Raw genomic sequence first — 112766 nt, forward strand, 5'->3', positions numbered from 1 at the left:
GTTCTCCTCCTGGAGCTCGGTGAGCAGTTTGTCGCGCAGGACGTCCTGGGGGGCGCGCTTGGCGGCCCGCGGGGTGCCGGCGGACGTGCTGGTGTCCGCGGCGGTGAGCACCGGGTCGGAGGTGCTCCCCGACCAGTTGACTCGGGTGACCGCGAGGGTCCCGGAGAGCACCAGGACGACGGGCAGGACGAAAGCGAGGGAGCGGCCGATCCGGCGGGCGGGGCCCCGGCCGCGTCGCGTCTGTTGGTTAGTGGAGTGCTTCACGCGTGTGAGGGTAGCGCGGGGTAATGGTTTGTAGACATTTAGTCACCGGTTCGGGGGATGAGAGAGTGCCCTTTTTTGGGTAAGGCGTTGACGCACACCGCTCGAAACGTCCGGTCTGCCGGGGTATTTGTCGACAACGAGAAGGGCCCCGCAGCAGGCTGCGGGGCCCTCTTCGTCAACTTGGGTGATTCACCCGGGGTTGTGCGTTTGCCGACGGGTCAGTCGGACAGGCGCTCGCCCGTGGAGGTCGAGAACACGTGGGTCTCGCCGGAGCGCGGGACGATGTGCAGCGTGCTGCCCTTCTCCGGGACGTCACGGCCGCTGACGCGGACGACGAGGTCCTTGGAGTCGTCGCCGACCTTCGCGGTGCCGTAGACGTAGGCGTCGGCGCCGAGCTCCTCGACGACGTTGACGGTGACCGCGAGGCCCAGCTCGGCGTCCGGGCCGGCCACGTCGAAGTGCTCGGGGCGGACACCGACGGTGACGGTCTTGTCGGTGGTGGCGGCGAGCGCGTCGCGCTGCACCGGCACGACCGACTTGCCGAACTTCACGCCGCCGTCGGTCACCGGGACCTCGACGAGGTTCATCGCCGGGGAGCCGATGAAGCCGGCCACGAAGAGGTTGGCGGGCTTGTCGTACATGTTGCGCGGGGTGTCGATCTGCTGGAGCAGACCGTCCTTGAGGACCGCCACGCGGTCGCCCATCGTCATGGCCTCGACCTGGTCGTGGGTGACGTAGACGGTGGTGATGCCCAGACGGCGCTGGAGCGAGGCGATCTGCGTACGCGTGGACACACGGAGCTTGGCGTCCAGGTTGGACAGCGGCTCGTCCATGAGGAACACCTGCGGCTCACGCACGATGGCGCGGCCCATGGCGACACGCTGGCGCTGACCACCGGAGAGCGCCTTCGGCTTGCGGTCCAGGTACTCGGTGAGGTCGAGGATCTTCGCGGCCTCCTCGACCTTCTGCCGGATCTCCGCCTTGTTGACGCCGGCGATCTTGAGCGCGAAGCCCATGTTGTCGGCGACGGTCATGTGCGGGTAGAGCGCGTAGTTCTGGAACACCATGGCGATGTCCCGGTCCTTCGGCGGCAGGTGGGTGACGTCGCGGTCGCCGATGCGGATCGCGCCGGCGTTGACGTCCTCGAGCCCCGCGAGCATGCGGAGCGAGGTGGACTTGCCGCAGCCGGACGGGCCGACGAGGACGAGGAACTCGCCGTCCTCGATGTCGATGTCGAGCGCGTCAACAGCGGGCTTGGTGGAACCCGGGTAGATCCGGGTCGCCTTGTCGAACGAGACAGTGGCCATGATGAGTGAACCCCTTCTACCGGCAGGAACGTGCCGGACGATCCGAGTAGGAAGGTGGTGCCACGACGGTGTTCCGTTGTGGTGTAGTCCACGCGTGTGAACTGGCTCAGGACGGTACCTGGCGTTCACGTGGTCTGTCAGTACCTCCGGGCCTGTGAACTTCGTGGAAATTTTCGAAGCCGCCGCACGGCTGCCGGTACCGGTCCGCCAGCGCCGCCACCGCCCGGGCCACGGCCTGCCGCAGCTCGGGCGGCCCGAGGACCTCCGCGTCCGGACCCAGCCGGAGCAGGTCCCCGACCGCCACGGCCTCCGTCTCCACGGGCAGCTCCACCGCCACCCAGCCGTCCGCGTCCGGCGCACCCGTGCTCTGAAGGGCCCGTGCACCCGCCGCCCCGAACTGCATCGGCAGCAGCCGCTGCCCCCGCGGTGAGAGACGCAGCCGGGCGACACCCTGGTGCAGGGCGGCCTCCAGCTGCCGGGACGACTCCTCCCAGTAGGCGGCCAGGTCGAAGCCGGCCGGACGGTCGAAGAGCTCCCCGGTCTCCTCAACGGTCAGCAGGCGGGACACCCGGTACGTCCGCACGGTCTCCTCCGCCAGGGCGACCAGGTACCAGATGCCGCCCTTCAGGACGAGCCCCAGCGGCCACACCTCCCGGCGCACCTCACCCCGCCACCGCCGGTAGTGCACCCGCAGCACCCGCCGCTCCCACACGGCCGCCGCGACCGGCTCCAGACACGGCACCGGATCGGCTTCCCGGAACCACGCCGGCGCGTCCAGGTGGAACCGCTCCTGCACCCGCCGCGCCTGCCCGGCCAACTCCGCCGGCAGCGCGGCCTGCACCTTCAGCTGGGCACTGGCCAGCACCGCCCCCAGACCCAGATCCCGCGCCGGACCGGGCATCCCGGCGAGGAACAACGACCCGGCCTCGGCGTCGGTCAGACCGGTCAGCCGGGTCCGGTAGCCGTCCACCAGCCGGTAGCCGCCCTCCGGCCCGCGATCCGCACACACCGGTACACCCGCCGCGCCCAGCGCCTCGACGTCCCGGTAGACCGTGCGCACCGACACCTCCAGCTCGGCGGCGAGCTCGGGCGCGGTCATCCGCCCGCGGTTCTGGAGCAGCAGGAGCAGGGAGAGGAGCCGGTCGGCGCGCATGGGAGCCATTGTCCGGCGTACGCGCCGGTACCTGACAGGAGATGTCAGGTATGGCGAAGAGAGTGGAGGTCGCGGAACGGCCCGCACGGCCATCGCCTGATCTCCGATTCGAGAGGACCACCCATGCCCGGCACCACACGCACCACCACCGGACACTTCACCTTCGCCGACTGGCAGGAACGCGTGATCGGCCCGGGGGAGGACGCGAACCCCCGGCTCGCCCACGCCTCCGTCCGGAACACCTTCAGCGGCGGCATCGAGGCGGCCGGGACGCTCTGCGAGTACTCCATCGTCTACGTCACCGAGAAGACCGGCTCCTACACCGGCATGGAACTGATCACCGGCCGGCTCGACGGGCGGGAGGGGAGCTTCGCCGTGGAGGAGCGGGGGTGGTTCGGCGAGGACGGGACGGTGCACTGCACGTTCGAGGTGGTGCGGGACTCCGGGAGCGGGGAGCTGGCCGGACTGCGGGGGAAGGGCGGGTTCACCGCGCACCACGGGGAGACGACGGTGGCGTACCGCTTCGAGTACGAGCTGGAGTGAGACCGGCCGACGGGGAACTTCGTGGCTCGGGGTAACGGGCTCTGTGTACAGTGGTGCCGCCCTCGCGTACGGCGTTGTAGTACGCGGTGCCTCCTTAGCTCAGATGGCCAGAGCAACGCACTTGTAATGCGTAGGTCGTCGGTTCGAATCCGACAGGGGGCTCCGAGATACCCCAGGTCGGATGTGCTCTGACCAGGGGTTTTGACGTGCGGTTGCTGCGGCGGTTGCGACTGGAGTGGGTGGGTGCCTGCCAGCGGTCTCAGTTCTGGTCTCAGTCACCAGTCCAGATGAGGGCGAAGCCCTTCCAGCCCTTGGGCTGTAGCGGCACGGATTGCTCACCCTGGATCGGCTCGCAACTCGGGTGTGGGCGTCTTGCTGAGCGCCTCCCGCGCCGCGCTCGTGAACTGTTCCCGGCTGAGTTCTCGCGCCTCCCTGTTGCGTGTGAGCACATCTGCCATGGAGAACGCCTCACTCGCAGCCGCGGAGAGACGCTCGAGGTTCGCGCTCAGCGCTTCCCGTGCCTCGCCAGACCTCTGTCGATATTGCTCCATGTTCTCCAATGCTGCTCGCAACAGGGGGTGGCCATCGAGCTCACGCAGGTCGCGCCCCTGGCTTCGATGGTCATTCACAAGCTCCACAATCTGCTGGCTGCGGTGCCGGTACTCGTCGGTTGCCTCGGACACAGCCTCGGTGGGTATCGGGTGCCCGTCGACGGCTGCTATCGCGGTTCGGGTCACCTCGATGAACCGGACGGCGACCTTGACGTCATCCTGCATCGTCTCCGCCAGAGACTCAGCCGCGTGCGTGACTTCTGGCGGGCCCAAGATTGCGATGCGCCGTGCGCGCTCTGCCATACGGTCTGCGGCCAACCGAAGATCCTCCAGGCCCGTTGAGTCCTGGGCTTCATCTGCCGCGGATGCCTGGGTTATGCGGAGACACTCGTCCCAGGCTTCGAGGAAGCTCTCATAGGTGGTGAAGCGCTGCTGTCTGAGCCAGTGACCGTGCTCAATGGCCCCCTGGTCTTGCACTTGTCGGCGGACAGCCTCTGCGCTTTTCTCGGCACCGAACTTGGTTGCTCGTGCTCCAAGAACGGCTCCCAGCCCAGTTGCAGCTAACCCGATCACAGCGATCACGAGAGGAAGTACGAAGTCCTTCACGCTGGCTCATCATGTCGGCCCAGACTGTGCTTGGGAAGCCTGCGTCGTATCGAGGCCCCCAGGCCTGGGCGGCCTCCCGCCTGGGGGCGTGTTGATTAACGGATGCGGCGGCGACGGCGTGAGCGGGCAGTGCGCCTGTCGACCGGATCAGTGGTGATCGCGGCGGGGCTTTCGGGTGCGGGTACGAAGAACTCGCCCATGCGTCGCATGACCGTGCAGAGCCTCGCCGAAGAGATTGGCGTCATCCCGAAGACGGTCGAACGCTGGATCACGCAGGGCAAAGTCCCGTACCGGCGCCACCAGTACGCGACGGCGGCGGCGCTGAACGTCGATGTGACGACGCTGTGGGATGACAGCCGTGCTGTCGAAAGCGCAGCGGATCTGACCGAGGCCGAGATCGTGGCTGTCTACCCCCATCGGCACGTCGTGCCGTCGGCCCTCTGGCGCCAGATGTGCGAGCGCGCCACGGAGCGCATCGACATCCTCGTGTACGCCGGCATCTACCTGGCGGAGGACCCTCTCTTCTTCTCGACGCTGAAGGAGAAGGCCGAGAGCGGTGTTCGCATCCGAGTGCTCATGGGTGATCCAGAGTGTGAAGCCGTCGTCCGACGCGGCATCGACGAAGGTCATCGCATCATGGATGGCAAGATCCGCAATGCGCTGGTCAACTACCGCCCACTGTTCACCAGCCACCCCGAGATCGCCTTCCGCCTGCACGACACGGTGCTCTACAACTCGATCTATCGCGCTGATGACGAGATGTTGGCCAACACGCACGTGTACGGCATTGGCGCCTACATGGCGCCCGTGTTCCACCTGCGGCGGCTCCCGGGAGGTGGTCTGTTCGACACCTTCGCCAATAGCGTTCAGCAGACCTGGGAAGGCGCCAGGCCGATAACCGAACGCGACATCACAGGAGCTTGAGCATGGGACGTATCGACTACTTGCACGACCCGGACGCCCCGTCGGCCAACTCGGTCGTGCCGTCCGTCGTCGCGTTCGTGCAGAACGACGCAGGACAGGTGCTGATGATTCAGCGTTCCGACAACGGGCGCTGGGCACTGCCCGGTGGCGGCCACGACGTGGGGGAGTCGATCAGTGACACCGTCGTCCGCGAAGTCTGGGAAGAGACCGGGATCAAGGCGGAAGTCGTCAACATGTCCGGCATCTACACGGACCCCGGGCATGTGATGCAGTACGACGACGGCGAGGTCCGCCAGCAGTTCAGCATCTGCTTCCGCGCGCGGCCGGTCGGCGGTGAGCTCCGTACGAGCAACGAGACGACTCAGGTCCGCTGGGTCGACCCAGCGGACCTGACGACGTTGGACGTGCACCCCACGATGCGGCTCCGGATCGAGCACGCCATGGACCGGGCGCGCACGACTCCCTACATCGGCTGACGCTTGGCGGCAGCGACCCGTTCGAGCACGCGGGACGTACAGGCCAGGATCTCCGGCTCAGCCCGGCGGATGAACTGCCCGATCAGGCTGTCCGGCCCGTAGCGTCCGGCGATCTCGTTGATCCGGTCGATCGGGTTTGTGGACGTGCCGTCCGGTGTGGTGTTCATGTCGCAGTAGCAGAGCGCGTCGTTCAGGTGCGCGCTCTCGCGGGGGAACTCGCCCTCCAGCACCTCGCGCATGCCGCGCGCTTCCGCTTCCATCCAGGCGCAGGAGTGGTGAGCGACCAGGTTGATGACACGTTTGTCGGCGCCGGCCACGTCCCGGAGGTAACGCGCCCCATCCAGTGGGTGAAAGCCTGTCTTGGCCAGGTCCGGTGCGTAGCCGATGTCGTGCAGGACCGCTGCGGCCTCCAGCAGATCGGCGTCTTGGTCCAGCACGAGCGCGATCGTCCGTGCCCTCTCGGCAACACCGAGGCAGTGACGCCACCGCCGCGGCAGCGGCTCGGCGAGCAAGGACTCAGCCAGGGGATAGGCCCACTCCGTCAACTTCGGCAAGCTACGAACGCTCCTCTCGAATAGGCACGGCGCGGACGGTCCGCACCTTGCCCTGTCCTGCACTCGCCAGAACGCCGGCGGCCTCCAGCTTGTCGAGGGCCTTGGTGACGGTGGGGCGGGAGACTCCAAACCGGTCCGTCAGATCCGATGCGCTTAGAAAGGCTGCACCCACCTCGAACCCCTCGGTGGAGATGATGTCGGCGATGCGCTCGTCCAGCGGTCGTCGGTCGAGGCGCACGCCTTTGCGTACTACACGCCACCGGCCACCGCGCACCGCTTCGGCAATACCTTCTCTCTCAAGCGCTTTGAAGGCACGAAGCACCCCCCCGTGAGACGTCATGATCGCGCATGAGGTCTGCGGCAGTGGGAAGCTGTGTCATCTCCGGGTCCGCCTTGATCTGGGCCTTCACTACTTCTGCGATGCGCAAGAAGGTCCCCCGAGGGCTGGCCTGCTGCGACACGCGCCTCTCTCCTGTCTACTCGCTGTCTGGCTCAAGCTTCGCACGCCTGAGCTCCCTGCGGTGGGTTATTTCAGACGCCTAGCTTGGACTCCAGATACTTCTGAAGTGCGGCAAGGCCGGCGGATTCGACGGTGTCACGCACGCGCAGAAGGAAAGCGCTCAGCTTGGCTTTTGCCCCGAGGCGTTCAGCTTGGCGGGCATCTGGATCCTCAAGTTCATGAACGGCGGTTTCCAAGGCTGCGGTATCGGTGCCACCGTGGGCCGAAATGAGCTTCAGCAGCTCCTTGGCTTCGACGCCAAGATTCACGGTGCCTTGGACGCTTTGAATTACCGTCCCTTGCAGGTTGTTGAAGATTTGTTGATTTACAGTGACCGTTACTCCCGGCGGGATTTGTGTTGTTGGTGACGGCGTGAGCGGAGCGATCGGGCTGAGCATCGAGGCGGTGGGTGTCAGAGAGTCCACCAGGGAACCCAGACCGAGGGAAGAGGTTTCTCCGTCTTCGCCGATATCAAGTAGCTCCGACTCAAGTCGGTGCTTGATAGCTAGCATGCGGGTTTCTCGCTCATGGCGCAGGTCCGTATTGATTCGCCGCACGGACTTCCCATAACGCGTCACGATGTCGCAGGCTGAGATCTTGGCCAGCCCCCTCGTTGAGAGTTCATCTTCAGCCGCATCCGGGTCTGTCGCGCAGAGATCGAGGAATTGTGAAAAGTCGCTGAAGTGCCGCGACATTTCCTGAGGTAGAAGACTCTCGTCACCGAAGAATTCGTAGACACGTCCAGCAGAAGTGGAATAACCGTCTTGCCGTACGGAGTGTCGGCCAACCTGTGTCAACCAGTCATGAAAAAGCGCAAGCAATCTGTCCGCCTCTGCCGCGTAGAGGCGGCCGGTCGGTACGTATATGCGGAAGAGTAGATTGTTCTCATTGTCGTCGATAAAGGAAGCTGCAAGGATCGACATCTCGGCGTTCGTGCTGTACGGAGTAACCGTGACGTTCTTTTCGCTCAGCACTCTGAGTACAGTCTGTCGAACCTCGTCAGTTGGAGGAATTAGGTAGGTCCTCCTGATGTACTCCATATAGTCTTCATGTGCGTACGGATCTTCATCCTCGCCAGGTAGGCCGTGCGAGTCGTTATCCTCACCCTCAAGCACGGATGTGTGAGCCAGGATAATGTGAGGCTTCTTCCCCAATGCCTCAAATAGCCGTGAGGCCACGTCGGAGTAGGTGGAGTGGGCGACCTGCCTGAAAATATCAGCCGTGAGCTTTCCGATCACTGCCTTCAGTGATGGGTCCTCAAGGAGCTGGACTATCGTTTCCCAGTTGGCCGGAAGAGATGAAAGGCTCTTCCTCTTGTAGGGAATCCCCATGACCTTAAGTCTGCTAGCCGAGAACTGTCGGTCGTCTGAGCCAATTAGAAGAAACGACGACATTTGCATTTCATTCATGCAATCCCCCTGAGGTTATGCCGCGACCAGTAGTGATGATTCTACCGGGGAGATGCCTGGCGAAGTGCGTGGAAGCGCCCGTCTGTTCCGGCGGCGCACCACCACTACCAACCGCGCCTTCGCCGACCCTGAGGACCTGATCACCGCCGTCCGGAGGGGCCTACGCCAGCTCCAGTACCGCGCCACGACGTACTCGACGGCTGCCTCACCGGAACTGGGCTTGCGCTCGCCCCACCATGGTCGACATCAAGTTGTGCACGAAGAACCTGATACATGCGAGCACCGCGAAGTGCTCGCGGTCCGGGGCGGCTCGTCTGCTTGGTTGGCTGTGTCGAGCACGACAGCGTGGATCGCTACACACAGCGGGAGGCCGGGTGGGGGCATTGCCCGCGCTCACGACCGGCGACTACTGCGGCGCCATCGACGAGGCACAGGGTAGGGCGGAGGCAGCGCCGCACGCTGGCATGGTTATGCAGCCAGCCGGTATTGGGCCGGCGCGGCCACGGGGCCGCAGGTGCACCGAAGTGCCTTCGACGATCAGCATGGTGTCGCTACGAGCGCATCGCCCACCAAAAATGAACTCCGGGCCCGTGGGCCCCGGCATGGAGATCTCAGCTCCTACAGTCGACGATGGACCATTCAGGTACCCACGTTGGGGTGGATTAAGTTACTCCAACAAGAGGCGGCAGGTTGCGGTAGGTCGAACGGCGGGGAGGATGTGAATGTCTTTGGAACTACGGGAGTTGTTATGGTGCGACCAGTTGATCGGTTTGATCACGCTGCTGTGACGATGCTTGAGGACCTGCCTTTGTGGCGGCTGCGTGCAATCGAGCGAGCCGTCCTTTCTGGAACCTTCTGGTCAGAGCGTGAGCGAGAAATTCATGTTCACCCCATAAAGAGCGTAATGGAGCGCGATACTCCGGAAGCGAAAGAATTCAAGGGTGCCCTCACGAGACTTGGAACGCCAACGGATGGCATCATTGAATTGATCCTCCCAATCACTGAGCTGCCAATCATCCCTATCCTTGACCTGTCCATTACGGTTGCCGAAAAAGAAGTCTATCGCATTTCTAGGGACGAAAGTGCTCGAATTCAAGCGAGCTATGTTCTTAAATTGGCCGAGGATGCTGGACGGCTAGAAAAACCTGAGCCTCGTTACCTTCTTGACTTTCTCACCTTCATGTTCTATTTCCCGTCTCATCCTTACGAGGAGATTTTCACTCAGCTTCCCCTGTCGTCAGGTTCCTGGATCAAGGCCTCTCAACGCGCATATCTCAGATCTGTACGGGGTCTAGTTCCCGGGGTTGACGAGTGCTATTCAGCGTGGAGAGGGATCGCCGATAGAATTGACGATGATATGGTTAAAAGGTACGCGCTAAAGGATCCCGTCAGCGGCCCTCAGTGCCCGTTGATCACAATTCCATATTTCTTCCAGGAAATGAGGGCTCGTGCCGCATGTGATAGCCGTCTTGAGGTACCGGAGGCTGCTGACATTACGAAATTGCTAGACTATGTTACTAGGGTTCTGGTTGCCGCAGACAGTGCTGCACAGCTCGGCGACCATGCCGCCCGTAGATTCGTTTCCACTTATTTCACATACGGCGACCGCTGGATGGTTTTCGCTCGCTGCAAAGTGCCGTACGGAGATTCATTCATCATCAAAGTGAAAGAAAAGCGGGCCATCTACTTCAGCCCTCACCGGCATGGTCGGCACAAGCTGCGGGAAGTTTTGAGGAAAGAAGCCTACCAATTGCTAGCTTTTCATGACGCCGAGACAAATCATATCAACATTCGCGTTTCTGATACAGCGGTGCGGATGAACCACCCAAAGGTGCTTGACGGGCGCGCCAAGAAATTTGACCGTCAGAAATTTAAATTGGATCAGGAGAAGACGACATTTGAGTTTCACATTAGGGAGGATTCACACAGGGAGCGCCCTGACCGAATCTTCATTAAGTGCCCTTTGCGGCTAACGCGCCTGCACTCAAGCATGCTCTGGCTAACGATGGCCATCACAGGATTTGCCATTGCCTTGCTGGTCAACCGCGGAGGCGCCGACCTCTCTGCCCTAATTGACCCAAGCAAGGCATACCCGGCGAGAGGTGAAAACCTTACAGCAAAGGACGCCACGTTGATTCTGGTTCCCGTGGCCTTCGCGGCCTCACTTCTCCTGGCTAGAGACACCTCAACCTTGAGTTCATGGCTGCGACAGATCCGGCAATCAATTCTTACAGTAGCGCTATTTGCTTTGCTTGTGACTGCTTTTGTGTTGATCGCCATTCATCATATCAAGGTGGGTTGATCCCCTGCTTGTGTGCCACGAGCAGAGTTGTAGCGATTGGTGCTGGTTGCCGAGCGGGAATTCGGTAAGCCCTCAAGATGCAAGGTGGCAAGCTGTATCGCGCCATTACCAAACCTGTGGTCGGCGGTGTGTCACACCCGCGTGGGTATGTGGGCCGTACCCCACCAGGGTGTTACTGCTCCTGTAATAGGTCGTTTAGTGCGGCGACCGGTGACAAGGTGCACATGACTGTCAGTAACGGCGGGATTCTCGGGGTGACGGTCTCAGATGTGGTCTCAGATGCCGCCTGTTCCGTTGGTGTCCACCATCGTCTGTCGGAGTCTGCTATCCCACGTGACCAGGTGTGAGGCCTACTTCACGGACGTCTACGGACGTCACCAGACCAAGATCGGACAACTTGTAATGCGTAGGTCGTCGGTTCGAATCCGACAGGGGGCTCCTCTTCTGACCAGCGGTTTCCCTCGGGAAGCCGCTGGTCTGCTTTCGGCCTGGTTGCAGCGCTAACCACTCGGCCCAGCTCGTATGGGCATCTCCAGAAGGGAGACCCGCCCGCTCTCTCGCCACAAGGACGGGGGTGCAGAGGACGGCGGGCATCTGTGGGGCGGCCTCGGCTCGGTGGTCAGCCGGGGTGCGGTCCGCCGGTTGCTGCCGGAACGGCGTGCAGCCGGGTCAGCCGCGCCGTCTCGTTGTCGCGGAAGGTCGCTACTTCGCGGCAGCGCTGGCTCATCACGAATTCGCCGAGCGACAGGCACAGGTCCATGCGCTGAATGCAGACGCCGACCATGAACGGGCCGTCCATGGCGCGGTACAGCCGGACGCCGTAGTACCCCTCCTGGCAGTCGTCCGGGTTGTTGAACCGGCAGTCGGCGCACGTCTCGGGCAGGCGCACGGGCCGGATGCTCTTCGCGTACAGCGTGCGCCCGTCGGGCAGGCGGTACCGCACCCGCTGATCCGATGCCCCGGCCGTGATGATGCGGCGGACCGGCACCGCGCCCAGGCGGTCGACGACGTCCTGCATGGCGGCCAGGGAGGCGCCCCCGTCCTCCAGCGATACGAGCATCCGGACCACGACGGAGCGGCCGTGCCGCTCGATGATGCGGAGCACGCGGTCGACGTGGCTGCGGTCGGGGATCACGATGTTGACGGAGACCTTGATGCCGTGGGCGATCGCGGTCTCGATCGTCGCGTCGAGGGCGGCCAGCTTGCGCTCGGCGACCTTCGGTGAGGCCAGACGCGGTGCTTGTACGGCGGCGAGCTCGCCCGGGGTGGTGCCGAACACGGACAGGTTGATGCGGTCAAGGCCGGCTGCCGCGGCGGCGGGCAGGACAGCGGCGCCGTTCTCGCCGTTCGAGGTGAGCCCGACGGTGAGTCCGAGGCGTCGGGCGATGGCGATCAGCCCGGGCAGGTCGGGGTGCAGCGTCGGCTCACCACCGGTGAAGTGCACCTCGTTCGTCGGGAGGCTGCCGCGCACGGCAGCGAGGGCCATGGCGAAGTCGGCGTCGGCGGCGATCCGGGCGGGCAGGAAGTCGGCGCCGTTGGTGCGGAGGTAGAGGGAGACGCGTCCGGTGCTGCCCGGTGCTGCCCGGTGCGGCGACGGGTGTTCCTTCGTTGTGGCAGAACGAGCAGGCGAGACCGCACGCGTCGATGATTTTCACGCGCAGGGTGTGGTCCGGTTTCACTTCCACCGGCACGTCGCTCAGGTCGTGCATGGTGCCCCCTTCTCCGGTCCGGTCCGGTCGGGGCGCGGTGCCCCGGCCGGTGTCGCAGGCGCCGGCCTACTCGAAACGCAGGTCGGCGATGGAGTCCAGGTCGATGCCGTGGAGGCCGTAGACCTTCGTGGTGTTGATCGATGTGAGCTGGTCGTGGCCGATGCCCAGCGCGGCGGCGGCCGTCCACACCTGCGCTTCGTCGTCGGCCTCGATCTCCAGATACGGCGGGATGCGGGGCCACTCGTCGACCTCCAGGCGGACGGCGCCGAGGGTGTACGAGGTGCGCCGGTTCTCCTGGTAGCTGCGCGGTGTCAGACCGGCGAGCTCAAGCAGCGCGGCGGCCTCCTCGAAGCTGTCGACGGTGACCTCGGTCTCGTGTGTCCCGTCGACGGCGTCCGTCGTGATCTGTTTTACGCAGAGGGTGACGTCGGAGCCCGTGTCGCGTAGCCGCACCCATCGGCCGGGGACGGCCGGGATGGTGTCGTACACGTATCGCCGCATGAGGCGAGTCCCGTTCGTGCGCGTGCCACCGGCCTCGGTGATGAGCCGTGCGATCTTCGCGGGGTCGACGTCGAGGGCTTTCGCTTCGAACTCAATACCTGCCATGCGGTCTCCGATCGCTGGTCGCTGCTGGTGTCCAACGACCGTGCGGCGTACGGGGCCGCAGTCCGACAACGCCCACCGTTGGGGCCCCGGGCTACAGGCGTGTGCCGACGGCGATCGTGTCGTTGCCCGCGAGTCGCAGGATCGCCCGCAGGATGATCGGCAGACGGCGCTCGTCGAGGTCCTCCACGGAGGCCAGGGTGGTGATCCCGATGCCCATCATGGACAAGACCAGGTCGAGGAACACGCGCTGCTGCTCGTCCAGGCCGAGCCCGTACTGGAGCCCCGACAGCCCCTCGAAATCGGCGCGCGCGCCGCAGCTGGTGTCGACGACCAGAGCACGACGAACGGCCGGCATCTCCAGGATCGTCCGCTCCTCGGCGAGTGCCTGGACGGACGCCCGGGCGCGGGACGAATCGGCCGTGCGCAGCAGCTGCTTGCACAGTCTCGGCACCTCGTCGGTGACCTCGGGCGTCTCGGTCTCGGCCTCGGTGACGGTCATGCCGATGCCTCTGCTAGGCGTCGGTACCGGCCAGGGCCAAACGCGGCGGCGAGTACGGCAGGGTCAGTGAGTTCGCCCGAGCCGCCCGGGCGCGTCAGCCAGAACCGGCCGCAGGCAGGCCAGCCCGTCGGCGGGCAGTGCAGAGGCCAGCCGACCGGCTGCACTGTCACGGTCCGCAGGTCGCCCAGTTCGTCGGCGGCGTCGAGCGGCACGAGCCACCAAGCCATGTCGAGCGTCGGGTCGGCGACGACCGGCCCACGGCGCTCGGGACGGATCCGGTTGGGTGCCTGCATGCTCGCGACGAGCGGGGCCTCAGCCGCCAGCCACGCGTTGCCGGACGGGATCGGCGCGAGCGCCTCAAGGTTCCATGCCTCGCGCACGAGGGCGGGGTGCGCGGAGCAGCCAGCGAGCCACGCGTCCCCCGCCTCGTACCGCTCGGCGCACTTCGGTAGGGCCATGACCGGGACGCTACGGAGGGTGATTGCGCCCCCGGGCAGCGATTGCGCGCGATTGCGCACAGGGGCGGGAGGCTTGCGCCAGGTTGCTCAGGTGAGGTCCAGAGACGCCCTCGCGCGGCCGATCAGGCGCCGCGCTGGGGTCCCGTATTCGGCGGACTCGGCGAGCCAGTCCCACGCCCGCTCGTACAGCTGGACGTCGTCGTCACCGGTGAGCCACAGTTCCTCGCTGATGGTCTCAACGATGACGAGTCGCCGGTCGTAGATCCAGAATGCGTGCGGTGCGGTGCGGCGCAACTGGGTGCCGAAGGGCAGGATGCCGAGTTCGATGCGCCGCTGTCCGACGAGGTTGTACAGCCGATCGAGCTGCTCGGCCATCACCTCGACAGGGCACGAGCGGTGGTACAGGGCCGCTTCGCAGACGAGGAACCGGAACGTCTTCTCCGGGTCGTACAGCGCCTCCTGACGGCGCATGCGCGTCTCGACGGCCGCCTCGGTGGTGGGCGGGATCCCGCGGAATTCGGCGTTGCTGTCGAAGATGACCCGCGCGTACTCGGGGGTCTGGAACAGGCCCGGTATGCGGGAGACCTCAAGGCCTCGCAGCAGCGTCGTGTTCTCGGTCTGACGGACGGCGATCTCCTGCCGACCGCGGTGCCCGCCCGCGAGCTGCCGGCGCCAGGAGCGGTGCCGCTGCTTCATGTCCAGGCCGGCGAGGAGTCCGTGCAGTTCCGGCTCGGCGTCCGGGCGGCCGACCGCGTTCGCCCACGCGGTCAGATCGGCGCGGGTCGGGGTCTGCTTGCCGTTCTGCAGGCGGGAGACCTTCGACGTCTGCCAGCCCAGCCTGCTGGCGATGCCCTTGCCTTCCAGACCGGCCTCGGTGCGCAGCTCCCGCAGCCGCGCGCCGAGGGCCTCGCGTGCGGTCTGGAAGTCGGTGGTCACACTGTTGAAGCTACCCGTTTCGCGAACTCGGCTGGAGGCGCTGCGTGATGCCACGCGGCGTCCCGGACCTGGCAGGCGGAGAGCACCTCGGCAGGGTCTTCGGTGACGTACACGCCGAGGGTGGTGTCGTCCCCGTCGAACGCGAACCGGGCCACGATCTTCGAGTCGAACAGCCAGAAGTCGCAGTCGGGCAGACGCAGGGCGCATGCTTCGCTGCGGGGCAGGTACCGGATGTCTTCGCCGGCTGCGATGTTGCTGGGTGCGCGGGCCAGCAGGAACTGCTGCCCCTGGGTGAGGGGCTCATCGGTCAGGCGGACGCGCTCGAAACGCTTGCCCTGCTCGACTTGGGTGCGGACGTTCTGCCGCCACGCGTTGGCCGGCTCGTTGGCGACGTCCTCGCCGGCAAGCCACTTCGGCCAGAGCGGGGACTGGCGGTCGGAGGCGTAGCCGTGACGGGTTTCCAGCCGGAACGCGGTGTGCCGGAACTCTCGGAACAGGTGCGAGATCGAGGCGAACGGCTGGAGCTCGGGCGCAGCGGTGCGGGGCGCGTACCGGGTCAGGAGGCTGCGGGGGACGCGGACGAACGTCTCGGTCGGCTTGACGTCCCGTAGCTGCACGAGGTGCTGGGGGTCGGTCTCTCGGTCTCCCTGCACGAGGATCTCGTCTGTGCCATCGATCTCGTACAGGGTGGGACAGTCACCGTCATCGCTGGTGGTGCCGAGGAACCTGAGCGCCATGTCGCCTCCGAGTCCTGGTGGGTTGGAGATCCAGGATGCGGGGTGGTTGTGCGGTGGCGCTCACGGATTGCGGCAGATTGCTGGTCGAGGGCCTTGGCCTCTGGTTGCGCGCAACCAGAGGCCAAGCGGAGCCCACTTCGGCCGTACTCAGCCCTAAGCCACGGACATATCGGCGCGCCGTCTCCCCGGCCCCGTGGGGCGCGATCGCAAGGCGGGCGACTGCTATGCCGGAGTCGCCGAGGCGCAGCCGAAGCCTCTTCCCGCCCTACGGCATCCACGGAGCTGGTCCGGTGCGGGTCGCCCACGCGGCGAGGGCGCTCTCATCGTAGAGCCGGATGCCGTGGTGCCCTGCGTACTCGGCAGCTGGCCGGGTGAAGACCGAGGTGGTGACGACTGCGGCGATATGGGCGCCGTGGACGCTGAAGCAAGTCCCTCCGAACCGCTGGAGATCGGGCGAGCCGACCTTGGCTGCACACCGAAGCGCGGGTCATCGGAGGCACAACCCGCTGCTTCCGATGGCCCGTTCTGTCGTCATGAGTGACGTCGCATTCCGGCCGGGTCAGATCGTCTCCGGCCCGGGCCCTTTTCTGTTCTGGACGTCGCTCAGGGCGTCGGTGCTGTCCACCCACTGGTCGATCGCGCCGGTGTCGGGCAGGGAGTGGAGGTCGGGGTTCTTGATGCGGGCGCGGAGTGCCGCCGTGAAGCGTTCCGCGTGGAGGACCTGGAACGGGCGGCTGTGGTACGGGCGGGTGGTGGGGTCGACGGGGGTCGTGAGCGCCAGGTCGTTGTGGTGGGCGGCGATGGTCTCGTAGGCGTGCTCGAGGTGGTGCTCTCGGGTGTGCCAGTCGGGGGCCGCCAGCGCCGCGGTCAGGGTGGGGGTGAGCGCCGCGCCCTGGGGGGTCGCGGTGAAGGCGGTGCCGAGCCACTTGCTGTAGGGCGGGTAGCGGCGGTTCATGAGGAGGCTCAGGCGCATCAGGTCGCGGATCAGCCGGGCGGCCACGATCGCGGAGCCGAGTTCGTCGCCCACCTCGCCGCAGCGGCCTACGAAGGCCTCCTCCTGGGAGATGCGTTTCCACTGGCAGGCCAGGACGTACAGCCAGATGTCGTGCGGGTACCAGCGCAGGGCGGTGCGGGCCCGGGCGAGCCGGTCGAGGCCGTCGTGGAAGACGGCGCCCGCGGTGACCTCGGCCAGGCGCTGGGTGGGCGTGGCCAGCCAGTCCGCCGTGGTGACGCCCTGGGCCGGGTCGAAGCCGAGCTGGTCCGTGAACCAGGTGGCGGAGTCCGTGATGTCGACGCGGTGGTGCACCGGGCCGTCGGTGCCGGTCATGACGCGGATGTCGGTGCCCGGGTCGTCGCCGGTGCGGGCGAAGTGGGTGGGGTGGCCGAGGAAGGTCTTCGGGAGGCGGCGGGAGAGGAGGGCGGTGAGGCGGGGGCCGTGGGCCTCGGCGTCTTCCGGGCGCAGGAAGAGCTGGAGGCGCGGGCCCCACTCGTGGTCGGCCGAGCGTGCGGTGTCGTAACCGAGGACCTCGGAGCCGCTGCCGAGGCGGGCGGCGGAGTGGGGGATGCCGGGGAGGGCCTCGTCCAGGAGGGGGCGTACGGCCTCGGTGTAGAAGCGGCGGGAGAGCTCCAGGCCGGAGAGGAAGGAGGGCATGGGTCAGGCGGTGCGGTCGCGCAGGCGGCGAGCGATCTCGAGTTGGTCGTCGTCCAGGGGGCGGCCGTCCTCTAGGTCCCACAGGGCGTTCTGGAGGAGGCGGCCGAGGGTCCAGGCGCGGGCGCGGGGGCGGTCCAGGGCGAGGACGTCGGTCATGGCGTCGAAGCGCCAGAGGATGTCGTCGGGGTCGTAGCGGTTGTCGATGGCCGGCCACAGTTCGAAGCCGGGGTCGCCGGCGAGGGGCTTGGGGTCGATGGCGAGCCAGGGGGCGCGGTCGGAGGCGAGGACGTTCTCGTCGTGGAGGTCCCAGTGGAGGAGCCGGTCGCCCGGTTCTTCGACGACCTCGCGTACGGCGGCGGCGCAGTCGGCGACGAGGCGGCGGGCCTCGGGGTCGGGGATGCGGTCGAGTGCCCGCGGGGTCCGGTCCAGCATGGCCCGGGCGATGTCGCCGAGGCGGCGCAGGCCGGGCGGGGCGGGGAAGGAGGTGAGGTGGGCGAGGAGTTCGGCGATGGTGACGACGGCCTGGTGGGGGTCCGGGACGTGGGACAGCATCCGGGTCTCGTCGAGGCGTTCCAGCAGCATGGTGCCGGTGGGCTCGTCGTGGTCGAGGAGACGGACGGCTCCGTCGCCGTCCCAGGCGCGCAGCGCCACCGGTTCGCCTTCGCTCTCCTCGTCGAGGAGCTGGAGCTTGAGGACCGCGGGGCCGCCGTCGGCGCGGACGACCGGGAGGACCAGGGCGGACACGCCGTGCATGGGCGGCCCGTCGGGCTTCAGTCCCCAGCGGTCGAGGAAGCCGGCCGTCAGGTCCGGCAGTTCCTCGATGAAGGCGCGGCCCGCCTCGCCGTTGTACTTCTCCTGTGACGCTGCCAGTTCCCGGGGGATGTCGATCACTTTCGGCACGGTAGTGGGGCGGGCCGGACGGGTCATGTGAATTCTCGGGCAGGGAGTCGCCTCAGGGCTCCAGGACCACCTTTCCCGTCGTGCCACGGCTCTCCAGCGCCCGGTGCGCGGCCGCGGCCTCGCGCAGCGGGAAGCGCTGTACGGCCGGGGTGAGGCGGCCGGCGGCGGCCTCGGCGAGGGCGCGCAGTTCGAGGGTGCGTACGGGGTCGGGGCCGCCTGCCTTCTGGAGCATCACGGGGCCGAGGACCTGCTCGGAGACGCCCTCGACGAGGTAGGGACCGCCGTCATGGATTCCTTCCGCGGACCAGCCGAAGACGACGTGCTTGCCGCCGGGGCCGAGCAGGGCGACGGCCTCGCGGGCCACCTCGCCGCCGACGCCGTCGAAGACCACGGTCGCGGCCCGGCCGCCGAGGTGGGCACGGACCTTCGCGGGCCACGCCGGGTCCTTGTAGTCGACGGCGAGGTCGGCGCCGCCCGCCTGCACCCGGGCGACCTTCTCCGGCCCGCCCGCGAGGCCGACGACGGTGGCGCCGGCGTTCTTGGCGTACTGCACGAGGAGCGTGCCGATGCCCCCGGCCGCGGCCGGGACGACGGCCACCGAGTCGGGGCCGAGCTCGGCGAACTGGAGGATCCCCATCGTCGTACGGCCCGTGCCGATCATGGCGACGGCCTCGGCGAAGTCCAGGTTCCGCGGGATCTCGTGCAGTCGTGCGACCTCGGTGACGGCCAGTTCGGCGTAGCCGCCGGGGACGAAGCCGAGGTGGGCGACGACCCGCTTGCCGAGCCACAGGTCCGCGACGCCCTCGCCCAGGGACTCGACGACGCCGGCGACCTCGCGGCCCGGGATGGTGGGCAGCGGCGTCGGCTCGGGTGCCGGTCCCTGTCCGCCCTCACGCAGGGCGGTGTCCAGGAGGTGGACGCCCGCCGCCCGTACGGCGACACGGACCTGGCCGGGGCCCGGCCGCGGGTCCTCGACCTGCTCGTAGGTGAGGTTCTCGGCCGGGCCGTAGGCGTGCAGGCGGATGGCGTGCATCGGGGCTCCTCGTGTCGTGGTGGTCTGAGCCCAGCCTGCAACCTCAAGCTTGCTTGAGGTCAAGCTCCCGCCGGCCGAGCGCCAACGACACCGCCGTCAGGGCGCTGTTGAAGGACACCTCCGACAGCACGCCCGGGGCCGCGACCTGGTCGCCGGCGAGGTAGACACCGTCGCCCCGGTCGACGGCCGGCCGGTCGCGCCAGCTGGTGCCGGGCAGGTCCACCGCGCCCGTACGGCCGTTCGCGACGGCCTCGCGACGCCAGGTGACGCGCTCGCGCCAGCCCGGGAAGCCCAGGTCGAGCAACTGCTCGGCGCGGGCGGTGCCGTCGGCCTTGGACTCGTGCGGGGCGATGGGGATCTGACCCTGGATGAGTTGCTCACCGGCCGGGGCGAGACTGCGGTCCTGGGCGGTGAACCGTTCGAGCCAGCCGGGCGCGTCGAGGTCGGACACCGCGAACGCGTCCCCGCGCCGCGTCCGTACGGCGAGGTCGACGAGGACGGTACGGCCGCTCGGCCAGGTCAGGGAGTCGTCGCCGAGCAGGCGCCGGGCGGCGTCGAGGGACGTCGCGACGACCACGGGCGTGTCGGTGGGGAGCGTGTCGACGCGGGACAGGGTCTCCATCCGGACACCCAGGTTCCAGGCGCGGGCGGCCATCCGGTCGATGAGGGTGGCCCAGCCGCCGCGCGGGTAGTGCGCCTCGGGCGGCAGCTTGGTGGCGCGGCGCAGGCGCTCCTGCACGAACGCGGCCGACAGGGAGCCGGGGTCGTGGTGGAAGAGGGCGACGGCCGAGTAGTGGGCGGCGGCCCGGGCCCCCTCCTCGCCCGCGATGCCGGTCGCCCAGGTCAGGAAGTCGACGTCCACGGGCGCCTGCTCGGCGGTCCGGCGCAGCAGCTTCAGCATCGGGAAGGGAGGGGTGCGGCGCAGCACGCCGTGGTGCCGCAGCCGTAGCCGGGCGGCTTCCAGGGGTGGGATCGGGGCGAGCGGACCGATCAGGTCGCGCTGCTTGAGCCAGGTCCAGTGCGGGCCGCCGTTGTAGAGGGCGTGCGGGCCCTCGTTCGTGCGGTAGGGGCCCTCGGCGGTGCGGGCCCGGCCGCCGAGGGTGTGGTGGGCTTCGTGGATGGTGACCTTGGCGCCCGCCTCGGCGGCGGTGATGGCGGCGGTCAGTCCGGCGAAGCCGCCGCCGATGACGGTGATGCGGTGCATGGCTGGGGGTCTCCCTCGGGTCGGGGTCGCCTTCTGCGAGTACGACCGACCGAGGGCACCGGAATGTGACATGGTCGGTGTCCTCGCAGGTCAGGGCCGATTGTCAGTGGTGGGGTGAACCATGGGGGCATGGCGAGGAGAGCAGCGGGCGGTACGGGTGTGAAGGGCGCGCGGCGACCGGAGATCCGGCTGCCCGCACTGGAGCCGTTCACGGGCGGCGGGCTGGAGCCGGACGGGGACTACGACGGGCTGGAGTTCCGGGCGGCGGATCTCGCGGGGCAGGACGGGTCGGGGGCCCGCTTCCTGGACTGCGCCCTGACGGAGTGCGCGCTGGACGAGGCCGGGCTGCGGCACGCCTCCGTCCTGGACTCGGTCCTCACGGGGCCCCGGGGCGTTGGCACCAATCTCGCCGAGGCGACGCTGCGCGATGTCGAGCTGATCGACGCCCGCCTCGGGGGCACGCAGATGCACGCGGCGGTGCTGGAGCGGGTGCTGATCCGCGGCGGCAAGATCGACTACCTGAACCTGCGCATGGCCCGGCTCAGAGACGTCGTCTTCGAGGGCTGCGTCCTGGTCGAGCCGGACTTCGGCGGTGCCCGCCTGGAGCGCGTGGAGTTCGTGGACTGCGCGCTGAAGGGCGCCGACCTCCACGCGGCGACCCTCAAGGACGTCGACCTGCGCGGTGCCGTGACACTGGAGATCAGCCGCGGCCTGGACCGGCTGGCCGGGGCGGTGATCAGCACGGGCCAACTGCTGGACCTGGCACCGGTGCTGGCGCTGCAGTGGGGGATCAGGGTGGAGGACTGATCACCCGCTCAACTCCCGTACCAGCCCCAGGTTCCCGCCCGTTCCGGGCAGTCGTAGGACTGGTGCAGTGCGATCAGGGCGTTGATCAGGCGCGGGTCCACCTCGTGGCTCAGCAGCCGGTAGTCCTCGGCCACCGCGCGGAAGACGAGATGGGCGCGGCGTGAGGTGTCGCGCCAGATGACGCGGCGCGGCGGTCCGAAGCCGTCGCCGTCTCCCGCCAGCAGAGCCCAGATCAACAACAGCAGGTACACCGGAAAACCAACGGGCCACCACAGCGCCCACCACACCAGCCGGCCCTGGTATCCCTGGAGGGCGGGGCCGGCCACCGGCTCGACGGTCCAGCGCCTGCGGCCCCAGCGGAAGGCGCGGCGGCGCCGCAGCGTGATCCGTCCGAGCGGCGCGCCATGGGGATCCAGCACCTGGTACACCGCCGGGCGCCCGCTCAGCCGGGAACCCAGGGCCTGCTCCGTGACCACGCGGGCGACCGGCGTCCCGTCCTCGGCGCGCAGATGGAAGGCCCGCAGCGAGCGGCGCCGGTCGGGAGCGGGACTGTCGGGGTCACGGCACAGCCGGACGGAGGTGCCCTGCCCCGGTCCGTCGCCGCCGACGACGGCCGGTGGGTGCACCCTGTAGTCCAGCCCGTAGGTCACACGCCCCTGCGTCATGCTCCCGCTCTCCCCGTGTCAGGTACTGATCACGACCAAGGGTGTCACCGCGGTGGTCGGCGCCCGTCAGGAGACCCTGGGGAAACGCGCCTGGAGCGTCCAGATCGCCGGGTTCTCGGCGAGATCGTCATGCAGGTCGGTGAGGTCGGCGATCAGGTCGTGCAGGAAGTCGCGGGACTCCCGGCGCAGTTCGGTGTGGGAGAAGGTCAGGGGAGCTTCCTCCGCCGGCATCCAGTCGGCCTCGATGTCCACCCACCCGAAGCGGCGCTCGAAGAGCATCCGGTCGGTCGACTCGGTGAAGTCCAGCTCCGCGCGCTGCGGCCGGGACGCCCGGGAGCCCGCCGGGTCCCGGTCGATCCGCTCGACGATGTCGCACAGCGCCCACGCGAAGTCGAGCACCGGCACCCATCCCCAGGCTGTGGACAGTTCCCGGTCCTGCTCGGTGTCCGCCAGGTAGACGTCACCGCAGAACAGGTCGTGCCGCAGGGCACGGACGTCCGCACGGCGGTAGTCGGTCTGCGGCGGGTCGGGGAAGCGGTTGGAGAGGGCGTAGCCGATGTCGAGCACGGAGGTGATGGTGTCACGCGCCCGTAGGATCCCGATCGTGGCCCGATCTGTACGTCTTGTCCCGGCGCTGACCGCCGTTCCCGTAGCCCTGGCCCTCACCGCGTGCGGCGGAGTCCACGGCGGCCCGGGCGGATCCGGCGTACGCGACCCGTACTTCCCGAAGGCCGGCAACGGCGGCTACGACGTCACCCACTACGGCCTGCGCGTCGACTACGACCCGAGCGCACACCAGCTCGTCGGCACGGCCACCCTCACCGCACGGGCCACCGAGGCCCTCTCCGCCTTCAACCTCGACCTGCTCGGCCTGGAGGTCGGGGAGGTCACCGTCGGCGGCGAGACCGCCCGCTGGAACCGTGCCGGGCAGGAGCTCACCGTCCGGCCGCGCGAGGATCTCGACGAGGGCGAGACGTTCCGCGTGGCCGTCAGTTACACCGGGGAGCCCGAGACCGTCACCGACCCGGACGGCTCACGGGAGGGCTGGCTGCGCACGACGGACGGGGCGCTCGCCCTGGGCGAGCCCACCGGGTCGATGACGTGGTTCCCCGGCAACCACCACCCCTCCGACAAGGCGGCCTACGACCTCACTGTGAGCGTGCCGCGGGGGCTGCGGGCCGTGTCCAACGGGGAGTTGCGCGGCGAGCGGACCGCGCGAGGCCGGACGACGTTCACCTGGCGCACCGCCGAGCCGATGGCGAGCTACCTCGCCACGCTCGCGATCGGTGACTTCGACATCAGCCGCTCCACCGCCCGGGACGGTCTGCCCGTGTACACGGCCGTCGACCCCGTGGAGAAGGAGGCGAGCCGCGCGGTCCTCGCGCGCATCCCCGAGGTGCTGCGCTGGGCGGAGCGGCGCTTCGGCCCGTACCCCTTCTCCGCCACCGGCGCGATCGTCGACCGCGCGGTCGGCATCGGCTACGCCCTGGAGACCCAGACGCGCCCCGTCTTCCCCGGCGCCCCCGACATCACCCTCCTCGTCCACGAGGTCGCCCACCAGTGGTACGGCGACTCCGTGACGCCGAAGAGCTGGCGGGACATGTGGCTCAACGAGGGTTTCGCGACGTACGCGGAATGGATGTGGGAGGAGGACCACGGCGGCGAGACGGCGCAGGAGACCTTCGACGCGCTGTACGACCACGGGGAGCAGACCTACGAGGACCTCTGGTCCTTCCCGCCCGCCCAGCCCTCGGACGCCGCGCACCTCTCCGAAGCCCCCGTCTACCAGCGCGGCGCCATGGTCCTCCACAAGGTCCGCCAGGCGGTGGGCGACGAGGTGTTCGGCGACATCCTCCGGGGGTGGGCGGCGGCCCACCGCCATGGGAACGCCGACACGGGCGACTTCACGGCGTATGTGGAGGAGCAGGCGCCCGGGACGGACTTCGACGGGATCTGGGAGGACTGGCTGTACGGGGAGGGGAAGCCACCACCTAGCGCGCGCTGAGTTCCTTGCGGAGCACCGCACACGGGCGCTTCATCTGCAGATCCTCGCGACGGTCGATGACCTCGTAGCCGAGGGCGGTCCAGAAGGCCAGGGCCTTCGGGTTGTTGTCGAGGACGGCGAGGCGCACGGCGCTGCGGTCCGCCGTGCGGAAGCGGTCCTCCACGAGGGTGGCCAGGCGGCGGCCATGGCCCTGGCCGTGCAGGCGGGCGTCCACCAGCAGGAGGCCGATCCACGGGTCCGGGTCGGCGGGGTCGGGGTGGTGGGCGAGGGTGATCGCGATCCCGGTCAGGTGGCCGAAGCTGCGGGCGAGCAGGACGTCGGTGCCGGGCTGGGACCATTCCTCCGACAGGGCGTGCGCCACCTGCTCCGGGCGGATGTCGTGCGGGTCGGGGAAGTCGCCGGTGAGGGTGTGGAACGCGTGGTTGGAGGCGTGAAGGGCCGTGAGCTCCGCGAGGAGGGGTTCGGGGAGGGGGCGGCCGGGGGTGGTGGGAGCAGGGGTTCGAGGATCACGTCGGGAACGTATCTCGGGCGGGGCGGAGGGGCGCGGACGAGGACGGCGAAGCCCCCGGGCCGATGGACCGGCGCCGGGGGCTTCTGCCACAGGTGAGGGCGTCCGTCAGACGTTCACACCGAAGTCCTGGGCGATGCCGACCAGGCCCGAGGCGTAGCCCTGGCCGACCGCGCGGAACTTCCACTCCGCGCCGTTGCGGTACAGCTCGCCGAAGACCATGGCCGTCTCCGTGGCGGCGTCCTCCGACAGGTCGTAGCGCGCGATCTCGGCGCCGCCGGCCTGGTTGACGATGCGGATGTAGGCGTTGCGGACCTGGCCGAAGTTCTGCGAGCGGTTCTCGGCGTCGTAGATGGACACCGGGAAGACGATCTTGTCGATGTCCGCCGGGAGGGCGGCGAGGTTGACGTTGATCGCCTCGTCGTCGCCGGCGCCCTCACCCGTGCGGTTGTCACCGGTGTGGACGATGGAGTTGTCCGGGGTCTGCTTGTTGTTGAAGAAGACGAAGTGGGCGTCCGAGTAGACCTTGCCCTGCGTGTTGACCGCGATCGCGGACGCGTCGAGGTCGAAGTCCGTGCCGGTGGTGGTGCGGACGTCCCAGCCGAGGCCCACGGTGACGGCGGTCAGGCCCGGAGCCTCCTTGGTGAGCGAGACGTTGCCACCCTTGGACAGGCTTACAGCCATTGTTGGGAGTCCCTTCCCTCGTTTACGTACGGCAAAGAAGCTACAGCTACCCCCATGAACGTGGAGAGGGGTACGCGAGGTTCCAGGTCCTTTACTTTCTTTACGCGCGATTATTCGGGTGACGTGGACCGGTCAGGAGCGGGAACATGGACGGCATGTCTGGTCCCCACGTCATCCGCGGCTCCGTCTCCCTGCCCGAGGCCGAGCTCATGTGGCGTTTCTCGCGGTCGTCGGGGCCGGGCGGGCAGCACGTCAACACCAGTGACTCGAAGGTGGAGCTCGGCTTCGACCTGGCGAGGACCGAGGCGCTGCCCGAGGTGTGGAAGAAGCGGGCGCTGGAGCGGCTGGCCGGGCGCCTGGTCGACGGGGTCGTCACCGTACGTTCCTCCGAGCACCGCTCCCAGTGGCGCAACCGCGAGGCCGCCGCCGTCCGCCTCGCCGCGCTCCTGGCCGAGGCCACCGCACCCCCGCCCAAGCCCCGCAAGCCGACCCGGATCCCCCGGGGCATCAACGAGCGGCGGCTGCGCGAGAAGAAGCAGCGCTCGGAGACCAAGCGGGGGCGTTCCGCGCAGAACTGGAACTAGTCCAGTTCCAGCACGCCTACCGTCTCGCCCTCGCTGACCTCCCCGTTCGGGCGGAAGCCGAGCCCCAGGTAGAAGCCCTCCGGGCCGTCGGGGCCGGGATGCCAGGTGACGTAGAACTCCTTGGTGCCGCGTCGGCGCAGTTCCTCCGCGACGGACTCGACGGCGAAACGGCCGTAGCCCCTGCCCTGCTCCCCGGCCGCGATGTTCAGCCGCCACAGGCCCGAGCGCAGCACGCTGCCGTCCTCGTACCAGTCGATGTCGATGAAGGCCATGAGGAAGCCGACCGGACGGTCGCCGTCGACGACCAGACGGGGCCAGGCGACCCCGGGATGCACATAGGCCTCGGCGAGGGACTTCACGACCGGGGAGACCGCGTGTTCCTGGTCGGGGCGGACGGGATGCCGAGCGCGGCGCCGAGGTTCCGGGCGGTGATCTCTTCGAGGCGAAGGCCCGTCGTTGTCATGCGCGCACCCTAGGCGTGCCGAATCACCCCGGGCCACCGGGTTTCCGCCCTACCCCAAATGCCGGTACCGCCCCCGGAAGTACGTCAGCGGCCCGCCGTCCGCGCTCGGGACCCGGGCCGTCAGGACGCGGCCGATGACCAGGGTGTGGTCGCCGGCCCGGACCCGCTGCTCGGTGCGGCACTCCAGGACGGCCAGGGCGCCGCCGACCAGGGGCGCGTCGGTGTACTCGCCGCGCGTGTACGGGATGTCCGCGAAGAGCAGACGGTCGCTGACGCGGCCCTTCATCGCGAACCGGCCCGCGATGTGCCGCTGGCTCTCGGAGAGGACCGAGACCGCCCACAGGGGCTGCTCGTCGAGCAGCTCGTCCATGCGGGAGCCCTCGCGCAGGCTCACCAGCACCAGGGGCGGGTCCAGGGACACCGACATGAAGGCCGTGGCCGTCATGCCCACGTCCTCGCTGCCCGGCGCCGAGGGGTCGTCCGGGTCGAGCGGCGGCTCCTGCGCGGTCACCAGGACCACGCCTGAGGCCAGCCGGGACATGGCGGCGCGGAACTCGTCGTTGCTCACCCCCTCAGCATGCCCGGAGGCGGGCGGCGGCATGATCGGGGACGTGGCAGTGGGAGTGTTCGGCACGCCCGAAACGCTAATCTCCATCTCCGGCGCCCCGCATCGGGCTCCCGCCCGATCACGGTCCTAGGACTCCCGACGGACTGCCGAAGGCCGCGGCGGAAAATATGTGCGCAACCTGACAAAGTTTGCGTTCGGTAGCCGCACGTGAAGAACGCAGAAACTCCACTCAATTGTTCAGGTTTGCCTGTGACTTGAGTCACAAGGGGCAGGAATTGTTGACCCTGTGTACCGAGTGGGCAGCGCGCTGTGATTCAGTGGCTGGGAAGCTGCCAGGACGATACGCCGATGAGAACCCTTGATTCGCTGCGAGGTCTCGGGGGGAGGGCGAGCATGGAGACCGAGTCGGAGCCCTACGTCCGCCTTGCCTCCCTGCGGCAACTGCACCAGGTCATGGCCGACATGAACACGGCCCGCAGCCTGGCGGACACACTGCAGACCGTCGCGGAGGGCGTCGTCGCCGCCCTCGGGTACGAGCTGGCATGCGTGAACCTCGTACGGCCCGACGGCGATCTCGTCGTCGCAGCCTTCGCCGGGAACCCCGCCGCCGAGGCCCTCATCACCGGCCGCGTCGGCTCGCGCGAGTCCTGGGAACGCCGGCTCGGCATGGGCGAGCACTGGGGCGACCTTGTGTTCATACCGCACACCGAAGGCTGGGTCCTCGACGACGACGACGTCCCGCAGTGGTACACCGACGGCCCCGCCCCCCGCTTCGAGGACGAGTGGCACCCGGCCGACCGGCTCTTCGCCCCGATGTACGCGCCCGGCCCGCAGGGCAGCGCGGCCTGCGGCGAGCTGATCGGCGTGCTGTCCGTGGACCGGCCGCGCAACGGCCGCCGCCCCGGCGCCTGGGGCCGCGAGGCGCTCCAGATGTACGCCTTCCAGGCCGCCATCGCGATCAGCAACGCCCGGCTGCGCGCCAACATGCAGCGGGCGCTCGTCCGGCTGGAGCGCGAGCAGCAGGCGCTGCGGGCCAGTGAGGAAAGCTTCAGGCAGGCCTTCGAGTACGCCCCGTCAGGCATGGCCATCGCAGAGATGGGCGGCGACCAGCACGGCCGGATCCTGCGCACGAACGACGCCCTGTGCCGGCTGCTCGGCCGCCCCGCGTCCGCGATGCGCCGCTACTCGTTCTCCGACCTGGTCCACCCCGAGGACATAGGCACGCTCCTGCGCACCTCCGCCGAGGGCGGCCGGGCCGAGCTCCGCCTCGGCCGCCGGGACGGCACCTACGTCTGGGTCAGCCTGCGCAACAGCGTGGTCGCGGACGCCGCCGACGGCCCGCGCTTCCTCCTCACCCACGTCGAGGACATCGAGGAGCGCAAGCGCCGCGAGCTCCAGCTCGCCCACCGCGCCTCCCACGACTCGCTCACGGGCCTGCCGAACTCCGCCGAGCTGCGCTCCCGCCTGTCCGCGCGGCTGTGCCAGCGCGCCACTCCGCACTCCGCCGTCGCCGAGTCCCACGACGCGGCCTACGGTCATCCCGACTTCGACGTGGTCGGGCCCGGCTTCGACTTCCGGCAGGGCGTGGAGCCGTACGACGCCTACGACCACCACGTGCACACCGTCGCCCCGGACGGGGACCACGACGACGGCACGAAGGGCCTCGCCGTCCTCTTCTGCGACCTCGACGGCTTCAAGTCGATCAACGACCGGTTCGGGCACAACGCGGGTGACGCGGTTCTCATCGAGGTCGCCCGGCGGCTGAGCAACGGCGTGCGCGACGGTGACACGGTCGCCCGGCTCGGGGGTGACGAATTCGTCATCCTGGCCGACGGGCTCGGCCGGGCCGACGCGCAGGACCTCGCGGTCCGCCTGCGCAACGAGATCATCCAGCCCATCCGCGCCGAGGGGCGGGCCGTCCGGGTGGGCGCCAGCTTCGGCATCGGATGGGCACACTGTGGAATGACGGCGGACGAAGTGTTGAAATCCGCTGACGAGCGGATGTACGTCGAGAAACGATCTCGTCCCAAACAACACAGACGCGCGGGGTGAACCCCTGGTCAGCGAGTTGATGCGGTCTGAGTCACCCGTTTGGGTCACTGGGAGCGGGTAGGCTCGCGTTCTCACGACCCGTACCGCATGCACCGCACCTGACTGAGGAGACCAAGGGATGACGCCCGGCAACAACGGCGCGAGCACGCCCGAGGACGACGACCCGTTCGGCTATCTCTACGCCGACGGGCAGGCCAACGGAGCCCAGCCGCCGTCCGGGGGCTACGGCTACCCGAACTCGGTCAACCGGGTGCGGGCGGTCGGCACACGCCAGTACGGCCAGCAGCCGCAGGCGAGCCAGACCGCACCGTACGGCCAGGTCCCGCAGCAGAGCGCTCCCGGCCGGCCGAACGCGCACTACGCGGCACCGGAGACGCTGCCCGGCGGCGCGCCGACCGCGCAGCAGCAGGTGCCGGGCGGCGGCGGTGGCGGCCGTGGTGGTCGCGGCCCGAACACCAAGGGCCTGCTGATCGGCGCGATCGCGGTGGTCGCGGCGGTCGTCATCGGCATCGGCGTGGCCATGCTGGGCGGCGAGAAGGACCAGGACAACCCTGACGACCAGGCGGGCACGGCACCGACGCAGTCCCAGAACGCGAAGCCGAGCCCGTCGGCGAGCAGCGGTGGTGCGGCGAGCGAGGAGGATCTCCCGGCTGCCGACGCGAAGACCCTCAGGCTCTCGCCCGGTATGACGACCGCCACGGACGTCAAGGGGGCCAAGGCCGCCGGCGGTGTCTACGTCACGGGGTTCAACCAGGTCGGTGCCTCGGTGACCTGGACCGTCAACGGCATCCCGAAGGCGGGCAAGTACAGCCTGTTCGTCGGCTACAGCGTGCCCGGCAAGGACCAGAACGCCACTCTCACCATCAACGGCACGCCTTCCACCCGACCCGTCGAGCTGAAGAACTGGGCGGGCGGCCCCGAGGGCGATTTCGCGAAGGGCTGGACGAAGACCTACAACTACATCCAGCTCAACAAGGGCACCAACACGATCAAGGTTTCCTGCGAGCAGGGCAACCAGTGTGACGCTCTCCTCGACCAGGTGTGGCTGGTGAAGGGCTGGGTCAAGAGCTGACCTTCAGGCCGCCGACGCCTCGCCGGTCACCGTCACCCTTCCCCGCAACTCCTGGTAATGACCCAGGTCGAACTCCCCGGCCACCGGCGCTGCCACCGTCGCTGCCGACAGGGCCACCGCCCGGGCCAGACGATCCGGCCAGGAGAGGTGTTCGACCAGGCCCGACAGCAGGCCCGCGACCGCCGAGTCGCCCGCGCCCGTCGGGTTGCCTCGTACAGAGGTCGGTGTGGTGGCTCGCCAGCGGCCCTCTCGGGTGGCGGCGAGGAGGCCCTCGGGGCCCAGGGACGCGACGACCGCGCCCGCGCCCCGGCGGCGGGCGTCCTGCGTGGCGCGCAGGGGCTCGTGGGAGCCGGTCAGTTCCGCCAGTTCGTCGGCGTTCGGCTTGATGATGTCCGGGCGGGCCGCGACACCCCGGCGCAGGGGCTCGCCGCTCGTGTCCAGGAGGACCGGGACTCCGGCGGCACGGGCCGTACGGACCAGGCCGGCGTACGCACCGACCGGCACGCCCGGCGGCAGGCTGCCGCACAGCGCCACCGCCGAGGCGGACGGCAGCAGGTCCTCGTAGGCCTCCTGGAAGGCCGACCATTCGGCGGGCGTGACCATCGGGCCCGGTTCGTTGAGTTGCGTCGTGTCGCCGGTCTGCTCGTCGACCACGGCGATCGTGCGGCGGGTGGCGCCCGTGACCGGGACCAGCGCGTCCATCACGCCCGGCACCGCCGCGAGCCGCTCCTGCACGACCCGTCCCGTCGCCCCGCCCGTGAAACCGGTCACCGTCACCTCGTGCCCGAGCGCCGCGAGCACCCGGGCGACGTTGACGCCCTTGCCGCCGGGGCGTTCCGTCACCTCGGAGACGCGGTGGGAGGCGTGCGGCCGGAGGGACCGGACGCGGTAGGTGATGTCGAGAGCGGTGTTCAGCGTGACCGTGAGGATCACCTGGGCCGACCTCCCCCGAGAATGCGCTTGCCGCCGTGAACGTTCAGGTAGTCCGATCATGCCAAAGAGACGGCGGTCGGCCCAGTCCTGGAGTCGGCCACCGTCTCCTACTGCGGGACGGATCAGTGCAGTTGGGGACCGACCACCCATGCGCCGCGGCGCATCACGCCCTTGAGCTCGTAGTCCGCGTCCAGGAGCACCAGGTCCGCGTCCTTGCCGGGCTCCAGGGAGCCGATCCGGTCGTCCATGCCGAGGAGGCGGGCCGGGGTGGCCGAGAGAGCCGTCACCGCGTCCTCGACGGACAGGCCGTCGACCGTGACCGCCCGCTTGAACGCGCGGTCCAGGGTGAGGGTCGAGCCGGCGATCGTGCCGTCCGCCAGCAGGCGGGCCACGCCGTCCGCGACCTCCACCTCCAGCGGGCCCAGCCAGTAGCGTCCGTCACCGAAACCGGCCGCGTCCATCGCGTCCGTGATGAACGCCACCCGGTCCGCACCCGCGCGGTGGAACGCCAGCTGGAGTGCGGCGGGGTGCAGATGCGTGCCGTCGTTGATCAGCTCGACCGTGATCCGGTCGTCCTCCAGGAGCGCGGCGATGGGGCCGGGGGAGCGGTGACCGAGCGGCGGCATCGCGTTGAAGAGGTGGGTGGCGACCGTCGCGCCCGCGTCGATGGCCTCGACCGTCTGTTCGTACGTCGCGTCGGTGTGGCCGATCGCCGCGATCACGCCGTGTTCGGCCAGGAGGCGTACGGAGTCGGTGCCGCCGGGGAGTTCCGTGGCCAGCGTGACCATCGTCGCCCTGCCCCGGGCCGCGTCGATCAGCTTGCGGACCTCCGCCGGGTCGGGGTCGCGCAGCAGTGCCTCGGAGTGCGCGCCCTTGCGGCAGGGGGAGATGAACGGTCCCTCGAAGTGGATGCCGGCGATCTCGCCCTGCTCGGCCAGCTCGCTCAGCAGGCCCGCGCGCTGGGCGAGGAAGTCCATGTCGCCGGTGACGGTCGAGGCGACCAGGGTGGTCGTGCCGTGCAGGCGGTGGGTGTGGATGCCCTTGAGGATGTCCTCGACCGACCCGGAGGTGAAGGAGGCTCCGCCGCCGCCGTGGTTGTGGATGTCGATGAAGCCGGGGATGACGTAGTGGCCGGTTACGTCGATGACCTGGGCGTTTTCGGGTGCCACTGCCGTGATCCGGGTGCCGTCGATGGTCACCTGGCCGTTTTCGACCGTTCCCGTGGGGAGGACCACGGTTGCGCCGGTGAGGACCGTGGGGTTTCCGGCCGTTGCGGGGTGCGGGTGGTGTGTGGCTGGTCGCGCAGTTCCCCGCGCCCCTGGGGGCGTTGCCATCAGGTGGTTACCTCCGAACGGTCGGTAGACAGCAGAAGATCCCAGGCCAGCAGGCCCGCCCCCAGACAGCCGGCGCTGTCCCCCAGGGCCGCGGGGACGAGTGACGGCTGCTTCTGGAAGGTGATGCGGCGGCGGATGGCTTCCCGTAGCGGGGTGAACAGGGTTTCTCCCGCTTCGGCGAGGCCCCCGCCGATGATCAGGGTGCGTGGATCCAGCAGAGTCAGCGCAGTGACCAGGCCGTCGGCGAGGGCATCGACCGCCCCCTGCCAGACCGTGAGCGCCCTGGGGTCGCGGCGGTCCACCGCCTTCGCGCAGTCCGCCGCGTCCGCGTCCGGGTCGCCGGAGGCTGTCGCCCAGGCCTCGCTCACGGCCGCCGCCGAGGCGAAGCGCTCCAGGCAGCCGTGCTGGCCGCAGGGGCACGGCGTCCCGCCGGGGCGTACGACGATGTGGCCGATCTCGCCCGCGAAGCCGTGCGCGCCCGCCTCGACCCGGCCGTCGACGCCGATGGCGCCCGCGATGCCGGTGCCCAGCGCGACGAACAGGAACCGGTCCGCGCCCCGGCCCGCACCGACCCGGCCCTCGGCGAGGCCGCCGGTGCGCACGTCGTGGCCGAGGGCGACCGGGACGCCCAGCCGTTCCGTCAGCAGGTCGCGCAGGGGGACGTCGCGCCAGCCGAGGTTCGCGGCGTAGGCGGCGACGCCCCGCGCCTCGTCGACGATGCCGGGGACGGCCACGCCGGCGGCCGACGCGGGCGTGCCGAAGTGCTCGGTGCCGTATGCGCGCAGCTCGGCGGCGAAGTCGAGGATGCCCGCGACGACGGCGTCCGGCCCCTGCTCGCGTCCGGTGGCCCGGCGGGCCCGGTGCAGCAGCTCGCCCCGCGGCCCGGCCAGAGCGGCCTTCATTCCGGTGCCGCCCACGTCGAGGGCGATGACATGTCTCACGGAGAACAGTGTGACCCGGGGACCCGCAAGAGGTCTAGTCCACTCGCGTGGTGTAGACCTTGTTCCGATTATCGAAAGCTTTCGTTGGCGGTGACGCCAGGGTTGGGGAAGAACAGCGGTGCAGCGGCGGCGGATGGCAGGAACGATCGCGGTGGTGTCCGCACTGGGCATGACGGCGGTCCTCGGCGGATGCGGCGTCACGGGCGGCTCCGCCGACGTGACCCTGAAGCTGGTCGCCGCCGACTACGGCGACAGTGCGGCCAACAGCTCGAAGAAGTACTGGGACGGGCTCGTCGAGGAGTACGAGGCCGACCACCCCGGCGTCAAGATCGACGTCAGCGTCTACTCCTGGAACGACGTCGACCGCAAGGTCAGGGAGATGGTCGCCGCCGGTGACCCGCCGGACATGGCGCAGATCGGCGCGTACGCCGACTACGCGGCGCAGAACCAGCTCTACAAGGCCGACGACCTGCTCTCCATACCCGTGCAGGCCGACTTCGTCGGGCAGCTGGCCTCCGCGGGACAGGTCAAGGGCGTGCAGTACGGCATGCCGTTCGCCTCCTCCACGCGCGTGCTCTTCTACAACAAGACCCTCTTCGCCAAGGCCGGCATCACCCCGCCCAAGACCTGGGACGACCTGGCCGATGACGCCGAGGCGCTCAAGGACGAGGGCGTGAAGTACCCCTACGCGCTGCCCCTCGGCCCGGAGGAGGCCCAGGCCGAGACCATGCAGTGGATGCTCAGCGGCGGGGGCGGCTACGCCGACACCGTCGGCAGCTACGGCATCGACTCCCCGGAGAACATCGACACCTTCTCCTGGCTGAAGAACGAACTGGTCGGCAAGGACCTGACCGGGCCGGTCGCGCCCGGCGAGCTCAACCGGGCCGCCGCGTTCGCCGCCTTCGCCAAGGGCGAGGTCGGCATGCTCAACGGCCACCCCTCCCTGATGAAGATCGCCGCCAAGAACGGCGTCGAGTACGGCATGGTGCCGACGCCCGGCAAGGAGGGGACGAGCAAGTCCACGCTCGGTGTCGCCGACTGGATGACGGCCTTCCGGAAGAACGGCCACCGCGACCAGGTCGGGGACTTCCTCGACTTCGTCTACAGCGAGAAGAACGTGCTGGCCTTCTCCCGCGAGTACGACCTGCTGCCGGTCACCAGCTCCGCGTCCCAGACCATGGCCGCCTCCGGCCGGGACCGGCACCTCAAGCCGTTCCTGGAGGAACTGCCGGCTTCCGAGCTCTACCCGGTCGGCAAGACCTCCTGGGCCGGCATCAGCGTCCAGGTCAAGAAGCAGATCGGCAAGGCCGTCGCCCCCAGCGGCAGTCCCTCGGGTGTCCTGGGCCACCTCCAGGCCGTGGCGACCCGTGCGGAGAGCGCGGAGTAGGCCCGCTGTCGGTGGCGGGCGTTACGGTGCCTGGCATGGACGAGGACACGGGTGACGAGCGGCTCGGGCGCAGGGAGCGGGACATCCTCGCGCTCGAACGCCGCGGTTTCGCCGGGCCCGGCGCGAAGGAACGGGTCATACGGGAGGAGCTGGGCCTCGCCCCCGTGCGCTACTACCAGCTTCTCAACGCCCTGCTGGACGACCCCCGGGCCCTGGCCCACGACCCGGTGACGGTGAACCGGCTGCGGCGGATCCGGGAGACGCGCCGGGCCGAACGCTGACAGGCCTTACGAGAGCCGGCCGGCCAGTGCGCTCAGCAGGCGTACGACACCCTCCGGGCCGTCCACCACCACGTCCGCCCGTTCCCTCAGCTCGGTCACCTCGTCGCTGCCGCTGCACACCAGCAGGCCCGGGGTGCCGTCCGAGCGGAGCTTGTCGACGGCCGCGTAGGCGGGCAGATCGCCCAGGTCGTCGCCGGCGAAGAGGACGGACCCGGCGCCGATCTCGCGGGCGAACCCGGCGAGGGCGGCGCCCTTGTCCATGCCGGGCGGGCGGAGTTCGAGGACCATGCGGCCGGGCTCCACGATCAGGCCGTGGCGGCCGGCCAGGCCGGCGAGCGGTTCGCCCAGGAAGTCCAGCGTGGCCTGGGGGTCGGCGGCCCGGCGGGTGTGCACGGCCACGGACCGGCCCTTCTCCTCGACCCAGGTCCCCTGTGACGCGCCGAGCCGTTCGAGGAGCTCGGGCAGCTCGGCGCGGACGGCGGCGACGCCGGGATGCGGCTCGGGAGCGCTGACCTCGCCGGTGCGGGCGTCCCAGCGCTCGGCGCCGTAGTGGCCGAGAACCACGAGGTGCTCCAGGCCCGCAACGCCGGCGAAGCCGCCGTTGCGCACCGCGACCTCGGCCGGCCGCCCGGTGATCACCGCCACGGCGGCCACCTTCGGCGCGAGCGCGGCCAGCACGGGTACGGCCTCCGGGTGGGCCCGGGCCTTCTCGGGGTCGGCCACGATCGGCGCGAGCGTCCCGTCGAAGTCGAGGCCGATCAGCGCCGTGTCCGGGCGGATGAGGAGAGCGTCCAGGCCCTCCTGCCCGGCCTTAGTGGCGGGTGCCGGCAGCGGGGAGTCCGTGGGACCGGTCATCGGCGGTCAGCCCCTCAACGCGTCGAGCTGGTCCAGGAACCACTGCGCCGGAGGCAGCGCGGTCGCCGCCGCTGCCAGCCGCTTGCTGCGCTCGGCGCGCTCCTCCGGGCGCATCGACAGCGCCTCGTGCAGGGCCGTAGCCGTCCCCGTCACGTCGTACGGGTTCACCACGATCGCGTCCTCGCCCAGCTCCTCGAACGCCCCGGCCTCCCGGGACAGCACCAGGGCGCAGCCCGCGTCGGAGACGACCGGGACCTCCTTGGCGACGAGGTTCATGCCGTCCCGGATGGGGTTGACGAGCGCCACGTCGGCCAGCCGGTACGCGGCCAGGGAGCGGGCGAAGTCGTCCTTGAGGTTGAGGACGACCGGGGTCCACCCCGGCGTCCCGTACTCGGCGTTGATCTCCTCCGAGACCCGCCGCACCTCGGCCGTGTAGTCCCGGTAGACCGCGAGGTCCTGCCGCGAGGGATACGCGAAGGCCACGTGCACCACGCGCTCGCGCCACTCGGCGTGGGTCTGAAGCAGCCGTCGGTAGGCCAGCAGGCCGCGCACGATGTTCTTCGACAGCTCCGTGCGGTCGACCCGGACGATGGTGCGGCGGCCCTCGCCGATCTCCTCCCGGAGCGCGGCCATCCGCTCCTCGACGTCCTGCTCGTGCGACCGCTTGCGCAGGAAGTCAGCGTCGGCCCCGAGCCCGTGCACGCCGATCCGCGTGCCGCCGAGCCCGCCGGCGAACTGCTCGGCGCACGCGGTGAACGCGTCCGCCCAGCGCTGCGTGAGGAAGCCCAGCCGGTCCGCGCCCAGCATGCCGCGCAGCACCTGCCCGGCCACGTCGTCCGGCAGCATCCGGAAGTACTCGGGCGGCGCCCACGGCGTGTGCGAGAAGTGGCCGATCCTGAGGTCCGGCCGCAGCTCACGGAGCATGCCCGGCACCAGCGTCAGGTGGTAGTCCTGCACCACCACCGCCGCGCCCTGCGCCGCCTCCTCGGCCAGCGCCTCGGCGAACGCCCGGTTGTACGTCTCGTACGACGTCCACTGGCGCCGGAACTCGTCGTCGAAGACCGGCTCCAGCGGCGTCTGGTAGATCATGTGATGCACGAACCACAGCACCGAGTTCGCGATGCCGTTGTACGCGTCGGCGTGCACGTCGGCAGGGATGTCCAGCATCCGCACGCCGTCCTCGCCGACGCCCCGCCGGACCGCCTCGCGGTCACCGTCGGACAGCGCGGAGCACACCCACAGCGCGTCCGCGTCCGAGCCGATCGCGGACAGGCCCGAGACCAGCCCGCCGCCGCCGCGCTTGGCGTTCAGCGAACCGTCCTCACCCACCGCGTACGAGACCGGACCGCGGTTGGAGGCGACCAGCACCTGTGCAGCACCGTACGTCGAAGCCATACGCCTCAACCTAGCCCGGCCCGGAAACGCTCAAACGTACGGCCCTGCCCCACCCGGCCGAAAACGGCCCCGGTCACGCCGCCTTCCGAGCCTGGTACTCGGCGATCTCCACCATGGGCGGACGCTCCTCGGTGTCCACGGAGTACGTGCGCGGCTCGAAGCCGTCACCGCCCCGCTCGAACTGTGTCAGGGACGGCCGGATCAGATGCCCGCGGGCCAGCCGCAGCTGGGCCGTGCGGTAGATCGCGGCGGCCATCCGGCCCAGCGCCTGCCCGTCCTGGTGCCGGTGCTTGCGCACCCCGACATCCACCTGGGCGAGGGCGTCGAGGCCCACCAGGTGCAGCGCGTCGACCAGCATGCCCAGCTCGACGCCGTACCCGACGGGGAACGGCAGCTGCTCCAGCAGCGAGCGGCGGGCCGCGTACTCGCCGCCGAGCGGCTGCACGAACCCGGCCAGCTGCGGCCAGTGCATGTTGAGCAGCGGGCGGGCCATCAGCTCCGTGACCCGGCCGCCCTGCCCGGCGGCGCCGCCGAGCGGACGGTCGTACATGCCCTTCACCAGGGCGACGTCCGGGTCGGTGAGCAGCGGGCCCACGATCCCGGAGACGAACTCGGACGAGAAGTCCTTCAGGTCCGCGTCGATGAAGCAGACGATGTCCCCGCCGGTGACCAGCAGGGAGCGCCACAGCACCTCGCCCTTGCCGGGCACGGCCGGGATCCGCGGGATGATCTCGTCGCGGTGCACCACCGTCGCGCCCGCGGCGGCGGCCACCTCCGACGTGCGGTCGGTGGACCCCGAGTCGACGACGACGAGCTCGTCGACGAGCGGCACCTGCCGCATCAGGTCGTGACGGATGATCGCGGCGATGTCACCGACCGTCTCCTCCTCGTTGAGCGCGGGCAGCACCACACTCACCGTCTGGCCCGTGCGCTGCTTGGCGGCCAGGATCTGGTGGAGCGGACGATCGGTCGCTGACCAGGACCGGGTGCTCAGCCAGCGCTCGACTTCTTCCAGCACCGTGGCGGCTCCTCTGCGTACTCTCGGCGGGACGGACTGTGACCCATCTCGCGGTTCGGACGACTATCTCAACTGTCCTGGTCGTCGGTTACAGTCTTGAACAACGCGGATGACCATCGCATGTCCGGGGTCAACCGTTGTTTACAACCGAATACAGCTCATCCAGAGGGGCAGAGGGATACGGCCCGATGAAGCCCCGGCAACCCTCCAGCCGATACTCGTAGGTCACTGTCGACCGCTCCGCGAGGCTCCCGGCTCGGGAAGGTGCCAAATCCGTCTCACGGCGAGATGCGTCGTGAGGAAGATGAGGAGAAAGGGCCTCGCCTCACATGGCTGTGCAGACTGTTGCAAGCACCACTGACTCCACCGTAGACCTCGGCCCCGCCGCCGCCCTGAGCTGCCGCGAGTGCGGTCACCGCGTACCCCTCGGCCCGGTCTTCGCGTGCGAGGAGTGTTTCGGCCCGCTGGAGATCGCCTACGACTTCTCGGCCTACGACACCGAGGAACTCCGCAAGCGGATCGAAGCGGGACCCGCGAACATCTGGCGCTACGCCCCGCTGCTGCCGGTCCCGGCCGACGTGGCGACCAAGCCGAACATCAACCCGGGCTGGACCCAGCTCGTCAAGGCCGACAACCTCGCGCGCGAGCTGGGCGTCGAGGCGGGCAAGCTCTTCATCAAGGACGACTCCGGCAACCCGACGCACTCCTTCAAGGACCGGGTCGTCGCCCAGGCCCTGGAGGCCGCCCGCGCCTTCGGCTTCACCACGCTGTCCTGCTCCTCCACCGGCAACCTCGCCGGCGCCGTGGGTGCCGCGGCGGCCCGCGCCGGCTTCCGCTCCTGCGTGTTCATCCCGCACGACCTGGAGCAGGGCAAGGTCGTCATGGCCGCGGTCTACGGCGGTGAGCTCGTCGGCATCGAGGGCAACTACGACGACGTGAACCGCTTCTGCTCCGAGCTGATCGGCGACCCGGCCGGCGAGGGCTGGGGCTTCGTCAACGTCAACCTGCGGCCGTACTACGCGGAGGGTTCCAAGACCCTCGCGTACGAGATCTGCGAGCAGCTCGGCTGGCAGCTGCCGGACCAGATCGTGGTGCCGATCGCCTCCGGCTCGCAGCTCACGAAGATCGACAAGGGCCTGCAGGAGCTGATCAAGCTCGGGCTGGTCGAGGACAAGCCGTACAAGATCTTCGGCGCGCAGGCCGAGGGCTGCTCTCCGGTGTCGACGGCGTTCAAGGCCGGCCACGACGTCGTACGTCCCCAGAAGCCGGACACGATCGCCAAGTCGCTGGCGATCGGCAACCCGGCGGACGGGCCGTACGTGCTCGACATCGCGCGTCGCACGGGCGGTGCGGTGGAGGACGTCAACGACGAGCAGGTCGTCGACGCGATCAAGATCCTCGCCCGGACCGAGGGCATCTTCGCGGAGACCGCCGGTGGGGTGACCGTGGGCGTGGCGAAGAAGCTGGTCGAGAACGGGGTGCTCGACCCGGCGAAGACGACCGTGGTGCTGAACACGGGGGATGGTCTGAAGACGCTGGATGCGGTGGCCGGGACCGGGCTTACTGCGACCATTCGTCCCAACCTGGATTCGTTCCGGGAAGCCGGTCTCGTCTGACCGTCGTTCGCTGCGGGCCGGTGGGGGCTGGTCGCGCAGTTCCCCGCGCCCCTGAGGGCGCGCCCCAGCCGTAGCTTCAATCAAAACCGGAGGTCACACCCCGATGAGCGTCACCGTTCGCATCCCCACCATCCTGCGTACCTACACCGGCGGCCAGGCCGAGGTCGCCGCCGAGGGGGCGACCCTCGGCGAGGTCATCGCCGATCTGGAGAAGAACCACACCGGGATCGCCGCCCGGGTGCTGGACGACCAGGGCAAGCTGCGCCGGTTCGTCAACGTGTACGTCAACGACGACGACGTGCGGTTCGAGCAGGGTCTGGAGACGGCGACGCCGGACGGTGCCGGAGTGTCGATCATCCCCGCCGTCGCGGGTGGCTGAACCGGTCGACCGGCTTGATTATTACCTTCGGTAACGGCGGTTACTGAGAGTTCATCGAATTGCCCCCTCCGTGAGAGAAGCGGAGGGGGCAATTCTGTGTGATTGAGCGCGGTACAGTTGGGGAACGCAGCGCCGATCTCCTGATCGGGAGCCCTGAATTCCTGCCGCGCGCCCGACAAGATGTAGCCAAAGTGTGTGTATCTTTCGCGGCTTTTGTTCCTTTTGTGTGGCCCGACTTGCCCTGAAGTCTGGCGAATTCTCCCTACATTCCGGACCCTGCGCGTCCAGAATTCTCGTCCGATTGACCTGTTGCAGACGGCAGTTGGACAGATACATTCAGCCGCGGTCGACGCGTTCCGGCGCACGCCCCCAACCGTGGGGGGTGAGGTCTGACCCGGGTCCGCGAAGTGTGGATCTGTGCAAGGGCCAGTAATAGGGGAGTTAGGCATGGCTCAGGGCACCGTCAAGTGGTTCAACGCGGAGAAGGGGTACGGCTTCATCGCGGTCGACGGTGGTGCGGATGTTTTCGTCCACTACAGCGCGATCCAGATGGACGGCTACCGCACCCTGGAGGAGGGCCAGCGGGTCGAGTTCGAGATCTCGCAGGGCCAGAAGGGACCGCAGGCCGACATGGTTCGCGTCTCTGCCTGAACGCGCACCACGACCAAGCGCAAGCGACCGGTCTTCTCTGAAGGGCCCGCACCCCCTGGGGTGCGGGCCCTTCGGCCTGCTTGGGGGGGGGCGGCGGCCGGGGTGGCGGGCGCGCTGGGCGACCGCTCGTCGAAACCCGCCGCGCCCGAAGGTGCTTCGGGGTCCGCCTTGGTGCGGAGGGCGCGGGTTCGCGCTCCGGACCCGCTCGCGTCGGCGGTCTCGTCTCGCCGTCGCGGGCCGGGGGCCAGGCTTTTCTCTGCTCGCGCGATCCGTCGTGGCGCTGCCCGTGGCCTGCGGGCCGAGCCGGATGCGCCCCGTTCGCCCGGGGCTGAGAGCCCGCCCGAACCGTGGGAGTCGCTTGCACTCGCCATGCCCGAGTGCTAATCATTGCGTTAGCACTCTGAAGGTGAGAGTGACAACGTAAGGACCGGGTCGGTGAGGCCCGCAGGCCGGGTGGGAAGGAACCACGAGGCCGGCGAGCCGTCCGTCGCGGGCGCGGGCGCGGTCCGAAGTAATCACCCCCAGTCCTGGAGGGACCACTTCACATGGCCAAGATCATCGCGTTCGACGAGGAGGCGCGGCGCGGCCTCGAGCGCGGCATGAACCAGCTCGCGGACGCCGTCAAGGTGACGCTCGGCCCCAAGGGCCGCAACGTCGTCCTCGAGAAGAAGTGGGGCGCCCCCACGATCACCAACGATGGTGTGTCCATCGCCAAGGAGATCGAACTCGAGGACCCGTACGAGAAGATCGGCGCCGAGCTGGTCAAGGAAGTCGCCAAGAAGACGGACGACGTCGCCGGTGACGGTACGACCACCGCGACCGTTCTCGCCCAGGCCCTGGTCAAGGAAGGCCTGCGCAACGTAGCCGCCGGTGCCAACCCGATGGCCCTGAAGCGCGGTATCGAGCGCGCCGTCGAGGCCGTCTCCGCCGCCCTGCTGGAGCAGGCGAAGGACGTCGAGACCAAGGAGCAGATCGCCTCCACGGCCTCCATCTCCGCCGCCGACACCCAGATCGGCGAGCTCATCGCCGAGGCCATGGACAAGGTCGGCAAGGAAGGCGTCATCACCGTCGAGGAGTCCCAGACCTTCGGTCTGGAGCTGGAGCTCACCGAGGGTATGCGCTTCGACAAGGGCTACATCTCGGCGTACTTCGCCACCGACATGGAGCGTATGGAGGCCGTCCTCGACGACCCGTACATCCTGATCGCCAACTCGAAGATCAGCAACGTCAAGGACCTGCTGCCGCTCCTCGAGAAGGTCATGCAGTCCGGCAAGCCGCTGCTGATCATCGCCGAGGACGTCGAGGGCGAGGCCCTGTCGACCCTGGTCGTCAACAAGATCCGCGGCACCTTCAAGTCCGTCGCCGTCAAGGCCCCGGGCTTCGGCGACCGCCGCAAGGCGATGCTGCAGGACATCGGCATCCTCACCGGCGGCGAGGTGATCTCCGAGGAGGTCGGCCTCAAGCTGGAGAACGCCACGATCGACCTCCTGGGCAAGGCCCGCAAGGTCGTCATCACCAAGGACGAGACCACCATCGTCGACGGTGCCGGCTCCGCCGAGCAGGTCCAGGGCCGGGTCAACCAGATCCGCGCCGAGATCGAGAACAGCGACTCGGACTACGACCGCGAGAAGCTGCAGGAGCGCCTGGCGAAGCTCGCCGGTGGTGTCGCGGTCATCAAGGCCGGTGCCGCCACCGAGGTGGAGCTCAAGGAGCGCAAGCACCGCATCGAGGACGCCGTGCGCAACGCCAAGGCGGCCGTCGAGGAGGGCATCGTCGCCGGTGGTGGCGTGGCCCTGCTGCAGGCCTCCCAGGTCTTCGAGAAGCTGGAGCTCGAGGGTGACGAGGCGACCGGCGCCAACGCCGTGAAGCTCGCCCTGGAGGCCCCGCTGAAGCAGATCGCCGTCAACGGTGGTCTCGAGGGCGGCGTCGTCGTGGAGAAGGTCCGCAACCTCCAGGTCGGCCACGGCCTGAACGCCGCGACCGGTGAGTACGTCGACATGATCGCCGAGGGCATCATCGACCCGGCGAAGGTGACCCGTTCCGCGCTGCAGAACGCCGCCTCCATCGCCGCGCTGTTCCTCACCACCGAGGCCGTCATCGCCGACAAGCCGGAGAAGGCCGCCGCGCCCGCCGGCGGCGGCATGCCGGGCGGTGACATGGACTTCTGATCGACCTGGTCGATCAACGTCCTTGCCGAGGGCGGCACTCCCTGTTCCGACAGGGAGTGCCGCCCTCGGGCGTGTCCTGGATCACAGCGCGGACGGGATGGGGTGGGCGGGGCCGGATAGTTGGACAGTACGTCCTATGCGTATGCACATACTGTCCGGTATCCGAAGAGGAGCCCCCACGTGACCGTCGACGCCTCCGTCGCCTCCCGCGCCGCCGAAATCCTGTCCCGGCCCGTATCGCTGGGCGGGCTGACCGTCCCGAACCGGATCGCGATGGCGCCGATGACCCGCATGTTCTCCCCGGGCGGTGTTCCCGGCGACGACGTCGTCTCGTACTACTCCCGCCGCGCCGCCGCCGGTGTCGGCCTGATCGTCACCGAGGGCACCTACGTCGGCCACGAGTCGGCCGGGCAGAGCGACCGCGTGCCGCGGTTCCACGGCGAGGAGCAGCTCGCGGGCTGGGCGAAGGTGGCCGAGGCGGTGCACGCCGCGGGCGGCACGATCGTGCCGCAGCTGTGGCACATCGGCATGGTCCGCAACCAGGGCGAGCCGCCGGTCGCGGACGCCCCGGCCGTCGGCCCCTCCGGCCTGCGCATCGGCGCCGCCGAGCCCACCGGCAAGGCCATGACCCAGGCCGACATCGACGCCGTCATCGGCGCGTTCGCCGAGGCCGCGGCCGCCGCCGAGCGCATCGGCTTCGACGGCGTGGAGCTCCACGGCGCCCACGGCTACCTGCTCGACCAGTTCCTCTGGGAGGGCACCAACCGCCGCACCGACGCCTACGGCGGCGACCCGGTCGCCCGTGCCGCGTTCTCGGCGGAGATCGTCGCGGCCGTCCGCGAGACCGTCTCGGCCGACTTCCCCGTCATCTTCCGCTACTCGCAGTGGAAGCAGGACGCCTACGACGCCCGCCTCGCCGAGACGCCCGAGGAGCTGGAGGCCATCCTGACCCCGCTCGCCGCGGCCGGGGTGGACGCCTTCCACGCCTCCACCCGCCGCTACTGGCTGCCCGAGTTCGACGACTCCGACCTCAACCTGGCCGGCTGGACCAAGAAGCTCACCGGCAAGCCCGCCATCACCGTCGGCTCGGTCGGTCTGAACGGCGACTTCATCAAGGCCTTCCAGGGCGAGGGTGCCGAGATCGGCGACCTCGACAACCTCCTGGACCGCTTCGAGCGCGACGAGTTCGACATGGTCGCCGTCGGCCGCGCCCTGCTCCAGGACCCGCAGTGGGCGCAGAAGGTCCTCTCGGGCCGCTTCGACGAGCTGGCGCCGTACGACCCGGCGGCGCTGAAGACGCTCAGCTGACCTCCCGAGGGCGGTCCCCACCCGGGCCGCCCTGGATTCACTTGCGTCAGTCAAGGACACTGGCGGAGCGCCTGTTCACCGGCACCCCGTGAGGAGATCCAGAGATGACGACGACCGAGTCCCACCCCCCGACCGGCGCCTTCGCAGGGCAGCCCGCACCGGTGGTGCGCACCACCGCCGGTGTGGTACGCGGCCGCACGGAGGAGGGTCTCGCCGTCTACCGCGGCATCCCCTTCGCCGCGCCTCCCGTGGGTGAGGCCCGGTTCCTGGCGCCGCGCCCCGCCCACGCCTGGGACGGCGTACGGGACGCGTACGCCTTCGGCCCGCCGCCCCCGCAGGACCTCGGCAACCTGGGCGGCCCGGGCCTGGTCGACCTGCCTGAGGGCGACGAGTGGCTCACGGTCAACGTCTGGACCCCCGAACCCGGTCCGGGCGCCCGCCGCCCGGTGATGGTGTGGATCTACGGCGGCGCCTACAAGCTCGGCCACTCCGGCAGCCCCGGCTACGACGCCCGGCGCATCGCGGCCGACGGCGACGTGGTGGTCGTGTCGCTCAACTACCGCGTGGGCATGGAGGGTTTCGCGTCCATCGAGGGCGCTCCCGCCAACCGCGGCCTGCTCGACCAGGTGGCCGCCCTCGAATGGGTCCGGGACAACATCGAGGCGTTCGGCGGCGACCCCGGCCAGGTCACGGTCTTCGGCGAGTCGGCGGGCGCGGGTTCCGTCGCCTCGCTGCTGGCCATGCCCAGGGCGGCGGGCCTGTTCCGGCGGGCGATCGCGCAGAGCGTGCCGGGGACGTTCTTCTCGGACGCGCTGGCCCGTGACATCGGCGCCGCTCTCGCCGCCGAGGTGGGGCTGCGCCCCACGGTCGCCGATCTGGCGACGATCCCGCCGCGCGAACTGACCTCGGCGGGTGAGTCGTTGAGCGGCAAGATGCCCCAGTACATCGACCGCTGGGGCCAGGCGGCGCCGACGGTCACGCCCTTCTCGCCGGTCGTCGACGGCGAGGTCCTGCCCACCACACCCTGGCAGGCGCTGGCGGCCGGTGCGGCGAAGGACATCGACCTGCTCGTCGGTCACAACCGCGACGAGTACCGCCTCTTCGTCGCCATGGCGGGCCGACTGGGCCAGATATCCGAGGAGCGGGCGACAGCGTCCCTCCGCCTCTTCGCCCCCGGCCCCGACGGCGAGCGGGCCTACCGCACGGCCTTCCCCGACGCCACTCCCGGCGAGCTCTTCGAACGCGTCCAGACGGACTGGCTGTTCGGCATGCCCTCCCTGCACCTGGCCGAGGCGCAGCGCGCGGGCGGCGGACGCGCGCACGTCTACGAACTGACCTGGCCGGCCCCGGGGAACGGCGGCGCGCTGGGCGCCTGCCACGGCCTGGACATCCCCCTGCTCTTCGGCACGTACGGGGCGGACCTCGGGGCCCTGCTGTTCGCGGGCACGGAGCCGTCCGCCGAGGCCGAGGCGCTGTCGTCCCGCTTCCGGTCGTCCTGGACGGCGTTCGCGAGGACGGGGGACCCGGGCTGGCCGGCGTACGAGGAGACGGAGCGGCTGGTGCAGGTGCTGGACGCGGAGCCGGCGGTGCGGGCGTACCCGGAGGAGACGTCACGGCGCCTGTGGGAGGGCCACGACTTCTCCGCCCTGCCCCTCCTGTGAGCTACAAGTTGCCCATGGGCTCGATGTCGACGCGGACCGGCGTCCCCCACACGCGCAGCACCTCGTAGTCGGTGAACTCGTGCACCAGCCGGTACGCCATGGCGGCCCGGGGAGCCTTGCGCTGGGCGGCGATGTAGAGCTCGGCCTCGCGGCGGTCCCGGCGCGGGGTGCCGCACAGCTGCCAGGTCTGGCCGTTCCACAGCTCCGGCAGCCAGCGCTGCTGGGGCTGGGGGCGGTCACCACTGACGCCGTAGCGGGACTGGACCGGTTCGGTGGGCCGGTGCTGCGGGGCGGGGCCGTTGAACTCCGCCCGGCGGGCGGCCCGGCGCCGGGTCTCGCACAGCAGGCACAGGTCGGGGGCGGCCTCGTCGACCGGGCCGTTCGGATGCTCGGGGCAGCGTGTGCTGGGCGCCGCGTTCGAGACGCTCTCCTCCAGCAGGTCCAGGGCGCGCTTCAGATCCGCCTTCACCTCGTGCAGTTTGGCGTCCGGGGTGTCGGAGGTGAGTGCCTCCCCGTGCTCGCCGAGGAGACGGAGGGCGCGGCCTAGCGCGGTGAGCTGGGCGTGGTTCATGGTTCCTATTGTCGTCAGTCGGCGTAGTCCTTGAGTTCTTCCGTGTCCAGAGTGAAGCCGACGGGGGCAGGGAGCTCCACCGGGGTGCCCAACGGGTGGGCAGCGGCCTGCTGGTATCGGCCGTCCTCGGGCTCGCTGTAGACGACGACCGTGTTCGGGGCCACCTCGGCCAGATCCGCGAAGTCCTCGATGGGCATCAGCGGGCGGTCAGCGGTACCAGGGGTCATGGTGGTGCGTCCTCCCTTCCATCGTGCCCTGCGGCGGTGACGTCGGACTGTAGGTGCCGTCATGTGCGTGCCTTCTCTCGGCGTCGTTGGGACATCGCGGCGCGGATCTGGGCCGCGCGGTCGTGAACTGTGGGGGCGGACAGAGGTGCAGGGGGTTGCGTGGGGGAGCGTTCGCCCCGGCAGGCGCTGCAACGGCCCCCTGGCAGGGACTCCGGACGCCCCGGGGCGCCGCAGGTCGCGCACTCCAGGATCCGCAACGGCGGTCGCGGGGCGGGTGGGGGCGGGAGTTTGCTGGTCAGGCGGTTGCGGACCAGGGCGGCGGCGTGGTGGACGGGCGTCGGCAAGCCGGCCGTGAGTGCGCGCAGTACGTCCGCCTCCGAGGCGCCCCGCTCGAACCACTCCGTCACCAGCGGGGCGAGCGTCGCGCAGTCGGCTTGGGAGAGGGACAGGACGGGCGCCGTCCGGCCGAGGGCGGCCAGGAGGACACATCATCGTGGAGTCACTGCGGGACGCGCTCGCGGGAGTCGGTGTCGTGCTGCCGTCGCTGAGTGTCGATCCGGTGACCGGTGCGAGCCAGGAGCCGTTCGCCCTGGTCGATCTGGGGCGGTGCAACGTAAGGACGGCCGAGCATCTGACAGACGTACTGCGCTCGCTGCCGGTGGGGGAGACGCTGCGGGCGCGGGTGAGGCAGGTCAACCGTGAGCCGAAGTCACGGTGAAGCGCGGTAGCGGCGCTGGTGGGGGCGTCGCGCCGCTGTATATCGTGGCGGGTGCGAATGAACGTGCCGGCGACAGGAGTTCGGGGGACATGAGCGCGTCCGGGACGGCTGTGGAGGCCGGCGGCGGCAGCGGGACGGGCAGTTCACGTCCGGCCCTGTCCGGCGTGCGCAAGGCCGTCGGTTCCGCGCTGTGGGCCGTGCTGGTGCCCGCCCTGCTGTTGGTCGGTTCCGCGGTCGGACAGTGGGTGACCTGGCTCGGGGTCGTCGTCTGCATGGCGACCATCGCGGTCGCCGCCAGTGTCATCGGCGGTTTCTGGCACCGGGCCGGGGCGGCGACGCTCGTCTCCTTCGGCGGTTTCGCCCTGATGTTGTTCGCCGGGCCCGCCGTGTACGAGGGGTACATGGCAACCGCGGGAGAACCCGTCGACGCCGTGGTGACCCAGGTGGCCGACCGGGACCAGCGGCGCGGGCCGGACATGTTCTGCACGGTCCGGGAGCTCGGCGGGGACCGAAAGACGTACGAGGTGTCCCAGCAGGAGAACTGCTTCGGCCAGGCAGAGCCCGGCGACCGCGTCGAGATCCGCAAGGACCCGCTCGGGCTGCTCGATCCCAGGCTGCCCGACAGTCCCGATCAGCGGAACACCACGGAGATCACCCTCGCCGTCACCGCCGGACTGACCCTGCTCCTGGCGGGCGGCACCTTCTACGGCGGTCAGCGCCGCCGGAGCCGGTGAGTCAGCCGGCCGCCGCCAGGGCCGCCCGCAGATGCCCGTGGGACTCCTCCAGCAGCCGGGCCGCCGTCGGGCCGTCGACATCGGCCAGGATGATCAGGATCGCGTTCTTCACCTCGCCGTCGGTGGCGGCCAGGGCCCGTTCGATCTCCTCGTCGCCGGCGCCGGTGGCGAGGGCGACGATGCGGTGGGAGCGGGCGCGCAGTTTGTCGTTGGAGGCGCGGACGTCGACCATCAGGTTCCCGTAGGTCTTGCCCAGGCGGATCATCGTGATCGTCGAGAGCATGTTGAGGACGAGCTTCTGTGCCGTGCCGGCCTTCAGCCGGGTGGAGCCGGTGAGCAGTTCGGGACCCACGACGATCTCCACGCCGTGCTCGGCGGCGGCTGCCAGCGGGCTGCCGGCGTTGCAGGCGAGGCCGATGGTGAGGGAGCCGCGGCTGCGGGCGTACTCGACCGCGCCGATGGCGTAGGGCGTGCGGCCGGAGGCCGAGATGCCGACCACCGTGTCGTCCGGGGTCAGGCCGAGGGGCTCCAGGTCGGCACGGGCCAGTTCCCGGGAGTCCTCCGCGCCCTCCACGGAGGTGACCACGGCCTGCGGGCCACCCGCGATCAGCCCGACGACCCGGGAGGGGTCGGTGTTGAAGGTGGGCGGGCACTCGGAGGCGTCCAGGACGCCCAGCCGGCCCGCCGTGCCGGCCCCCGCGTAGACCAGACGGCCGCCCCGGGCCATCCGCTCGGCCAGGGCGTCGATCGCGGCGGCGATCTGAGGCAGCCGGGCCGCGACCGCCCCGGCGACGGTCGCGTCCTCGCCGTTCATGAGCCGCGCGATGTCGAGGGTGGGCAGCCGGTCGATGCCGGCCAGCTCCGGCCGGAACGCCTCGGTGGTCAGGGACTCCAACTCGGCTCTGAGGTCACGGGAATCGGAGGTGGAGGTCATGGGAGGGCTCTTTCCGTGTCTTTCCGGTGCGTGCCGGCCGGGGGTCGGCTCAGGGGCGGTGCCGGTGGGCCAACGCCTCGTACGACGCCGAGAGCGCCGGCGCCGCCGTCTCGTACGTCCGCTGCGCCACCCCCACGAACAGGCAGTCCACCACAAGAAGCTGTCCGGTCCGGGACGACATCGCCGCGGGACGCAGCTCGCTCTCCCGCGCGGTGGACGTGGTGAGGACGTGGTCGGCGTACTGCGAGACCGGGCCGTCCGGGCGGCCGGTGATCGCCACCGTCGTCGCCCCGCGCTCGAAGGCGACCCGCAGCGGCTCGATGACGTCCCCCGTCGACCCGGAGTGCGTGATGGCGATCGCGACGTCGCCCGCGCGCAGTTGCACGGCGTTGGTGACGGCCAGGTGCGGGTCGCTGTGGGCGTGCGCGACCAGACCTATGCGCAGCAGCTTCTGCGTGAGGTCCTGGGCGACCAGGCCGGACGCCCCGACGCCGTACACGTCCGTGCGGCGGGCACCGGTCAGCGCGGTGACGGCCGCGCCCAGCTGGACGGTGTCGAGGCCGGCGGCGGTGTCGGCGAGGGTCTGCTGCTCGTCGTAGGCGAGCTTCGCGACCACGTCGGCGATCGGGTCGTCGACCGCGATGTCCGTCGTTATGGCCGGGGCGCGGCCGGACTGCTGCTGGGCGGCGAGGCCGGCCAGGGCCAGGCGCAGGTCCCGGTAACCCGGATAGCCCAACAGCCGGGCGGTGCGTACGACGGTCGCCTCGCTGGTGCCGGTGAGTTCGGCGAGGCCGGTGACCGTGAGGGCCGCGCAGCCGGCCGGGTCGCCCGCGACGGCCTCGGCGACGCGCTGCATGGAACGCGTCATCGACGGGCCCAGCGTGCGGACCTTGGCCGCGAGGGCGGCCGGGGCCGGCGGGGTGCCGAAACTTTCCTTCACTCTTGGGGTCACTTCTGAAAGATATTTTCGGCTCGGCGCCACGGTCAAGAGTGCGCACAATGGGGGCATGGACCCCATCAGCCCCCTGGAGCAGGCACTGCACGCCGCGCGCGCCCTCGTGCTGGCCGACCTCGTCGCGGGACGCGTCGCCGAGGCGGACGTCGTCTCCCTGGTCGAGGAGTCCGTCGTGCAGCGGCGCTGGTGGGTCGAGCAGTGGCCGGAGGGCGCGCAGTACGTCGCCGGTCTGGTCGCGCAGGACGTGCAGGACGCCCTGCTGGAGCGCTACGGCCGCTGGCCGCTGTGCCCGGTGTGCGCCACCGGCGACCCGCACGCGCTGCAGGTGGAGCCGGAGTTGGGGGCCGACCCGCACTGGGTGTGCGGTGAGGCGGGCGTGAAGGTCGCGGCGCTGGGATCGCTGGGCGAGGCGCTCGGCGGAGCGGCGTCCTCGTGACCGTCTACATCGACCCGCCGACCTGGCCCGGCCATGGCCGCATGTGGTCCCACCTGATCAGCGACGTCTCGTACGAGGAACTGCACGCCTTCGCCGAACGCCTCGGCGTGCCCCGGCGGGCCTTCGAGCGCGACCACTACGACATCCCCGCCCAGCGGTACGCGGACGTCGTGGCGGCTGGGGCCGTGGAGGTCAGCAGCCGCGAGGTGGTGCGGCTGCTGCACGGGGCGGGGCTGCGCCGGCCGAAGGGGCGGACTCAGCCGCGGGGTTCGCGCAGCTCGTAGGTGACGTGCTCGATGTCCTCCGCGACGGCCTCGAACCCGGCGCGGGCGAGAACGCGGTGCGAGGGCGTGTTGTCCCGCTCGACGTTCGCGACGACGGTCCGGACCTCGTCCCGGGACAGCGCCCACGCGGACAGCGCGCGCAGCGCCTCGGTGGCGTAACCGTGGCCCCGGGCCGCTTCGACCAGGTCGTAGCCGACCTCCACCCGCCCGGACTCGTCCGGCACGCTGTGGAAGCCCATGGCGCCGAGCGCGCGGCCGTCCTCGCGCCGGACCAGGACGTACATGCCCCACTCGGGCCGGTGGACGCCGTCCTCGTACTGCTTGAACACCAGCCCGGCGCCGATGCGGGTGCCCTCGATCGGGCCGCCTTCGAGCCACTCGAAGCCGCCGTCGCCGACCGTGGAGAGATCGCTCGCCGCCGCCGGTGTGACGCCCTGGAGCGTGAGCCGGTCGGTGGGGATCACGTGGTTGTTGCTCCACCGCCACTCGGTGACCGGCTCGCGGCCGGGCAGGTCGCCCCGGCCGGTGGCCCACAGCAGGGTCCGCCACGGGGTGGGGCCGGGCTGGACGTGCGGGAAGATCCGGGTGAGGACGAAGTCGCACAGCTCGGGGGCCGGTTCGTACGCCACGCCCAGGCCCTCGGCCACGTCGTGGGTGTGCAGCAGCACCTCGGCGACGCCCATCGCGGCGAACCCCTCACGGTTCGCGCTGCGGAAGGGATACGGATGGAAGGCCCGGACCTCACGCGGGGTGGTGCGGATCGCGGCGGCGAACAGGGCGCCCGTCGTGCGGATCACCCGCAGCGCACCCGCGTTGTCCGTGCCCTCCTCCAGCGAGATCTCGAACGGCGTGTACGCCTCCTGCTCGCGCCCCGCCAGCTGCCCCGCGTACGCGATGAGGTCCTCGGCGATGTGCACCGCCGTCTCCCGGCAGCTCCACTGCAGCCGCCCGGCGCGCACCGCCTCCCAGTCCCGGTCGGTGACCGCCCCCAGCAGGCCCACGCACTCGTCGACGGCCTGCTCCACCTGTTCCGCGCCCGTTGTCCACATGCCGGGCAGGTTACGAGGGGTCGCCGGGTGGAAGCGACAGCATTTCCAGCTCGGCGGTGAGGTTGTAGCGGGCCGTCGCCTCCCACTCCGACGCTCCGTACGGCGTCCTGAACAGCCTCGGCAGGTCGAGGAGTTGGCGCAGGATCGCCGCGCGGCCGGTGCGGAAGGCCTCGTTCGGGACGAAGTGGTACTCCTCGCGGACGGCGGCGGTGTAGGCGGCGTACGCCGACGGGGGCGAGGCGAGGATCGCCAGGTCGGCGTCGCACAGCACCTGGCCGTCGGGGTCGTCGTCGGCGGGGTCGTGGCCGACGGTGAGGCGGACCAGGCGGGCCACCTCGGCGGTCCTGGCGGCGGACACGCCGGCCTCGGGCAGGGCGCGTTCGGCGAGACGGGCCGAGCGTTCCTCGTTCTCGGAGCGCTCAGGGAGGTAGACGGCGTCGTGGAACCAGGCGGCCAGCCGGACCACGTCCGGGTCGTGCGCGTACTTCTCCAGCACGTCGATGTGGTCCAGGACCGCCGTGAGGTGTGTGGCCGTGTGGTAGCGGCGCTGCGGCTCCTGCCAGCGCCCGAGCAGGTCGTCGGCGTACGGGGCCGGGTCCGGGCCGGCGGCAGGGCCCCGGGCCGCTTCCAGCGTGCGGACGAAGCGGGCGCGGAGGGCGTCGATATCGGCCATGGGGGCATTCTCCCGCCGAGCGGGGTCGGACACCTAGCGTGGGTCCCATGACGACTCCTGCTGATGTGCACGACGTACGGGACCCCGAGCAACCCGGGAGGCTGCTCGCGATCGAGCGTGACGCGCTGATCCCGCTGTTGCGGGCCAGGGCCGAGGAGGACTTCGCGCTGCCTGTGGGCGCGTGCCCGGGCTGGTCGGTGCGGTCGGTGCTGGCGCACTGCTCGGCCGCGCTCACCCGGGTGGTGGAGAACCGGTTCGAGGAGGGCGTGTTCTCGCCCGAGGCGAACGACCGGGACATCGCCGAGCGGGACGGCTGGAGCAACGCGCGCGTGGTCGACGAGCTGGAGCGCGGGATGACCGAGGCCGGGCCGGTGATCGCCGGGGCGGACGGGAAGCTGGACGGCCTCGCGCTGGGGGAGTGGGTGCACGCCGGGGACGTGCGCGACGCCTTCGGCGAGCCCGGGGCGTACGGCGGGGCCGGGCTGCCGGACGCGCTGGCGCTGCTCGCCCGGATCACCCGTGAGCGCGGGCATGTGCCGCTGCACGCCGACCTCGACGACCTGGACGAACCGCTGCGGCTCGGGGAGAGCGCCGGGGAACGGCCCCCGGGGCGCTTCATCGGGGACGGGCCGACCCTGGTGCGGCTCTACACGGGGCGGCCGGTCGACGTGGCCGAGTTCGAGCTGGTCGGGGTGGAGGCGAAGGACCTGAACATCTTCGGATGAGCCAGGTCCGCGGGGCGTGGGAGGCGGCGGGAGCGGGCAGCGTAGTCTTGATTGGACTAGACCTGTCTGGCCTAGACCTGTTGTCGTACGCCGACGCCATGCCGACGAAGGGGCCCCATGAGCAAGCGTGCAGTCCTGGAGGTGATCGCCCTCGGCGTCGAGGACGCGGTCGCCGCCCAGGCCGGAGGCGCGGACCGGCTGGAGCTGGTCACCGACATGGCGGCCGACGGGCTCACCCCGTCGGCCGCCACCGTCACCGGGATCCGCCGGGCCGTCGACATCTCCCTGCGGGTGATGCTGCGGCTCGCCGACGGCTTCGCGGCCGGTGACGTCGACCGGCTGGCGGGCGTGGCCGCCGGACTGCGGGAGGCCGGGGCGGAGGAGTTCGTGCTCGGGTTCCTCGACGCGGACGGCGCGGTGGACCTGGCGGCGGTGGAGCGGGTCGTCGGCGTGCTGGACGGCTGCCCCTGGACCTTTCACCGGGCCATCGACCGGGCCGCCGACCGGGACGCCCTGCGCAAGCAGCTGGACGGGATGCCCGGGCTGGACACGTACCTGACGGCCGGGTCGGCGGCCGGGGTCGACGACGGGCTTTCCGTACTGCTCGCGGAGGCGGCCCGGCAGGGGGAGCCGGGTTACGAGCAGCATCTCCTGGTGGGGGGCGGGCTGCGGCTCGACCACGTGCCGACGCTGCTGACGGCCGGGGTCGACGGCTTCCACATCGGCGGGGCGGCCCGGCCGGAGGGCTGGGAGGCACCGGTGTCGGCGGATGCCGTCGCGCGGTGGCGGGCCGCCCTGGACTCCGTCTGAACGCCCCCGGGCCGCACCCGCGGGTGACGGTGACCGTGACGTTTGACAACACCTTCACGGGCGGTGGAGTTCACCGTCGCACGTTCCACCGGTCGCCTCTGTACGGGGAAGCAGGGGATGTACCCCGGCGTTGTGCCGTTGCATGAGCCTGCGCTTCTCACTGATGGGTCCGGTACGAGCCTGGCGCGACGAAGAGGAGATCGAACTGGGGCCGCGCCAGCAGCGGGCGGTGCTGGCGGCGTTGCTGCTGAACAACGGCATCCGGCTGAGCAACGACCAGTTGATCGGCATGGTCTGGGACGACCCGACGCCGAGCGCTGTGATGGCGTTGCGGACGTACGTGTACAAGATTCGCAAGACGCTTCCGGAGCTGAACCTGAAGTCCAGGGACGGCGGGTACACGGTCCGCGCCGAGATCGTCGACGACTGCCGCGGCGAGCCCTTGGAAGGCCTCCGGAGCGCCTACTTCGACGCGCAACGGGTGCGGCTCGGCGACCACCGGCTCAAGGCGCGGGAGGACTGCCTCGAACGCGAGCTCGACGTGCTGGAGCTGCAGAAGCACGTCGCCGCCTTCCCGCTCAGGGAACGACCGCGTGCCCTCCTGATGCGCGCGCTCTACCTGGAGGGCAGGCAGGGGGAGGCACTTGACCACTACCACCGGGCGCGCGCACTCCTCAACGAGGAGCTCGGCCTCGACCCAGGGCCGGAGCTGCGCGAGGTCCACGCGCAGATCCTCAACGGCGACCTCGCCCCGCCGCGCAGGCCGGAGCAGCTGCTGCCGGATCTGATCGACTTCACCGGCCGCGCCGAGGAGATCGAGCAGGCTCTCCGGACGTTGCCGGGCACCGTGGGCATCACCGGTATGCGGGGCAGCGGCAAGACCGTGCTGGCCACCCGGATCGGCCACCTCGTCAAAGGACGCTTCCCGGACGGGCAGATCTTCGTCAGGGGCAGGGACGTCGCCGACGAGCTGTTGCGCGCGGTCGGCGTGGAGAACCCCGTCGGCGACAAAGCCGCACTGTGGCGGGAGAAGGCGCGCGGCAAGCGGTTCCTGGTGGTGGTCGACGACGTGCAGGACGCGGCGGCCGTACGCGATCTCGCCACGCCCGGCTCGGCGATGATTCTCACGAGCGTCCGCCGGTTGAACGAGCTGCCGGGGGTGACCTGGCTGAAGATCGCCGGGCTGACCGAGCGGGAGGCACGGGAGTTCTTCCGCAAGGCCTTCGGCCCGGTGCGCGCTGACGCGGAACCCGAGCAGGCCGGGGTGCTGCTGGAACGCCTCTCGCGCCTGCCGGGCCCCATCAGGGTGATCGGCGGCAAGCTCAGCTCGCGTCCTCACTGGACGATCGAGATGGCCCTGCTGCAGATGCAGCGGGAGAGCACGCTCGACGGCGTGATCCCGTCCGACTGCGCCGCGATGCTGGCCCCGTTGATCGCGGCCGAGGAGCAGCTGAGCGATCCGGAACGGCGCATGCTCAGGTGCTTCGCGCGCCAGGACGCCGAGGTGATCGACAGTCACAAGGCGGCGGAAATGTCCGGGGCCGACCCCGGTGAGATCGAGCTGGTGCTGGAGTCACTCGCGGTCGTGCACCTGATCGAGCCGCTCGTACTCGGCCGCTACCGGCTGCCGCAGTTCGTGCGCCTTTACTTCGGGCGGCGCACAGCGGCCCTGACCGCCTGATTCATTTCGAAGCCCTCGACCTGACCAGGCCGTATATCCGGAAATTATGCTCTGACGATCTGACACGGCCAGGTTTGCAGACATGTCAACCAACGAACTTCAGGGCAAGAAGGCACTCGTCACCGGCGCCACGTCGGGTATCGGCCGCGCGATCGCGGTCAAGCTCGCGGAGGCGGGTGCCACCGTCTACGTGACGGGGCGCAGGGCCGAGCTCGGCAAGGAGACCGTCGAGCTGATCGAGCAGGCGGGCGGGACGGGCCACTTCGTCGTCGCGGACGTCGCGAAGATCGACGACGTCCGCAAGCTCGCCGAGGAGGTCGGTGAGGTGGACGTGCTGGTGAACAACGCAGGCATCTTCCCGTTCTCGCCGACCCCCGAGCAGTCGCTCGACAGCTACGAGCAGGTGTTCGACATCAATGTTCGTGCGTCCTACTTCCTGACAGCCGCGCTCGCGCCGGCCATGGTGGCCAAGAAGAAGGGGGCGATCGTCAACGTGTCGTCGGTCGCCGCGCAGATCGGCACCCCGGTCGGCTCCGTCTACAACGCCTCCAAGGCCGCGATGGACGCGCTGACCCGGTCGTGGGCCGTCGAGTTCGGCGCGGCGGGCGTTCGCGTCAACTCTGTGGCGCCCGGCCCGATCCGGACCGACATGGCCGTCGACACGGTGGGAGAGATGTTCGAGGCGTTCAGCCAGAACACACCGCTCACCCGCGCCGGCGAGCCTGAGGAGATCGCCGAGGCCGTGGTGTTCCTGGCTTCCGACAAGGCCAGCTACATCACCGGCGCGGTGCTCACCGCCGACGGCGGCTTGGTCGCGACCTGAGGGCGGGAGCGACTGCTTGGCGCTGACGGGCCTCCCGCGGGCATCACCGCCAGTGATGCCCGTCGTGCAAGCCCGAGGCTTCAGCGAAGGGGAGTCGACGCCAACTGTGGCGGCAGCCCGGCCGCGTGCGTGACGACAAGGCCGGACACCGCGCGCGTCAGCGCCACGTACAGGCGTCGCAAGCCCGTCCGTTCGTCCGGCTCGCCGTCGACCACCGCCTGGGGCTCGTCCAGGACGACGTAGTCGTACTCCAGACCCTTCGCGAGCGACGCCGGGACCAGGGTCAGGCGGGTCTCCTGGGTCGTCTCCTCGCCGGGGCCGAGGTAGGGGATCCCGGCCTCCGCCAGGGCCGCCGCCAGCTCCGGGACCCGGGCGTCCGCCGCGATCAGGCCCGTCGAACCCTCGTGGCGCAGGGATGCGCGGCAGGCGTCGACCACGTCGGCGATGCCGGTGACCTCCCGGACCTCGAAACGGCCCGGGTTCTCACGGATCGACACGACCGGGGTGAGCCCCGGGGCGATGTGCGGGAGCAGCCGGGAGGCGTAGGTGATGACGTCCGTCGGCACGCGGAAACCGGCCGTCAGCTCCTCCACCATCGCGTCCGTCTTGCCCAGGTGGGCCAGCGCCTCCTGCCAGCTCCGGGTCGCCCACGGCGTGGTGCCCTGCGCCAGGTCGCCGAGGACGGTCGCACTGCCGGTCGTGCAGCGGCGGCCGACCGCCCGGTACTGCATGGGGGAGAGGTCCTGCGCCTCGTCGAGGACGACATGGCCGAGGGAGTGCGTGCGCTGGATCAGGTCGGTGGCCTCGTCGATGAGGACGGCGTCCGCGGCGGACCACTTGGCGGACCTGACGCTGCGTGCCGGTCTCGCCCACAGCACCGCCTTCTGCTCCTCCTCGTCGAGGATCCCCTCCGCGTGCTCGGCGAGGAAGTCCGCGTCCGACAGCAGGCGCAGCACCAGCTTCGCCGGGTCGACGGCCGGCCAGACCTGCTTGACGGCCGCCTTGACCGCGCTGTTGCGGGCCACCGCGTCCTGCACCCGGTCGTCCGGCGCCTCCCCCGACCGCTCCATCTGCACCAGCACCGCGTGCGCGATGCGCTGCGGCAGGGCCTCGCGTGCGGCGCCGTAGCGGATGTCGCGGTCGAGCAACTCGCGGACGATGTCCTCCAGTTCGTACGCCGCCACCCGCCAGCGGCGGGAGCCGCGCACGACCACGACCGGCTCGGTGGGCATCGTGACGTGCGAGTAGAGGGCCCTGCGCAGCACCTGCGCCATGCGGGCGTCGCCCTTGACGACCGCCGTCGTCGCGTCGTCCGTCCCCTGGATCTCCACGTGCGCCACCAGGTCCTCTACGGTGGCCTGCTGGACCGTCAACTCGCCCAGGGCGGGCAGCACTTGCTCGATGTAGTGCAGGAAGGACCGGTTCGGTCCGATCACGAGAGTCCCGGTGCGGGCGAGGCGCTCGCGGTGGGCGTAGAGGAGGTAGGCGACCCGGTGCAGGCCGACGGCGGTCTTCCCGGTGCCCGGGCCGCCCTGCACGCACACCGTGCCGGAGAGCCCCGACCGGACGATCTCGTCCTGCTCGGGCTGGATCGTCGCGACGATGTCCCGCATCGGGCCGACGCGGGGCCGCTCGATCTCCTGCTGGAGCAGCTTGCTGGTGCGCGCCGCCTCACCCGGGTCCGACAGGTGCTCGTCCTCGTACGCCGTGAGGTCGCCGCCCGTGTAGCCGAAGCGGCGGCGCAGCGCGATGTCCATCGGGTCCTTCTTGGAGGCCCGGTAGAACGGCTGCGAGACGGGGGCGCGCCAGTCGATCACCATCGGGTCACCGTCGTGGTCGTGCACGTGCCGCCGCCCGATGTAGAAGCGCTCTCCTTCCGCGCCCTCGGCCTGCTCGGCGCCCGGCGCGCGCAGGTAGTCGAGCCGCCCGAAGAACAGCGGGGTGTCGCTGAGGTCGGCCAGAGCCTTGATGCGTTCCTCGATCTGATGGGCCAGCACCTCGGCGTTGACCCAGTTCGCGGTGACGTCGCTGATGTCGAGGGCCTCGACGTCCTCGCGCATGGCACGCAGGGCGGAACGGGACGCGGCGAGGTGGGAGCGCTCACGGGAGAGCGGGTCGTCGACGGGCGTGGACAAGGGGGTGCCTCCGGAGGACCTGCTGGAGAGATGGCGGTGAGATGCCGGCCGGTTTCCGTCCGGTCGGCGGCGCTCCGTGAGGGAGGCGGGCAAGAGCGGAGATCCTAGAGGAGCGGGGGAGGCGACCGCCAACGGTTTTTCTCGCCCCTGATTCTCGCCCCCTGATTCTCGCCCCCTGATTCTCGCCCCCTGATTCTCGCCTCCTGATTCTCGCCTCCTGTTCCTCGTCCCCTAGGGGACGAAGCCCTCCTCCCTGAGGGGCAGGAGTCGGTCCGCAGGCGTACGAGCGGGGCAGGCGGGTTCGGCCCTCAGGCCGACGCGGACTTTACGCACGGAAACGCACCATGGAGACATGAGCGCAGCAACCATCTCCCCCGCCCCGGCACCGGGCCGCCCGCCCGGCGCCACCGCCGTGGCAGGCAGCCACAGTCACCGCCTCGGCGATGCCCTGCGCGCCGTCAGGGTGTTCGCGGGCGCCGCCTTCGACGTGATCATCCTCGGCCAGTACGGCGAGGAAGTGGGCTTGGTCCGCCGCAAGTGAGCGCCGCAAGTGAGCGGCCCCACCGCCCGCGAGCGGCCCGCCGGCCTCAGCTCTCCGTGAGCAGCTCGTCCGCGTCCATGATCCGGTACGCGTACCCCTGCTCCGCCAGGAAGCGCTGGCGGTGCGCGGCGAAGTCCTGGTCGAGGGTGTCCCGGGCGACCACCGAGTAGAAGTGGGCCTTGTGGCCGTCGGACTTCGGGCGGAGCACCCGGCCCAGCCGCTGGGCCTCCTCCTGGCGCGACCCGAACGTGCCGGACACCTGGATCGCGACCGTCGCCTCCGGCAGGTCGATCGAGAAGTTCGCGACCTTCGACACGACGAGCACGCTGATCTCGCCCTCCCGGAACGCGTCGAACAGCTTCTCCCGCTGCGCGTTCGACGTCTCGCCCTTGATCACGGGCGCCCCGAGGTGCTCGCCCAGCTCGTCGAGCTGGTCGATGTACTGGCCGATGACGAGGATCTGCTGCCCGGCGAAGCGGCGGACGATCGCCTCCGTGACCTTCCGCTTGGTGTCCGTCGTCGCACAGAAGCGGTACTTCTCCTCCGCCTCGGCCGTGGCGTACGCGAGCCGCTCCGCGTCCGTCAGATTGACCCGGACCTCCACACAGTCGGCCGGCGCGATGTAGCCCTGCGCCTCGATCTCCTTCCAGGGCGCGTCGAACCGCTTGGGCCCGATCAGGGAGAACACGTCCGACTCGCGCCCGTCCTCACGCACCAGCGTGGCCGTGAGGCCCAGCCGCCGCCGCGCCTGCAGGTCCGCGGTGAACTTGAAGACCGGCGCCGGCAGCAGGTGCACCTCGTCGTAGACGATCAGGCCCCAGTCCCGGGAGTCGAACAGCTCCAGGTGCGGATAGACGCCCTTCCGCCTGGTCGTCAGCACCTGGTACGTGGCGATCGTGACGGGCCGGATCTCCTTCTTCGTCCCGCTGTACTCGCCGATCTCGTCCTCGGTGAGCGACGTCCGCCGCACCAGCTCGTGCTTCCACTGCCGGGCGGAGACCGTGTTCGTGACGAGGATCAGGGTCGTGGACTTCGCCTGCGCCATCGACCCGGCGCCGACCAGCGTCTTGCCCGCGCCACAGGGCAGGACGACCACGCCCGACCCGCCGTGCCAGAAGTTCTCCACGGCCTGCTTCTGGTACGGCCTGAGCGCCCAGCCGTCCTCGGCCAGCTCGATCGGGTGCGCCTCACCGTCGACGTACCCGGCGAGGTCCTCGGCCGGCCAGCCCAGCTTCAGCAGGGTCTGCTTGATCTGCCCCCGCTCGGAGGGGTGCACGGCGACCGTGTCCGGGTCGATCCGGGCGCCGACCAGCGGCGCGATCCGCTTCGACTTCAGGACCTCCTCCAGCACCGGACGGTCGGTGGTGGTCAGGACCAGCCCGTGCGCCGGGTGCTTGGACAGCGTGAGCCGCCCGTAGCGGTCCATCGTCTCGGCGATGTCGACCAGCAGCGCGTGCGGCACGGGGTAGCGGCTGTACTGCACCAGCGCGTCCACGACCTGCTCGGCGTCGTGACCCGCAGCCCGGGCGTTCCACAGGCCCAGCGGCGTCACCCGGTAGGTGTGGATGTGCTCCGGCGCCCGCTCCAGCTCCGCGAACGGGGCGATGGCCCGACGGCAGTCGCCGGCCTGCTCGTGGTCGACTTCCAGGAGCAGGGTCTTGTCGGACTGGACGATGAGAGGTCCGTTCAACGCGGGTCCCTTTCTGGAGGCGGCACCCTGGCGTGGGTGCTCGGCCAAACGTCCAGTGTGCCTCATACACGAACGATCACGTCCGGCTCTCCACGGGGCGCATGCCGACTCCGATCCGCCTTCGCACCTGGTCGGCGAAGTCGAGCGTGTCGACTTCCCTCTCCCTGTCGCCGGTCCGGTGATAAAGATCGGCGGCGAGATTCAGGTTCTCCAGGGCCTCGGTGTTGCAGCCCTGCTGGAGAAGCGCACACGCGAGACTCCTGAGCTCGGCGGCCAGACCATGATCGTCCTTGCCCTCGAGGAATGCCTCCAAGGCGAGGGTATGCAGCCGTACAGCCTTGTTCCACTTGCCCTGCCGCTGGCGTACGAGGGCCATGTTGCCCAAGGTCATCGCCTCACCGCGGCGGTCTCCGAGTCGGCGGAACGTGGCCAGTGCCTCTTGCTGCGCTGTGAGAGCCGCTTCGAACTCTCCGGCAGCGGTCAGCGTGCCGGCGAAGTTGCACAGCTCGGTCGCCCTGTCATGGGGGATGAGCAGGCCGTCGGCCATGTCGAGGGCGCGTTTGTGCAGCTCTACGGCCTGCTCGGCCTGCCCCTCGTCGCGTGTCGCCATGGCGAGGCTGCCCAGTGCCTGGGCGTAGCCGCGCAGATCGCCCTGTTTCCGGAAGGTCTTCGCGGCCTTGCGCAGGGCGCGGGCGGCCTCCTCTGTCCGGCCCAGCTCGGCCAGTGTCTCGCCGGCGTTGCCCAGAGCGCGTGCCACTCCGATCCGGTCACCGGCGCGCTTGAACAACTGGGCGGCTTCGGTGTGGGCCGCCACGGCCTGTTCGAACTTGCGCTGCTCATGGAGCGAGAGCCCGAGGTTGTTCAGTGCGCTGGCCAGAGCCTGGCGCTTCTTCAGCCTTCGGCAGATCTTGATGGCCTTGTGGTGCGCGCGAACAGACCTGCGCAGCTTGCGCTTGTCCCGCAGCACGACGCCGAGAGAGCTCAGCAGAGATGCCTCGCGAAAGCCGTCTTTGCGCCGTCGACTCGACTGGATGCCCGCGGACAGCACCAGCCCGGCATCCTCCGGGTAACGCATCTCCATCAGGAATTTCGAGACGGGCACCGCCAGGGCCACGCACATCAGGTCGTCGTCGGCGGAGTGAGCCCACAGAACAGCGGCGACCAGGGTGTGTCGCTCGGTCTCCAGCCACTGCAGGGCCTCGCTTCGGTCCGGGAACACGGACTCAGCCGCAGGACGCGATGTCGGGGGGTGGAAAAGCCTTTCACCCGCCAGGGTCGTCATCTCGTGGAAATGGGCGAGCAGACGCATGAGGCCCTCGCCCCAGGGGTCGTTGCCCGAGACGAGTCGCTCCCGGGAGTAGAGGCGCACGAGACTGTGCTGCTGCCAGCGGCCGTAAAGACCCCGTGGCTCGACCAGGTGCCGGCGGGCCAGGTCCAGCAGGAGCCGTTCGGTCTCTTCGACGCTCTCGCCGTACAGCTGGGCGGTCGCCTCGGTGGAGAAGTCCGGTCCGGGATGCAGGGAGAGCAGCCGGAAGAGTCCTGCCTGGTCTTCGGCGAGCCTTCGGTAGGACAGTTCGAAGGCCGCGGTCACAGCGCGTTCCTCCCGGCTCAGCACCGAGAGCCTGGAGTGCGCGCCCTCAAGGTCCCGGCGGAGCCGGGACAAGGGCCGGGTCGGCACGTCCACGAGCAGGGACGCCAGGATGCGCAGAGCCAGCGGCAGCCCGCCGCACAGCGCGACGAGCCGGTCGGCCTCGTTCACCTCGGCCGCCACTCGCGCATCCTCGGGCAGGGCCGTGCGGAGGGTGTCAGCCAGCAGCTCGCGTCCTTCGTCGGCGGGCAGCTCCCGGAGGGTCAGTGCCAGGGCGTCCAGTTCCGCGAGGGAGTGTCGTGAGGACACGAGCGTGGCCGTGCTCCCGTCGCTCGGCAAGAGGTGGCGGATCTTGCCCGTGGCCGGTACGTCGTCCAGGACGACCAGGACCCTTCGCCCGGCAGCGGCCAGTGCGTCCAGTGCGGAACGGTAGACGAGCGCGCGATCCTCGATGCCGGGAGGAATGTGTTCAGGGGGGATGCCGAGAGCCCGCAGGAGGGTGCCGAGCGCCCGCTTCGGCGACACCCTGCGCTCCGCGTCGTAGCCGTGCAGATCGACGAAGAGGACCCCGCCGGGGAACCAGTTCTCTTCACGCAACGCGCGGTGAGCGGCCTGGAGCACGAGTTCGGTCTTGCCCGTCCCGGCGAGTCCGGCCACCACCACCGTGCCCGTCGTCTCGTCGGTTTCGCCCGGCACCGCCGGTGCCAAGGCTGCCAGGACCTCGTCCAGCTGGCTGCGCCGCCCCACGAAGGACGCCGAGCGCCGGGGGAGCCCGGCGAGCGCGGGGTCCGGGCGGTCCGGGAGGGTGAGGGTAATGGTCCGGCCCTGGACGACGACGCCGAAGAAGACTCCTCCGCTGATGTGGTTCTCGGTTGTGCCGGTCACTCGCCGGCCTCTCGGTGACGGGCGAGGGCCCTGTTGAAGGCGATCACTTCGGCGGCGGTGAACCCGCTTCTGGTGTCCTCGGTGACCACGTACCCGACCTCGCGCCAGGCGTGGAGGAACGCGGGGTCGACGCCCATCTCCTTCGCGCGCTCCGCCATGCGCAGCAGCATGTCGTCGAAGTACTCCTTGGTGAGACGGGTGGGCTCGTCGGCCTCGGGGTCGAAGAACAGCGGGTCGCCCGGTCCCGGCTCCCGGCCGAACTTCTCTCGGAAGGCCTCCAGTTGGCCTTCCAGTCCTTCCATCAACTCCCGTCCCTGCGGGGTGTCGGCCGAGATCCACAGAGCGGAGCTGCCGTCCGCGTTCCAGATGCGCTCGACGGGACGGTCGGACCGGCGGCGCGTGGCAGCCGTTCCGCGGGACTTCTTGCGGACCTTTCGCTGCACCGCCTCGCGCACGGCCTCACGCCGCTGGGCCCATCGCTCGTCCGACTCCGTCGGCGTGCCGTCCCTGCTGTCGGCACTGTCGGCACTGTCGGCACTGTCCGTCTGATCGAGATCGAGGTCGGGGTCGGCGGCACCGCCCCGAGCAGCGGCGGCCATGCGCATTCTCGCGTGCATGCCCACCCAGTCCAGCAGATCCGGGGTGACCGTCTCCTCTCGCGTCGTCACCTCGGGAATCCCCAGCTCGAAGGCCAGGCGAGGCAGGGCCAGACCGGGAGAACTCGTCCACAGCAGGGCATCCGAGGGGAACGGCTCGGTGAAGGCGGGTACGGCGAAGAGATGCCCGAGAGCGTCGGCGACCGGCATCTCCAACTCGGGAGCGAGAAGGAGGATGTCGAGCACAGGTACCAGCGTCGACGCCTCGTCCAGGGCGACAGCCCACGCCCGGGCATGTTCGGCCATGTCTTCCAGAAGTTCGCCGGGCTTCGTCATGAGCATCGCGTACAAGGCCGGCAGCAACAGCCCGGAGTTCTCTTCCACCGGCAGACCGGCTTCCTGGAACCGGCGCAGCCCGTCGCGGAGAACCGTCTGAGGCGTGTCATCGGCCCACGACTCCTCCTCCGCGTTCTCCCAGAACCGCCGGATCCGCTCCTTCGCGTCCTCCGGCGGGTCGGAGAGTCGCAGATCCAGAGACGGCCCGCAGGCCGCACGGCAGTCCTGGAGAGCCACCTCGGGCAGGAGTCGCCGGGGCAGTCGGCGCTGGTCGAGTCCGGCCCCTTCGAGCCGGCCGGTGAGCGCCAGCATCAGTTCCCCGTCGTCCACCGGAATCCCGAGCTCCGCGCTCGCCGAGACGGCCTCGCGTACGAAGCGTTTGACGCCCTTCCCGTGCACGGTGCCACGCAGGAGGCGCAGCCATGCGTCACGTGCGTTGGCGAACTCGAGCTCGTCACGGAACCACTTGGGCCAGACTGTTCCCAAGAACAGCACGTCCAAGGGGTCCACCTCCTGGTGCCAGTACGGATCGGTCCCCTCGTGCTGGGCGTAACCCAGCGCCCCGTAACCGAACGCGTAGGCCCCGGCCAGGCTGAGCTTTCCCGGGGCGTTCGAGCGCAACAGCCGCTCGAGTGCCTCCTCGCCGAGCGCTCGAGGGTTCTCACTGCCCGTGACGTCGACGGAGGCAGCACAGACCGCCTTCCGCGCCCGCCGTTCCTGCTTCTTCCTCGATGCTTTGCCCACATCGCCCTCCCTGGAGCCAGGGTGGCGCATTGCACTGAGCAACTCACCCGCTTGGTCACATCCGGTCGTACAGGATGTCTATTCATCCCTGCGAGTGCATGGATGGAGCCATATGGCCGCGGTTTCCGAACAATGGCTGGTCGTGCAGCCCCCCACTGACTTCCGGTCCTCCCGCGCCCCGTCCCCGCCGACCGCCATGCTCGGGTACACCCTGTTCGCGACCCGCTGGCTCCAGGCTCCGCTCTACTTCGGCCTGGTCGTCGTCCAGGGGGTGTACGTCTACAAGTTCTTCAACGAGCTGTGGACGTTAATCCTCCGGTGCGTGTCCGGGCGGGCCACCGAGACCTACGTCATGCTCTCGGTGCTCAAGCTGGTCGACGTCGTCATGATCGCCAACCTGCTGATCATGGTGATCGTGGGTGGCTACGAGACCTTCGTCTCGCGCATCGACCTCACCGGCCACCGCGACCAGCCGGAGTGGTTCTCGCACGTCAATCCCAATGTGCTGAAGGTGAAGCTGGCCACCGCCATCGTGGGCATCTCGTCAGTCCACCTGCTCCAGATGTTCGTGGACGTCCAGCACACCGCGCAGCACTCCCTGCTGTGGGGCACGACGATCCACATGGCGTTCATCCTGTCGGCGGCGATCCTCGCGTACATGTCGGGGCCGATGGCCGCGCACGCGGATCGCGGACATGCCGAGCGGCCTCCGGCCGGGCCCGAGCCGGCAAGGCCTCCCCAGGCGGAGCAGAACCATGGAGACCAGCGGCACGGGAAGCTGGAGCAGGACGCCCCGGCCGCCACCCCCGCCCTGCCCCGCCAGCCCTCCCCCGACGCGGACGCCGAGACCCGGATCCGCGCCGCCGGGTTCCCGGCCCGCAAGCTGCTGGAGGACTTCGACCAGCAGCACCCCCGGGGCTTCGACCGGGAGGTCCTGGCCCGGCTCGGCAAGGCGGAGTTCGTCACCGCCCGGCGCAACGTGGTCCTGGTCGGCCCGCCCGGCACCGGCAAGACCCACCTCGCCATCGGCCTCGGCGTGCGGGCCTGCCGGGCCGGGCACCGGGTGCTGTTCGCGACCGCCGCCGAGTGGGCCGCCCGGCTCTCCGAGGCCCGGGCCGCCGGCCGGCTCGACGCGGAACTGGCCGCCCTCGACGACTACTCCCTGCTGATCGTCGACGAGGTCGGCTACACGCCCATCGACGCGGCGACCGCCGGACTGTTCTTCCGGCTGGTCGCCCACCGCTACGAGCGTGCCTCGCTGATCGTGACCAGCGACCGCCCGCTCGGCCGCTGGGACGAGGTCTTCGGCGGCGCCTGCGCTCCGGCGATGGTGGACCGCCTCGCCCATCACGCCGAGCTCGTCCGGCTGGACGGGGACAGCTACCGGACGCGCCGCGCTACTTCAGCGTGGGCAGACTGACGTTGTTGATCAGCGGTCCCTCGATGCCGACCCCCTCGCTGATCAGGGGCTCGCCCGCGGCGGCCGGCAGGGGCAGTGGCGGCGCGTGGGCCGCGGCGGCGGAGGGCGCGAGCACGCCCACGAGGGCCACGGCGCAGAGAGCGACGGCGGGGAGCTTTTCTGGCATGGGAACGACAGGGCCTTTCACGGATCGAGGGACGAGGGACACCCCACCGCGGGCCGGCCCGGGGACGCCGGGGCCGGCCCGATGGCGCGCGGCAGGCGGATCAGACCTGCGGTGTCTCGAGGACGAGGCCGGCGACATCGATGCTCACCGCGGCGGCCGGAGTGGCCAGCCCGCCGAACGTCATCAGGGCGGCGGTGGCCAGGACGGCGGCGACTCGACGGACAACGCGCATACTGGGACTTCCTTTCCACAAGGGCTCGCAGGACACCCGGTGGCTGCCCCCGCGCGAACGGCGGAATGCGGCACGCCCGGCAAGGTCGCCCAAGGGTGGGAAATCCCCGGCGTGGCGTGCATGAACGCCGGCGTGCACCCGAACGGGTGAGACGAGGCCCAGGCGGAACGGGCCGTCAGCCCGCGTCGTCGGCGAGCTCCGCGACCCCGGTGATCCGGTGCAGCGGGTACGTACGGACCTCGTCCGCCGTGTGGTCGTACGCCGTGACGAAACCGCCCTCGACGCGGATCGGGGCGATGACCCGCTGGCTCGCGGCCCCCTCGGCGTTGACGTAGCCGATCCACAGGGCCTCGCCGGTCAGGACGGCGGCCTGCATGGTGGCGAGAGTCTCGGCGGAACCGGTGCGGGGCAGTTCGCCGTTGGCCGCCGGAGCCGTGCCGGGTTTGCGCGGGGTGGTGGAGGCGAGGTCGCCGGCCCGGATGGCGCGCAGCGCCGCCGCGAGGAGCGTGTCGTCGGGGACCGGCGGGCCGTCCGGCACCGGCTCGGGTGCGCTGCGAGGCGGGGTCCGGTGCGCGTGCGCGCGGGTGATCAGCACATCGCCCTCGGCGGACTCGGCGGCCGGCGCGAACCCCATCGCCCGCAGGCCCTCCAGCAGCCCCGCCGGGTCGGTCTGCGCGGCCAGCACGGTCGGGGCGAGCCGGCGCAGCCCGAGGGAGGCGGCCCGCTTGTCGGCGAGGATCTCGCCCAGCACCGCGTCGTCGTCGCAGCGGACGTACGCCGAGGCCGCGCCCACGCGCAGCTGCCCGTGCCTGCGGGCCACGTCGTCGATCAGGTACGTGAGCGGCTGCGGCACCGGCGTACGGGAGTGCGCGGCGAGGAAGGCGTGCAGGTCCGAGGCGCTCCGCCCGGCGTCGAGGGCGCGCCTTACCGAACCGGGCGTGAAGCGGTAGACGGTGGCCCCGCCCTTGGACTCGACGTCCGCCAGCACGCCCAGCATGTCGGCGAGCGGGCGCTGCAGGGGCCCGGGCGCCACCGCCGTCAGGTCGGCCTGGAGCAGCACGTGGTCCAGCGGCTCGGGCAGCAGGGGCGTGAGCAGCCGGGCCGCGGCGGCGGAGGCGACGGCCTGTTCGGTGGCGGAGAGGGTGGGGACATGGGTGGGGCGGTGGTGGACGGGGAGCTTGTCCCCTGGCCCGGAGGGCTCCGCTTCCGGGCTCCTGGCGGGAGCCGCGGGTGCGCCCAGCAGGGCCCGGCCGTGGGCCGACAGCGCGCCCCTGCCTGTGACGCCCAGCAGTTCCGCCTCGGACAGGGCCCACTGGGCGAGCCGGCCGCGCAGGTCGTCCTCGGGCTGGGCGCCGCGCAGGGGGCGCTCCCAGCGCAGCCGGGCCAGTACCGACTCGGCGGCCGGCGCGGTGCCCTCCGGCAGCCCGGCCAGCAGCGCCAGCACCCGGTGCCGTACCTCGGGCGCCGCCGAACGGTCCAGACCCGGCCCGAGCGCCGACAACGTACGGTCCTTCGCGTCCCGCCCGCCCACCAGCCCTGCCGTGCGGGTCGCCGGGAGCCATGCCGTGACCAGCCGCGACCAGCGCTCGGCGGCCGGCAGCTCCCGCCACTCGTCGTACGCCGGGGTCGCCGCGTACCGCTCGTCGGCCTCCCCGTCCGGGGCGATCAGGCCTGCCGCGTACGCCAGCTCCACCCAGAACGCGGCGACCGGCTCGGGCACGTCGAGGGCGACGGCGGTCCGCTTCAGGTCCCGCACGCTCAGGCCGCCGGCCCGCAGCACCGCCGGCCCGCCCTCGTCCCAGTCCTTCAGCAGTTCCTCGACGGTCGCGAGCGCGGTGTACGCCTGCCCGGCCGCGGTGCTGTCCACAACCTGTGGACGGTGAACGGCGGCGGCCTCGACCGCCGGCGGCACCGGCTCGGGCGTCCGGTGCGCGAGCCCCCGCCGCAGGTGCAGGGCGACCTCGCGCGGCAGCACGACCGTCCCGGGCGCCGTCGGCAGCAGCAGCCCCCGGTCCAGCAGCCAGCGCAGCCGGGGCGCCGGATCGGCCGTGACCTGCCCGTACGGCGGCCCCCACACGAGCCGCTCCAGCACGTCGAGGGAGTCGGCCGGGGCCTTCGCGAGCAGCGCGGCCATCCGGCGCCGGTCCGAGAACAGCTCGGTCAGGGACGTCACCGCGGAGACCGAGTCGTGGGTCGACGGCAGCCCGGCGGCCGTGACGATCTCCTGGATGCGCCCCGGGGACATCCCGGCGGTGGCCTCCTGGACCGTCGGGCCGAGCCCTGTCGGCGAGGGGTGCTGCGGCGAGGGAGCCAGTAGTTCACGGGCCGTGCGGACCAGCCGCAGCCGGTCGTCGCCGCCCCAGACCAGGGCCTGCTCGCGCAGGACGCCCAGGGCGTGCGGCAGGGCCTGGGCGACGGCCGGGTCGGCGTCGTCTCCGGCCATGAGTCCGAGCAGTTCGTCGTACGTCGCCGGATCGGCCGCCACGGCCAGCGCCTCAGCCGTCTGGAGCGTGAACCGGTCCAGCCGCTCCAGGGCCCGCACGACCGAGGCCCGGGTGCCGGCGCGGGTCGCGAGCTGCGTGAGGTCGGTGGGGACGGGCGTGATGAGATCCGGTCGGCTGCGCAGGAGTGCGCCCAGCGAGACGTCGTCCCGCCCGCGGAGCGCTTCCGCGAGGGAACGGGGGGCCGAAGGCCTGTCCTCGGTGCTCATCCGGTCCACGGTAGCGGGTCGTCTCCGGCGGCCGGGGGGGACTGTGCGCGGGCATGTGGGTCGCCCGTCCGCACTCGCGGTACCGTCGACCGACGGCGTCAGCCAACGCACACGCCCCGGAGGGGACTTCGTGGGGATTGAGAGCGACCAGGTCGTTTACGAGTATCTGAGCCGCGTCGGCGACGTGGCCCAGCAGCGCCAGTTGTCGTCGGCCACGCGCATGCGTCTGGTCGCGGACCTGCGCAACGAGATCGACAAGCGCCGCGCGAAGGCCACCGTCGACTCGCCCGCCGCCGTCCGCCGCATCCTGTCCCGCCTCGGCAGCCCCGACGAGATCGTGGCGGCGGCAGCGGACGGCACCGGCACGGGCACGGGCACGGTCGGCGGCGGTACGGCGCAGAACGCCCCGGCCGCCGTGCCCGTACAGCGCGAGGCCCGCGAGCCGGAGGAGACGGGCGAGCGGCCGAAGGGGGTCCTGCGGCGCGTCGTGCCGCGTCCCCGCCCGGCCCGGCCCGCCGAGGAGTCACATCCCGCCGCCGGGGGCGCGGCCCCGCCGCACCTGGCCGCCGGGCACGAACTCGGGGACAGCGCCGTCCAGCCGGACTGGTGGCGGGTGGACAGCAGCCCCTTCGGCGTCGGCGACGAAGTGCCGGGCTTCGTGGGCGGCGTGGAGCTGCCGGACCTGCTGAAGCAGCCGACACCGAGGAAGCCGGAGCTGGAGAAGCAGGCGGCCGACGAGGAGCCGGCCCCGGCTGTCGAGGTTGCCGGAGCGCCGGAGGAGACGGCAGGCAAGGCGACCCGCCGGCGTCTCCCGGGCCTGCCCGCGGGCGGCTGGAGCAACCCGCTCCTCCTCATCGCCGCTGGTCTCCTCGTCGCGGGCGCCGTACTCGGCAACTGGTTCGTGCTGATCCTCGGCTGGCTCATCGCCTACGCCTCGCGCCGCCTGACCCCGGCGGAGACGAAGTGGGCGGTGGTGATCCTCCCCAGCCTCTCCGTCGCGGCCGGCATTCTCTGGCTGTGGGGCAGGACGAACGACCGCTGGGGCGCCCCGATCGCGGAGGGCCACATGAACGACGCGGTGGCTCAGACCTGGCCGTGGGTGGTCAGGGGCGCGGCGGTGGCGTCGGCGCTGTTCCTGGTCTGGCGCTCACAGCGCTCTCGTTAGGCCCTGTCGGGCCCAGCCCCTCACAGGGGGACGTCTGCCGTTCACACCGTCTGGGCACAATGGCCCATATGGCAATCACCGTCGGCTTCGACCTCGACATGACCCTCATCGACTCCCGCCCCGGCATCCGCGCCTGCTACCAGGCGCTGTCCGAGCGGACGGGGACGTACATCGACGCCGATCTGGCGGTCACGCGGCTCGGGCCGCCGCTGGCCGAGGAGCTGATCAACTGGTTCCCGGCCGACGAGGTCGAGACCGTGGCGGACGTCTACCGGGAGATCTACCCGTCCATCGCGATCGCCGCGACCCCGGCGCTGGCCGGCGCCCGGGAGGCCATCGCGGCCGTACGGGAGGCCGGGGGACGCGCGATAGTCGTCACGGCCAAGTACGAGCCCAACGCCAAACTGCACCTCGCCCACCTCGGCATCGAGCCCGACGCCGTCATCGGTGACCTGTGGGCCGAACAGAAGGCGGAGGCGCTGCGCGAGCACGACGCGGATGTCTACGTCGGCGACCACGTCGGGGACGTGCGCGGCGCCCGGACGGCCGGCGCGCTGTCGGTCGCGGTGGCCACCGGCCCCTGCCTCCCGGAGGAACTGCGTGCGGCGGGCGCGGACGTCGTCCTCACCGACCTGACGGAATTCCCCGGGTGGTTTTCGGACTACCGTCCGGCACGCGCCTGACGCCGGCCCGCCGCGACGGAACGCAGCACTCCCGCTCCGGCCATCAGGAATCCGACCGCCATGAGCATGCTCAGGCCGAACATGTACGTCGGAAAGGGCGTCGTCCCCAGGAACAGCGGGGCGACCGTGACCAGTGTGGCCAAGGCGCCGATGAAGAAGACGATGGCACCGGCACGGACCAGACGGTCACCGGGAGCGGCGGAATTCGTTTGGGTTTTGTCACGCACCCGACCAGGGTAGTTCCCAGCGCGAAGGAACAACCGGGTGACGTCTTGTCACCGGCCTGAAGAGCATTAGCCTTGGTACCGGCGGGTCGTACGACCCGCCCGAGTGCTATCAAGAGCCGTTTCCAGAAGCAGTTTTCCGACGAGTACGAGGACGAGGACAGACGTGCCTACCGGCAAGGTCAAGTGGTTCAACAGCGAGAAGGGCTTCGGCTTTCTCTCCCGCGACGACGGCGGTGACGTCTTCGTCCATTCCTCGGTCCTCCCCGCCGGAGTCGAGACGCTCAAGCCGGGACAGCGGGTGGAGTTCGGTGTCGTCGCCGGACAGCGCGGCGACCAGGCGCTGTCCCTGACGATTCTGGACCCGACCCCGTCCGTCGCCGCGGCGACCCGCAAGAAGCCGGACGAGCTGGCCTCCATCGTCCAGGATCTGACGACCCTCCTGGAGAACATCACGCCGATGCTGGAGCGGGGCCGCTACCCCGAGAAGACCGCCGGCAAGAAGATCGCGGGCCTGCTGCGCGCGGTCGCCGACCAGCTGGACGTGTGACCGCGGCTCAGGGGAAAGCGAGTGCGTTCGGGCCGAGGGGCGGCACCAGCCCCTCGGCCGCCGCGCGTGTCAGCAGCCCGCGTACGGCGGCGTAGCCGTCCTCGCCGAGATCGGCGGTGAACTCGTTGACGTACAGCCCGATGTGCTGGTCGGCGACGGCCGGGTCCATCTCCTGGGCGTGCTCCATGACGTAGGGGCGGGACACCTCGGGGTCGTCCCAGGCGGCGCGCACCGACGTCCGGACGGAGTCGGCGAGCAGCCGCAGCTTCTGCTCGCCCAGCGACCGCTTGGCGATGATCGCGCCCAGCGGGATCGGCAGGCCGGTGGTGTTCTCCCAGTGCTCGCCCATGTCGGCGAGCTTGTGCAGCCCGTAGTTCCGGTACGTGAAGCGCGCCTCGTGGATGACGAGCCCCGCGTCGACCTTCCCGTCCCGCACGGCCGGCATGATCTCGTGGAACGGCATGACGACGATCTCGCCGACCCCGTCGCTCAGCGTGTCCGCGGCCCACAGCCGGAACAGCAGATAGGCGGTGGACTTCTCACTGGGCACGGCGACCGTACGGCCGGTGAGGTCGACATCCGGCTCCCGCGTCAGCACGAGCGGCCCGCACCCCCGGCCCAGCGCGCCCCCGCACGGCAGCAGGGCGTACTGCTCCAGCACGTACGGCAGCACCGCGTACGACACCTTCAGCACGTCGAACTCGCCGCGCTCGGCCATGCCGTTGGTGATGTCGATGTCGGCGAAGGTCACGTCGAAGGCGGGGGCGCCGGGGACGCGGCCGTGGGCCAGGGCGTCGAAGACGAAGGTGTCGTTCGGGCAGGGGGAGTAGGCGATCTTCAGCTGCTCACTGGTCATGCCGGTTCCAACTCTCCAGTACGGGCACGAGCTTCCCGAAACCCTCGGTGAGGGCCGCCAGGGCATCGGGGATGCGCCAGGCGGCGCGGTCGCGCGGCCCGACGGGATTGGAGATCGCCCGCACCTCCAGCACGGGCACCCCGTGCACGGCGGCGGCCTCGGCCACGCCGAAGCCCTCCATGGCCTCGGCCAGGGCGGTGGGGTGACGTTCCCGGAGCACGGCGGCCCGCTCGGCGGTCCCGGTCACGGTGGACACGGTGAGCACGGCCCCGGTACGGGCCCCGAGGGCGTCGGCGACCGGCCGTACGAGGTCCTCGGGCGGCTTATGACTCACGGTCCCGAACCCGAGCTCGGTGACCGACAGAAACCCGTCATCGGTCTCGGCCCCCAGATCGGCCGCGACGATCTCATCAGCGACAACGAGCGATCCGACGCTCGCCCCCGGCAGAAACCCCCCACCGATCCCAGCGGAAACGACGAGGTCGTAGGGGGTGCCTTCGAGGGCGGCGGCGGTGAGCACGGAGGCGGTCGACGCGCCGGCGAGACCAGGCCCCACACCGACGGCGACGACGTCGATGCCGCTACCGCCGTGGGCAGTCGTTCCGCTGGGGCTTGGGGGAGGGTGGGCACGGCCTGCAGCGCCGAGTGTCGTTTCAACGGACCCTGGCGACAACTCCCCAAGCGCCTCTGCCACCGCGTCCCGTTCCACAGAAACCGCGGTGGCGACAAGCACCCTGCCCAGCCCAGCGGCAGCGATTACGCGTCCTTCTCCAGCTTGAAGTTCCACAACCCCGACGCGTCCTTCTCGCCCTCCTTGATGGACACCAGCGTCGAGTCGCCCTGCGCCCCGTACTGCGCGTTGAAGAACACGCTGCCCGGAATGGTGCGGTACGTCTTCGTGCTGGAGTCGGTCAGCGGCTGACCGTTCATCAGGATCGTCCAGCCCTCGTCCGCGATCTCCGGGTCGACCCCGAAGCGCACGGTCTCGTCCGGGTCGACGGAGATGCTCTTGATGCCCTTGTCCTTCAGGCACTGGTTGAGATCGGACGGCTTCAGGACATCGCCCTCGCCGCCACAGGTGGCCTCGGAGTTCACCGAGTCCTGGCCCACGGTGACCGTGGCCATCGGAGTCGGCTTGTCACAGGCCGAGAGGACGAGCAGTCCGGCGGACACGACGCCGGCGGCGGCGACGGCGCGGCGGCGTCGCACAGCGGATTGCAACCTGGTCATGGGCGAAGGCTATCTGCCCCACCGCCCGGACCGCCCACGCGGGGTACGGCGTGCCCGTCCGGCTACGCCACGCGCGGCCGTGCCGCACCACCGCGCCGGGCCGAGCCGATCAGCCCCCGCACGGTCGTCAGCCAGCCCGTGCCGACGATCGCGGCGCCCACCGCCAGCCCGAGCGTGCCGTTGAGCGGCATCGCGATGCCGACCGCCCCGCCGAGCACCCAGGACATCTGGAGCAGTGTCTCGGAGCGGGCGAAGGCCGACGTGCGGACCAGTTCGGGCACGTCCCGCTGGATCAGCGCGTCGAGCGACAGCTTGGCCAGGGCCTGCGCGAAGCCGGCGATCGCGGCCAGGCAGGCCACCAGCACCGCGCTGAAGAACAACGCGGCCGTGATCGCCGCGCCCAGCACGCACGCCACGACCGTCACGATGATGATCTCCGGCGCCCGGGACCGGAGCCACGCCCCCACGGCCGTACCGAGCGCGTTGCCGACGCCGGCCGACACGCCCACTGTCCCCAGGGACACGGCGGCGCTCTGGCCGGAGATCGGATGCTCGCGCAGCAGGAAGGCGAGGAAGAAGATCAGGAAGCCGGTGAGGCAGCGGATGGCGGCGTTGGCGGCCAGGGCGTGGGTGACGGCCGGGCCGACCGTGCGCAGCCCGGGGCGCTTGACGGGACGGCGGTGCGGCCCGTGCAGGTGCTCCTCGTCCGCGGCCAGCAGGGCCGTGTCCTCGCCCTTGGCGGAGTCGACGTTCGGCGGCAGCGTGAACGACAGGAACGTCCCTGCTACGAAGATCAGGAAGGCGCCGTAGAGCGGCCAGCGCGGCCCGATCTGCTGGAGACCGGCGCCGACCGGCGCGGCGATGCCGGTGGCGAGGAGCCCGCCGAGGGTGACGCGCGAGTTGGCCTTCACCAGGGAGAAGCCCGGCGGCAGCAGCCGGGGCACGACGGCGCTTCTGACCACCCCGTACGCCTTCGAGGCGACGAGGACGCCGAGCGCCGCCGGATACAGCTGGAGGCTGCCGCTGACGACCGCGCCGGACAGGATGAGCGCGAGCAGCGCCCGGGCCAGCATCGCCCCGGCCATCGCGGCCCGGCGGCCGTGCGGGATGCGGTCGAGGAGCGGGCCGATCACCGGCGCGAGGAGGGTGAAGGGCGCCATGGTGATGGCGAGGTACAGCGCGACCCGGCCGCGAGCCTCGTCGGTCGGCACGGAGAAGAACACCGTCGAGGCGAGGGCGACGGTGATCATCATGTCTCCGGCGCCGTTCACGCCGTGCAGCTCGATCAGCTTGCCGAGGCCGGACTCGCCGGCGCCGTGCGCGTGGGTGGCCTTGCGGATGCCGCGGGCGGTGCCGGTGAACGGGGAGTGCAGGGCACGGCCGACCGCGCGGAGGGAGCCGCCCAGACGGCCCGGTCCGCTCAGTCGGCTGCTTCCCTTGACCCCTTTCGAACCACCGGTCCCGGTGGCGCCCTGGGGCGTCCTCGCGGCTGCCACGACGTCATAGTGCCCCGAGATGGCTGTGGGTAGTGCCATTACCGCGTGTATAGGGCCTGTGGGGTGACTGTCCGGGTTGCGGGCCGGGTCGGTACGGTCGCCGGAGCCGTCGGTCAGGACCGTCGGTGTACGCGAAGTGGGGCGGAAGGGTAGCGTGCGTATCTCAGCCATCCCGCAAAATGGATGAAGGACGTCGACGCGGTCCCCTGGTCCGCTCCGTCCGCCCCCGGCGCTGGGAGTGGCGCACACGTGAGACGGCGTATGGAGAGAAGCGATACCTGTGAGCGCAGCGACAACGCGAAGCCGCACCCCTGACCGTCTGTGCGCCGAGGCCGTCGACCTCGCACGGGGCGCCGCCGAGGAGGCCGCGGCACCCGGCATCGTCGGCGAGCACGTGGGGCTGGTCTCCGAGGGGGATCGCGTTGTCACGCACTTCTTCGAGTGCCGGGAGCTCGGGTACCGGGGCTGGCGCTGGGCCGTGACCGTGGCCCGGGCGTCCCGGGCGAAGATCGTCACGGTGGACGAGGCGGTGCTGCTGCCCGGCCCGGACGCGGTGCTCGCGCCCGAGTGGGTGCCGTGGAGCGAGCGGTTGCGCCCCGGCGACATGGGTCCGGGCGATCTGCTGCCCACCGACGCCGAGGACCTGCGTCTGGAGCCCGGCTGGACCGGCGAGGACGAGCCGCCGCCGAACTCCGTCGTCTCCGACGAGATGGCCGCACTCGCGGAGGCCGAGGACGCGGAGGTCACGGCGGGACCCCTGGCCGTGCCCGCCCGCGGCTCGATCGCGGCGGTTGCCGAGGAACTCGGCGTGCGCCGTGCCCGGGTGCTGTCCCGCTACGGCCTGCACATCGCGGCCGACCGCTGGGAAGAAGCCTTCGGTCCCAAGACCCCGATGGCGCAGGCGGCCCCCGCCGCCTGCGTGAGCTGCGGCTTCCTGCTCCGCATCGGCGGTTCCCTGGGCCAGGCCTTCGGCGTCTGCGCCAACGAGTTCTCCCCGGCCGACGGCCGCGTCGTCTCCCTGGCCTACGGCTGCGGCGGCCACTCCGAGGCCGCGGTCATGCCCAAGCCGCCCCAGCCGGCCCCGCCGGTCATCGACGAGACCCGCGTGGACCCGTTCCCCCTGCGCCCGGCGTCGGACTCGGGCTCGGTCCCGGCGACGGCGGACGAGGACACGGAGGAACTGGGCCACTCGTAGCCGCCGGGAGCTGAACCGGGGCCGGACGGCGCGCGCAGCCCCGCTCCCCAGGCGGTACCTTCGTCCTCTCGTCGATGAGGAGAAGGAACGTGAGCAGCAAGTTCGTGCGGCCCGCCGCCGAGGGTGCCGATCCGTTCGGTACGGCACGTCTGCGGCGTGGGGTGCTGGACGCCTGGGCCACCAGCCCCGCCCGGTTCCGTGAGGACGCCAACGCCGAGGAGGATCTCGTCCTCGGCGGGTACCGGGACCGGCTCGTCGTCGAACTCGCGCAGAACGCCGCCGACGCGGCGGCCCGGGCAGGGGTGCCGGGGCGGTTGCGGCTCACCCTGCGTGACGGGGTGCTCGTCGCCGCGAACACCGGCGCGCCGCTGGACGCGGCCGGCGTGGAGTCGCTGTCCACGCTGCGTGCCTCCGCGAAGCGGGAGACCCACGAGCAGGCCGTCGGGCGGTTCGGCGTCGGGTTCGCCGCCGTCCTCGCCGTCACCGACGAGCCCGCCGTCGTCGGCCGGCACGGCGGCGTGCGCTGGTCCCTGGCCGAGGCCCGGGAACTGGCCGCCGACACCGCCCGGCACAGCCCCGGCCTCGGGGACGAGGTCCGGCGGCGCGACGGTCACGTACCGCTGCTGCGGCTGCCGTTCGCCGCCGAGGGCACCGCCCCCGACCCGTACGACACCGCCGTCATCCTGCCGCTGCGCGACACCCCCGCCGCCGACCTCGCCGAACGGCTGTTGCGGGCGGTCGACGACGCGCTCCTGCTCACCCTCGCCGGCCTGGAAGAGGTCGTCGTCGAGATCAACGGCGAGAGCCCCCGGACGCTCTCCCGCCGCACCGACGGCCCCTTCACCGTCGTCGACGACTCCGGCGACGGCGTCACCTACTGGCGCACCGCCGCCGCCCACGGCCCCCTCACCCCCGAGCTGCTCACCGACCGGCCCGTCGAGGAGCGGCTGCGCCCCCACTGGTCGGTCACCTGGGCCGTGCCCGTGGACTCCGACGGCAGCCCGGCCCGGCCCCGCACCAGCCCGGTCGTGCACGCCCCCACCCCCAGCGACGAGCCGCTCGGCGTCCCCGCCCTGCTCATCGCCTCGTTCCCGCTGGACTCCACCCGTCGGCACGCCGCCCCCGGCCCGCTGACCGACTTCCTGATCCAGCGCGCCGCCGACTCCTACGCCGGACTCCTCGGCGACTGGCAGCCGGTGACGGCCGGGCTCATCGACCTCGTGCCCGGCCCGCTCGGCAAGGGCGAGCTGGACGGTGCCCTGCGCCGGGCGATCCTGGAGCGGCTGCCGCGCACGTCGTTCCTGCCGCCCGCCGTCGAGCGCCGCGAGCACGACGGCGACGAGCTGCCCGAGTCGCTGCGGCCCCGGGACGCCGAGGTCGTCGAGGGCGCGGGCGCGGACACGGTGCGGGTGCTCGCCGAGGTGCTGCCCACGCTGCTGCCCGCCGGTCTCGAACGCCGGGCGGAGCTGCGCACCCTGGGCGTCGCCCGGGTGCCGCTGACCGACGCGATCGACCGGCTGGCCGGGCTGGAGAAGGAGCCCGGCTGGTGGCGGCGGCTCTACGACAGCCTGGCCGGGGTCGACCCGGACCGGCTGTCGGGCCTGCCGGTGCCGCTCGCGGACGGCCGTACGACGATCGGCCCCCGGCAGGTCCTGCTGCCCAGCCCCGACGCCACCGGTATCGACCCGGAGACCCTGGCCCGGCTCGGTCTGAAGGTCGCCCATCCGGACGCCGCGCACCCGATCCTGGAGAAGCTGGGCGCCCTGCCCGCGACCCCGCGTGCCGTGCTCACCACCCCGCAGGTCAGGGCCGCCGTCGCCGCGTCGCTCGACGACGAGGGCGGCGCGCTGTGGGAGGAGGACACCCTCGACGCGGAGGAACTGGCCGACACCGTCCTCGCGTTGGTGCGGGACGCCGGTCTGGAGCCCGGTGACGAGCCCTGGCTCGGCGCGCTCGCGCTGCCCGACGAGGACGGCGAACCGGCCCCGGCCTGCGAACTCGTCTTCCCCGGCGGCCCGTTCGCCCAGGTCATGCGCGAGGGCGAACTGGCCGCGGTGGACGCCGAGCTGGCCTCGAAGTGGGGCGAGCAGCCGCTGGCCGCCTGCGGGGTGCTGGTGAACTTCGCGCTCGTCCGCGCCACCGACGTCGTCCTCGACCCCGACGAACTGGAGCCGCGCGAGGGCGACTTCGCCGAGCCCGACGACCCGGGCCTGCTGGACGCGGTCGACGTGTGGGCGGAGGACGTCCTCGACCGTTTCCCGGACAGCCCGGTGCCGCCGGTCGCGACCGAGATCATCGCCGTACGGGATCTGGACCTGGTCGACGAGGACAAGTGGTCCCAGGCCCTGTCCCTGCTGTCGCAGCCGCCCCTGCGGGACGCGATCGTCCAGACCGTGCGCGTCCTGCTGCCGGACGGCACGCACGAGGTCGTACGGCCGTACACGGCGTGGTGGCTGCGCGGGAACCCGGTCCTGGACGGCCGCCGCCCGGCCGGGCTGCGGGCCGCCGGCGGCGACCCGCTGCTGCGCGGCCTGTACGAGGAGGCCGACGCGACCGGCTTCGAGGACGAGCAGGTGCTGCGCGCGCTGGGCGTACGGACATCCGTGGCCGCGCTGCTGGACGAGCCCGGCGGCGCCGCCGAACTCCTCGACCGGCTCGCCGACCCGGAACGCGAGGTGACGGACGCCCAACTGCACGCGCTGTACGGGGCCCTGGCCGAACTGGACCCGGAGCAGGTGACCCTGCCGGACGAGCTGCGTGCCGTCATCGACGGCCGGGTGGAGGTCGTGGACGCGGCCGACGCCGTGGTGTGCGACTCACCGGACCTGCTGCCCTTCACCGCGGGCGTCCCCCTGCTGCCGGTCCGCCCGTCCCGGGCCGCCGACCTGGCCGAACTCTTCCAGGTACGGCGCCTGAGCGAGTCGGTCACGGGCCAGGTCACCTCCGAGGGCACCGAACACGACGTCCCGGACTCCGTCCGCGTCCTGCTCGGCCCCCGCACTCCCTCCTCCTACCTCGAGCACGAGGAACTCGTCGTCGACGGCGTGGAGATCGACTGGCGGCTCACCGACGACGGCGTCCTGCACGCCGCCACGCTGGAGGGCGTCGCCGCGGGGCTCTCCTGGGCGGCGGGGCAGTGGCCGCGGCGGTTCGAGGTGGCGGCGCTGCTGGAGGATCCGTCGCGGACGGAGGAGCTGGCGCGGGACCGGTGGTTCGACTGAAGCGCGCCATGGCGTTTGGCCGTTCGGTGAAAATCCCCGCACAAATTTTTCACCTGTCGTACAACCATGCGCATGGCTCGCGAATCTGATCACGTGAGTCAACAGACTCCACGATCACTTGGGCCCCAGGAGCCGACGACGAGCGCCGGGGCCCCTCTCCACCTGGAGAACGCATGCGTATCCGAGCCACTGTGGCCGCCGTCACCGGTGCCCTGGCCCTTTCCGCCCTGGCCGTCCCCGCCGCGCAGGCGGACGACCACATGCCGAACCTGGCCTCGCTGGTCCCCTCCACCTCGAAGGCCACGCCGTTCGCGGCCGCCGGCCCGACGGACGAGGGCGAGGGCGACACGAAGATCACGAGCGTGACCGTCAACGGCGGCAAGAACATCGTTGTCGGCACGACCGTCAAGAAGTCCTTCACCGTCTCCGTGACGGCCACCGACCCGGAGGGCATCTACGACGCCTACCCCGTCCTGTGGCACGGCTCGGACCCGGACACCGCCGACGGGGCGCTCGTCCCGGAGGGCCTGGACCAGGAGTTCGTCGGCGACTGCACCAACTCCAGTGCCACCACCGCCACCTGCAAGGTGACGCTCACCGCCGACCCGGCCGTGGACCTCTACAGCAACATCCTGGCCGGCACCTGGAAGGTGTGGGTCGGCGCCATCGGCAACGACGGTGACTACGTCATCCGCGACGCCTACAAGACCGCCAAGGTCCAGCGTGCCTCGAAGCTGACGGTCAACGCCTCCCCGGAGCCGGTGACCAAGGGCAAGACCATCACCGTCACCGGCAAGCTCTCCCGGGCCAACTGGGAGGACCACAAGTACCACGGCTACACCAACCAGCCGGTGAAGCTGCAGTTCCGCAAGAAGGGTTCCGACACCTACTCCACGGTGAAGACCATCACGTCGAACAGCACGGGTGAGCTGAAGACCACCGTCAAGGCCGCCACCGACGGCTACTTCCGCTACTCCTTCGCGGGCACGACGACCACCCCGGCCGTCAACGCCACGGGTGACTTCGTCGACGTGCGATAACACCGTCCCGCACGACACGGACCACACCGCCGGCCCCGGAATCCGTTCCGGGACCGGCGGTTCCGTACGTCTCCTGTCCCAAGTCTCATGCCCGGGTCAAACATTGGGGATGCGGCGGCAAAACCGGAACGGGGCGTACAACCTGTTCCCGGGCTCGTGGATCTGATCACCCGAGTCAACAGACTCCTAGATCACTTCTCCACCTGGGGAACACATGCACATCCGAGCCACCGTGGCCGCCGTCGCAGGCGCCCTGGCCCTTTCCGCCCTCGTCGTTCCGGCCGCGCAGGCCGCCGACGCGCCGTCCGGCAAGGCGGCCTTCAGCTCCGCCTCGGCCGACGCCGACTCGGGCACCACCGCGTCGACCCTCGACGTCACCTTCTCCAACGTCAAGGTCAACAGCGGCAAGAACATCGTCGTCGGCACCACGAACGTGGTCAGCTTCCCGGTCACCTACACCGTGACCCACGCCGCCGACCTGGACACCAGCTCGGACAACTTCGCCACCGGCCCGCTGATCTACCACGGCTCCTCGCTGGACACCGCGGACAACGTCCTCATCAGTGACGACCCGGCCACCTGCACCGCCGCCTCGTCGACCGTCCTCAACTGCAAGGGCGTGATCAACATCCGCCCGGCCGACGGCGATCTGTGGAACTCCGACGCCGGCACCTGGGGCGCCGGCGCCCTCGCCGTCACCAGCAACGGCGACGAGAAGATGCAGGGCGGCCTGGGCAGCACCAAGGTGCAGCGCTACTCCAAGCTGACCGTCAACGCCGGCCCCGAGCCCGTCTACAAGGGCAAGACCATCACGTCCACCGGCAAGCTGTCCCGCGCCAACTGGGAGGACAACGCCTACCACGGCTACACCAACCAGCCGGTCAAGCTCCAGTTCCGCAAGGCGGGCACCAGCACGTACACCACGGTCAAGACGGTGTACTCCGACCAGTACGGCAACTTGAAGGCCACCGCCACCGCGACGTACGACGGCTACTGGCGCTTCAGCTTCGCCGGCACCACGACCACCCCGGCGGTCAACGCCACGGGCGACTACGTCGACGTGAGGTAACTCCGGCTACGCCGGGAAGCGGCGGTCCACCCACCTCCAGGTGAGTTCCAGGGTGGCCGCCGCCCCCACCGCGATACCGACCGCCAGCCACGGCATCGTCATGCCGACCAGCTTCAGCGCGAAGAAGTGCTGGAGCCACGGCACGACGAGGACCAGCAGGAACGCCCCGCCCATCGCCGCCACCAGGGCGATCCGCCACCAGGTGTAGGGGCGGGCGATGATCGCCAGGACCCACATCGAGATGAGGAACAGCGTGAGCGTCGCGGCGCTGGTCTCCGCGTCCAGCGCCCCCGCGCCCGTGTAGTGCTCCCCGGCGATCAGGTACGTCGCGAAGGTCGCCAGCGCGGCCACCACCCCGCCCGGGATCGCGTACCGCATCACCCGCCGCACGAAGTTCGGCTTCGCCCGCTCCTTGTTGGGCGCGAGCGCGAGGAAGAAGGCCGGGACGCCGATCGTCAGGGTCGAGAGCAGGGTCAGGTGGCGCGGCAGGAACGGGTACTCGACCTGCGAGCAGACCACCAGGATCGCCAGCAGCACCGAGTAGACCGTCTTGACGAGGAACAGGGTCGCGACCCGCGTGATGTTGCCGATGACCCGGCGGCCCTCCGCCACCACCGACGGCAGTGTCGCGAAGCTGTTGTTCAGCAGCACGATCTGCGCGACCGCCCGGGTCGCCTCCGAGCCGGAGCCCATCGCGACGCCGATGTCGGCGTCCTTCAGGGCGAGGACGTCGTTCACCCCGTCGCCCGTCATCGCGACCGTGTGTCCCCGGGACTGCAGCGCGCCCACCATGTTCCGCTTCTGCTGCGGGGTGACCCGCCCGAACACCGTGCCGTCGTCGAGGGCCCGGGCCATGCCGTCCTGCTCGGCGGGCAGCCGGCGCGCGTCCACCGTGGCGCCGGACAGCCCCAGCTTGGACGCGACCGCGCCGACCGACACCGCGTTGTCGCCGGAGATGACCTTGGCGGCCACGTTCTGGTCGGCGAAGTAGCGCAGCGTCTCGGCCGCGTCCGGCCGCAGCCGCTGTTCCAGGACCACCAGCGCGACGGGCTTCGCTCCCTCGGCCACCTCCGGGTCGTCGAGGTCCCGGTCGACCCGGGCGAGCAGCAGCACCCGCAGGCCCTGCTCGTTCAGCCGCCCGGTCTCGGCGAGGGCCGGGTCGTCCTCGGGCAGCAGCACGTCCGGCGCCCCGAGCAGCCAGGTGCTGGTCTCCCCCTCGGCCTCGGCGAACGCGGCGCCGCTGTACTTGCGGGCCGAGGAGAACGGCAGCGCCCGGGTGCAGCGCCAGTCCTCGGCGGCCGGGTAGGCGTCGATGATCGCCTTGAGCGAGGCGTTCGGCCGGGGGTCGGACGCGCCGAGGGCGCCGAGCACCCGGCGTACGTACGTCTCGTCGGCGCCCTGCAGGTGCCGCAGCTCGGTGACGACCATGCCGCCCTCGGTGAGGGTGCCGGTCTTGTCGAGGCAGACCGTGTCGACCCGGGCCAGCCCCTCGATCGCGGGCAGCTCCTGGACGAGGCACTGCTTGCGGCCGAGGCGGATGACGCCGATGGCGAAGGCGACCGAGGTGAGCAGCACCAGCCCCTCGGGGACCATCGGGACGATGCCGCCGACCGTGCGGGCGACGGAGTCGTCGAAGGCGTTCTCCTTCACGAACAGCTGGCTGATGATCAGGCCGATCGCGGTCGGGACCATCATCCACGTGACGTACTTGAGGATCGTGGAGATGCCGGAGCGCAGCTCGGACTGGACGAGGGTGAACCGGGACGCCTCCTCCGCGAGCTGCGCGGCATACGCCTCCCGCCCGACCTTCGTGGCCTGGAAGGCCCCGCCGCCCGCGACCACGAAGCTGCCCGACATCACCTGGTCGCCGGGGCGTTTGACGACCGGGTCCGCCTCGCCCGTCAGCAGCGACTCGTCGATCTCCAGCCCGTCGGCCTCGGCACAGACACCGTCGACGACGACCTTGTCGCCGGGCCCGATCTCGATCAGGTCGTCGAGGACGATCTCGGAGGTGCTGACCTGGCCGGAGGCCCCGTCCCGGCGGACGGTGGGACGCACCTCACCGATCAGCGCGAGCGAGTCCAGCGTCTTCTTCGCCCGCCACTCCTGGACGATCCCGATACCGGTGTTGGCGAGGATCACGAAGCCGAACAGGCTGTCCTGGATCGGCGCGACGACCAGCATGATCAGCCACAGCACGCCGATGATCGCGTTGAAGCGGGTGAAGACGTTCGCGCGGACGATGTCGACGGTGGACCGGCTGCTGCGCACCGGCACGTCGTTGACCTGGCCGCGCTCCACCCGCTCGGCGACCTGAGCCGAGGTCAGGCCGGTCTCGCGTGAGGTGACCGTCACCGGCCGTGTGGAGTCGGGCCGGGCACCCGCGTCGAGATGCGTCATGCATTCGACGGTACGTGCGGATTTGCCGCTTCACCTGCCGAATGCGGGGAAGATCCGACCTGGGAACGACGGACGTCGTGCCCTGGTCGTACGGCAGTTGTACGCCCTCGGATCGCCGTCGGACCCTGGTGCCACCCGCGGTGTCAGCCGGCCCGCCGCGCGGTGCACAGCAGGTACTCCCACTCCAGGACGGTCCCGCCCCCGCCCGTGCTCAGATCGCCGTCGCGGGCGAGGTCCGCCAGGTCGCGGTCCAGGGCGGCGGTGCGCTCGGGGTCCCCGGCGATGTTCTTGTAGACGGTGATCGTGGGGCCGTAGCGCTCCTTGAAGTAGTCGCGGAACGCCTCGGGCGTCTCGAAGCGGTCGACCCGTACGGTCCGGCGCTCGGCGCGCACGTCCGTGACCCGGTCGCCGAGGAGCGCGCGCACATGGTCCTCGTCTCCCCACAGCGGGGGCGGCTGCGCGCCCGGCGGGGGCGGCGGCGCGTACGGCTTCATCGTGGCGAACATCCGGCCGATGAAGCCCTGCGGCGTCCAGTTCAGCAGGCCGATGGTGCCGCCCGGACGGCAGACCCGGACGAATTCGCCGGCGGCCTGCTGGTGGTGCGGTGCAAACATCACCCCGACGCAGGACAGCACGGTGTCGAACTCGGCGTCGCCGAAGGGCAGCGCCTCGGCGTCGGCCTCCTGCCAGCTCAGCTCCACGCCCTGCTGCCCGGCCACGCGGCGGCCGGCCTCGAACAGCTCCGGGGTCAGGTCCGAGGCGACCACGTCCGCGCCGGCCAGGGCCGCCGGGATCGCGGCGTTGCCGCTGCCCGCGCCCACGTCCAGCACCCGCTGGCCGGAACGCACCCCGCACGCCTCCACCAGGACCGCCCCGAGGCTGGGGATGACCTCGGCGGCCAGGGACGGGTAGTCGCCCTGCGCCCACATCGCCCGGTGCTTGGCCTTCAGGGCCCGGTCGGCCTCGGTCGCGCTGTTCTGCGTCGTCATGGCTGCGCTCCTCACCGGTGGGGCGGCGGCCGCGACGATTCCGGGCGTTTTGCCGCCTTTCTCCGAGAGTAGGGAGGGGACGGCTGCGTGTCTCGCCGGGAAGCGGGCAGGAACGTGCCTACTCGGCCGCCGGAGTCGGCGTCACGTCCTGCTGGGCCGCCGCCCGCTTGATCGCGGCATCGCGCCTGCGGACGTACCAGATGCCGATCAGCCCCAGGCCGCCGCCGGCCAGGCAGGTCCACACCCACCAGGTGTGGCCGTGGTCGTCGAACCAGCCGTAGAAGGGGACCTGGACCAGGAAGAGGACGAACCAGAGGATCGTGCCGCCGGTGACGGTGGCGACCACGGGGCCCTCCAGGGGCTCCGGCGCCTCGTGTCTGGGGGTCCATTTCGCCATGGGGACAGCTTACGAGGCGATCAGGTCTACGCGCGCAGATGTGCGATCGCGGCCTTATATGTTCATACTGAAACGGTTTGTGTCTGACCACTTCTCTTCGTAGGAAACACCAAACACATGTCCTCCTCGGCTCCCGCCAAGGTCCCCGCCCCTGAACAGCCGGGAGCCGGGCCCACGTACGGCGCACTCGACCGCTTCTTCCGGATCTCCGAGCGGGGCAGCACGCTGTCCCGTGAGGTCCGGGGCGGCCTCGCCACCTTCTTCGCGATGGCCTACATCATCGTGCTGAACCCGATCATCCTCGGCAGCGCCAAGGACATGTACGGTCACCAGCTCGACAACGGACAGCTGGTCACCGCGACGGCCCTCACGGCCGCGCTCACCACCCTCCTCATGGGCGTCATCGGCAATGTGCCGATCGCCCTCGCCGCCGGCCTCGGGGTGAACTCGGTCGTCGCCCTCCAGCTCGCCCCGCGCATGTCCTGGCCGGACGCGATGGGCATGGTGGTCCTCGCCGGGTTCGTCGTCATGCTGCTGGTCGCCACGGGCCTGCGCGAGCGCGTGATGAACGCCGTGCCCTACGGGCTGCGCAAGGCCATCTCCATCGGCATCGGCCTGTTCATCATGCTGATCGGTCTCGTCGACGCCGGTTTCGTCTCCCGGATCCCGGACGCCGCCCAGACCACCGTGCCACTCCAGCTCGGCGGCGACGGTCACCTCAACGGCTGGCCGGTCCTCGTCTTCGTCCTGGGTGTCCTGCTCACCCTCGCGCTGATCGTCCGCAAGGTCTCCGGCGCGATCCTGATCTCGATCGTCGCCATGACGGTCGTGGCCGTGGTCGTCGAGGCCGTGGCCAAGGTGCCGAGCTGGGGTCTGACCACCCCGAAGTGGCCCGGCAGCCCGGTCGCGAGCCCCGACTTCGGGCTGGTCGGGCAGGTCAGCCTGTTCGGCGGCTTCGAGAAGGTCGGTGTGCTGACCGGTGTGCTGTTCGTCTTCACCGTGCTGCTGTCGTGCTTCTTCGACGCGATGGGCACGATCATGGGCGTCTCCGACGAGGCGAAGCTGACCGACGCGCAGGGGCAGATGCCCGGCATCAACAAGGTGCTGTTCGTCGACGGTCTCGCGGTCGCCGCCGGCGGTGCCAGCTCCTCCTCGGCGACCACCGCCTTCGTCGAGTCCACGGCCGGCGTCGGCGAGGGTGCGCGCACCGGCCTCGCGAACGTCGTCACCGGCGGCCTCTTCGCCGTCGCGCTCTTCCTGACGCCGGTCGCCACGATGGTGCCCTCCCAGGCGGCCACCCCGGCCCTGCTCGCGGTCGGCTTCCTGATCCTGGCCGGCTCGGTCAGGGAGATCGACTGGGCGGACCACACGATCGCCATCCCGGCCTTCGTGACGATGCTGATGATGCCGTTCACCTACTCGATCACCAACGGCATCGGCATGGGCTTCATCACCTTCGTGGTGCTGCGGTTGGCGGCCGGGCGGGGCCGGGAGGTGCCGACGGCGATGTACGCGGTGGCGGCGGTGTTCGCGTTCTACTACCTGATGCCGGCGCTGGGTCTGACCTGATCCGGATCCTCGTCGCCCGAGCCGGGTGACCCGTAGAACCTCTCCGTCTCCTCGACGGCGGCCTGGAACCGCTGGTCGAAGTCATCGCGAATGAGCGTCCGGACGACATAGTCCTGGACGCTCATTCCCCTTTTCGCGGCATGGTGCCGGAGCCGCTCAAGCAGCTCGTGGTCTATTCGCAGGCTGAACACGCTGGTCCCCATGACCGAAGGGTCGCGGCACCCTTCGGTCCGGTGTGTCACGTTCCGCCGTCGGATCACCCATATGAGTGATGTCACGGTTCAGTGGCCAGGGTCACGGGCATCCGCGCGCGCCCCGGGTGGTCCTTAGCGAGAGTAATGAGTTACGCTAAAGAACATGCCGGACCTCAGCCATGGCGACGACGTAGCCGCCGTGAACTCCCTCCGATCCGCCGTGATGCGGCTGTCCCGTCGGCTCAAGCACCAACGGGTCGACGAGTCGCTCAGCCCCACCGAGATGTCGGTGCTCGGCACCCTGTCCCTGTGCGGCAGGGCCACCCCGGGTGAGCTCGCCCGCAAGGAGCATGTCCAGCCGCCCTCGATGACCCGCATCGTGGCGCTGCTGGAGTCCAAGGGACTGGTCCGTCTGGAGCCGCACCCCGAGGACCGGCGCCAGAAGGTCGTGACGCGCACCGAGCAGGCCGAAGCGATGCTCGAGGAGAGCCGCCGCAAGCGGAACGCGTTCCTGGCCACTTTGGTGGAAAACCTCGACGAGGACGAGTGGGCGAAACTGCGCGCCGCCGCCCCCGTGCTGGAGAAACTCGCGCATCTGTAAGCAGCAGTCGTCGCAAGGAGGCGAATTCTTTGAGTTCGGGACCCGGAGCAGCTTCCGCCCCCGCACCTGACCCCCACGATTCCCCGCCCACCTCCGACACACGCCCCTCCGACGACGCCCGGCCGGTCCGCAAGTCCTCGATGTTCTCCTCCCTGAAGGTCAGGAACTACCGCCTGTTCTTCATGGGGCAGGTCGTCTCCAACATCGGCACCTGGATGCAGCGCATCGCCCAGGACTGGCTGGTGCTCAGCCTCACCGGCTCCTCTGCGGCCGTCGGCATAACGACGGCACTCCAGTTCCTGCCGATGCTGCTCTTCGGCCTCTACGGCGGTGTCCTCGTCGACCGGCTGCGCAAGCGGCCCACCCTGCTCGTCACCCAGTCGGCGATGGCCCTCACCGCCCTCGCCCTCGCCGTCGCCGTCCTCACCGGCCACGTCCAGGTGTGGCACGTGTACGTCGCCGCCTTCGCCGTCGGTCTCGCCACGGTGGTCGACAATCCGGCCCGGCAGTCCTTCGTCTCCGAGCTGGTCGGCCCGGGGCAGCTGCAGAACGCGGTCAGCCTGAACTCGGCGAACTTCCAGTCCGCCCGCCTGGTCGGCCCCGCCGTCGCGGGCATACTGATCACCGGCGTCGGCACCGGCTACGCGTTCCTCTTCAACGGCCTGTCCTTCATCGCGCCGCTCACCGGCCTGATGCTGATGCGCGCCCGCGAGCTGCACGTCGTCGAGCGCGCCCCGCGCGGCAAGGGGCAGCTGCGGGAAGGCGTGCGGTACGTCACCGGCCGCCCGGAGCTGATCTGGCCGATCGTCCTGGTCGGGTTCGTCGGCACCTTCGCCTTCAACTTCCCCGTCTACCTCTCGGCCTTCGCGGACGACGTGTTCCACGCGGGCGCGGGCGCCTACAGCATGTTCAACACGCTGATGGCGGTCGGCTCGGTCGCGGGCGCGCTGCTCGCCGCCCGGCGCGGCACGGCCCGGCTGCGGCTGCTGATCGCGGCGGCCATGGTCTTCGGCGCGCTGGAGATGCTGGCGGCGACCACCCCCGCCCTGTGGATGTTCGCCCTGCTCATGGTCCCGCTGGGCCTGTTCGGCATGACGGTCAACGTCACGACGAACACCAGCATCCAGATGTCCACGGACCCGGCCATGCGCGGCCGTGTCATGGCCCTCTACATGATGGTCTTCCTCGGCGGCTCCCCGGTCGGCGCGCCGATCGTCGGCTGGATCACCGACACGTACGGCGCCCGGGTCGGCCTCGCGGCCGGCGGTGCCGTCGCGGCAGTCGCCGCGGCCGTGATCGGCCTGATCCTGGCCCGCGTCGGCAACCTCCGCCTGTCGGTCGGCTGGCACCACGGCCACCCACGGGTGCGGTTCGTCCCGCGGGAGCAGCAGGATGCGCTGGCTCCGGCGGCGTAGGTCGGCCCGGCGCGTGTCCGGCCGGGAGGCTCACACCCTCCTGGCCAGCAGCTGGCCCGGCCAGCTGTCCTCGCCGACCGTGAAGGCCTCGGTCCGGGTGAAGCCGTTGGCCTCGTAGTAGCGGACGAGCTTGCCGTCGTCGCCGGCGTAACAGTCGACCCGCAACAGGCCCACCCCCGCCCGCCGGGTCACCTCGGCGGCGTGCGTGAGGAGCGCGCTGCCCACGCCGTGGCCCTTGAAGCGGCGGTCGGAGGCGAGCCAGTGGATGTACCGCTCGGGCTCGCCGGGCTGCGCGAGGTGGGACAGGTAGGCGCCGGGCGAGTCGGTCAGGGTGAGGGTGGCGGCGGGGACGCCGTCGGCATCGGCCATGAACACGCTGCCCTCGTCCATGTACCGGCCGACCGACTCGACCGTCTTCGGGCTCTGAGACAAGGGCTTCGTCCCCCACTGCCCCGTGCGCCCCTGCGAGACCAGCCACTCCACGCAGCTGTCGAGCATGCCGAGTATCGCGGGAATGTCGTCGGGGCCGCCTTCTCTGATGGTGATCTCCATGGCCTCATGGTGCCAGGCTGGAGTCATGAGACTCTTCGCCGCCGTGCTCCCCCCTGACGGGGTGATCCGCGAACTCGGTGCCGTGGTGGACGCGTTGCACAAGCTGCCCGGGGCCGACGGGCTGCGGTGGACCGGCCGCCCGGGCTGGCACTTCACCCTCGCCTTCTACGGCGAGGTCGACGACGGGCTCCTGCCGGAGCTGTCGGCCCGGCTGGAGCGGGCCGCTCGCCGTACCGGCCCCTTTCCGCTGGCCGTGCGGGGCGGCGGCCAGTTCGGCCACGGCCGGGCGTTGTGGACCGGGGCCGAAGGCGACCTGGCGACCCTGCGGCTGCTGGCCGAGCGGGTGGAGGCGGCGGCGCGGAAGGCCGGGGTGCCGATGAGGGAACACCGGCGGTACAAGCCGCACCTCACCGTGGCCCGTAGCCGGGAGGCCTCCGATGTCCGGGCCTGTGTCGAGGTCCTGGACACGTTCGTGAGCCGGACCTGGACCGTGCGGGAGCTGGTGCTGGTGCGGAGCAATCTGCCGACCTCGGGGGTCCCCGGGGAGCAGCCCCGATACGAGGTGGTCGGCCGCTGGCCTCTCGGCGGCGCCGGTTAGGCTCGGTGGCGTGGACCCGAAAACCCGCAACCGGATCATGGCCGGTGTGCTTGTGCTGATGTTCTTCGTTGTCGCCTTGGCTTCCGTGCTCGGGAGGTAGGGCGGCGGCCGGGGAACTGCGGTCGGCTGCTTTCCGGCTGCCGGCCGGTGGGGGCTTGTCGCGCAGTTCCCCGCGCCCCTGAAAAAAAGAAGGGCGTCTACCAGGCGAAGGCCTCCGGCGACGGCCCCGGGCCCGGGAAGATCTCGTCCAGGCCCGTCAGGAGCTCCGCGGAGAGCTCCAGCTCGGACGCGCGCACGGCGGAGGCGAGCTGCTCGGCCGTGCGGGGGCCGACGATCGGGCCGGTCACGCCGGGGCGGGTGAGCAGCCAGGCCAGGGCGGCCTCGCCGGGCTCGATGCCGTGCTTGTCGAGCAGGTCCTCGTAGGACTGGATCTGCGCGCGGGTGGCGGGGTCGGCGAGCGCGTCGGCAGCGCGGCCGGAGGCGCGGCGCTTGCCCTCGATCTCCTTCTTGAGGACACCGCCCAGCAGACCGCCGTGCAGCGGCGACCACGGGATGACGCCGAGGCCGTACTCCTGCGCGGCCGGGATGACCTCCATCTCGGCACGCCGCTCGGCGAGGTTGTACAGGCACTGCTCGCTGACCAGCCCGATGGTCCCGCCCCGCCGGGCGGCGATCTCGTTGGCCTGGGCGATCTTGTAGCCGGGGAAGTTCGACGATCCGACGTAGAGGATCTTGCCCTGCTGGACCAGGACGTCGATCGCCTGCCAGATCTCCTCGAAGGGCGTGTCCCGGTCGATGTGGTGGAACTGGTAGACGTCGATGTAATCGGTCTGGAGCCGCTTCAGGCTGGCGTCCACGGCCCGCCGGATGTTGACGGCCGAAAGCTTGTCGTGGTTGGGCCAGGCCGGGCCGTCGGCGCCCATGTTGCCGTACACCTTCGTGGCGAGGACGACCTTGTCACGCCGTCCCTCGCCCTTGGCGAACCAGGTGCCGATGATGCTCTCGGTACGGCCCTTGTTCTCGCCCCAGCCGTACACGTTGGCGGTGTCGAAGAAGTTGATGCCCGCGTCCAGCGCCGCGTCCATGATGGCGTGGCTGTCGGTTTCGTCGGTCTGCGGGCCGAAGTTCATGGTGCCGAGGACGAGCCGGCTGACCTTGAGTCCCGTGCGTCCGAGTTGCGTGTACTTCATGCTGCCCAAGCCAACGTCTTGAAGTGCGCTCCAAGCAAGCACGCGTCGAGCTGGAACGGGGTTTCTGACGCGGCGTCGTCAGTCGCGGGGGAACTCGCCGGTCTTGAGCACCAGGTCGACCACGGTGCCGGTGAGGTCGATGTCGGTGCCGAAGTCGACCCTGGTCCTCACGGCGTAGTCGCCGTCCTTGGGATGGGTGTACAGGTGGCACTTGCCCTGGTAGGGGTCGGCGATGAGGTAGACGGGCACTTCGGCGGTGGCGTAGGCCGCCTTCTTCGGGCCGTAGTCGTTGGCCGCCGTGCCTTGGGAGATGACCTCGGCGATGAACTCGACATCCTCGTGGCGCCAGCGCCCCTCGTCGTCTTCGCCGCGGAGGCGCTGAGCTTGGCCACGCCCGGGCAGAAGCCGTTCCCATGGCCGGGGAAGTCGATACGTGCGTCCGAGAACACCCTGATGTCCATCCCGAACCTGTCCTCGAGGGCTCGTACGATCCGTCGGACGACCTCCCAGTGGGTGTCGCGCTGCGGCGTCATGTGGACATTGCCCCCGACGATCTCGACCCTGAATCCTTCGGGGACGGGCATCCGCTCGAACCGCTCGAACCACTCGTCGAAGCGCTTGGTGTTGGCGTCGGCCATGGCGATCCTGTCGTCAACGACGGTCATCGTGGCGCTCCTCCCCGGCCACCCCATGGACGTGGGCGGCCGCGCACGACAACGATACGCACGGTGACCACGACACGGGGAAGAGCGCATATGCCAGAGCAGCCCGCCACCGACCACCTCGTCCGGCTCCTCCGCACCACCCTCGGCGACGCCGTCCTCGGTATCTACCTGCACGGCTCCGCCGCCCTCGGCGGTCTCCGCCCGCACAGCGACATCGACGTCCTGGCCGTCGTACGGGAGCCCACGACACACGCCCAACGCCGGGCCCTGGTCGACCAGTTGCTCAAGGTGTCCGGCGTGGACGGGCGGCGGCACGTGGAGCTGATCGTCGTTGTGCAGGACGACGTGCGGCCCTGGCGCTACCCGCCCACCTGCGACTTCCTCTACGGCGACTGGCTGCGGGATGACTACGAGCGCGGGGTGACCCCGGACCGCGAACCCAGCCCCGACCTCGCGCCTCTCCTCACGATGGTCCTGCGCGCCGACGCCCCGCTCCACGGGCCGCCGCCCGCCGACCTCCTCGACCCGGTCCCGCACGACGACCTCAGGCGCGCCATCGTCGCCGGCGTGCCGGAGCTGATGGCCGACCTGGACTCCGACACCCGCAACGTGCTGCTCACCCTCGCCCGGATCTGGACCACCCTCACCACCGGGACCATCCGCTCGAAGGACGCGGCAGCCGTGTGGGCGCTCGACCGGCTCCCCGCCGGGCACCGGCCCGCCCTCGCCCGCGCCCGGGCCGTCTACCTGGGGGAGGAGGCGGAGAGCTGGGACGACCTGGCGCCCCGGCCCTGTGCGGAGTTCCTGGCCCACATGATCACCGAGAGTTACTCCTCGTAGGGCTCGCCCAGGTCCCAGGCCTGGTACATCGCCTCGGCGAAGGCAGCCGCGATCTTGTGCTCGCCGCTGTCGTTGGGGTGGGTGCCGTCGTAGGTGTCGGCGTCGATGTCGTACGACGGTGGGGAGGAGGCCAGGAGGACGGGCGAGCCGGGCTCGTCGAGGTCCGCGGCCGTCTTCGCCAGCAGTTCGTTGAAGCGGGCGACCTCGGCGGCGAAGGCCGGGTCGGACTGGGCCCGCACGTTCGGGGTCACCGGCAGCCACACCATCCGCACCCGCCGGTTCGCCGCCCGCGCCTCGGCGGCGAAGGCCCTCACGTTCTCGGCGGTCTGCTCGGCGTTCGTGTAGAAGCCCAGGTCGATCAGGCCGAGGGAGACCAGGAGCACGTCCGCGCGGCACGACCGCACCGCCTCGCCGATCAGCGGCGCCATGTGCAGCCAGCCCTCGCCCCAGCCGGCCAGGTGCGCCCGCGGGAAGTCCGGCTCGGCGTACGCGTACGAGGTCGGGGCGTCGGCGAGCTTGTCGTGCAGCGTCTCGCGCGGGCCGACGAGCGTGAAGGGGCCGCCGTAGGAACGGCACAGGTGCTGCCACATCCGGTAGCGCCACGTGTGTTCGCCCGAGCTCCCGATCGTCATGGAGTCACCGACGGGCATGAACCTGAGCATCCGCTCATCATGAACGATCAGACGGCCGGACGGGGTGTGAGTCGGACCACGCGTTGTGAGGGTTGCCGGTCATTCGGCCTCCGGCTGCTTCAGAAGGAGTTCGTCCAGCCGCACTGACCGGGGACGTTGATCGAGCAGCCGTTATCTGACACCCACCAGCCGGTGCCGGATGTTCCGGAAGGCGTCGGCCAGTGCTGGTGGGCCGATGTCGTCGAGTGTGGTGTCGAAGGTGATGAGCAGGCCCGCGATGCCGGCCCAGGACCAGCCGCCGATGGTCAGGCGGCACCGACCGGAGTCGATGGCCTCAACGACGGACCCTCCGGGGGCCCAGCGAGCTACGACATCCGCAGGCAGGGCGAGGGTGGCGGTGCCGACGCACTGCCACTGGCCGGGGGTGTCTCCTCGGTCGGGATTCTGGACGACAAGGCGAGTGAGGTCGTCGCGTGTCAGTGGCTGGGGTGTGAAGGCAGCTCCGGCGGGGGTTCGTGGGCGGATGCGGTCGACCCGGTAGGTGTGCCACGTGCGGTGGGCGTGGTCGCGGGCGATGAGGTACCAGCGCCCGGCCCAGACGACGAGGTGGTGTGGCTCGACCTCGAGGGGAGGCTGGAATTCGGGCTCGCCGGGCGCGGGGACGTGGCCGTCGGGTGTGGTGTAGTCGAATCGCAGGACGTGGCGGGTGCGGATGGCCGACCCGACGGTTTGCAGGGTTGCCACGTCGATCGGCGGAGCGGAGAACTCCCAGTAGTTGCGCAGGCTCGTGACCTCGAAGGCCTCGCTGGCGGCCCGTAGGCGGGCGGGCATGACCTGGCGCAGGGTGGTCAGCGCGCGGGTGACAGCGTCGTCGATGCCGGTGACGGCCGCAGGTGCGGTCTGCAGCGCGAGGGCGATAGCGACGGCTTGGTCGTCGTCGAGGACCAACGGCGGCAACTTCCCGCCCACTCCGAGCCGGTATCCGCCGCCAGGGCCCTTGACCGCGTCGACGGGGTATCCGAGCTCGCGGAGGGTGTCGATGTCACGGCGCAGGGTCCGCGACGAGACGCCGAGTCGATCGGCGAGTTCGGGCCCAGACCATGCGATGCGCGCCTCGAGCAGGGACAGCAGGCGCAAGATCCGCGCAGACGTGTCAGCCACGAAAGACAGTCTGGCACTGGTAGCGGTCATTCCGTGGCCGCTACCGGTGACACGGTGCGGGCATGGCTCACTCCTCCAGCACCCCCGCGCAGGAAGCACCAGTGGCCGGCCGCCGGGCATCCCTCGCGCTGCTCGTCATGCTGTTCGCCACGTTCATGGACCTGCTCGACGTCACAATCGTCACCGTCGCCGCCCCGGACATCGCCGCCGACCTGCACGCCTCCCAGGCGCAACTGCAGTGGATGCTCGCGGCCTACACGCTCGCGCTCGGGTCCGGCCTGATCACTGGGGGGCGAGTCGGCGACGCCTACGGCCGCCGCAAGGTCTTCCTCGTTTCCCTGGCGTGCTTCGCAGTCGCGTCCGCAGCGTGCGCTCTGGCCCCCTCGGCAGGGGTCCTGATCGCGGTCCGGGCGGTGCAGGGCCTGGCCGGCGGGTTCATGGTCCCGCAGGTCTTCGGCATCATCCGGTCGTCGTTCGAGCCGGCCGCGATGGCCAAGGCCTTCGGTGCGTACGGGGCCGTCCAGGGTCTGGCGTCGGTCGCCGGGCCGCTGCTGGGCGGAGCGCTCATCGACGCGGACCTGTGGGGTCTGGGGTGGCGCACGATTTTCTGGATCAACGTCCCCGTCGCCGTCCTCGCCCTCGCGCTGGGTGTCCGGGTGCTTCCTGAGTCCCTCGCGCCGGTGCGCGCCCGTCTGGACGTGGCCGGGGCTGTGCTGGTCGCGGTTGCGGTGCTCCTGGTGCTGCTGCCGCTCGTGCAGGGTCGGGACTGGGGGTGGCCGGCGTTCGGGTGGGCCCTGCTCGCGATCGGGCTGCTGCTCCTGGCGGTGTTCCTGGCCTACGAGCGGGCCCTGACCCGTCGGGGCGGTCAGCCCGTGCTGGACCCGGCCCTGCTGTCGATCCGGCCGTTCAACGCGGGCCTGGTGGCGTCGGTGCTGTTCTTCGGCGGCCTGGCCTCGTTCTTCCTGGTCCTGTCGATCTACCTGCAGGCCGGCACCGGCCGCTCCGCGTGGGACACCGGCCTGGTGATCCTGCCGTACGCGATCGGGTCGATGATCACCTCTGGCGCCGGGGTCGCCCTCGCTGCGCAGGCCGGCCGCGCCCTCGTCGTCACTGGCGCCCTGACCCTGGCCGCTTCCCAGGGGCTGCTGTGCTGGCTGGTCCGCGACGGCGCCACGGCCCCGGGCTACTGGCCCCTGGCCGGCGCCATGTTCCTCGGTGGCCTCGGCCTGGGACTGGGTGCACCGATCCTGGTCAACGTCGTCCTCGCCGGTGTGCCCGGCCGCCACGCCGGCGCGGCCGGCGGGGTCCTGTCGACGGTGAACCAGATCGGCGGCGCCGCCGGTGTCGCCGTCCTCGGCACCGTCTTCTTCAACGCCCTCATCCCGGCCGCTGGGGCGGCGTCCGGCGCACCAGAGCCGCTGTTCGGCCACGCCCTCGCTCAGGTGATGCCCTGGCAGGTCGCCACCTACGTCCTGGCCGCCGTCGCGATGCTCGCCCTGCCCAAGACCGCCGCCACCCACCAGCAGTGACCCCACCGCCCGCCCGGACGAGGCTCAACCTCGAAGCCTTCTGCCACCACCCCTGACAACCATTCAACCGTGGTTCGCCATCTGGATTTCATCGAGCGGGCGCAAGCCGTGCCGGGATCGACGACCTGTCCACCGAGCTGGAAGGTGCCCTGACGGCTCACCGTGAACGGCATCGTCGCGGCGACCAACTCAGTGATCATGTCAGGCAGCCTCGTCACCACCCTGGCGGCGACAACCTCACGAAGCAACCAGAACACGGTCCCGTGATCCGTTACCGGCGATGAACCGCGCAGCGGGATGGCAGGCTTAAGGGCATGCGCCGACCGTTCGCCATCCTCGCCGCGGCCCTGCTCGTGGGCGCCTTCGCCGTGCCCGCCTCCGCCGCCGACGGCGACGAGGACTTCACGATCAAGGACCCGCGCATCACCGAGTCCAGCGGTCTGGTCGCTTCCCGCCTCCACCCCGGCATCTACTGGACGCACAACGACAGCGACGACGGTCCCTACCTCTACGCCGTCGACAGCAGGACGGGCGAGACCGTCGCGCGCCTCACCCTCACCGGCGTCGGCACGCCCCGGGACGTCGAGGCCATCTCCATCGGTCCGGGCAACCGGATCTACGTCGGCGACATCGGCGACAACCTCGGCGGCAGCTGGCCCCACGTGTGGATCTACGAACTGCCCGAGCCGAAGACGCTGAAGGACCAGACGATCCGGGCCACGCAGTACGTCGTGAAGTACTCCGACGGGGCCCGCGACGCCGAGTCCCTCGTCGTGCACCCGAAGACCGGCCGCGTCTACATCGTCGACAAGAACGAGAAGGGCGGGCACCTGTACGAGGGGCCCGCCGAGCTCTCCGCCTCGGGCACGAACGTCTTCCGGCCCGTCGCGGCCGTGCCCGACCTGGAGGCCACCGACGCCACGCTCTCCCCGGACGGCCGGCACCTCGTCGTACGCAGCTACTTCGGCGCGATCGCGTACGACTGGAACGACGGGAAGATCAAGCGGAAGCAGCGGCTCGGCGTGCCGTTCCTCGGGCAGGGGGAGTCCGTCACCTACACCGCCGACGGGACGCGGCTCATGTACGGCGCCGAGGGGGCCGACAGCTCGGTGGAGGGGCAGGACGCGCCCGGTGGCTCAGGATCGCCGTCCGCGGGAGGGAGTTCGTCCGCGCGCGGCGACGGCGGTGGCAGCGGTGACGGGCTCAGCGGCAATCTCAAGACCGGCGCCATCGCCGTGGCTGTGGCCTGCGCCGCCCTGCTCGGTCTGCGCGGGCTGAGGCGGCGCAGGTAGGGCCTGCCGGAGGCGGCGGCTCACGAGGCCGACTCGCCCCGGCGTTGCGCCACGAGTACTTCCAACCCGTCCAGGATCCGCTGGAGTCCGAACCCGAAGTGGTCGAAGTCGGGCCCGAACGTGTCCTCGGAGAGTGACGCCATCACCGGGTAGCGGCCCGAGGCCAGGACCTTCTCCAGCACCGGCACCTGTGCCTGCCAGAACTCCGTGTCCGTCAGGCCCGTCCGGCGCTCCGCCTCCTGCTGGTAGAGCTGCGTGCGCGCGGCCCCGACGACGTACCCGTCGATCATGATGATCGCGGAGACCAGTTCGGGGTCGGTCAGCCCCATCGGGCGGATCAGGGTGAGGACCTTCTCCATGCCGTCCAGGGCGCTCGGGCCGAGGATCGGGCGGGACTGGTTGACCTGGAGCAGCCAGGGATGGCGGCGGTAGAGGGCGAGGGTCTCGCGGGCCATGGCCTCCAGGGCGGCGCGCCAGCCGCCGTCGCCCAGGTCGGCCGGGTTCTCCGAGGGGCGCTGGACCCGGTCCAGCATCAGGTCGAGCAGCTCGCCCTTGCCGGGGACGTACCGGTAGAGCGACATGGTGCCGGTGCCGAGTTCGGCGGCGACGCGGCGCATGGAGAGCCCTTCCAGACCTTCCGTGTCCGCGACCTGGACGGCCGCTTCCACGATCCGGTCCAGGGTCAGGGTCGGCTTCGGGCCGCGGCTGGGACGCCGGCCCGTGTCCCACAGCAGTTCGAGGGTGCGGGCGATATCGCCGCTGCCACTGGTCTCCGTACCGCCTGTGCTGCCGGTACGGCCAGTACTGCGCTTGCCGCCTGTACCGCTTGTACCGCTCGTGCCGCTTTCCATGGAGCCCAGCTTAGGTCCCCCGCAAAAAACTGGGTACGGCGTACGCGTAATCGGGTACGCTGTACCCAGTTAGTGCCGACGCAGGGCACGAGCGAAGGGGAGGGGCGGACATGGACGGATACGCGGTGCGGGCCGAGGCGCTGGAGAAGAGGTACGGCGAGAAACGCGCACTCGACGGTTTCGACCTGGCGGTGCGCGAGGGCACGGTGCACGGCCTGCTCGGGCCGAACGGGGCGGGCAAGACCACCGCCGTCCGCATCCTGTCCACGCTGATCCGGCTGGACGGGGGCAGGGCGACGGTCGCCGGTCTCGACGTGGCCCGGCAGCCGCGCGAGGTGCGGGCCCGGATCGGGCTCACCGGTCAGTACGCGGCGGTGGACGAGGTGCTCACCGGCCGGCAGAACCTGGAGATGTTCGGCCGGCTGTTCCACCTCGGCGGCAAGCGGGCCAGGCTCCGGGCGACCGAACTGCTGGAACAGTTCGACCTGGCCGACGCCGCCGACCGGGGCGTCGGCAAGTACAGCGGCGGCATGCGGCGCCGCCTCGACCTCGCCGCGTCGATGATCCTGGCCCCGGCCGTCCTCTTCCTCGACGAGCCGACGACCGGCCTCGACCCCCGCAGCCGCGGGGAGGTCTGGGAGTCCGTAAGGGCGTTGGTGGCCGGCGGCACGACCGTGCTGCTCACCACGCAGTACCTGGAGGAGGCCGACAAGCTCGCCTCCCGCATCACCGTCATCGACCAGGGGCGGGCCATCGCCGACGACACCCCGGACGGGCTGAAGAGCCTGGTCGGCGGTGACCGTATCGAGGTCGTGGTCGCCGAGCGGGCCGAGATCCCGCGGGTGGTGAAGGTGGTCGCCCGGGTCGCGGACGGCGAACCCGAGGCGGACGAGACCGAGTTGCGGGTGCACGCCCCGGTCACCGACCGGGTCACGGCACTCACCGAAGTGGCGCGGACCCTCCAGGACGAGGGTGTCCGCGTCGAGGACATCGGGCTGCGCAGGCCCAGCCTCGACGACGTGTTCCTGCGCCTGACCGGACACCGGACCGAGAAGGAGGCCGCGGCGTGAGTGCCATCGACCTGAGCTCGCCCGGCACGCGCGGCCGCACCTACTGGCTGCTCGCCGACTGCTGGAACATCGTCCGCCGCGGCCTGACCCACTACCAGCGCCAGCCCGTCAACATCGCCTGGCAGCTGGGCTTCCCGATCCTCTCCGTGCTGCTCTACGGCTATGTCTTCGGCAGCGCCATGAAGGTGCCGGGCGGCGGGGACTACAACGACTACCTGATGCCGGGCATGTTCGCGATGACCATGGCGTTCGGCTTCATCAACACGGCGACCCTCGTGGTCTACGACTCCACCAAGGGCGTCATCGACCGCTTCCGCTCCATGCCGATGGCGTCCTCCGCCGTGGTGGCCGGGCGCGGCGTCACCGATCTGCTCGTCGCCTGCGCCGAGTTGGCGATCATGATGCTCACCGCGCTCGCCATGGGCTGGCGGCCGGACGGGGGCCTCGGCTTCCTGGGCGCGTTCGGGCTGCTGCTGTGGCTGCGGTTCGCGCTCATCTGGATCGGGGTGTGGCTCGGTCTGCTCGTGCCCAACCCGGAGGCGGCGGGCGGCCTGTTCGCGGTCGCCTTCCCGCTGACGATGATCTCCAGCATCTTCGTCGCGCCGCAGCTCATGCCCGACTGGCTGGGCTGGGTGGCGGTCTGGAACCCGATCTCCTCCACGGCGGCGGCGGCCCGGGAGCTGTTCGGCACGCCGGTCGGCGGCGACACCTGGGTCGAACAGCACGCGCTGCTGATGGCCGGGGTGTGGCCGGTGATCCTGACGCTGATCTTCCTGCCGCTGGCGGTACGCCGGTTCAGGAAGCTGAGCCGCTAGCGCCGTCGGCGAGCGGAACGCGCACCTCCCGGAGGGTTGACGTGCTCATGGTGCGTCAGTTTCCTGGGAGGTGCGCGGCGCATATGGGAGCGCTCCCATCGCTGTTCCGGGGCCGCGCCTCCCCCGAGAGGAAGCAGCCATGTTCCGCACTCTGCGAAGAGCGCTGTGCGTCGCCGCGGCGCTCCTGTTACCCCTGGCCGGTACCCAGTCGGCGCACGCCGACGTCGACGCGCAGGCCGGCGCCGGATACTGGCACACCAGCGGCCGGCAGATCCTGGACGCGGCCGGGCAGCCGGTCCGCATCGCCGGCGTCAACTGGTTCGGCTTCGAGACCGACATCCACGTCGTCCACGGCCTGTGGACCCGCGACTACAAGAGCATGATCGACCAGATGAAGTCGCTGGGCTACAACACCATCCGGATGCCCTACAGCGACGACATCCTCAAGCCCGGCACCATGCCCGGCAGCATCAACCACGACGGCAGGAACACCGACCTGCGCGGCCTGACGTCGCTCCAGGTCCTGGACCGGATCGTGGCGTACGCCGGACAGGCCGGACTCAAGATCGTCCTCGACCGGCACCGCCCGGACGCGGCGGGCCAGTCGGCGCTCTGGTACACGGCGTCGGTCCCCGAGTCGACCTGGATCGCCAACCTCAAGACCCTGGCGACGCGCTACAAGGGCAACTCCACCGTCGTCGGCATCGACCTGCACAACGAGCCCCACGACCCCGCCTGCTGGGGCTGCGGCGATACGGCCCGGGACTGGCGGCTGGCCGCCCAGCGCGCGGGCAACGCCGTGCTGTCGGTCAACCCCGAGCTGCTGATCATGGTCGAGGGCGTGCAGTCGTACAACGGCGTCAACGGCTGGTGGGGCGGCAACCTCATGGGCGTCGCCCAGTACCCGGTCCAGCTGGACGTCCCGAACCGGCTGGTGTACTCGGCCCACGACTACGCCACGTCGGTGGCCCAGCAGTCGTGGTTCAGCGACCCGTCCTTCCCCGCCAACATGACGGGGATCTGGGACAAGTACTGGGGCTACGTCTTCAAGCAGAACATCGCGCCGGTGTGGCTCGGCGAGTTCGGTACGACGCTCCAGCCGGCGGTGGACCAGAAGTGGCTGTCCGCGCTGGTGACGTACCTGCGTTCGACGTCGGAGCACGGCGCCGACAGCTTCCACTGGACGTTCTGGTCCTGGAACCCCAACTCCGGCGACACGGGCGGGATCCTGAAGGACGACTGGCAGACGGTGGACACCGTGAAGGACGGGTACCTCAAGGCGATCAAGGCGCCGGGGTTCGAGGGCGGCGGTTCCGGGCCGGATCCCGGCGGGCCGGGTGACCCCGGTGGCACGGCTGCCTGCACCGCCGCCTACACGGTGAGCAGCGACTGGGGCGGCGGCTTCAACGCCGAGGTGAAGGTGACCAACAAGGGCACCACGCCGCTGAAGTCCTGGAAGGTCACGTGGGCATGGAGCGGTGCGGAGAAGGTCACCAGCATGTGGAACGCGTCGTACACGCAGAGCGGGACCGGCGTGACGGCTGTGAACGCCGCGCACAACGGAAGCGTGCCGGTGGAAGGTTCGGCGAGCTTCGGCCTCGGAGGTACTCCCGGGGGCGGGACTGTGCCGAGCGTGACCTGCGCGGCGACCTGACGCCGGTGTGACGGGGACGCTCGGTGCTCGCCGGGCGCCCCCGGATCACACGCGTACCTGGCCATGTACCTGACCGGGCCGTTCGCCGGGAGTGCCCTTCTTCTGGTGCGGAGGATTCCGTACTGGCCCGCCCGGCGGCGGCGTACGCTGAGCCTTATGGTGCTTTACCGTGCCAAGAGCGGACAAACAGGTCAGGAATCGCCGAGTGATCCGAGCCTTCCCGTGTTCGTCGACGCCTCCGGTCGGCGTGCCCGGAATCTGCGGCGCGCGGGCTACGGGCTGGCCGCCTGCGCAGCCAGCTACATGGCGGTGCTGGGGCTGAGCCTGATGGGAGCAACGCCCTTCGCGCCGGAGGCGATCCTGCCCGGTGACATAGCGGCGCCTGCCGCACCGGAACCCCGCGCCCCGGGCCGGACCCCCCTGGCGCCGCCGGACGGCCCTCCGGCCGCAGCCGGTCCTTCGGCCGCGGCCGGCCCGAGCACCCTGCTCATACCGCAGTTCACCGCGCCCGGCCCTTCCCTTGCTCCGCCCCTTGTGCCCGGGAACCCACCGCCCAGCGCATCGGCCCCTCCTGACACACCAGAACCAGAGGCACCAACGACAGCGCCACCCTCGCCGACGCAGCCCACGCCCCCCGATGATCCTCCCGCTCCCGCCCCTGCACCCGGCACGGGCAGCACTCCCGCCTCGCCGCCGCCCCCGCCCGCACCTGCTCCGCAGACCAGTGCCCCACCGGCCCCCGCGCCTCCAGCGCCCACGCCGCCACCCGCCTCACCGGTCCCCGAGCCCCCGGCGCCGCCACCCACGCCCCAGCCCACAGGGCCGGCGACCGTTCCCCCGGCACCGCCCGGTGCCGTGGGCGAGCCCCCGCCCTCCGACCCATCGGTGGCCGAGGCTCCCTGATGCGGCGGCGCCCCGACCGGTCACCCGGCCGCTCCGCGAGGCCGTCCGGCCCGCGGCGGACGCGCGCACCCCTGTCGCCGCGGCACCGCTTCCGCATCGTCGTTCCCCTCGTCCTGCTGGCCTTCGTCGCCTCGGTCCTCCTCGTCGAGGGGTACACCACCAGGGGCTTCGCCGGTGACCAGGAAGGGCGCGGCGGACCACCGGCCACCGGCGTCCCCCGCAGGATCACCGGCGGCGGTCCGGTCGTCGACATCACCGGCGATCACCAGCGGACGTACCGCACGCCGGACAAGACCGTCGTCCTGACCTTCGACGACGGCCCGGACCCCACCTGGACGCCCCGCATACGGGCCGTTCTCGACCACTACCGCACGCCCGGCACCTTCTTCGTCACCGGGCAGCAGACCGCCCGGCACCCGGGAGTCCTGCGCCGTGTGGTCCGCTCCGGCCACGAGATCGGCGTGCACACCTTCTCCCACCCGGACCTGGCCACCCGGTCCGCGAGCGCCGTCGACCGTGAGCTGGCGCTGACCCAACTCGCCCTCGCGGGGGCCGCGGGCATCAACACGTCACTGATGCGGATGCCCTACTCCTCGGTCCCCTCCGCCCTCGACGACTCGGCGTGGTCCGTGGCGCGGCGGCTGGGGGAGAAGGGCTACGTCCTGGCGTTCATCGACCAGGACACCAACGACTGGCGGCGGCCGGGCGCCCGGGCGATCGCCGACGCGGCCATCCCGAAAGTGCCGGGCAGGGGCGCGGTCGTCCTCCTGCACGACGCGGGAGGGGACAGATCACAGACGGTCGAAGCCCTCAGGACCCTGATTCCCCGGCTGAAGGCCCAGGGCTATCGCTTCACCACCCTTGCCGATCTCGTCGGCACCGACAGTTTCACCAGCCCCGTCGACACGGCGGACCGGTGGAGCGGCCGCATCTTCGTGGCCGCCGTGACCGTGTCGGGGGCGGCGGTGTCGGCCGTCAGCGTACTGCTGCTGGTGGTCGGTTCGCTCGTCCTCGCACGCTGTGTGCTGCTGCTCGTCCTGGCCCGTCACCACGCCCGCCGTCAACGGCGCCCCGACAGCGGCCGGCACGGGCCCGTCACTCGGCCCGTCAGCGTCGTCGTACCCGCCTACAACGAGGAGCTGTGCATCGCCAAGACGCTCCGCTCCCTCGCCGCGAGCGACCATCCCGTCGAGATCATCGTCGTGGACGACGGGTCCCGCGACGGCACCGCCGACATCGCGCAGTCACTCGCCCTCGCGAACGTCACCGTCATCCGCCGGCCCAACGGCGGCAAACCCTCCGCCCTCAACACCGGCGTCCTGCGGGCCTCCCACGACATCGTCGTCATGCTGGACGCCGACACCGTCTTCGCCCCCTCGACCGTCGGCCGCCTCGTCCAGCCGTTCGCCGACCCCAGCGTCGGTGCCGTCGCGGGCAACGCCAAGGTCGGCAACCGCCGGCGGCTGCTCGGCCGGTGGCAGCACATCGAGTACGTCATGGGCTTCAATCTCGACCGCCGCATGTACGACCTGCTGCGCTGCCTGCCCACCATCCCCGGTGCCGCGGGGGCATTCCGCGCCGAGGCCCTGCGGGACGCCGGAATGATGAGTGCGGACACCCTCGCGGAGGACACCGACATCACCATGGCCCTGCACCGGGCCGGGTGGGAGGTCCGCTACGCGCCGGACGCACTCGCCTGGACCGAGGCACCGTCCTCGTTGCGGCAGCTGTGGCGCCAGCGCTACCGATGGAGCTACGGCACGATGCAGGCCACGTGGAAGCACCGGCACGCGCTGTTCGAGCGTGGCCACGGAGGCCACTTCGGCCGCCTCGGTCTGCCCTTGCTTGCCGTCTTCCAGATCTTCACCCCGCTGCTCGCCCCGCTGATCGACATACTGGCCGTCTACGGCCTGGTGTTCGGGAACCCGCGCACCACCGCGCTGGCCTGGAGCGGCGTGCTGGCGGTGCAGGCCGTCTGCGCCGTGTACGCCTTCCATCTCGACGGCGAGAGGCTCCGGCCGCTGTGGGCGCTTCCTCTCCAGCAGGTCGTCTACCGCCAGGTGATGTATCTGGTCCTGGTCCAGGCCTGCCTGACCGCGATCAACGGCTACCGGCTGCCCTGGCAGCGGCTCAAGCGCAGTGGAGACGTGATGCTGCCTCCGCAGCCCTCCACCCGCCGGACGTGAGCTTCCCTGCCGCGGCCCGCTACGCCTAATGGCTCATCGGGTTCACCGGGGCCCCTGACCGTTCTGACGTGGTCCTTTTCCGCGCCCGCCTGCCCGAGCCTCCCCGGTGGTTCGCACAATCGGGTTGAGTTGCCGGGCCGAAGGGCCGTCAGCCTTCCTCCCGGGCGCTTTTCCGCTCAATGTGTGATCATGAAAACTCCGCGATTGCACTGTATGCCCCGATCCCTCGCCCACTCGGCCGGTGCGGCTGTCATCGTCCTCGCAGCAGCCCTGACCTCCGCCGCGCCCGTGGCGGCCGACTCGGCTGCGCCGCCGGACCGCAAAGATGGCCAGAGTTCTTCGTGCTACACGTCCCGCACTGAGCGGCAGGGGATCGAAGGGGTCGTCTGGACCGTCCTGTTCGGACCCCAGAACACCACGACGGAGACCCGGTGCGACGGCCAGGTGGCGGAGGGAGGGCAGGACCAGAGCACAGGCCTCCTCCCGCCCTTCATGGGCTGACCTGCCAGGGGCGCTTGGGTGTTCCGGGCGCCCCTCTCATCACGGCTGCGCTCTTCCTGTGGGTAGTTCGCGATAGTCCAACAACCTCTGTTCTAAGGGGGTTTGGGCGCCGAGGATGACTCGATTCGGTCAAGTCTTGGTCGAATAAGTACTTGCATGGCGTGCTCTTCCGAAACGATGCGGCACGGACCGCGTGACACGCGGTCCTGACCCCCCTCACCGTCTCTGAGAGAACTCCATGAGAAGAAGCGCAGCCGTCCTGTGCGGCGCGACCGTCGTCCTGGCCGGGACGCTCACCGCCGTCCCCGCCAGCGCCAGCGCGCCGCACTCCGCGAACACCGCCCAGGCCGCGAAGGTCACTTGGAAGAAGTGCGGTACGGAGGACTACCCGACGCTCCAGTGCGCGTCGGTGAAGGTGCCCCTCGACTACGCGAAGCCGCAGGGGAAGCAGATCACGCTGGCGCTGTCGCGCGTGCCGCACACCGCCAAGACGTACCAGGGACCGCTGCTGGTCAACCCCGGCGGCCCCGGCGGCAGTGGCCTGTCGCTGGCCGGTTTCGTCGCGTCGTCGCTGCCGAAGGAGGTCGCCGCCCAGTACGACGTCGTCGGCTTCGACCCGCGCGGAGTGGGCAAGAGCCAGCCCGCCCTGGACTGCAAGCCGGGCCACTTCGACCCGGTGCGCCCCGACTCCGTGCCCAGCACGCCCGCGCTGGAGAAGGCCAACCTCGACCGCGCCAAGTCCTTCGCCCAGGCCTGCGGCAAGAAGTACGCGGACGTCCTGCCGTACATCAACACGGTCAGCGCCGTGAAGGACATGGACTCGATCCGCAAGGCCCTCGGCGCCAAGAAGATCAACTACTTCGGCTACTCGTACGGTACCTACCTCGGCTCGGTCTACGCCAAGCTGTTCCCCGAGCGGGTGCGGCGCCTGGTGCTGGACTCGATCGTCGACCCGACCGGGGTCTGGTACGACGACAACATCCAGCAGGACTACGCCTTCGACAAGCGCCACAAGGCGCTCATGGCGTGGATCGCCAAGTACGACTCCACGTACAAGCTCGGCACCGACCCGAAGAAGGTCGAGGCCAAGTGGTACGCCATGCGGGCGGCCCTGGCCAAGAAGCCGGCGGGCGGCAAGGTGGGCGCCTCCGAACTGGAGGACATCTTCATACCCGGCGGCTACAACAACGCCTACTGGCCCACCCTCGCCCAGACGTTCGCGGCGTACGTCAACAAGAAGGACACCGCCGCGCTGGTGAAGGCGTACGACAACATCGCCGCCATCGACGCCTCCGGCGACAACGGCTACAGCGTCTACACCTCGGTGCAGTGCCGTGACGCGTCCTGGCCGCGCGACTGGAAGCAGTGGCGCAAGGACAACTGGGCGGTGTACGAGAAGGCGCCGTTCATGGCCTGGAACAACGCCTGGTACAACGCGCCGTGCGCGTTCTGGCCGACGAAGTCGCTGAAGCCGGTGAACGTGAGCAACACCAAGCTCCCGCCGGTGCTGCTGTTCCAGGCGACGGACGACGCGGCCACCCCGTACCAGGGCGGTGTCACCATGCACCGGCTGCTGAAGGGCTCCAGCCTGGTCGTGGAGCAGGGCGGCGGCAACCACGGCATCTCGCTGAGCGGCAACGCCTGCCTCGACAAGTACCTGGCGACGTACCTCACCAACGGCAAGGTGCCGCACGGCAGCGGCGTGGCCGACGCGGTCTGCAAGAAGCTGCCCGACCCGAAGCCGCAGGCCACGGCGGGCAAGACGCCGAGCACGGGCCAGTCGGCCGTCGCGACGGTCGGCGACACCCTGCGCGGGATCCTGGGGTCCGGGGTCTGAGCGCGCTCGCGTGAGCATCGCCTGACACGACGTGAGGGGCGTCCGGTACACACCGGGCGCCCCTCATCGTCTGCGGGAGAAGATCAGAGCTTCTCGATCACGTAGTCGACGCACTTCGTCAGGGCCTCGACGTCCGCCGGGTCGATCGCCGGGAACATCGCGACGCGCAGCTGGTTGCGGCCGAGCTTGCGGTAGGGCTCGGTGTCGACGATGCCGTTGGCGCGCAGGACCTTGGCGACGGCGGCGGCGTCCACCTCGTCCGTGAAGTCGATCGTGCCGATGACCTGGGAGCGCTTGGCCGGGTCGGTGACGAACGGGTTCGCGAACTTGACGTCCTCGGCCCAGCCGTACAGCGTCCGCGCGGAGGTGGCGGTGCGGCGGACCGACCAGTCCAGGCCGCCCTGGCCGTTGATCCACTCCAGCTGCTCGTTGAGGAGGAACAGCGTGGCGAGGGCCGGGGTGTTGTACGTCTGGTTCTTGCGGGAGTTGTCGATCGCCGTCGGCAGCGAGAAGAACTCCGGGACGTGCCGGCCGGAGGCGTGGACGCGCTCGGCGCGCTCGATCGCGGCCGGGGAGAAGACGCCGATCCACAGGCCGCCGTCGGAGGCGAAGGACTTCTGCGGGGCGAAGTAGTAGACGTCCGTCTCGGCGATGTCGACGGGGAGGCCGCCGGCACCGGAGGTGGCGTCGACGAGCACCAGGGCGCCCTCGTCCGCGCCGGCCACGCGCTTGATCGGCATGGCGACACCGGTGGAGGTCTCGTTGTGGGTGAAGGCGTAGACGTCGACGCCCGCCTCGGCGACCGGCTCGGGGTGCGTACCCGGCTCACTGGAGATGACGTCCGGCTCGGCCAGCCAGGGCGCGAGCTTGGCGGCCTTGGCGAACTTGGAGGAGAACTCGCCGAAGCTGAGGTGCTGCGACTTGTTCTCGATCAGGCCGTGCGTCGCGATGTCCCAGAACGCGGTGGAGCCGCCGTTGCCGAGGATCACCTCGTACCCGTCGGGGAGCTGGAACAGCTCACGGATGCCCTCGCGCACCTTGCCGACCAGGTTCTTGACGGGGGCCTGGCGGTGGGAGGTGCCGAGCAGGGACGTGCCGGTGGCGGCCAGGGCGTCCAGCGCCTCCACCCGCACCTTGGAGGGGCCCGCGCCGAATCGACCGTCGGCGGGCTTGATGTCAGCAGGAATCTGGATCTCAGCCACGCTCTGGAGGTTAGCCGGTGAGGAAACCTGGGCGAAACGTGTTCCGTCGGGTGAGACGGGGTTCGTGTCGACGTGAGACTGGTTTGCTGGACGTATGACGGATCTTGAGGCCGAGCTGCGCAAGGTCGTCCGGGGCGATGTGGGCTTCGACGTCACCTCCCGGGCACTGGTCACGATGGACGCCTCGAACTACCGCCGGGTCCCGTTCGGCGTCGTCGCCCCGCGCGACGCCGACGACGTGGCCGGCGTGCTGGAGGTGTGCCGGTCCCACGGCGTGCCGGTGGTGGCGCGGGGCGGGGGCACGTCGATCGCCGGACAGGCGACCGGTACGGGGGTGGTGCTGGACTTCACGCGTTACATGAACCGTCTCGTGTCGCTGGATCCCGAGGCGCGTACGGCCGTCGTGCAGCCGGGGCTGGTGCTCGACCGGCTCCAGGAGGCGGCGGCCCCGCACGGGCTGCGGTTCGGGCCCGACCCCTCCACCCACAGCCGGTGCACGCTCGGCGGCATGATCGGCAACAACTCGTGCGGCTCCCACTCGGTGGCCTGGGGGACGACCGCGGACAGTGTGCGCGAGCTGGACGTGATCACCGCGCGCGGGCGCCGGCTGCGGCTCGGGCGGGACTGGTCGGGCGCGCCGGACGGGCTGCGGGAGCTGGTGGACGGCGAACTGGCCCGGTTGCGCACGGGCTTCCCGGAGCTGCCCCGCCGTATCTCCGGGTACGCGCTGGACGCCCTGCTGCCCGAGCGGGGCGCCGACGTGGCCCGCTCCTACTGCGGTTCCGAGGGCACGCTGGGCGTGCTGACGGAGGCGGTCGTAGGCCTGGTCGAGGCACCACGCGCGCGTGCGCTGGCCGTACTGGGCTACGCCGACGAGAGCGCGGCGGCCGAGGCCGCGGCCGGGCTGCTGCCGCTGCGCCCGCTGACGGTGGAGGGCATGGCGGCGGACCTGGTGCCGTCCACGGCCGCGCTGCCGCGGGGCGGCGCCTGGCTGTTCGTGGAGACCGGCGGGGAGTCGGCCGAGGAGGCACGCGCGCGTGCGGAGACGGTCGTGCGGGCGGCCGACGGCGTGGACACTCTGGTGGTCACCGACCCGGCGGGGCAGCGCGCGCTGTGGCGGATCCGGGAGGACGCGAGCGGTACGGCGACGCGGATGCCGGACGGGACGGAGGCCTGGCCGGGGTGGGAGGACTGCGCGGTGCCGCCCGCCCGGCTCGGGGAGTATCTGCGGGACTTCCGGGCGCTGCTCGGCGCGCACGGGCTGCGCGGCACGCCGTACGGGCACTTCGGGGACGGCTGCATCCACGTCCGCATCGACTTCGACCTGCTGACGGAGCCCGGCATCGCCCGGTTCCGCCGCTTCTCGGAGGAGCTCGCGGAGCTGGTGGTGGCGCACGGCGGTTCGCTGTCCGGGGAGCACGGGGACGGGCAGGCGCGGGCGGAGCTGCTGCCCAGGATGTACGGGCGGGAGATGGTCGGCCTGTTCGAGCGGGTGAAGGGCGTGTGGGACCCGGACGACCTGCTCAACCCCGGCATGCTGGTCCGCCCCGCGCCCCTGGACGCGGACCTCCGCTTCTCCGTCCTGCCCCGCGAGCCCGTCGACGTCGCCTTCGGCTACCCCTTGGACGGCGGTGACTTCTCGGCGGCGGTACGGCGCTGCGTGGGCGTCGCCAAGTGCCGTACGACGTCGGTGTCCGGCTCCTCCGTCATGTGCCCGTCCTTCCGGGCGACCGGCGCCGAGGAGCACTCCACGCGCGGGCGGGCCCGGCTGCTGCACGAGATGCTCGCCGGTGAGGTGGTGACCGACGGCTGGCGCTCCACGGAGGTGCGGGACGCCCTGGACCTGTGCCTGTCCTGCAAGGGCTGCCGGTCGGACTGCCCGGTGGAGGTGGACATGGCCACCTACAAGGCGGAGTTCCTCCACCACCACTACGCCGGCCGGCGCCGGCCCGCCGCGCACCACGCGATGGGCCGGCTGCCCGTGTGGCTCCGTGCCGTGTCCCGTACGCACACGGCACGGCTGGTCAACGCCCTGGCCCGGCTGCGGCTCTTCGCGCGGGCGGCGAAACGGCTGGGCGGCATCGCCCCCGAGCGGGAGATCCCGCGGGTGGCGACCCGGACGTTCAGCCAGTGGTGGGAACGGGGCAGGGCGCGAGGGACCTCCGCGCAGGGCGACCTGGTCGTCCTGTGGCCCGACACCTTCACCGAGTACCTCTCGCCCTCCGTGGGGCAGGCCGCCGTGCGCGTGCTGGAGGCGGCCGGGCTGCGGGTGGCGCTGCCGCCGACCGTGCGTCTGGAGAAACCGCCGGTGGGCGACGGCAGGACGGTCGCGCTCGACCCGCTGTCCCTGCTGCGGGGCCGGGGACACGTCTGCTGCGGGCTGACGTACGTGTCGACGGGGCAGCTGGACCGCGCCCGAGCGGTCATGCGCCGCACGCTCGACCTGATGGAACCGGTGCTGGAGACCGACGCCCCGGTCGTGGTCCTGGAGCCGAGCTGTGCCGCGGCCCTGCGCACGGACGTCCCCGAACTGCTGCACGACGACCCGCGCGCGGCCCGCCTCGCCGCCAAGGTCCTCACCTTCGCTGAGACGCTGGAACGCCACGCCCCCGACTGGACACCGCCGCGCGTGGACCGCCCGGTGGCCGGCCAGACCCACTGCCACCAGCACGCGGTGCTGGGCGACGCGGCCGACCGCCGGCTGCGCCGGGCCGCGCTGCTCGCCGGCGAACTGAGCGGCGGCTGCTGCGGCCTCGCGGGAAACTTCGGCTTCGAGAAGGGCCACTACGAGGTGTCCACCGCGTGCGCGGAGGAACAGCTCCTGCCGTCGGTACGGGACGCCCCGGACGGCACGGTGGTCCTGGCGGACGGCTTCTCCTGCCGCACGCAGCTGGAGCAGCTGGCGGGCGTGCGGGGCAGGCACCTGGCGGAGGTGCTGGCGGCGGCGCTGGAGGGGGACGGCTGACACTGACCGCCCCCTTCACGCGCGCGCTTGAGGCGTTCGGGCCACGGCACGGGCCGACCCGAGTGTCTGAGCCGGGGCAGGGGCGAAGCCGCTCCTAGGCTCACGGCACCAGCCACTCGAAGGAGCCCGCGCATGAGCGTCCGCGTCCAGCCGATCACCCGTGACGAGCATCTCGCGTTCGTCGCGGCCCGCCCCTCCGCCAGCCACACCCAGATCCCGTCCTGGGGAGAGGTGAAGCCCGACTGGCGGGCGGAGAGCCTCGGCTGGTTCGACGCGTCCGGGCAGCTCGTCGGCGCGGGACTGGTGCTGCTGCGCCCGCTGCCCGGGCCGAAGCTGCCCGGACTGCCGCGGTACCTGGCGTACCTGCCCGAGGGCCCCCTCATCGACTGGCACGAGCCCGGCCTCGAACGTCTGCTGGAGCCGATGGTCGCCCACCTCGGGAGACGGGGCGCCTTCGCGGTGCGGATGGGCCCGCCGGTCGTGGTGCGCCGCTGGAGCGCCGAGGCGGTCAAGTCGGCGATCGCGGACCCGGCCGCCCGGCGGCTGCGGGACGTGCGGGCGACGTCGTTCGAGCCGCGTGCCGGCCAGGTCGCGGACACCCTGCGCCGCATGGGCTGGCGGCAGACCGAACCCGGCGGCGAGGACGGCTTCGCCGCGGGACAACCGCGGTACGTCTTCCAGGTGCCGTTCGCCGGACGGACGCTGGACGA

At 70.6% G+C, this 112766-nt stretch carries 102 protein-coding genes, 1 tRNA gene, 6 pseudogenes and 1 riboswitch (2 of these 110 running past the window's edge); of the genes and pseudogenes, 49 read left to right on the forward strand and 60 right to left on the reverse strand.

The window, feature by feature from the left end; translation table 11 throughout:
- From MQE23_RS24470 to MQE23_RS24480, 3 genes are all read right to left on the reverse strand, one after another.
- On the reverse strand, window positions 1-264 hold the 5' portion of the coding sequence (locus MQE23_RS24470) for a hypothetical protein (RefSeq protein ID WP_020271871.1). 192 nt of this gene lie to the left of the window's left edge; only the first 264 of its 456 coding nucleotides appear in the window; it begins with the start codon at window positions 262-264; its stop codon lies beyond the left edge, outside the window.
- Between the two features lie 218 nt (window positions 265-482).
- Complete coding sequence (ugpC, locus tag MQE23_RS24475) at window positions 483-1571, reverse strand: sn-glycerol-3-phosphate ABC transporter ATP-binding protein UgpC (RefSeq protein ID WP_020271872.1); 1089 nt, start codon at window positions 1569-1571, stop codon at window positions 483-485.
- 106 nt (window positions 1572-1677) lie between these two features.
- Window positions 1678-2724 (reverse strand): WYL domain-containing protein, encoded by a 1047-nt coding sequence (locus MQE23_RS24480; protein WP_020271873.1) that lies wholly within the window; start codon window positions 2722-2724, stop codon window positions 1678-1680.
- 123 nt (window positions 2725-2847) lie between these two features.
- On the opposite strand from MQE23_RS24480, the gene MQE23_RS24485 reads away from it, so the two are divergent.
- Together MQE23_RS24485 and MQE23_RS24490 are read left to right on the forward strand one after the other, a co-directional pair.
- Window positions 2848-3267 carry a DUF3224 domain-containing protein gene (locus MQE23_RS24485; RefSeq protein WP_020271874.1) on the forward strand — a complete coding sequence of 140 codons (420 nt, stop codon included), beginning with the start codon at window positions 2848-2850 and terminating at the stop codon, window positions 3265-3267.
- An 88-nt stretch (window positions 3268-3355) separates the two neighbouring features.
- Window positions 3356-3429: transfer RNA gene (locus MQE23_RS24490), tRNA-Thr, on the forward strand.
- Window positions 3430-3602: 173 nt separating this feature from the next.
- Here MQE23_RS24490 and MQE23_RS24495 read toward each other — a convergent pair.
- Entirely contained in the window at window positions 3603-4424 is an 822-nt protein-coding gene (locus tag MQE23_RS24495) for a hypothetical protein (protein ID WP_243380279.1), read from the reverse strand.
- A 207-nt stretch (window positions 4425-4631) separates the two neighbouring features.
- Between MQE23_RS24495 and MQE23_RS24500 the strand changes: the two genes are divergently transcribed.
- Together MQE23_RS24500 and MQE23_RS24505 are read left to right on the forward strand one after the other, a co-directional pair.
- Window positions 4632-5348, forward strand: coding sequence for an XRE family transcriptional regulator (locus tag MQE23_RS24500; protein ID WP_243380280.1), 717 nt, complete (start codon window positions 4632-4634; stop codon window positions 5346-5348).
- 2 nt (window positions 5349-5350) lie between these two features.
- A complete protein-coding gene (locus MQE23_RS24505; RefSeq protein ID WP_243380282.1) occupies window positions 5351-5824 on the forward strand; it encodes an NUDIX domain-containing protein in 474 nt (157 codons plus the stop codon).
- On the opposite strand, the gene MQE23_RS24510 is transcribed toward MQE23_RS24505, so the two are convergent.
- The 3 genes from MQE23_RS24510 to MQE23_RS24520 all read right to left on the reverse strand — a co-directional run bounded on the left by MQE23_RS24510 (window position 5812) and on the right by MQE23_RS24520 (window position 8208).
- Window positions 5812-6378 carry an HD domain-containing protein gene (locus tag MQE23_RS24510; RefSeq protein ID WP_243380283.1) on the reverse strand — a complete coding sequence of 189 codons (567 nt, stop codon included), beginning with the start codon at window positions 6376-6378 and terminating at the stop codon, window positions 5812-5814. The two genes, MQE23_RS24505 and MQE23_RS24510, sit on opposite strands and share 13 nt — an antisense overlap.
- Window position 6379: 1 nt before the next feature.
- Window positions 6380-6700: a GntR family transcriptional regulator gene (locus tag MQE23_RS24515; RefSeq protein ID WP_243380285.1), complete on the reverse strand. Its 321-nt coding sequence runs from the start codon at window positions 6698-6700 to the stop codon at window positions 6380-6382.
- A gap of 209 nt (window positions 6701-6909) precedes the next feature.
- The gene (locus MQE23_RS24520) at window positions 6910-8208 is read right to left on the reverse strand and encodes a hypothetical protein (protein ID WP_243380286.1); all 1299 of its coding nucleotides are present in this window, start codon (window positions 8206-8208) and stop codon (window positions 6910-6912) included.
- An 862-nt stretch (window positions 8209-9070) separates the two neighbouring features.
- Between MQE23_RS24520 and MQE23_RS24525 the strand changes: the two genes are divergently transcribed.
- Entirely contained in the window at window positions 9071-10588 is a 1518-nt protein-coding gene (locus tag MQE23_RS24525; protein WP_243380288.1) for a hypothetical protein, read from the forward strand.
- Window positions 10589-11207: 619 nt separating this feature from the next.
- Here the strand turns inward: MQE23_RS24525 and MQE23_RS24530 are convergent.
- The 11 genes and pseudogenes from MQE23_RS24530 to MQE23_RS24580 all read right to left on the reverse strand — a co-directional run bounded on the left by MQE23_RS24530 (window position 11208) and on the right by MQE23_RS24580 (window position 20321).
- Window positions 11208-12297 (reverse strand): annotated as a pseudogene (locus MQE23_RS24530) (radical SAM protein).
- 66 nt (window positions 12298-12363) lie between these two features.
- Window positions 12364-12903 (reverse strand): CYTH domain-containing protein, encoded by a 540-nt coding sequence (locus tag MQE23_RS24535; protein ID WP_243380289.1) that lies wholly within the window; start codon window positions 12901-12903, stop codon window positions 12364-12366.
- Between the two features lie 91 nt (window positions 12904-12994).
- On the reverse strand, window positions 12995-13402 hold the full coding sequence (locus MQE23_RS24540; protein ID WP_020271879.1) for a hypothetical protein: 408 nt from the start codon (window positions 13400-13402) through the stop codon (window positions 12995-12997).
- Window positions 13399-13860: a hypothetical protein gene (locus MQE23_RS24545; protein ID WP_037668471.1), complete on the reverse strand. Its 462-nt coding sequence runs from the start codon at window positions 13858-13860 to the stop codon at window positions 13399-13401. Before MQE23_RS24545 ends, MQE23_RS24540 begins: the two co-directional genes overlap by 4 nt.
- Before the next feature lie 87 nt (window positions 13861-13947).
- Window positions 13948-14796: a helix-turn-helix transcriptional regulator gene (locus MQE23_RS24550; RefSeq protein WP_243380291.1), complete on the reverse strand. Its 849-nt coding sequence runs from the start codon at window positions 14794-14796 to the stop codon at window positions 13948-13950.
- Window positions 14793-15533 carry a DUF6879 family protein gene (locus MQE23_RS24555; protein WP_243380292.1) on the reverse strand — a complete coding sequence of 247 codons (741 nt, stop codon included), beginning with the start codon at window positions 15531-15533 and terminating at the stop codon, window positions 14793-14795. The genes MQE23_RS24550 and MQE23_RS24555 overlap by 4 nt, the downstream gene beginning before the upstream one ends.
- A gap of 265 nt (window positions 15534-15798) precedes the next feature.
- Window positions 15799-15993 (reverse strand): annotated as a pseudogene (locus MQE23_RS24560) (restriction endonuclease); the annotation flags it as partial.
- A gap of 99 nt (window positions 15994-16092) precedes the next feature.
- Window positions 16093-17184: a DUF4037 domain-containing protein gene (locus tag MQE23_RS24565; protein WP_243380294.1), complete on the reverse strand. Its 1092-nt coding sequence runs from the start codon at window positions 17182-17184 to the stop codon at window positions 16093-16095.
- 3 nt (window positions 17185-17187) lie between these two features.
- Complete coding sequence (locus MQE23_RS24570; RefSeq protein ID WP_243380296.1) at window positions 17188-18075, reverse strand: aminoglycoside phosphotransferase family protein; 888 nt, start codon at window positions 18073-18075, stop codon at window positions 17188-17190.
- A gap of 61 nt (window positions 18076-18136) precedes the next feature.
- Window positions 18137-19117, reverse strand: coding sequence for a zinc-binding dehydrogenase (locus MQE23_RS24575; protein ID WP_243380297.1), 981 nt, complete (start codon window positions 19115-19117; stop codon window positions 18137-18139).
- A 43-nt stretch (window positions 19118-19160) separates the two neighbouring features.
- Entirely contained in the window at window positions 19161-20321 is a 1161-nt protein-coding gene (locus MQE23_RS24580; protein WP_243380299.1) for an FAD-dependent oxidoreductase, read from the reverse strand.
- A 129-nt stretch (window positions 20322-20450) separates the two neighbouring features.
- On the opposite strand from MQE23_RS24580, the gene MQE23_RS24585 reads away from it, so the two are divergent.
- On the forward strand, window positions 20451-21128 hold the full coding sequence (locus MQE23_RS24585) for a pentapeptide repeat-containing protein (RefSeq protein WP_243380300.1): 678 nt from the start codon (window positions 20451-20453) through the stop codon (window positions 21126-21128).
- Between the two features lie 8 nt (window positions 21129-21136).
- Here MQE23_RS24585 and MQE23_RS24590 read toward each other — a convergent pair whose 3' ends face one another.
- Both MQE23_RS24590 and MQE23_RS24595 read right to left on the reverse strand, forming a co-directional pair.
- Window positions 21137-21793 carry a hypothetical protein gene (locus MQE23_RS24590; RefSeq protein WP_243380302.1) on the reverse strand — a complete coding sequence of 219 codons (657 nt, stop codon included), beginning with the start codon at window positions 21791-21793 and terminating at the stop codon, window positions 21137-21139.
- 66 nt (window positions 21794-21859) lie between these two features.
- Window positions 21860-22360: a hypothetical protein gene (locus MQE23_RS24595; protein ID WP_020270508.1), complete on the reverse strand. Its 501-nt coding sequence runs from the start codon at window positions 22358-22360 to the stop codon at window positions 21860-21862.
- A gap of 37 nt (window positions 22361-22397) precedes the next feature.
- Between MQE23_RS24595 and MQE23_RS24600 the strand changes: the two genes are divergently transcribed.
- The gene (locus tag MQE23_RS24600) at window positions 22398-23798 is read left to right on the forward strand and encodes a M1 family metallopeptidase (RefSeq protein WP_243380303.1); all 1401 of its coding nucleotides are present in this window, start codon (window positions 22398-22400) and stop codon (window positions 23796-23798) included.
- On the opposite strand, the gene MQE23_RS24605 is transcribed toward MQE23_RS24600, so the two are convergent.
- Both MQE23_RS24605 and MQE23_RS24610 read right to left on the reverse strand, forming a co-directional pair.
- A complete protein-coding gene (locus MQE23_RS24605; protein WP_020270506.1) occupies window positions 23785-24399 on the reverse strand; it encodes a GNAT family N-acetyltransferase in 615 nt (204 codons plus the stop codon). The two genes, MQE23_RS24600 and MQE23_RS24605, sit on opposite strands and share 14 nt — an antisense overlap.
- A 15-nt stretch (window positions 24400-24414) precedes the next feature.
- Window positions 24415-24990 carry a TerD family protein gene (locus MQE23_RS24610; protein ID WP_010035999.1) on the reverse strand — a complete coding sequence of 192 codons (576 nt, stop codon included), beginning with the start codon at window positions 24988-24990 and terminating at the stop codon, window positions 24415-24417.
- A gap of 146 nt (window positions 24991-25136) precedes the next feature.
- Here MQE23_RS24610 and arfB point away from each other — a divergent pair, with 146 nt between their 5' ends.
- The gene (gene arfB / locus MQE23_RS24615; protein ID WP_020270505.1) at window positions 25137-25574 is read left to right on the forward strand and encodes an alternative ribosome rescue aminoacyl-tRNA hydrolase ArfB; all 438 of its coding nucleotides are present in this window, start codon (window positions 25137-25139) and stop codon (window positions 25572-25574) included.
- Here the strand turns inward: arfB and MQE23_RS24620 are convergent.
- Both MQE23_RS24620 and MQE23_RS24625 read right to left on the reverse strand, forming a co-directional pair.
- A pseudogene (locus MQE23_RS24620) lies at window positions 25571-26037 on the reverse strand (GNAT family N-acetyltransferase). The gene arfB and the pseudogene MQE23_RS24620 overlap by 4 nt on opposite strands.
- Before the next feature lie 49 nt (window positions 26038-26086).
- A complete protein-coding gene (locus MQE23_RS24625; protein ID WP_020270503.1) occupies window positions 26087-26638 on the reverse strand; it encodes a flavin reductase family protein in 552 nt (183 codons plus the stop codon).
- Window positions 26639-26998: 360 nt separating this feature from the next.
- Here MQE23_RS24625 and cdgB point away from each other — a divergent pair, with 360 nt between their 5' ends.
- The gene (gene cdgB, locus MQE23_RS24630) at window positions 26999-28657 is read left to right on the forward strand and encodes a diguanylate cyclase CdgB (protein ID WP_243380304.1); all 1659 of its coding nucleotides are present in this window, start codon (window positions 26999-27001) and stop codon (window positions 28655-28657) included.
- Between the two features lie 118 nt (window positions 28658-28775).
- Window positions 28776-29729: a CBM35 domain-containing protein gene (locus tag MQE23_RS24635; protein ID WP_243380305.1), complete on the forward strand. Its 954-nt coding sequence runs from the start codon at window positions 28776-28778 to the stop codon at window positions 29727-29729.
- A gap of 3 nt (window positions 29730-29732) precedes the next feature.
- Here the strand turns inward: MQE23_RS24635 and MQE23_RS24640 are convergent, their stop codons facing one another.
- From MQE23_RS24640 to MQE23_RS24650, 3 genes are all read right to left on the reverse strand, one after another.
- Window positions 29733-30662 (reverse strand): 1-phosphofructokinase family hexose kinase, encoded by a 930-nt coding sequence (locus MQE23_RS24640; RefSeq protein ID WP_020270499.1) that lies wholly within the window; start codon window positions 30660-30662, stop codon window positions 29733-29735.
- A gap of 122 nt (window positions 30663-30784) precedes the next feature.
- Window positions 30785-31996, reverse strand: a complete 1212-nt coding sequence (gene nagA, locus MQE23_RS24645; RefSeq protein WP_243380306.1) for an N-acetylglucosamine-6-phosphate deacetylase — start codon at window positions 31994-31996, stop codon at window positions 30785-30787.
- On the reverse strand, window positions 31996-32937 hold the full coding sequence (locus MQE23_RS24650; RefSeq protein WP_020270497.1) for an ROK family protein: 942 nt from the start codon (window positions 32935-32937) through the stop codon (window positions 31996-31998). The genes nagA and MQE23_RS24650 overlap by 1 nt, the downstream gene beginning before the upstream one ends.
- 133 nt (window positions 32938-33070) lie before the next feature.
- Between MQE23_RS24650 and MQE23_RS24655 the strand changes: the two genes are divergently transcribed.
- Complete coding sequence (locus tag MQE23_RS24655; RefSeq protein WP_037667446.1) at window positions 33071-34324, forward strand: extracellular solute-binding protein; 1254 nt, start codon at window positions 33071-33073, stop codon at window positions 34322-34324.
- Window positions 34325-34359: 35 nt separating this feature from the next.
- Window positions 34360-34605 carry a DUF3263 domain-containing protein gene (locus tag MQE23_RS24660; RefSeq protein ID WP_020270495.1) on the forward strand — a complete coding sequence of 82 codons (246 nt, stop codon included), beginning with the start codon at window positions 34360-34362 and terminating at the stop codon, window positions 34603-34605.
- Between the two features lie 6 nt (window positions 34606-34611).
- Here MQE23_RS24660 and otsB read toward each other — a convergent pair whose 3' ends face one another.
- The 3 genes from otsB to MQE23_RS24675 form a co-directional block, all read right to left on the reverse strand.
- Window positions 34612-35460, reverse strand: coding sequence for a trehalose-phosphatase (gene otsB, locus MQE23_RS24665; RefSeq protein WP_020270494.1), 849 nt, complete (start codon window positions 35458-35460; stop codon window positions 34612-34614).
- A 6-nt stretch (window positions 35461-35466) separates the two neighbouring features.
- Window positions 35467-36855: a trehalose-6-phosphate synthase gene (locus tag MQE23_RS24670; RefSeq protein WP_037667444.1), complete on the reverse strand. Its 1389-nt coding sequence runs from the start codon at window positions 36853-36855 to the stop codon at window positions 35467-35469.
- A 73-nt stretch (window positions 36856-36928) separates the two neighbouring features.
- Window positions 36929-37873, reverse strand: a complete 945-nt coding sequence (locus MQE23_RS24675; RefSeq protein ID WP_243380307.1) for a glucosyl-3-phosphoglycerate synthase — start codon at window positions 37871-37873, stop codon at window positions 36929-36931.
- A gap of 155 nt (window positions 37874-38028) precedes the next feature.
- Window positions 38029-38184: riboswitch (SAM riboswitch) on the forward strand.
- Between the two features lie 18 nt (window positions 38185-38202).
- Here MQE23_RS24675 and thrC point away from each other — a divergent pair.
- From thrC to MQE23_RS24705, 6 genes are all read left to right on the forward strand, one after another.
- Window positions 38203-39489: a threonine synthase gene (gene thrC, locus MQE23_RS24680; protein WP_243380309.1), complete on the forward strand. Its 1287-nt coding sequence runs from the start codon at window positions 38203-38205 to the stop codon at window positions 39487-39489.
- Between the two features lie 103 nt (window positions 39490-39592).
- Window positions 39593-39868, forward strand: a complete 276-nt coding sequence (locus MQE23_RS24685; protein WP_010035955.1) for a ubiquitin-like small modifier protein 1 — start codon at window positions 39593-39595, stop codon at window positions 39866-39868.
- 447 nt (window positions 39869-40315) lie between these two features.
- Complete coding sequence (locus MQE23_RS24690; RefSeq protein WP_010035953.1) at window positions 40316-40519, forward strand: cold-shock protein; 204 nt, start codon at window positions 40316-40318, stop codon at window positions 40517-40519.
- Window positions 40520-41064: 545 nt separating this feature from the next.
- A complete protein-coding gene (groL, locus tag MQE23_RS24695; protein ID WP_020271010.1) occupies window positions 41065-42687 on the forward strand; it encodes a chaperonin GroEL in 1623 nt (540 codons plus the stop codon).
- 180 nt (window positions 42688-42867) lie between these two features.
- On the forward strand, window positions 42868-43995 hold the full coding sequence (locus tag MQE23_RS24700) for an NADH:flavin oxidoreductase (RefSeq protein WP_243380310.1): 1128 nt from the start codon (window positions 42868-42870) through the stop codon (window positions 43993-43995).
- Window positions 43996-44099: 104 nt separating this feature from the next.
- Window positions 44100-45656: a carboxylesterase family protein gene (locus MQE23_RS24705; protein WP_243380312.1), complete on the forward strand. Its 1557-nt coding sequence runs from the start codon at window positions 44100-44102 to the stop codon at window positions 45654-45656.
- A 1-nt stretch (window position 45657) separates the two neighbouring features.
- On the opposite strand, the gene MQE23_RS24710 is transcribed toward MQE23_RS24705, so the two are convergent.
- The 3 genes and pseudogenes from MQE23_RS24710 to MQE23_RS24720 all read right to left on the reverse strand — a co-directional run.
- Window positions 45658-46227, reverse strand: a complete 570-nt coding sequence (locus tag MQE23_RS24710; protein WP_243380313.1) for a hypothetical protein — start codon at window positions 46225-46227, stop codon at window positions 45658-45660.
- A gap of 14 nt (window positions 46228-46241) precedes the next feature.
- The gene (locus MQE23_RS24715; RefSeq protein ID WP_243380315.1) at window positions 46242-46454 is read right to left on the reverse strand and encodes a hypothetical protein; all 213 of its coding nucleotides are present in this window, start codon (window positions 46452-46454) and stop codon (window positions 46242-46244) included.
- Between the two features lie 59 nt (window positions 46455-46513).
- Window positions 46514-46939 (reverse strand): annotated as a pseudogene (locus tag MQE23_RS24720) (hypothetical protein); the annotation flags it as partial.
- 8 nt (window positions 46940-46947) lie between these two features.
- Between MQE23_RS24720 and MQE23_RS24725 the strand changes: the two are divergent.
- Entirely contained in the window at window positions 46948-47172 is a 225-nt protein-coding gene (locus tag MQE23_RS24725; protein WP_020271005.1) for a hypothetical protein, read from the forward strand.
- Window positions 47173-47261: 89 nt separating this feature from the next.
- Window positions 47262-47906, forward strand: coding sequence for a MerC domain-containing protein (locus MQE23_RS24730; RefSeq protein WP_037667797.1), 645 nt, complete (start codon window positions 47262-47264; stop codon window positions 47904-47906).
- Between the two features lies 1 nt (window position 47907).
- Here MQE23_RS24730 and murQ read toward each other — a convergent pair whose 3' ends face one another.
- Together murQ and MQE23_RS24740 are read right to left on the reverse strand one after the other, a co-directional pair.
- A complete protein-coding gene (murQ, locus tag MQE23_RS24735; protein WP_020271003.1) occupies window positions 47908-48840 on the reverse strand; it encodes an N-acetylmuramic acid 6-phosphate etherase in 933 nt (310 codons plus the stop codon).
- A gap of 49 nt (window positions 48841-48889) precedes the next feature.
- A complete protein-coding gene (locus MQE23_RS24740; RefSeq protein WP_020271002.1) occupies window positions 48890-49780 on the reverse strand; it encodes a MurR/RpiR family transcriptional regulator in 891 nt (296 codons plus the stop codon).
- Window positions 49781-49847: 67 nt separating this feature from the next.
- Between MQE23_RS24740 and MQE23_RS24745 the strand changes: the two genes are divergently transcribed.
- Together MQE23_RS24745 and MQE23_RS24750 are read left to right on the forward strand one after the other, a co-directional pair.
- The gene (locus tag MQE23_RS24745; RefSeq protein ID WP_020271001.1) at window positions 49848-50231 is read left to right on the forward strand and encodes a hypothetical protein; all 384 of its coding nucleotides are present in this window, start codon (window positions 49848-49850) and stop codon (window positions 50229-50231) included.
- Complete coding sequence (locus MQE23_RS24750) at window positions 50228-50515, forward strand: DUF4031 domain-containing protein (RefSeq protein WP_020271000.1); 288 nt, start codon at window positions 50228-50230, stop codon at window positions 50513-50515. The genes MQE23_RS24745 and MQE23_RS24750 overlap by 4 nt, the downstream gene beginning before the upstream one ends.
- Here MQE23_RS24750 and MQE23_RS24755 read toward each other — a convergent pair.
- Together MQE23_RS24755 and MQE23_RS24760 are read right to left on the reverse strand one after the other, a co-directional pair.
- On the reverse strand, window positions 50488-51540 hold the full coding sequence (locus MQE23_RS24755; protein ID WP_243382737.1) for a GNAT family N-acetyltransferase: 1053 nt from the start codon (window positions 51538-51540) through the stop codon (window positions 50488-50490). The two genes, MQE23_RS24750 and MQE23_RS24755, sit on opposite strands and share 28 nt — an antisense overlap.
- A 34-nt stretch (window positions 51541-51574) precedes the next feature.
- Window positions 51575-52237: a hypothetical protein gene (locus MQE23_RS24760; RefSeq protein WP_243380316.1), complete on the reverse strand. Its 663-nt coding sequence runs from the start codon at window positions 52235-52237 to the stop codon at window positions 51575-51577.
- 47 nt (window positions 52238-52284) lie between these two features.
- Between MQE23_RS24760 and MQE23_RS24765 the strand changes: the two genes are divergently transcribed.
- From MQE23_RS24765 to MQE23_RS24780, 4 genes are all read left to right on the forward strand, one after another.
- Complete coding sequence (locus MQE23_RS24765; RefSeq protein WP_243380317.1) at window positions 52285-52962, forward strand: maleylpyruvate isomerase family mycothiol-dependent enzyme; 678 nt, start codon at window positions 52285-52287, stop codon at window positions 52960-52962.
- A 117-nt stretch (window positions 52963-53079) separates the two neighbouring features.
- Window positions 53080-53772 (forward strand): copper homeostasis protein CutC, encoded by a 693-nt coding sequence (locus MQE23_RS24770; protein ID WP_243380318.1) that lies wholly within the window; start codon window positions 53080-53082, stop codon window positions 53770-53772.
- Between the two features lie 163 nt (window positions 53773-53935).
- On the forward strand, window positions 53936-55453 hold the full coding sequence (locus MQE23_RS24775) for a BTAD domain-containing putative transcriptional regulator (RefSeq protein ID WP_167337994.1): 1518 nt from the start codon (window positions 53936-53938) through the stop codon (window positions 55451-55453).
- A gap of 82 nt (window positions 55454-55535) precedes the next feature.
- A complete protein-coding gene (locus tag MQE23_RS24780; protein ID WP_020270994.1) occupies window positions 55536-56276 on the forward strand; it encodes an SDR family oxidoreductase in 741 nt (246 codons plus the stop codon).
- An 80-nt stretch (window positions 56277-56356) separates the two neighbouring features.
- On the opposite strand, the gene MQE23_RS24785 is transcribed toward MQE23_RS24780, so the two are convergent.
- A complete protein-coding gene (locus tag MQE23_RS24785) occupies window positions 56357-58411 on the reverse strand; it encodes a UvrD-helicase domain-containing protein (protein ID WP_243380319.1) in 2055 nt (684 codons plus the stop codon).
- Between the two features lie 352 nt (window positions 58412-58763).
- Here MQE23_RS24785 and MQE23_RS24790 point away from each other — a divergent pair, with 352 nt between their 5' ends.
- The gene (locus MQE23_RS24790; RefSeq protein WP_020270991.1) at window positions 58764-58952 is read left to right on the forward strand and encodes a hypothetical protein; all 189 of its coding nucleotides are present in this window, start codon (window positions 58764-58766) and stop codon (window positions 58950-58952) included.
- A gap of 46 nt (window positions 58953-58998) precedes the next feature.
- Here the strand turns inward: MQE23_RS24790 and MQE23_RS24795 are convergent, their stop codons facing one another.
- The 3 genes from MQE23_RS24795 to MQE23_RS24805 form a co-directional block, all read right to left on the reverse strand.
- Complete coding sequence (locus tag MQE23_RS24795; RefSeq protein WP_020270990.1) at window positions 58999-60642, reverse strand: DNA repair helicase XPB; 1644 nt, start codon at window positions 60640-60642, stop codon at window positions 58999-59001.
- Window positions 60643-60718: 76 nt separating this feature from the next.
- Window positions 60719-63115 (reverse strand): tetratricopeptide repeat protein, encoded by a 2397-nt coding sequence (locus MQE23_RS24800; protein WP_243380321.1) that lies wholly within the window; start codon window positions 63113-63115, stop codon window positions 60719-60721.
- A complete protein-coding gene (locus tag MQE23_RS24805) occupies window positions 63112-64791 on the reverse strand; it encodes a hypothetical protein (RefSeq protein WP_243380322.1) in 1680 nt (559 codons plus the stop codon). Before MQE23_RS24805 ends, MQE23_RS24800 begins: the two co-directional genes overlap by 4 nt.
- A 142-nt stretch (window positions 64792-64933) precedes the next feature.
- Here MQE23_RS24805 and istB point away from each other — a divergent pair, with 142 nt between their 5' ends.
- Window positions 64934-66211, forward strand: coding sequence for an IS21-like element helper ATPase IstB (gene istB, locus MQE23_RS24810; protein WP_347710143.1), 1278 nt, complete (start codon window positions 64934-64936; stop codon window positions 66209-66211).
- Here the strand turns inward: istB and MQE23_RS24815 are convergent.
- The 3 genes from MQE23_RS24815 to MQE23_RS24820 form a co-directional block, all read right to left on the reverse strand.
- Window positions 66189-66377, reverse strand: coding sequence for a hypothetical protein (locus MQE23_RS24815; RefSeq protein ID WP_037667794.1), 189 nt, complete (start codon window positions 66375-66377; stop codon window positions 66189-66191). The genes istB and MQE23_RS24815 overlap by 23 nt on opposite strands.
- Before the next feature lie 100 nt (window positions 66378-66477).
- Window positions 66478-66609: a hypothetical protein gene (locus tag MQE23_RS43535; RefSeq protein WP_020270984.1), complete on the reverse strand. Its 132-nt coding sequence runs from the start codon at window positions 66607-66609 to the stop codon at window positions 66478-66480.
- Between the two features lie 175 nt (window positions 66610-66784).
- On the reverse strand, window positions 66785-69319 hold the full coding sequence (locus tag MQE23_RS24820) for a helicase C-terminal domain-containing protein (protein ID WP_243380324.1): 2535 nt from the start codon (window positions 69317-69319) through the stop codon (window positions 66785-66787).
- Window positions 69320-69449: 130 nt separating this feature from the next.
- Here MQE23_RS24820 and MQE23_RS24825 point away from each other — a divergent pair, with 130 nt between their 5' ends.
- Window positions 69450-70484: a hypothetical protein gene (locus MQE23_RS24825; protein ID WP_020273492.1), complete on the forward strand. Its 1035-nt coding sequence runs from the start codon at window positions 69450-69452 to the stop codon at window positions 70482-70484.
- A gap of 59 nt (window positions 70485-70543) precedes the next feature.
- Entirely contained in the window at window positions 70544-71167 is a 624-nt protein-coding gene (locus MQE23_RS24830) for a haloacid dehalogenase-like hydrolase (RefSeq protein ID WP_020273493.1), read from the forward strand.
- Here the strand turns inward: MQE23_RS24830 and MQE23_RS24835 are convergent.
- The gene (locus MQE23_RS24835; protein ID WP_020273494.1) at window positions 71146-71394 is read right to left on the reverse strand and encodes a hypothetical protein; all 249 of its coding nucleotides are present in this window, start codon (window positions 71392-71394) and stop codon (window positions 71146-71148) included. The two genes, MQE23_RS24830 and MQE23_RS24835, sit on opposite strands and share 22 nt — an antisense overlap.
- Before the next feature lie 163 nt (window positions 71395-71557).
- Between MQE23_RS24835 and MQE23_RS24840 the strand changes: the two genes are divergently transcribed.
- Window positions 71558-71941 carry a cold-shock protein gene (locus MQE23_RS24840; RefSeq protein ID WP_010035896.1) on the forward strand — a complete coding sequence of 128 codons (384 nt, stop codon included), beginning with the start codon at window positions 71558-71560 and terminating at the stop codon, window positions 71939-71941.
- Between the two features lie 7 nt (window positions 71942-71948).
- Here the strand turns inward: MQE23_RS24840 and MQE23_RS24845 are convergent, their stop codons facing one another.
- The 4 genes from MQE23_RS24845 to MQE23_RS24860 all read right to left on the reverse strand — a co-directional run bounded on the left by MQE23_RS24845 (window position 71949) and on the right by MQE23_RS24860 (window position 75523).
- Window positions 71949-72797 carry a 1,4-dihydroxy-6-naphthoate synthase gene (locus tag MQE23_RS24845; RefSeq protein WP_020273495.1) on the reverse strand — a complete coding sequence of 283 codons (849 nt, stop codon included), beginning with the start codon at window positions 72795-72797 and terminating at the stop codon, window positions 71949-71951.
- Entirely contained in the window at window positions 72787-73584 is a 798-nt protein-coding gene (locus tag MQE23_RS24850; protein WP_243380326.1) for a futalosine hydrolase, read from the reverse strand. The genes MQE23_RS24845 and MQE23_RS24850 overlap by 11 nt, the downstream gene beginning before the upstream one ends.
- Complete coding sequence (locus MQE23_RS24855) at window positions 73554-74027, reverse strand: DUF2771 domain-containing protein (protein WP_243380328.1); 474 nt, start codon at window positions 74025-74027, stop codon at window positions 73554-73556. Before MQE23_RS24855 ends, MQE23_RS24850 begins: the two co-directional genes overlap by 31 nt.
- 62 nt (window positions 74028-74089) lie before the next feature.
- Window positions 74090-75523 carry an MFS transporter gene (locus MQE23_RS24860; RefSeq protein WP_020273498.1) on the reverse strand — a complete coding sequence of 478 codons (1434 nt, stop codon included), beginning with the start codon at window positions 75521-75523 and terminating at the stop codon, window positions 74090-74092.
- Window positions 75524-75803: 280 nt separating this feature from the next.
- Between MQE23_RS24860 and MQE23_RS24865 the strand changes: the two genes are divergently transcribed.
- The 4 genes from MQE23_RS24865 (at window position 75804) to MQE23_RS24880 (ending at window position 82048) form a co-directional block, all read left to right on the forward strand.
- Window positions 75804-76718, forward strand: a complete 915-nt coding sequence (locus MQE23_RS24865; RefSeq protein ID WP_020273499.1) for a DUF3027 domain-containing protein — start codon at window positions 75804-75806, stop codon at window positions 76716-76718.
- Window positions 76719-76792: 74 nt separating this feature from the next.
- Complete coding sequence (locus MQE23_RS24870) at window positions 76793-79939, forward strand: molecular chaperone Hsp90 (RefSeq protein ID WP_243380329.1); 3147 nt, start codon at window positions 76793-76795, stop codon at window positions 79937-79939.
- Window positions 79940-80112: 173 nt separating this feature from the next.
- A complete protein-coding gene (locus tag MQE23_RS24875) occupies window positions 80113-80979 on the forward strand; it encodes a hypothetical protein (protein WP_037670036.1) in 867 nt (288 codons plus the stop codon).
- Window positions 80980-81193: 214 nt separating this feature from the next.
- The gene (locus tag MQE23_RS24880; protein ID WP_020273503.1) at window positions 81194-82048 is read left to right on the forward strand and encodes a hypothetical protein; all 855 of its coding nucleotides are present in this window, start codon (window positions 81194-81196) and stop codon (window positions 82046-82048) included.
- A gap of 6 nt (window positions 82049-82054) precedes the next feature.
- On the opposite strand, the gene MQE23_RS24885 is transcribed toward MQE23_RS24880, so the two are convergent.
- The 3 genes from MQE23_RS24885 to MQE23_RS24895 all read right to left on the reverse strand — a co-directional run bounded on the left by MQE23_RS24885 (window position 82055) and on the right by MQE23_RS24895 (window position 85834).
- The gene (locus MQE23_RS24885) at window positions 82055-84448 is read right to left on the reverse strand and encodes an HAD-IC family P-type ATPase (RefSeq protein ID WP_243380330.1); all 2394 of its coding nucleotides are present in this window, start codon (window positions 84446-84448) and stop codon (window positions 82055-82057) included.
- A gap of 143 nt (window positions 84449-84591) precedes the next feature.
- Window positions 84592-85437 carry a methyltransferase domain-containing protein gene (locus MQE23_RS24890; protein ID WP_243380331.1) on the reverse strand — a complete coding sequence of 282 codons (846 nt, stop codon included), beginning with the start codon at window positions 85435-85437 and terminating at the stop codon, window positions 84592-84594.
- Between the two features lie 118 nt (window positions 85438-85555).
- Window positions 85556-85834, reverse strand: a complete 279-nt coding sequence (locus tag MQE23_RS24895; RefSeq protein ID WP_037670039.1) for a DUF2530 domain-containing protein — start codon at window positions 85832-85834, stop codon at window positions 85556-85558.
- Window positions 85835-85951: 117 nt separating this feature from the next.
- Between MQE23_RS24895 and MQE23_RS24900 the strand changes: the two genes are divergently transcribed.
- The gene (locus tag MQE23_RS24900; RefSeq protein WP_243380332.1) at window positions 85952-87403 is read left to right on the forward strand and encodes an NCS2 family permease; all 1452 of its coding nucleotides are present in this window, start codon (window positions 85952-85954) and stop codon (window positions 87401-87403) included.
- Between the two features lie 29 nt (window positions 87404-87432).
- On the opposite strand, the pseudogene MQE23_RS24905 reads toward MQE23_RS24900, so the two are convergent.
- Window positions 87433-87606, reverse strand: a pseudogene (locus tag MQE23_RS24905) (ribbon-helix-helix protein, CopG family); the annotation flags it as partial.
- A gap of 154 nt (window positions 87607-87760) precedes the next feature.
- Between MQE23_RS24905 and MQE23_RS24910 the strand changes: the two are divergent.
- Window positions 87761-88198, forward strand: coding sequence for a MarR family transcriptional regulator (locus MQE23_RS24910; RefSeq protein ID WP_020273509.1), 438 nt, complete (start codon window positions 87761-87763; stop codon window positions 88196-88198).
- A gap of 29 nt (window positions 88199-88227) precedes the next feature.
- Window positions 88228-89613, forward strand: a complete 1386-nt coding sequence (locus tag MQE23_RS24915) for an MFS transporter (protein ID WP_037670043.1) — start codon at window positions 88228-88230, stop codon at window positions 89611-89613.
- Between the two features lie 30 nt (window positions 89614-89643).
- On the opposite strand, the gene MQE23_RS24920 is transcribed toward MQE23_RS24915, so the two are convergent.
- Window positions 89644-90165, reverse strand: a complete 522-nt coding sequence (locus tag MQE23_RS24920) for a GNAT family N-acetyltransferase (protein WP_020273511.1) — start codon at window positions 90163-90165, stop codon at window positions 89644-89646.
- A gap of 25 nt (window positions 90166-90190) precedes the next feature.
- On the opposite strand from MQE23_RS24920, the gene thpR reads away from it, so the two are divergent.
- Window positions 90191-90763 carry an RNA 2',3'-cyclic phosphodiesterase gene (gene thpR, locus MQE23_RS24925; RefSeq protein WP_020273512.1) on the forward strand — a complete coding sequence of 191 codons (573 nt, stop codon included), beginning with the start codon at window positions 90191-90193 and terminating at the stop codon, window positions 90761-90763.
- 197 nt (window positions 90764-90960) lie between these two features.
- Here the strand turns inward: thpR and MQE23_RS24930 are convergent, their stop codons facing one another.
- Window positions 90961-91953 carry an aldo/keto reductase gene (locus tag MQE23_RS24930; RefSeq protein WP_243380334.1) on the reverse strand — a complete coding sequence of 331 codons (993 nt, stop codon included), beginning with the start codon at window positions 91951-91953 and terminating at the stop codon, window positions 90961-90963.
- 78 nt (window positions 91954-92031) lie between these two features.
- A pseudogene (locus tag MQE23_RS24935) lies at window positions 92032-92618 on the reverse strand (Uma2 family endonuclease).
- A gap of 90 nt (window positions 92619-92708) precedes the next feature.
- Between MQE23_RS24935 and MQE23_RS24940 the strand changes: the two are divergent.
- Entirely contained in the window at window positions 92709-93458 is a 750-nt protein-coding gene (locus tag MQE23_RS24940; RefSeq protein WP_243380335.1) for an aminoglycoside adenylyltransferase family protein, read from the forward strand.
- Here the strand turns inward: MQE23_RS24940 and MQE23_RS24945 are convergent.
- Together MQE23_RS24945 and MQE23_RS24950 are read right to left on the reverse strand one after the other, a co-directional pair.
- Complete coding sequence (locus MQE23_RS24945; protein ID WP_020276364.1) at window positions 93446-94120, reverse strand: GDSL-type esterase/lipase family protein; 675 nt, start codon at window positions 94118-94120, stop codon at window positions 93446-93448. The two genes, MQE23_RS24940 and MQE23_RS24945, sit on opposite strands and share 13 nt — an antisense overlap.
- A 141-nt stretch (window positions 94121-94261) precedes the next feature.
- Window positions 94262-95371 (reverse strand): WYL domain-containing protein, encoded by a 1110-nt coding sequence (locus MQE23_RS24950; RefSeq protein WP_347710144.1) that lies wholly within the window; start codon window positions 95369-95371, stop codon window positions 94262-94264.
- Between MQE23_RS24950 and MQE23_RS24955 the strand changes: the two genes are divergently transcribed.
- Entirely contained in the window at window positions 95314-96780 is a 1467-nt protein-coding gene (locus MQE23_RS24955; protein ID WP_037672748.1) for an MFS transporter, read from the forward strand. The genes MQE23_RS24950 and MQE23_RS24955 overlap by 58 nt on opposite strands.
- A 314-nt stretch (window positions 96781-97094) precedes the next feature.
- Window positions 97095-98072 (forward strand): hypothetical protein, encoded by a 978-nt coding sequence (locus tag MQE23_RS24960; protein ID WP_020276360.1) that lies wholly within the window; start codon window positions 97095-97097, stop codon window positions 98070-98072.
- Between the two features lie 20 nt (window positions 98073-98092).
- On the opposite strand, the gene MQE23_RS24965 is transcribed toward MQE23_RS24960, so the two are convergent.
- Complete coding sequence (locus tag MQE23_RS24965; protein ID WP_020276359.1) at window positions 98093-98923, reverse strand: TetR/AcrR family transcriptional regulator; 831 nt, start codon at window positions 98921-98923, stop codon at window positions 98093-98095.
- A gap of 110 nt (window positions 98924-99033) precedes the next feature.
- On the opposite strand from MQE23_RS24965, the gene MQE23_RS24970 reads away from it, so the two are divergent.
- From MQE23_RS24970 to MQE23_RS24990, 5 genes are all read left to right on the forward strand, one after another.
- On the forward strand, window positions 99034-99993 hold the full coding sequence (locus tag MQE23_RS24970) for a daunorubicin resistance protein DrrA family ABC transporter ATP-binding protein (RefSeq protein ID WP_020276358.1): 960 nt from the start codon (window positions 99034-99036) through the stop codon (window positions 99991-99993).
- A complete protein-coding gene (locus tag MQE23_RS24975) occupies window positions 99990-100808 on the forward strand; it encodes an ABC transporter permease (protein ID WP_243380337.1) in 819 nt (272 codons plus the stop codon). The genes MQE23_RS24970 and MQE23_RS24975 overlap by 4 nt, the downstream gene beginning before the upstream one ends.
- Window positions 100809-100947: 139 nt before the next feature.
- A complete protein-coding gene (locus MQE23_RS24980) occupies window positions 100948-102462 on the forward strand; it encodes a cellulase family glycosylhydrolase (RefSeq protein ID WP_243380338.1) in 1515 nt (504 codons plus the stop codon).
- A gap of 902 nt (window positions 102463-103364) precedes the next feature.
- Entirely contained in the window at window positions 103365-105551 is a 2187-nt protein-coding gene (locus MQE23_RS24985) for a bifunctional polysaccharide deacetylase/glycosyltransferase family 2 protein (protein ID WP_020276355.1), read from the forward strand.
- A 739-nt stretch (window positions 105552-106290) separates the two neighbouring features.
- On the forward strand, window positions 106291-107889 hold the full coding sequence (locus MQE23_RS24990) for an alpha/beta hydrolase (RefSeq protein WP_243380339.1): 1599 nt from the start codon (window positions 106291-106293) through the stop codon (window positions 107887-107889).
- An 83-nt stretch (window positions 107890-107972) separates the two neighbouring features.
- Here the strand turns inward: MQE23_RS24990 and serC are convergent, their stop codons facing one another.
- The gene (serC, locus tag MQE23_RS24995; protein ID WP_020276352.1) at window positions 107973-109091 is read right to left on the reverse strand and encodes a phosphoserine transaminase; all 1119 of its coding nucleotides are present in this window, start codon (window positions 109089-109091) and stop codon (window positions 107973-107975) included.
- Window positions 109092-109185: 94 nt separating this feature from the next.
- Between serC and MQE23_RS25000 the strand changes: the two genes are divergently transcribed.
- Window positions 109186-112056 (forward strand): FAD-binding and (Fe-S)-binding domain-containing protein, encoded by a 2871-nt coding sequence (locus MQE23_RS25000; protein WP_243380340.1) that lies wholly within the window; start codon window positions 109186-109188, stop codon window positions 112054-112056.
- 132 nt (window positions 112057-112188) lie between these two features.
- Window positions 112189-112766 carry the 5' portion of a peptidoglycan bridge formation glycyltransferase FemA/FemB family protein gene (locus tag MQE23_RS25005; protein ID WP_243380341.1) on the forward strand. Its footprint extends 559 nt past the window's final position, so 578 of the gene's 1137 nt are visible here — the first part of the coding sequence; its start codon is at window positions 112189-112191; its stop codon lies off the right edge, out of view.

It is taken from the genome of Streptomyces sp. HP-A2021, assembly GCF_022807935.1.
Classification (GTDB): Bacteria; Actinomycetota; Actinomycetes; order Streptomycetales; family Streptomycetaceae; genus Streptomyces; species Streptomyces afghaniensis.

What these genes read in the sequence shown, in the direction of transcription:
- ugpC (WP_020271872.1), bottom strand. Translation starts at nt 1,571, where the DNA reads ATGGCCACTGTCTCGTTCGACAAGGCGACCCGGATCTACCCGGGTTCC.
- MQE23_RS24480 (WP_020271873.1), bottom strand. Translation starts at nt 2,724, where the DNA reads ATGCGCGCCGACCGGCTCCTCTCCCTGCTCCTGCTGCTCCAGAACCGC.
- MQE23_RS24485 (WP_020271874.1), top strand. Translation starts at nt 2,848, where the DNA reads ATGCCCGGCACCACACGCACCACCACCGGACACTTCACCTTCGCCGAC.
- MQE23_RS24500 (WP_243380280.1), top strand. Translation starts at nt 4,632, where the DNA reads ATGACCGTGCAGAGCCTCGCCGAAGAGATTGGCGTCATCCCGAAGACG.
- MQE23_RS24505 (WP_243380282.1), top strand. Translation starts at nt 5,351, where the DNA reads ATGGGACGTATCGACTACTTGCACGACCCGGACGCCCCGTCGGCCAAC.
- MQE23_RS24520 (WP_243380286.1), bottom strand. Translation starts at nt 8,208, where the DNA reads ATGGGGATTCCCTACAAGAGGAAGAGCCTTTCATCTCTTCCGGCCAAC.
- MQE23_RS24535 (WP_243380289.1), bottom strand. Translation starts at nt 12,903, where the DNA reads ATGGCAGGTATTGAGTTCGAAGCGAAAGCCCTCGACGTCGACCCCGCG.
- MQE23_RS24540 (WP_020271879.1), bottom strand. Translation starts at nt 13,402, where the DNA reads ATGACCGTCACCGAGGCCGAGACCGAGACGCCCGAGGTCACCGACGAG.
- MQE23_RS24545 (WP_037668471.1), bottom strand. Translation starts at nt 13,860, where the DNA reads ATGGCCCTACCGAAGTGCGCCGAGCGGTACGAGGCGGGGGACGCGTGG.
- MQE23_RS24555 (WP_243380292.1), bottom strand. Translation starts at nt 15,533, where the DNA reads ATGGCGCTCAGGTTCCTCGGCACCACCAGCGATGACGGTGACTGTCCC.
- MQE23_RS24565 (WP_243380294.1), bottom strand. Translation starts at nt 17,184, where the DNA reads ATGCCCTCCTTCCTCTCCGGCCTGGAGCTCTCCCGCCGCTTCTACACC.
- MQE23_RS24575 (WP_243380297.1), bottom strand. Translation starts at nt 19,117, where the DNA reads ATGCACGCCATCCGCCTGCACGCCTACGGCCCGGCCGAGAACCTCACC.
- MQE23_RS24580 (WP_243380299.1), bottom strand. Translation starts at nt 20,321, where the DNA reads ATGCACCGCATCACCGTCATCGGCGGCGGCTTCGCCGGACTGACCGCC.
- MQE23_RS24585 (WP_243380300.1), top strand. Translation starts at nt 20,451, where the DNA reads ATGGCGAGGAGAGCAGCGGGCGGTACGGGTGTGAAGGGCGCGCGGCGA.
- MQE23_RS24590 (WP_243380302.1), bottom strand. Translation starts at nt 21,793, where the DNA reads ATGACGCAGGGGCGTGTGACCTACGGGCTGGACTACAGGGTGCACCCA.
- MQE23_RS24610 (WP_010035999.1), bottom strand. Translation starts at nt 24,990, where the DNA reads ATGGCTGTAAGCCTGTCCAAGGGTGGCAACGTCTCGCTCACCAAGGAG.
- arfB (WP_020270505.1), top strand. Translation starts at nt 25,137, where the DNA reads ATGGACGGCATGTCTGGTCCCCACGTCATCCGCGGCTCCGTCTCCCTG.
- MQE23_RS24625 (WP_020270503.1), bottom strand. Translation starts at nt 26,638, where the DNA reads ATGCCGCCGCCCGCCTCCGGGCATGCTGAGGGGGTGAGCAACGACGAG.
- cdgB (WP_243380304.1), top strand. Translation starts at nt 26,999, where the DNA reads ATGGAGACCGAGTCGGAGCCCTACGTCCGCCTTGCCTCCCTGCGGCAA.
- MQE23_RS24635 (WP_243380305.1), top strand. Translation starts at nt 28,776, where the DNA reads ATGACGCCCGGCAACAACGGCGCGAGCACGCCCGAGGACGACGACCCG.
- nagA (WP_243380306.1), bottom strand. Translation starts at nt 31,996, where the DNA reads ATGGCAACGCCCCCAGGGGCGCGGGGAACTGCGCGACCAGCCACACAC.
- MQE23_RS24655 (WP_037667446.1), top strand. Translation starts at nt 33,071, where the DNA reads ATGGCAGGAACGATCGCGGTGGTGTCCGCACTGGGCATGACGGCGGTC.
- MQE23_RS24660 (WP_020270495.1), top strand. Translation starts at nt 34,360, where the DNA reads ATGGACGAGGACACGGGTGACGAGCGGCTCGGGCGCAGGGAGCGGGAC.
- otsB (WP_020270494.1), bottom strand. Translation starts at nt 35,460, where the DNA reads ATGACCGGTCCCACGGACTCCCCGCTGCCGGCACCCGCCACTAAGGCC.
- MQE23_RS24670 (WP_037667444.1), bottom strand. Translation starts at nt 36,855, where the DNA reads ATGGCTTCGACGTACGGTGCTGCACAGGTGCTGGTCGCCTCCAACCGC.
- thrC (WP_243380309.1), top strand. Translation starts at nt 38,203, where the DNA reads ATGGCTGTGCAGACTGTTGCAAGCACCACTGACTCCACCGTAGACCTC.
- MQE23_RS24685 (WP_010035955.1), top strand. Translation starts at nt 39,593, where the DNA reads ATGAGCGTCACCGTTCGCATCCCCACCATCCTGCGTACCTACACCGGC.
- MQE23_RS24690 (WP_010035953.1), top strand. Translation starts at nt 40,316, where the DNA reads ATGGCTCAGGGCACCGTCAAGTGGTTCAACGCGGAGAAGGGGTACGGC.
- groL (WP_020271010.1), top strand. Translation starts at nt 41,065, where the DNA reads ATGGCCAAGATCATCGCGTTCGACGAGGAGGCGCGGCGCGGCCTCGAG.
- MQE23_RS24705 (WP_243380312.1), top strand. Translation starts at nt 44,100, where the DNA reads ATGACGACGACCGAGTCCCACCCCCCGACCGGCGCCTTCGCAGGGCAG.
- MQE23_RS24710 (WP_243380313.1), bottom strand. Translation starts at nt 46,227, where the DNA reads ATGAACCACGCCCAGCTCACCGCGCTAGGCCGCGCCCTCCGTCTCCTC.
- MQE23_RS24715 (WP_243380315.1), bottom strand. Translation starts at nt 46,454, where the DNA reads ATGACCCCTGGTACCGCTGACCGCCCGCTGATGCCCATCGAGGACTTC.
- MQE23_RS24730 (WP_037667797.1), top strand. Translation starts at nt 47,262, where the DNA reads ATGAGCGCGTCCGGGACGGCTGTGGAGGCCGGCGGCGGCAGCGGGACG.
- murQ (WP_020271003.1), bottom strand. Translation starts at nt 48,840, where the DNA reads ATGACCTCCACCTCCGATTCCCGTGACCTCAGAGCCGAGTTGGAGTCC.
- MQE23_RS24745 (WP_020271001.1), top strand. Translation starts at nt 49,848, where the DNA reads ATGGACCCCATCAGCCCCCTGGAGCAGGCACTGCACGCCGCGCGCGCC.
- MQE23_RS24760 (WP_243380316.1), bottom strand. Translation starts at nt 52,237, where the DNA reads ATGGCCGATATCGACGCCCTCCGCGCCCGCTTCGTCCGCACGCTGGAA.
- MQE23_RS24765 (WP_243380317.1), top strand. Translation starts at nt 52,285, where the DNA reads ATGACGACTCCTGCTGATGTGCACGACGTACGGGACCCCGAGCAACCC.
- MQE23_RS24770 (WP_243380318.1), top strand. Translation starts at nt 53,080, where the DNA reads ATGAGCAAGCGTGCAGTCCTGGAGGTGATCGCCCTCGGCGTCGAGGAC.
- MQE23_RS24775 (WP_167337994.1), top strand. Translation starts at nt 53,936, where the DNA reads ATGGGTCCGGTACGAGCCTGGCGCGACGAAGAGGAGATCGAACTGGGG.
- MQE23_RS24780 (WP_020270994.1), top strand. Translation starts at nt 55,536, where the DNA reads ATGTCAACCAACGAACTTCAGGGCAAGAAGGCACTCGTCACCGGCGCC.
- MQE23_RS24790 (WP_020270991.1), top strand. Translation starts at nt 58,764, where the DNA reads ATGAGCGCAGCAACCATCTCCCCCGCCCCGGCACCGGGCCGCCCGCCC.
- MQE23_RS24815 (WP_037667794.1), bottom strand. Translation starts at nt 66,377, where the DNA reads ATGCCAGAAAAGCTCCCCGCCGTCGCTCTCTGCGCCGTGGCCCTCGTG.
- MQE23_RS43535 (WP_020270984.1), bottom strand. Translation starts at nt 66,609, where the DNA reads ATGCGCGTTGTCCGTCGAGTCGCCGCCGTCCTGGCCACCGCCGCCCTG.
- MQE23_RS24820 (WP_243380324.1), bottom strand. Translation starts at nt 69,319, where the DNA reads ATGAGCACCGAGGACAGGCCTTCGGCCCCCCGTTCCCTCGCGGAAGCG.
- MQE23_RS24830 (WP_020273493.1), top strand. Translation starts at nt 70,544, where the DNA reads ATGGCCCATATGGCAATCACCGTCGGCTTCGACCTCGACATGACCCTC.
- MQE23_RS24845 (WP_020273495.1), bottom strand. Translation starts at nt 72,797, where the DNA reads ATGACCAGTGAGCAGCTGAAGATCGCCTACTCCCCCTGCCCGAACGAC.
- MQE23_RS24855 (WP_243380328.1), bottom strand. Translation starts at nt 74,027, where the DNA reads ATGACCAGGTTGCAATCCGCTGTGCGACGCCGCCGCGCCGTCGCCGCC.
- MQE23_RS24870 (WP_243380329.1), top strand. Translation starts at nt 76,793, where the DNA reads ATGAGGAGAAGGAACGTGAGCAGCAAGTTCGTGCGGCCCGCCGCCGAG.
- MQE23_RS24875 (WP_037670036.1), top strand. Translation starts at nt 80,113, where the DNA reads ATGCGTATCCGAGCCACTGTGGCCGCCGTCACCGGTGCCCTGGCCCTT.
- MQE23_RS24880 (WP_020273503.1), top strand. Translation starts at nt 81,194, where the DNA reads ATGCACATCCGAGCCACCGTGGCCGCCGTCGCAGGCGCCCTGGCCCTT.
- MQE23_RS24885 (WP_243380330.1), bottom strand. Translation starts at nt 84,448, where the DNA reads ATGACGCATCTCGACGCGGGTGCCCGGCCCGACTCCACACGGCCGGTG.
- MQE23_RS24890 (WP_243380331.1), bottom strand. Translation starts at nt 85,437, where the DNA reads ATGACGACGCAGAACAGCGCGACCGAGGCCGACCGGGCCCTGAAGGCC.
- MQE23_RS24895 (WP_037670039.1), bottom strand. Translation starts at nt 85,834, where the DNA reads ATGGCGAAATGGACCCCCAGACACGAGGCGCCGGAGCCCCTGGAGGGC.
- MQE23_RS24900 (WP_243380332.1), top strand. Translation starts at nt 85,952, where the DNA reads ATGTCCTCCTCGGCTCCCGCCAAGGTCCCCGCCCCTGAACAGCCGGGA.
- MQE23_RS24910 (WP_020273509.1), top strand. Translation starts at nt 87,761, where the DNA reads ATGCCGGACCTCAGCCATGGCGACGACGTAGCCGCCGTGAACTCCCTC.
- MQE23_RS24920 (WP_020273511.1), bottom strand. Translation starts at nt 90,165, where the DNA reads ATGGAGATCACCATCAGAGAAGGCGGCCCCGACGACATTCCCGCGATA.
- thpR (WP_020273512.1), top strand. Translation starts at nt 90,191, where the DNA reads ATGAGACTCTTCGCCGCCGTGCTCCCCCCTGACGGGGTGATCCGCGAA.
- MQE23_RS24930 (WP_243380334.1), bottom strand. Translation starts at nt 91,953, where the DNA reads ATGAAGTACACGCAACTCGGACGCACGGGACTCAAGGTCAGCCGGCTC.
- MQE23_RS24940 (WP_243380335.1), top strand. Translation starts at nt 92,709, where the DNA reads ATGCCAGAGCAGCCCGCCACCGACCACCTCGTCCGGCTCCTCCGCACC.
- MQE23_RS24945 (WP_020276364.1), bottom strand. Translation starts at nt 94,120, where the DNA reads ATGCTCAGGTTCATGCCCGTCGGTGACTCCATGACGATCGGGAGCTCG.
- MQE23_RS24955 (WP_037672748.1), top strand. Translation starts at nt 95,314, where the DNA reads ATGGCTCACTCCTCCAGCACCCCCGCGCAGGAAGCACCAGTGGCCGGC.
- MQE23_RS24950 (WP_347710144.1), bottom strand. Translation starts at nt 95,371, where the DNA reads ATGCCCGGCGGCCGGCCACTGGTGCTTCCTGCGCGGGGGTGCTGGAGG.
- MQE23_RS24960 (WP_020276360.1), top strand. Translation starts at nt 97,095, where the DNA reads ATGCGCCGACCGTTCGCCATCCTCGCCGCGGCCCTGCTCGTGGGCGCC.
- MQE23_RS24965 (WP_020276359.1), bottom strand. Translation starts at nt 98,923, where the DNA reads ATGGAAAGCGGCACGAGCGGTACAAGCGGTACAGGCGGCAAGCGCAGT.
- MQE23_RS24970 (WP_020276358.1), top strand. Translation starts at nt 99,034, where the DNA reads ATGGACGGATACGCGGTGCGGGCCGAGGCGCTGGAGAAGAGGTACGGC.
- MQE23_RS24980 (WP_243380338.1), top strand. Translation starts at nt 100,948, where the DNA reads ATGTTCCGCACTCTGCGAAGAGCGCTGTGCGTCGCCGCGGCGCTCCTG.
- MQE23_RS24985 (WP_020276355.1), top strand. Translation starts at nt 103,365, where the DNA reads ATGCGGCGGCGCCCCGACCGGTCACCCGGCCGCTCCGCGAGGCCGTCC.
- MQE23_RS24990 (WP_243380339.1), top strand. Translation starts at nt 106,291, where the DNA reads ATGAGAAGAAGCGCAGCCGTCCTGTGCGGCGCGACCGTCGTCCTGGCC.
- MQE23_RS25000 (WP_243380340.1), top strand. Translation starts at nt 109,186, where the DNA reads ATGACGGATCTTGAGGCCGAGCTGCGCAAGGTCGTCCGGGGCGATGTG.